The 115,343-nt window shown below is 60.4% G+C and carries 96 protein-coding genes (1 of these 96 only partly in view); 50 read left to right on the top strand and 46 right to left on the bottom strand.

Annotated elements, in window-relative coordinates:
* Positions 1–335: 335 nt before the first annotated feature.
* From ACO9S2_RS01785 to modA, 5 genes are all read right to left on the bottom strand, one after another.
* Positions 336–1,874, bottom strand: coding sequence for an efflux RND transporter periplasmic adaptor subunit (locus ACO9S2_RS01785; protein WP_423720074.1), 1,539 nt, complete (start codon positions 1,872–1,874; stop codon positions 336–338).
* Between the two features lie 3 nt (positions 1,875–1,877).
* A complete protein-coding gene (locus ACO9S2_RS01780) occupies positions 1,878–3,386 on the bottom strand; it encodes an efflux transporter outer membrane subunit (protein ID WP_423720073.1) in 1,509 nt (502 codons plus the stop codon).
* Positions 3,383–4,981, bottom strand: coding sequence for a DHA2 family efflux MFS transporter permease subunit (locus ACO9S2_RS01775; RefSeq protein WP_423720071.1), 1,599 nt, complete (start codon positions 4,979–4,981; stop codon positions 3,383–3,385). The genes ACO9S2_RS01780 and ACO9S2_RS01775 overlap by 4 nt, the downstream gene beginning before the upstream one ends.
* 17 nt (positions 4,982–4,998) lie before the next feature.
* Complete coding sequence (locus ACO9S2_RS01770) at positions 4,999–5,868, bottom strand: formate/nitrite transporter family protein (protein ID WP_423720070.1); 870 nt, start codon at positions 5,866–5,868, stop codon at positions 4,999–5,001.
* Positions 5,869–6,137: 269 nt separating this feature from the next.
* The gene (modA, locus tag ACO9S2_RS01765) at positions 6,138–6,935 is read right to left on the bottom strand and encodes a molybdate ABC transporter substrate-binding protein (protein WP_423720069.1); all 798 of its coding nucleotides are present in this window, start codon (positions 6,933–6,935) and stop codon (positions 6,138–6,140) included.
* A gap of 421 nt (positions 6,936–7,356) precedes the next feature.
* On the opposite strand from modA, the gene ACO9S2_RS01760 reads away from it, so the two are divergent.
* From ACO9S2_RS01760 to ACO9S2_RS01725, 8 genes are all read left to right on the top strand, one after another.
* Entirely contained in the window at positions 7,357–10,533 is a 3,177-nt protein-coding gene (locus ACO9S2_RS01760; RefSeq protein WP_423720068.1) for an efflux RND transporter permease subunit, read from the top strand.
* Between the two features lies 1 nt (position 10,534).
* Entirely contained in the window at positions 10,535–11,743 is a 1,209-nt protein-coding gene (locus ACO9S2_RS01755; RefSeq protein ID WP_423720067.1) for an efflux RND transporter periplasmic adaptor subunit, read from the top strand.
* 16 nt (positions 11,744–11,759) lie between these two features.
* Complete coding sequence (locus ACO9S2_RS01750; RefSeq protein ID WP_423720695.1) at positions 11,760–13,376, top strand: efflux transporter outer membrane subunit; 1,617 nt, start codon at positions 11,760–11,762, stop codon at positions 13,374–13,376.
* A 319-nt stretch (positions 13,377–13,695) separates the two neighbouring features.
* Entirely contained in the window at positions 13,696–15,624 is a 1,929-nt protein-coding gene (locus ACO9S2_RS01745) for an ATP-binding protein (protein ID WP_423720066.1), read from the top strand.
* Between the two features lie 3 nt (positions 15,625–15,627).
* Entirely contained in the window at positions 15,628–17,016 is a 1,389-nt protein-coding gene (locus ACO9S2_RS01740; RefSeq protein WP_423720065.1) for a sigma-54-dependent transcriptional regulator, read from the top strand.
* A 95-nt stretch (positions 17,017–17,111) separates the two neighbouring features.
* Positions 17,112–19,142 carry a sensor histidine kinase gene (locus ACO9S2_RS01735; RefSeq protein ID WP_423720063.1) on the top strand — a complete coding sequence of 677 codons (2,031 nt, stop codon included), beginning with the start codon at positions 17,112–17,114 and terminating at the stop codon, positions 19,140–19,142.
* Positions 19,121–20,536 carry a sigma-54-dependent transcriptional regulator gene (locus ACO9S2_RS01730; protein ID WP_423720062.1) on the top strand — a complete coding sequence of 472 codons (1,416 nt, stop codon included), beginning with the start codon at positions 19,121–19,123 and terminating at the stop codon, positions 20,534–20,536. The genes ACO9S2_RS01735 and ACO9S2_RS01730 overlap by 22 nt, the downstream gene beginning before the upstream one ends.
* A gap of 242 nt (positions 20,537–20,778) precedes the next feature.
* The gene (locus tag ACO9S2_RS01725) at positions 20,779–21,972 is read left to right on the top strand and encodes a sigma-54-dependent transcriptional regulator (RefSeq protein WP_423720060.1); all 1,194 of its coding nucleotides are present in this window, start codon (positions 20,779–20,781) and stop codon (positions 21,970–21,972) included.
* A 50-nt stretch (positions 21,973–22,022) separates the two neighbouring features.
* Here the strand turns inward: ACO9S2_RS01725 and ACO9S2_RS01720 are convergent, their stop codons facing one another.
* Together ACO9S2_RS01720 and ACO9S2_RS01715 are read right to left on the bottom strand one after the other, a co-directional pair.
* On the bottom strand, positions 22,023–22,655 hold the full coding sequence (locus tag ACO9S2_RS01720; RefSeq protein WP_423720059.1) for a hypothetical protein: 633 nt from the start codon (positions 22,653–22,655) through the stop codon (positions 22,023–22,025).
* 8 nt (positions 22,656–22,663) lie between these two features.
* A complete protein-coding gene (locus ACO9S2_RS01715) occupies positions 22,664–23,656 on the bottom strand; it encodes a formylglycine-generating enzyme family protein (protein ID WP_423720058.1) in 993 nt (330 codons plus the stop codon).
* Positions 23,657–24,118: 462 nt separating this feature from the next.
* On the opposite strand from ACO9S2_RS01715, the gene ACO9S2_RS01710 reads away from it, so the two are divergent.
* The 4 genes from ACO9S2_RS01710 (at position 24,119) to ACO9S2_RS01695 (ending at position 30,717) form a co-directional block, all read left to right on the top strand.
* Entirely contained in the window at positions 24,119–28,846 is a 4,728-nt protein-coding gene (locus ACO9S2_RS01710; RefSeq protein ID WP_423720057.1) for a multicopper oxidase domain-containing protein, read from the top strand.
* A 130-nt stretch (positions 28,847–28,976) separates the two neighbouring features.
* Positions 28,977–29,750, top strand: a complete 774-nt coding sequence (locus tag ACO9S2_RS01705) for a carboxypeptidase regulatory-like domain-containing protein (RefSeq protein ID WP_423720056.1) — start codon at positions 28,977–28,979, stop codon at positions 29,748–29,750.
* Between the two features lie 3 nt (positions 29,751–29,753).
* Positions 29,754–30,260 (top strand): hypothetical protein, encoded by a 507-nt coding sequence (locus ACO9S2_RS01700; RefSeq protein WP_423720055.1) that lies wholly within the window; start codon positions 29,754–29,756, stop codon positions 30,258–30,260.
* Between the two features lies 1 nt (position 30,261).
* Entirely contained in the window at positions 30,262–30,717 is a 456-nt protein-coding gene (locus ACO9S2_RS01695; RefSeq protein WP_423720053.1) for a hypothetical protein, read from the top strand.
* Between the two features lie 69 nt (positions 30,718–30,786).
* On the opposite strand, the gene ACO9S2_RS01690 is transcribed toward ACO9S2_RS01695, so the two are convergent.
* From ACO9S2_RS01690 to ACO9S2_RS01595, 20 genes are all read right to left on the bottom strand, one after another.
* Complete coding sequence (locus ACO9S2_RS01690) at positions 30,787–33,909, bottom strand: efflux RND transporter permease subunit (RefSeq protein ID WP_423720051.1); 3,123 nt, start codon at positions 33,907–33,909, stop codon at positions 30,787–30,789.
* Between the two features lie 7 nt (positions 33,910–33,916).
* On the bottom strand, positions 33,917–35,089 hold the full coding sequence (locus ACO9S2_RS01685; protein ID WP_423720049.1) for an efflux RND transporter periplasmic adaptor subunit: 1,173 nt from the start codon (positions 35,087–35,089) through the stop codon (positions 33,917–33,919).
* A 40-nt stretch (positions 35,090–35,129) separates the two neighbouring features.
* Positions 35,130–36,389 carry a TolC family protein gene (locus ACO9S2_RS01680; protein ID WP_423720048.1) on the bottom strand — a complete coding sequence of 420 codons (1,260 nt, stop codon included), beginning with the start codon at positions 36,387–36,389 and terminating at the stop codon, positions 35,130–35,132.
* 107 nt (positions 36,390–36,496) lie between these two features.
* Positions 36,497–36,973 carry a hypothetical protein gene (locus tag ACO9S2_RS01675; RefSeq protein ID WP_423720047.1) on the bottom strand — a complete coding sequence of 159 codons (477 nt, stop codon included), beginning with the start codon at positions 36,971–36,973 and terminating at the stop codon, positions 36,497–36,499.
* Positions 36,974–37,207: 234 nt separating this feature from the next.
* Positions 37,208–37,627: a Na-translocating system protein MpsC family protein gene (locus ACO9S2_RS01670; RefSeq protein ID WP_423720045.1), complete on the bottom strand. Its 420-nt coding sequence runs from the start codon at positions 37,625–37,627 to the stop codon at positions 37,208–37,210.
* Positions 37,628–37,933: 306 nt separating this feature from the next.
* Positions 37,934–38,284 (bottom strand): isocitrate dehydrogenase, encoded by a 351-nt coding sequence (locus tag ACO9S2_RS01665; protein WP_423720044.1) that lies wholly within the window; start codon positions 38,282–38,284, stop codon positions 37,934–37,936.
* Positions 38,285–38,318: 34 nt separating this feature from the next.
* Entirely contained in the window at positions 38,319–39,335 is a 1,017-nt protein-coding gene (locus tag ACO9S2_RS01660; RefSeq protein ID WP_423720042.1) for an isocitrate/isopropylmalate dehydrogenase family protein, read from the bottom strand.
* Between the two features lie 382 nt (positions 39,336–39,717).
* On the bottom strand, positions 39,718–40,704 hold the full coding sequence (locus ACO9S2_RS01655) for an L-threonylcarbamoyladenylate synthase (RefSeq protein ID WP_423720040.1): 987 nt from the start codon (positions 40,702–40,704) through the stop codon (positions 39,718–39,720).
* A gap of 106 nt (positions 40,705–40,810) precedes the next feature.
* On the bottom strand, positions 40,811–42,541 hold the full coding sequence (locus tag ACO9S2_RS01650; RefSeq protein ID WP_423720039.1) for an IPT/TIG domain-containing protein: 1,731 nt from the start codon (positions 42,539–42,541) through the stop codon (positions 40,811–40,813).
* An 83-nt stretch (positions 42,542–42,624) separates the two neighbouring features.
* On the bottom strand, positions 42,625–45,933 hold the full coding sequence (locus ACO9S2_RS01645; RefSeq protein ID WP_423720038.1) for a DUF2309 domain-containing protein: 3,309 nt from the start codon (positions 45,931–45,933) through the stop codon (positions 42,625–42,627).
* Between the two features lie 243 nt (positions 45,934–46,176).
* The gene (cysD, locus tag ACO9S2_RS01640; protein ID WP_423720037.1) at positions 46,177–46,974 is read right to left on the bottom strand and encodes a sulfate adenylyltransferase subunit CysD; all 798 of its coding nucleotides are present in this window, start codon (positions 46,972–46,974) and stop codon (positions 46,177–46,179) included.
* A gap of 14 nt (positions 46,975–46,988) precedes the next feature.
* Positions 46,989–49,355: a hypothetical protein gene (locus ACO9S2_RS01635; RefSeq protein ID WP_423720035.1), complete on the bottom strand. Its 2,367-nt coding sequence runs from the start codon at positions 49,353–49,355 to the stop codon at positions 46,989–46,991.
* A gap of 18 nt (positions 49,356–49,373) precedes the next feature.
* Positions 49,374–49,835, bottom strand: coding sequence for a hypothetical protein (locus ACO9S2_RS01630; protein ID WP_423720034.1), 462 nt, complete (start codon positions 49,833–49,835; stop codon positions 49,374–49,376).
* A gap of 6 nt (positions 49,836–49,841) precedes the next feature.
* The gene (locus tag ACO9S2_RS01625; RefSeq protein ID WP_423720033.1) at positions 49,842–50,831 is read right to left on the bottom strand and encodes an alkaline phosphatase family protein; all 990 of its coding nucleotides are present in this window, start codon (positions 50,829–50,831) and stop codon (positions 49,842–49,844) included.
* Between the two features lie 269 nt (positions 50,832–51,100).
* Entirely contained in the window at positions 51,101–52,501 is a 1,401-nt protein-coding gene (locus ACO9S2_RS01620) for a sigma-54-dependent transcriptional regulator (protein ID WP_423720032.1), read from the bottom strand.
* A complete protein-coding gene (locus tag ACO9S2_RS01615; protein ID WP_423720031.1) occupies positions 52,498–54,486 on the bottom strand; it encodes an ATP-binding protein in 1,989 nt (662 codons plus the stop codon). Before ACO9S2_RS01615 ends, ACO9S2_RS01620 begins: the two co-directional genes overlap by 4 nt.
* Before the next feature lie 124 nt (positions 54,487–54,610).
* Positions 54,611–54,940 carry a P-II family nitrogen regulator gene (locus ACO9S2_RS01610; RefSeq protein WP_423720694.1) on the bottom strand — a complete coding sequence of 110 codons (330 nt, stop codon included), beginning with the start codon at positions 54,938–54,940 and terminating at the stop codon, positions 54,611–54,613.
* A 104-nt stretch (positions 54,941–55,044) separates the two neighbouring features.
* Entirely contained in the window at positions 55,045–56,736 is a 1,692-nt protein-coding gene (locus tag ACO9S2_RS01605) for an NADH-quinone oxidoreductase subunit L (protein WP_423720030.1), read from the bottom strand.
* A 210-nt stretch (positions 56,737–56,946) separates the two neighbouring features.
* Positions 56,947–57,468, bottom strand: a complete 522-nt coding sequence (locus ACO9S2_RS01600; RefSeq protein ID WP_423720028.1) for a peptidylprolyl isomerase — start codon at positions 57,466–57,468, stop codon at positions 56,947–56,949.
* A gap of 105 nt (positions 57,469–57,573) precedes the next feature.
* Entirely contained in the window at positions 57,574–58,887 is a 1,314-nt protein-coding gene (locus ACO9S2_RS01595; protein ID WP_423720027.1) for an MFS transporter, read from the bottom strand.
* Positions 58,888–59,082: 195 nt separating this feature from the next.
* On the opposite strand from ACO9S2_RS01595, the gene ACO9S2_RS01590 reads away from it, so the two are divergent.
* The 5 genes from ACO9S2_RS01590 to ACO9S2_RS01570 all read left to right on the top strand — a co-directional run bounded on the left by ACO9S2_RS01590 (position 59,083) and on the right by ACO9S2_RS01570 (position 66,035).
* Positions 59,083–62,445, top strand: coding sequence for an AsmA-like C-terminal domain-containing protein (locus ACO9S2_RS01590; protein WP_423720025.1), 3,363 nt, complete (start codon positions 59,083–59,085; stop codon positions 62,443–62,445).
* Between the two features lie 85 nt (positions 62,446–62,530).
* Entirely contained in the window at positions 62,531–63,679 is a 1,149-nt protein-coding gene (locus ACO9S2_RS01585; RefSeq protein ID WP_423720024.1) for a M24 family metallopeptidase, read from the top strand.
* Between the two features lie 106 nt (positions 63,680–63,785).
* A complete protein-coding gene (locus ACO9S2_RS01580) occupies positions 63,786–64,757 on the top strand; it encodes a succinate dehydrogenase/fumarate reductase iron-sulfur subunit (RefSeq protein ID WP_423720023.1) in 972 nt (323 codons plus the stop codon).
* Between the two features lie 113 nt (positions 64,758–64,870).
* Positions 64,871–65,227, top strand: coding sequence for a PilZ domain-containing protein (locus ACO9S2_RS01575; protein ID WP_423720022.1), 357 nt, complete (start codon positions 64,871–64,873; stop codon positions 65,225–65,227).
* 88 nt (positions 65,228–65,315) lie between these two features.
* On the top strand, positions 65,316–66,035 hold the full coding sequence (locus ACO9S2_RS01570; RefSeq protein WP_423720021.1) for a hypothetical protein: 720 nt from the start codon (positions 65,316–65,318) through the stop codon (positions 66,033–66,035).
* Here ACO9S2_RS01570 and ACO9S2_RS01565 read toward each other — a convergent pair.
* On the bottom strand, positions 66,001–67,698 hold the full coding sequence (locus ACO9S2_RS01565) for a tetratricopeptide repeat protein (protein ID WP_423720019.1): 1,698 nt from the start codon (positions 67,696–67,698) through the stop codon (positions 66,001–66,003). The genes ACO9S2_RS01570 and ACO9S2_RS01565 overlap by 35 nt on opposite strands.
* Positions 67,699–68,114: 416 nt before the next feature.
* On the opposite strand from ACO9S2_RS01565, the gene ACO9S2_RS01560 reads away from it, so the two are divergent.
* The 3 genes from ACO9S2_RS01560 to ACO9S2_RS01550 all read left to right on the top strand — a co-directional run bounded on the left by ACO9S2_RS01560 (position 68,115) and on the right by ACO9S2_RS01550 (position 70,119).
* Positions 68,115–69,095 carry a hypothetical protein gene (locus ACO9S2_RS01560; RefSeq protein WP_423720018.1) on the top strand — a complete coding sequence of 327 codons (981 nt, stop codon included), beginning with the start codon at positions 68,115–68,117 and terminating at the stop codon, positions 69,093–69,095.
* Positions 69,096–69,222: 127 nt separating this feature from the next.
* A complete protein-coding gene (locus ACO9S2_RS01555; protein ID WP_423720017.1) occupies positions 69,223–69,534 on the top strand; it encodes a winged helix-turn-helix domain-containing protein in 312 nt (103 codons plus the stop codon).
* 3 nt (positions 69,535–69,537) lie between these two features.
* Positions 69,538–70,119 (top strand): restriction endonuclease, encoded by a 582-nt coding sequence (locus tag ACO9S2_RS01550; RefSeq protein ID WP_423720015.1) that lies wholly within the window; start codon positions 69,538–69,540, stop codon positions 70,117–70,119.
* A 53-nt stretch (positions 70,120–70,172) separates the two neighbouring features.
* On the opposite strand, the gene ACO9S2_RS01545 is transcribed toward ACO9S2_RS01550, so the two are convergent.
* The gene (locus ACO9S2_RS01545) at positions 70,173–70,343 is read right to left on the bottom strand and encodes a hypothetical protein (protein WP_423720014.1); all 171 of its coding nucleotides are present in this window, start codon (positions 70,341–70,343) and stop codon (positions 70,173–70,175) included.
* A 130-nt stretch (positions 70,344–70,473) separates the two neighbouring features.
* Here ACO9S2_RS01545 and ACO9S2_RS01540 point away from each other — a divergent pair, with 130 nt between their 5' ends.
* From ACO9S2_RS01540 to ACO9S2_RS01510, 7 genes are all read left to right on the top strand, one after another.
* Entirely contained in the window at positions 70,474–70,725 is a 252-nt protein-coding gene (locus tag ACO9S2_RS01540) for a DUF433 domain-containing protein (protein WP_423720013.1), read from the top strand.
* Entirely contained in the window at positions 70,722–71,090 is a 369-nt protein-coding gene (locus ACO9S2_RS01535; protein WP_423720012.1) for a DUF5615 family PIN-like protein, read from the top strand. Before ACO9S2_RS01540 ends, ACO9S2_RS01535 begins: the two co-directional genes overlap by 4 nt.
* Before the next feature lie 315 nt (positions 71,091–71,405).
* A complete protein-coding gene (gene hflX, locus ACO9S2_RS01530; RefSeq protein WP_423720010.1) occupies positions 71,406–72,809 on the top strand; it encodes a GTPase HflX in 1,404 nt (467 codons plus the stop codon).
* Positions 72,810–73,082: 273 nt separating this feature from the next.
* Positions 73,083–73,400: an RNA recognition motif domain-containing protein gene (locus ACO9S2_RS01525; protein ID WP_423720009.1), complete on the top strand. Its 318-nt coding sequence runs from the start codon at positions 73,083–73,085 to the stop codon at positions 73,398–73,400.
* Between the two features lie 807 nt (positions 73,401–74,207).
* A complete protein-coding gene (locus ACO9S2_RS01520; protein ID WP_423720008.1) occupies positions 74,208–75,104 on the top strand; it encodes a CoB--CoM heterodisulfide reductase iron-sulfur subunit B family protein in 897 nt (298 codons plus the stop codon).
* Positions 75,105–75,124: 20 nt separating this feature from the next.
* Positions 75,125–75,442, top strand: a complete 318-nt coding sequence (locus ACO9S2_RS01515) for a cupin domain-containing protein (protein ID WP_423720007.1) — start codon at positions 75,125–75,127, stop codon at positions 75,440–75,442.
* 156 nt (positions 75,443–75,598) lie between these two features.
* Positions 75,599–75,790 carry a hypothetical protein gene (locus tag ACO9S2_RS01510; RefSeq protein ID WP_423720005.1) on the top strand — a complete coding sequence of 64 codons (192 nt, stop codon included), beginning with the start codon at positions 75,599–75,601 and terminating at the stop codon, positions 75,788–75,790.
* Between the two features lie 173 nt (positions 75,791–75,963).
* On the opposite strand, the gene ACO9S2_RS01505 is transcribed toward ACO9S2_RS01510, so the two are convergent.
* The 8 genes from ACO9S2_RS01505 to ACO9S2_RS01470 form a co-directional block, all read right to left on the bottom strand.
* Entirely contained in the window at positions 75,964–76,926 is a 963-nt protein-coding gene (locus ACO9S2_RS01505; protein ID WP_423720693.1) for a multicopper oxidase domain-containing protein, read from the bottom strand.
* A 185-nt stretch (positions 76,927–77,111) separates the two neighbouring features.
* Complete coding sequence (locus ACO9S2_RS01500; protein ID WP_423720003.1) at positions 77,112–77,744, bottom strand: Crp/Fnr family transcriptional regulator; 633 nt, start codon at positions 77,742–77,744, stop codon at positions 77,112–77,114.
* Between the two features lie 617 nt (positions 77,745–78,361).
* A complete protein-coding gene (locus tag ACO9S2_RS01495) occupies positions 78,362–78,862 on the bottom strand; it encodes a fibronectin type III domain-containing protein (RefSeq protein WP_423720001.1) in 501 nt (166 codons plus the stop codon).
* Positions 78,863–79,544: 682 nt separating this feature from the next.
* Entirely contained in the window at positions 79,545–80,642 is a 1,098-nt protein-coding gene (locus ACO9S2_RS01490; protein WP_423720000.1) for a sulfate/molybdate ABC transporter ATP-binding protein, read from the bottom strand.
* Between the two features lie 22 nt (positions 80,643–80,664).
* Positions 80,665–81,462 (bottom strand): sulfate ABC transporter permease, encoded by a 798-nt coding sequence (locus tag ACO9S2_RS01485; RefSeq protein WP_423719998.1) that lies wholly within the window; start codon positions 81,460–81,462, stop codon positions 80,665–80,667.
* 6 nt (positions 81,463–81,468) lie between these two features.
* The gene (gene cysT / locus ACO9S2_RS01480) at positions 81,469–82,347 is read right to left on the bottom strand and encodes a sulfate ABC transporter permease subunit CysT (protein WP_423719996.1); all 879 of its coding nucleotides are present in this window, start codon (positions 82,345–82,347) and stop codon (positions 81,469–81,471) included.
* 14 nt (positions 82,348–82,361) lie between these two features.
* Positions 82,362–83,402: a sulfate ABC transporter substrate-binding protein gene (locus tag ACO9S2_RS01475; RefSeq protein ID WP_423720692.1), complete on the bottom strand. Its 1,041-nt coding sequence runs from the start codon at positions 83,400–83,402 to the stop codon at positions 82,362–82,364.
* A gap of 40 nt (positions 83,403–83,442) precedes the next feature.
* Entirely contained in the window at positions 83,443–83,886 is a 444-nt protein-coding gene (locus ACO9S2_RS01470; RefSeq protein WP_423719995.1) for an RrF2 family transcriptional regulator, read from the bottom strand.
* A gap of 281 nt (positions 83,887–84,167) precedes the next feature.
* Here ACO9S2_RS01470 and ACO9S2_RS01465 point away from each other — a divergent pair, with 281 nt between their 5' ends.
* The 12 genes from ACO9S2_RS01465 to ACO9S2_RS01410 all read left to right on the top strand — a co-directional run bounded on the left by ACO9S2_RS01465 (position 84,168) and on the right by ACO9S2_RS01410 (position 97,323).
* Positions 84,168–85,097, top strand: coding sequence for a glycine--tRNA ligase subunit alpha (locus tag ACO9S2_RS01465; protein ID WP_423719994.1), 930 nt, complete (start codon positions 84,168–84,170; stop codon positions 85,095–85,097).
* 6 nt (positions 85,098–85,103) lie between these two features.
* On the top strand, positions 85,104–87,287 hold the full coding sequence (gene glyS, locus ACO9S2_RS01460; RefSeq protein WP_423719992.1) for a glycine--tRNA ligase subunit beta: 2,184 nt from the start codon (positions 85,104–85,106) through the stop codon (positions 87,285–87,287).
* A 15-nt stretch (positions 87,288–87,302) separates the two neighbouring features.
* Positions 87,303–87,812, top strand: a complete 510-nt coding sequence (locus ACO9S2_RS01455; protein WP_423719991.1) for a hypothetical protein — start codon at positions 87,303–87,305, stop codon at positions 87,810–87,812.
* Between the two features lie 33 nt (positions 87,813–87,845).
* A complete protein-coding gene (ppdK, locus tag ACO9S2_RS01450; RefSeq protein WP_423719990.1) occupies positions 87,846–90,686 on the top strand; it encodes a pyruvate, phosphate dikinase in 2,841 nt (946 codons plus the stop codon).
* Between the two features lie 204 nt (positions 90,687–90,890).
* Positions 90,891–91,979, top strand: a complete 1,089-nt coding sequence (gene ribD / locus ACO9S2_RS01445; protein ID WP_423719988.1) for a bifunctional diaminohydroxyphosphoribosylaminopyrimidine deaminase/5-amino-6-(5-phosphoribosylamino)uracil reductase RibD — start codon at positions 90,891–90,893, stop codon at positions 91,977–91,979.
* Positions 91,980–91,986: 7 nt separating this feature from the next.
* A complete protein-coding gene (locus tag ACO9S2_RS01440; RefSeq protein WP_423719987.1) occupies positions 91,987–93,303 on the top strand; it encodes a hypothetical protein in 1,317 nt (438 codons plus the stop codon).
* Positions 93,300–94,103, top strand: a complete 804-nt coding sequence (locus ACO9S2_RS01435) for a hypothetical protein (protein ID WP_423719985.1) — start codon at positions 93,300–93,302, stop codon at positions 94,101–94,103. Before ACO9S2_RS01440 ends, ACO9S2_RS01435 begins: the two co-directional genes overlap by 4 nt.
* Entirely contained in the window at positions 94,100–95,269 is a 1,170-nt protein-coding gene (locus tag ACO9S2_RS01430) for an MFS transporter (protein ID WP_423719984.1), read from the top strand. The genes ACO9S2_RS01435 and ACO9S2_RS01430 overlap by 4 nt, the downstream gene beginning before the upstream one ends.
* A gap of 139 nt (positions 95,270–95,408) precedes the next feature.
* Positions 95,409–96,062 (top strand): riboflavin synthase, encoded by a 654-nt coding sequence (locus ACO9S2_RS01425; RefSeq protein ID WP_423719983.1) that lies wholly within the window; start codon positions 95,409–95,411, stop codon positions 96,060–96,062.
* Between the two features lie 182 nt (positions 96,063–96,244).
* A complete protein-coding gene (locus ACO9S2_RS01420) occupies positions 96,245–96,523 on the top strand; it encodes a type II toxin-antitoxin system RelE/ParE family toxin (RefSeq protein WP_423719982.1) in 279 nt (92 codons plus the stop codon).
* An 8-nt stretch (positions 96,524–96,531) separates the two neighbouring features.
* Positions 96,532–96,834 (top strand): HigA family addiction module antitoxin, encoded by a 303-nt coding sequence (locus ACO9S2_RS01415; protein WP_423719981.1) that lies wholly within the window; start codon positions 96,532–96,534, stop codon positions 96,832–96,834.
* 105 nt (positions 96,835–96,939) lie between these two features.
* Positions 96,940–97,323: a nuclear transport factor 2 family protein gene (locus ACO9S2_RS01410; RefSeq protein ID WP_423719980.1), complete on the top strand. Its 384-nt coding sequence runs from the start codon at positions 96,940–96,942 to the stop codon at positions 97,321–97,323.
* 156 nt (positions 97,324–97,479) lie between these two features.
* On the opposite strand, the gene ACO9S2_RS01405 is transcribed toward ACO9S2_RS01410, so the two are convergent.
* Positions 97,480–97,650: a hypothetical protein gene (locus tag ACO9S2_RS01405; protein ID WP_423719978.1), complete on the bottom strand. Its 171-nt coding sequence runs from the start codon at positions 97,648–97,650 to the stop codon at positions 97,480–97,482.
* A 24-nt stretch (positions 97,651–97,674) separates the two neighbouring features.
* On the opposite strand from ACO9S2_RS01405, the gene ACO9S2_RS01400 reads away from it, so the two are divergent.
* Positions 97,675–98,001: a GNAT family N-acetyltransferase gene (locus ACO9S2_RS01400; RefSeq protein ID WP_423720691.1), complete on the top strand. Its 327-nt coding sequence runs from the start codon at positions 97,675–97,677 to the stop codon at positions 97,999–98,001.
* Positions 98,002–98,094: 93 nt separating this feature from the next.
* Entirely contained in the window at positions 98,095–98,370 is a 276-nt protein-coding gene (locus tag ACO9S2_RS01395; protein ID WP_423719976.1) for a hypothetical protein, read from the top strand.
* 23 nt (positions 98,371–98,393) lie between these two features.
* On the opposite strand, the gene ACO9S2_RS01390 is transcribed toward ACO9S2_RS01395, so the two are convergent.
* A complete protein-coding gene (locus ACO9S2_RS01390; protein WP_423719975.1) occupies positions 98,394–99,341 on the bottom strand; it encodes a tetratricopeptide repeat protein in 948 nt (315 codons plus the stop codon).
* Between the two features lie 157 nt (positions 99,342–99,498).
* A complete protein-coding gene (acs, locus tag ACO9S2_RS01385) occupies positions 99,499–101,388 on the bottom strand; it encodes an acetate--CoA ligase (RefSeq protein WP_423719974.1) in 1,890 nt (629 codons plus the stop codon).
* A 193-nt stretch (positions 101,389–101,581) separates the two neighbouring features.
* Here acs and ACO9S2_RS01380 point away from each other — a divergent pair, with 193 nt between their 5' ends.
* The gene (locus ACO9S2_RS01380; protein WP_423719972.1) at positions 101,582–102,976 is read left to right on the top strand and encodes a caspase family protein; all 1,395 of its coding nucleotides are present in this window, start codon (positions 101,582–101,584) and stop codon (positions 102,974–102,976) included.
* On the opposite strand, the gene ACO9S2_RS01375 is transcribed toward ACO9S2_RS01380, so the two are convergent.
* Complete coding sequence (locus ACO9S2_RS01375) at positions 102,973–103,143, bottom strand: hypothetical protein (RefSeq protein ID WP_423719971.1); 171 nt, start codon at positions 103,141–103,143, stop codon at positions 102,973–102,975. The genes ACO9S2_RS01380 and ACO9S2_RS01375 overlap by 4 nt on opposite strands.
* Before the next feature lie 199 nt (positions 103,144–103,342).
* Here ACO9S2_RS01375 and ACO9S2_RS01370 point away from each other — a divergent pair, with 199 nt between their 5' ends.
* The 6 genes from ACO9S2_RS01370 (at position 103,343) to ACO9S2_RS01345 (ending at position 108,181) form a co-directional block, all read left to right on the top strand.
* A complete protein-coding gene (locus ACO9S2_RS01370) occupies positions 103,343–103,909 on the top strand; it encodes a hypothetical protein (protein ID WP_423719970.1) in 567 nt (188 codons plus the stop codon).
* Between the two features lie 60 nt (positions 103,910–103,969).
* A complete protein-coding gene (locus ACO9S2_RS01365; protein ID WP_423719969.1) occupies positions 103,970–104,578 on the top strand; it encodes a penicillin-binding protein activator LpoB in 609 nt (202 codons plus the stop codon).
* A gap of 258 nt (positions 104,579–104,836) precedes the next feature.
* Entirely contained in the window at positions 104,837–106,288 is a 1,452-nt protein-coding gene (locus ACO9S2_RS01360; RefSeq protein ID WP_423719968.1) for a COG3014 family protein, read from the top strand.
* Complete coding sequence (locus ACO9S2_RS01355; RefSeq protein WP_423719967.1) at positions 106,285–107,445, top strand: LPP20 family lipoprotein; 1,161 nt, start codon at positions 106,285–106,287, stop codon at positions 107,443–107,445. Before ACO9S2_RS01360 ends, ACO9S2_RS01355 begins: the two co-directional genes overlap by 4 nt.
* Before the next feature lie 19 nt (positions 107,446–107,464).
* Entirely contained in the window at positions 107,465–107,734 is a 270-nt protein-coding gene (locus ACO9S2_RS01350; protein WP_423719965.1) for a hypothetical protein, read from the top strand.
* A gap of 3 nt (positions 107,735–107,737) precedes the next feature.
* Positions 107,738–108,181, top strand: coding sequence for a type II toxin-antitoxin system VapC family toxin (locus ACO9S2_RS01345; RefSeq protein WP_423719964.1), 444 nt, complete (start codon positions 107,738–107,740; stop codon positions 108,179–108,181).
* Positions 108,182–108,204: 23 nt separating this feature from the next.
* Here ACO9S2_RS01345 and ACO9S2_RS01340 read toward each other — a convergent pair whose 3' ends face one another.
* Positions 108,205–108,807: a hypothetical protein gene (locus ACO9S2_RS01340; RefSeq protein ID WP_423719963.1), complete on the bottom strand. Its 603-nt coding sequence runs from the start codon at positions 108,805–108,807 to the stop codon at positions 108,205–108,207.
* Positions 108,808–108,913: 106 nt separating this feature from the next.
* Between ACO9S2_RS01340 and ACO9S2_RS01335 the strand changes: the two genes are divergently transcribed.
* Positions 108,914–109,108 (top strand): hypothetical protein, encoded by a 195-nt coding sequence (locus ACO9S2_RS01335; protein WP_423719961.1) that lies wholly within the window; start codon positions 108,914–108,916, stop codon positions 109,106–109,108.
* Here ACO9S2_RS01335 and ACO9S2_RS01330 read toward each other — a convergent pair.
* Positions 109,088–109,963 carry an HAD-IIB family hydrolase gene (locus tag ACO9S2_RS01330; protein WP_423719960.1) on the bottom strand — a complete coding sequence of 292 codons (876 nt, stop codon included), beginning with the start codon at positions 109,961–109,963 and terminating at the stop codon, positions 109,088–109,090. The genes ACO9S2_RS01335 and ACO9S2_RS01330 overlap by 21 nt on opposite strands.
* Before the next feature lie 280 nt (positions 109,964–110,243).
* Here ACO9S2_RS01330 and ACO9S2_RS01325 point away from each other — a divergent pair, with 280 nt between their 5' ends.
* Positions 110,244–110,588 carry a hypothetical protein gene (locus ACO9S2_RS01325; RefSeq protein ID WP_423719959.1) on the top strand — a complete coding sequence of 115 codons (345 nt, stop codon included), beginning with the start codon at positions 110,244–110,246 and terminating at the stop codon, positions 110,586–110,588.
* On the opposite strand, the gene ACO9S2_RS01320 is transcribed toward ACO9S2_RS01325, so the two are convergent.
* The 3 genes from ACO9S2_RS01320 to ACO9S2_RS01310 all read right to left on the bottom strand — a co-directional run.
* A complete protein-coding gene (locus ACO9S2_RS01320; RefSeq protein WP_423719958.1) occupies positions 110,573–113,722 on the bottom strand; it encodes an efflux RND transporter permease subunit in 3,150 nt (1,049 codons plus the stop codon). The genes ACO9S2_RS01325 and ACO9S2_RS01320 overlap by 16 nt on opposite strands.
* Before the next feature lie 213 nt (positions 113,723–113,935).
* Positions 113,936–115,129, bottom strand: coding sequence for an efflux RND transporter periplasmic adaptor subunit (locus ACO9S2_RS01315; RefSeq protein WP_423719956.1), 1,194 nt, complete (start codon positions 115,127–115,129; stop codon positions 113,936–113,938).
* A 52-nt stretch (positions 115,130–115,181) separates the two neighbouring features.
* Positions 115,182–115,343, bottom strand: the 3' portion of a protein-coding gene (locus ACO9S2_RS01310) for a TolC family protein (protein WP_423719955.1). Its footprint extends 1,125 nt past the window's final position; 162 of the gene's 1,287 nt are visible here — the last part of the coding sequence; the start codon falls outside the window, past its right edge — the gene reads right to left on this strand; it ends in the stop codon at positions 115,182–115,184.

Raw genomic sequence — 115,343 nt, 5'->3', positions numbered from 1 at the left:
CCCACGTGCTCCAGACCAGAATTCCGGCAATGGCGAGCATGATCCAGGCCAATTCTCGATCACCCACCGATTTCACCAGCTCTTTCATAACCGCCTCCCGTGTGAGCGTGATTCACTGCCTACTGGTGTGTCTAGCAAGCCCGATGCCGATGCAATAGGCTCAGTTTTCGGCCATTTCCACCTCGGACTTCGATCAATCTGAGCGAATCCGCACAGGTAGCACTGTGCGGCTGCTAGGGCAGAGGGTGGATGCACCTATTACTATAGCGTTCCGACCGATGATCAATGGGGGGGCGGATGCGGATGGAACTGCGACGCGGAGTCAGCAGACCCGGCTAATGTCTTCCCGAACCGAGGGAATGTCTGCCACGCTCTTCACCGGATTCTGACCGAAGTCGGGAGGGACTGCGCCCCCCTTCCGGTCCCAGTAATCCAGAGCCTGGTCCGATGGAGGGTGTGAGCGGAGCGGCCGCTTCCCCCAGATCGGGACTGCGTCGTGGAACGAATGAACGGGGAGCAGGAGCAGGGCGCCCGGTCACCACGGCCGGATCGACAGGGCGATGGATCTCTTTGGACGCTCGCACGGTGCTTCGGCCAGGGGCCGCCGGGCGGGTTTCCGTCTCCTCCTGTGCGATCATCATGTCGGTCGACTCATCGAGTTCCGCAATTACGAGATTGCCGGCCATGACTTCCTTGGCCAGGGATTCCGCCGTGGGCAGCTCGTCGGCATAGACGTCGGTGGCATATTCCGCCGTCGACGGCGCCGCAGAAGACGACCACACGGACTGGCCGGACTCACCGATATTGATCTTCGTCACGGTCGAGAGGCCGGGCCTGATCGGATGTTCTCGAATCTCCTCCTCCGGCAACGCGATGCGGACCGGCACACGCTCGACGATGTGAATGAAATTTCCGGTCGAATTATCCGGTGGCAATAGCGCAAAGGCGCTCCCGCTGCCGGGTACGAGTCCTTCAACCGTGCCGTGAAACGTGTGTTGCGAGCCATACAGGCTGACGTTGACCATCGCGCTCTGCCCGGGCCTGATATGTTGCAACTCTGTCTCACGGAGATTCGCTTCGACCCACAAATGATCGAGCGGCACGATCGTCATCAGCGGCGCTCCGGGTTGCACGCGGTCGCCGACCTGCGCTTTCCGTTTCGCCACGTAGCCGGACACCGGCGCCTTGATCTGCTGGCGGGTGTATTCCAGATAGGCTTCGATGAGCTGATGTTTGGCCAGTTCGACAGCCGGATGTTCCATGACCGTCGTGCCGCCCACCTGCGCATCGAGCGTATCGAGTTCCGCCTGCGTCTCCCGCACATCCGCCTCAAGCGACAGGATTTTATCCGCCGTATTTTGGAGGATCTGCTTGGAAACCGCGCCGCTCGGCGCCGCCGCCTGATAGCGGTCCATGTCGTGGCGGGCCAGGTTTAAGCGGGCAGTTCGCGACGTTAATTGCTCCGCCAGTTGTTTCCTGGTCATAAACAGGGCGGCGATGCGCCGGACTTCTTCCCCGAGCCGTCCGCGCGCGCGGCCCAGCGCGGCATAGGCCTGATGTTCGTCGAGACGGATCATCACGTCGCCCCGATTCACAAACTGGGTTTCCTCGGCGAGCACCTGGGTGACAATGCCGGAGGCTTGGGCCGCGACCGGAATCAAATTGCCCGTCACGTAGGCGTTGTCCGTGCGGATCCAGAACCGTTCGTAGTTCGCCCAATAGCCGAGATAGCCGGTAGCCCCCGCGAGGACCAGCGCCGCGACGACGAGGAGCCGCCGGTTCCGGCGCGCGCGAATGACCTTGGGGTGGAGGCGTGGCGCACCCGGCGAGAGGGGCGTATTGGGCGAATCCGGTGTCGTATTGGTTGTGGTCATGGGTTAACTCGGGTTGTTGTGTGGACGCTTCTCGAGGTCCGTGTTGCGATAGCCTCCGCCCAGCGCTTCGATAAGATCGACCGCTGCAACCAGCTGATCGCTCTCGAGCGCCCGTAAGGCATATTCCTGTTCCAGGACCGGCTGGCGATGCCGCAAGACTTCGCGATCGTCGTCCAGGCCGGTCACGAGCCGCACCTTCGCCAGGCGCCAGTCTTCGCCAAGCGAGGCGAGCAGGCGCTTGTGGGACCCGATCATTTCGCGCGTCGATTGCCAGGCGCTGAGGCTGTCGGCCACTTCTCGCATCGCATCGAGCAGGGTTTCGTTGTAGAGTTCCACGGCCGCATCGTATTCCGCCCGTTGTGCCGCCAATTCTCCCCGCAATCGGCCGCCCTCGAACCACGGCATACGCAGGCCCGGTGCGAAACCGTAGGCGTTGCTTTGGCCGCTGAACAAGAGGTTGGCGAGTTTGTCGGCGTGTTTCACCAGCGTCAGGGCATTGAATCCCACGAAGGCCGTGAGATCGATTGTGGGATAAAATTGCGTCTTGGAAACCTTGACCAACCGGGCGGCGGCGTCGGCCCGGTAGAGGGCTGCGGCCAAATCGGGCCGGTGAATCAGCAGTCCCATCGACAGATGATCGGGGGCCGTGATCTCTTCCGGAATGATGACCGCCGGTTTGGTGAACAGATGAAGGGCTTGATCGGGCCCTTGACCGGCCAGCCGCGCGAGGACATGGCGCTGAACGTCCAGTTGATCGCGGATGCCGGCTTGCCGTTTGAAAGCCGCTTCATAGTCCGCCACGGCGACTTTCACGGGCTGCTCGTTGTCCAGACCGAGGCGGAACCGGGTCTCCGCGAGCGTCCGTAGATTCTGTCTGATGCCGACGAGCGTTTTGACGATGCCGAGTTGCTGCTGAAGCGCCTGCCCTTTGAAATAGGCCCGCGCGATAGCCGCGGTCAGCCTCAGGCGTACCTCGGCCTTTTCCGCTTCTTCGGCCGCCGCCTGTCCCAGCGCCCCTTCGAGCATGGCCCGGTTCTTCCCCCAGAAATCGAACTCGTACCGGAAGCTTAGCGGGTTGATGATTCCCAGGAGAATCTTGTCCCCTGCCACTTTAGGATTCAGGGCTGCGAAAACGCCGTGCTGGGAAATGCGCTCGTAGGTCAGGGAGGCGTCGGCCTCCAGAAAGGGCAGGAGCCGCGCGCCTTCCACCTTGACCAATGCGTCCGCCTCGCGCAGCCGCGCCCCCGCGACTTTCAAGCCCGGGTTGTTCGTGAGGGCCGTTTCGATCAGTGCGTTCAATTCCGGATTGTCGAATTGTGTCCACCAGCGATCCTCCGGCCATTGCTGGAGCCGGCTCGTGACCTCAGCCAGGGTTTCTTTCATCTCCGGGGCCTCGAGAAATTCGGCGGGAGGATCCCCCGGCGGAATCCAGGCGCAACTGCCGAGGAGCAAGGCGCAGCCGGCCAGGAAACTGAGTGATATGCGGTTGATTGTCGTGCTATGCGAGGTCATGGCACCTCCTCGATCAATTCCTCTGCGCGGAGTTCACGCAGTTCTTCCGCCGGGGACGGCGAGAGCGGCACGTGGGTGGGATGCGCGAACCAGACCAGCAGGCCGATGACGATAAACAGCGCACTGGCGACGAGAAAGGCATCGTTCAGACTGAGAATCGCCGCTTCTTGCTTGATCAGGGCGCCGAGCTTGGCGTGCACCTGCGACGGCGAGACTCCTGCCTCAACCAGTTTGGCCGTCAGTTGCCCCACCGGATCGTAGGAGATCGCCAGGCGCCCGCCGAAGTGATCGGCTAGATTGAGCTGATGGAAGTGGGTGCGCCGAAAGAGCACGATGCCTTGGAACGTGATGCCGAATGCGCCGGCGGCGACGCGTAGCAGATTGGCCACCTCAGCCGCCCGTGTCATCACCGGGCCGGATAGGCCGTGCAGGGTGAGCACTGTCAGGGGAGTGAAGAACGATCCCAGGAAGATCCCTTCCGCGATCATCGGCCAGAAGAGTTCTTCATATGAATGGGGATCGTCGAACAGGCCGATCCAATAAAATGTTGCGGCGAATCCGAGACTGTTCAGCGCGACCAACCAGCGCGCGTCGATGTACCTGCAGAGCAGGTGCATGATCGCGATGACAGGAGCCCCCAGCAGCACCAGCGGCAAAAGGGCCAGACCGGCCAGTTTCGACGAATATCCGAGGATCAGCTGGATTTGCACGATCAGGAGCGAGAGCAGGCCCTGGATGGAAAAGAATCCGAGCGTCAGGCAGATGACGCCGATCGCGAAATTACGATGTTGAAACAGGCGGAGATCCACTGTGGGATGCCGCTCCCCGAGTTCCCAGATGACGAAACAGGGCAGGGCGATCAGCAGGACGACGGCGATGGCCTGGAGAAACGGGGAGTCCAGCCAGTCGAAATCATTCCCCATGTTGAGGAACGTCTGAAGCCCCAGCAGCAGCACGAGCAGCAGCAGAAAACCCACGAGATCGAAGCGCCCGTAGCTGCGCCGGAATCCCCTCCCGTAGAGCAGGGCGCCGAGGGTGCCGACGATGATCATCGTCAGCACAAAATCCAGATAGAAGAGAGACCGCCAGCCGAATAAGTACGCAATGTAGCCGCCGGCTGGCATGCCGATGGTGAAGGGGGTGATGCTGAACAATCCCCAGACGCTGAGGGCCACCGCTTTCAACCGCTTCGGATACTCGTTGAGCAGCATCGATTGAGCAATCGGCAGGGTGATGCCTCCCGCGATGCCTTGCGCGATCCGGGCCGGCAGAAATTGCGAGAGCGTTTCGCTGGCGCCGCAGAGATAGGAGGCGACGCTGTAGACGATGAACGCGCCGATCAGCAGCCGATAGTCGCCGATGCGGCCGGAGAGATAGCGCGCCAAGGGAAACCCGAGCGCCAGTCCGACCATGAAATCGGTTTGGGCCCAGGTGAGAAAGCTCGGCAAGACGCCGCCGAGGTCGCCGGACACGTGCGGCAACAGGGCGATATACGACCCGGCATTGAACAAGACGACGATGTGCGCAAGGCCGAGGATGGCATTGAAGACCACGAACCGCCAGCCGCGCAGCCGTCTGAGATACACCGTTGCCATCGTCCCCTCACCTCACGTCAGAAAGACGGAGAATAGCCTTGCTGTGCGGGCGCCGGGTGCGGCTGCACCGCCGGAACGGCCTGACTTGCCGCCGGCATGGCCGTTCGATGAGTCAGATAGATGGCCAGTCCGGTGAACAGCATCCCCCCGACGAGATTCCCTAACGTCACCGGGATTTGATTCCAGAGCCACCAGGCGGGCGCGGTGACATTGGCGCCGAGCAGCATGCCGACCGGGATGACGAACATGTTCACGACGGCATGTTCGAACCCTTGGGAGAAGAACAGCACCGTCGGTCCCCAGATCGCGAACAACTTTCCGGTGAACGAGGTGGAGGCGAAGGCTGCGACGACCGCCAGGCTGACCATCCAGTTGCAGAGGACGGCCTTGGTAAAGACCGTGAGCAGACCGGCGGAGCCATGTGCCGCATAGTAATTCGTCTTGGCTTCGGCCATGGCGATCAGCTTGGCACCGACGGGAGGTACTGTGCCGTCCCACGCCGTCGTGATGCACAAGGCGAAGAGGAGGGCGTACAGCGTTGACCCCAGCAGATTGCCGAGAAAGACCCATCCCCAATTGGCCAGGATGCGACGCATGCCGACCTGGCCTTTGCTCTCGACAGCGGCGCAGGGAAGCAGCGCGAAACTGCCTGTGATGATTTCCGTCCCGAGCAGGACGGCCAGCGCCAATCCGAAGGGAAAGAGGAGGCTGCCGACGATCCAGAGCCCGGTTTCGACCGCCGCGGTGACGGCCATGCTGGTGGCAATGCCCAGATAGGCACCGGCCAGCATCCCTCGAATGACCAGATGTCGAGGGGGCACGTTCAGCTTGACGGTACCGTAGGCCAGCATACTTTCCACAACGCCGAGGGGTTTGACGTAGTCCATCACGGTCCTCCTGTATGTTCCCATGTTGCGGTCGGTTCGTCGCTCGCTGCGCAGTTGCGAGGAACACTCAAGCAATCACTAAGCAACCTCGGTGCCAACTGATATATGCTAAAAATATGGTCATTTTGTTCAATCGTGATGGTGGCCGAGTAAAACGAGCGATCACGCACGGTCCGCACGGTGCGGATAAACGATCGGGCGGGGCGACGCTCTATTGAGTCAGACAGCTGGATGGCATCTGAGTACGGATAATTAGGAAATAGCGCGGATTATCTGTGCGACGGAACGGGATCAAACCCGTATTTGAGGAGGAGTTTTTGTATCCGGGGACTCATCATGAAGTCGAGAAACTCTTCCGCGACACCAAGCGATGTCTCCCGACAGGTCCATACCACTGCCTGACCGAACTGCACCGGCATATAAGATCCGGTGGGGGCCTCATCACTGATGCGCACTTGCCCGCCGTTGATGGCGTCTACACGATAGACGAGCCCCACGTCGGCCTTGCCCGTGTGAATCAGATTGATGATGTCTTCGCTATGGGCTGCATGGACAATGTGGGAACGGCTCTTATCCAGATACGTCGGATTGAGTCTGGAGATCGCCCGGGCCGTGATATCTCCCAAGGAGGACGTCCGAGGGTCCCCGAGGGCAATGCGTGTGGTGCGATTGGGTAGCGCATCGTGAAGGGACACCAGCGTGGCCAGGGAGTCCGTTGACATCACGAGGACGAGGGATGTCTGCGCGTAAATCCGAGGCCTGCCGTTGAGTGTCAGTCCCTTCTTGTGGAGTTGCATGACTTCGTCAACCCCCGCAGCAAGGAATACATCAATCGGAGCCCCCTGTTCGATCTGATGGCTCAGGGTTTTCGAGGGGCCATAGACCACGTTGACCGACGCTCCATATTCTCGTTCGAACATCGGCAGGATTTCGGTGAATACAGCTCTGACGCTCGGGGGGGCTCCAACTGTGAGCGATTCAGCCTGAGCGAGCCCACCGGTTCCAAAGGCGCCAGCAAGTCCGCTCACGATTGCCACAGTCAGACTCACGCTTCGAATTCTCAGCATGGTATGCCACTTTCTAGCCCTGCCATTGGCGGCTTTTACTTGAATCTCTTGGATAAGCCTAAAACGATGCATGGTCGATCCCTTTGTGTCGCTGGTCACCGTAATCACAACTCTATGGATATAACAGCAAGATCAATACCAATGGCGGTAGTCATTCTCTGGTCTGTGGGAAACTGCCCAGGCGGCATATTCTCGGCACATTCCTTACGGATTGCTTTCCAGCACATGCTGCGCACTCCCGCACGTCTGGATTAATTGAGCGAATCCGCACGATTCGCTCAGTGCGAAAATAGGTGCCCCGTCAGACCAACGATGAGGGCGGCACTCTCCATGCTCCGTCCGCATCCTGTCGATGCCGATAAGGCTATGTCGCATGAATTAGATGATCGGCACAAAGATTGCTGTATTTCAGATTTTGCGCATGATGCAGCTTATCCACATCGCCCTGCGGAAGCCCTACACTTTTGTTGTCCTTGCCATTCTGATCGTCCTATTCGGGGTCCAGACAACCGTCCATATGCCGACCGATGTGTTTCCGAACATCTTGATTCCCGTCACCTCCGTGGTCTGGGCCTACGACGGTCTGCTGCCCCAGGATGTCGAAGGGCGCATCACGTATATCTTCGAGCGCTTTCTCACTTCGACAGTCGAGGGTATCAAGAGCATCGTCAGTCACTCCTATTACGGTAGCAGTATCATCAACGTCTATCTTCAGGACGGTATCGACCGCGGCGGGACCGAAGCTGATATCGCGGCGATCTCGCAGACGGTGGTCAAAGCGCTGCCGCCGGATATTTCCCCGCCCATGGTCATGCGTCTTGCGCCATCATCGGTGCCGGTGGCCATGTTGCAAGTCACCTCCGATACCCTCACGATGGCGGAGCTCTATAATCTCTGCATCATGCGAATCCGACCCCTGTTGGTCACCATCGACGGGGCAATTCTGCCGCATCCCTACGGCGGGCAGGATATGCAGATCATGGTGTCGCTCGATCAGCAGAAATTGCTCGCCCGTCACCTGACCCCATCGGATGTCCACATGGCCCTCGGGAGTCAGAACCTGGTGCTGCCCGGGGGCGACATAAAGATCAAAGCGACCGACTGGATTGTTCTGACGAACGCCTCCCCCCTGAAGGTCGAGGATTTCAACAACATTCCGATCAAGCGAGAAGGGAACGCCTTCATCCATCTGCGGGACGTCGCTGATGTGCGGCTCGCCGGCCGGGTGCAAACAAATGCCGTGCTGGTGGATGGCCAGCAGTCCGTCATCATCATTGTGATGAAGAGCAGCGAGGCCTCGACCCTGGACGTTGTAGATGGAATTAAGGAGATGATTCCGCGTATCGAGAAGGTTGTGCCGGATGGCGTGAAGGTGAAGCTGCTGAACGACGCCTCGATCTTCGTAAGGGATTCGATTGTGGATGTGGTCTCCGAAATGGTGATTGCGGCCGTCCTGGTCGGCCTCATCGTCCTCCTGCTGCTCGGCTCCTGGCAGTCGACGGTCATTGTGGCAACCACAATTCCGCTCTCCATCCTGACTTCCATCATCTGCCTGCACTGGGCAGGGCAGTCCATCAATGTCATGACGTTGGGCGGATTGGCGTTGGCTGTGGGCGTCCTTGTCGACGATGCCACGGTGATGATTGAGAATATCGACACCCATCTCGCCATGAACAAGCCGCTGGAGGATGCCATCATGGATGCCTCCAAGCAGATTCTTCTACCGACGTTTGTGGCCACATTAGCGATCGCGATCGTGTGGCTCCCGCTCTTCAAGCTGAGCGGAGTATCCGGGTGGCTGTTCATGCCGATGGCAGAGGCGATCATCTTCGCGATGCTTGCGTCCTTCATTCTTTCACGAACGCTGGTGCCGACCATGGCGAACTACATGCTGACCGGCCACAACGCATCGCATACGGATGAGCATGGGCAGCTCGACGTGAATAAGAGAGCGGGATTTTTCGTGCGCTTCCAGCAAAGCTTCGAACGCGGCTTCGACCGTTTTCGTGAACGCTACAATGCGCTGCTCGAACAGGCAGTCGCCCATCGCAGCGGCGTCGTCAGCATCTCTCTGATTCTCGCCGTCAGCTCGCTCAGTCTCTTGTATTTCAATGGTCGAGACTTTTTCCCCGAGATCAAGTCGGGGACGTTGCAGATGCATATGCGGGCGCCCCTCGGCATGCGGATCGAGGCAACAGGCCGCATCGCCTCGCTTGTGTCGAAAGACATTGAGCAGATGCTCCCCGGCCAGGTCGAAGGCATCGTGAGCAATTGCGGGCTGCCGGTCGGAGCGCATAACCTTGCCTTCATCCCAACCCCGACGATCGGTCCGCAGGATTGCGATATGACCATCTCCCTCAAGAATGAAAAGTCGCCGGTATGGGAGTATCGACGCATTCTCCGGAAGGGCTTGCGCGAGCGATACCCCGGCACCGAATTCACGTTCCAGCCGGCGGACCTGACCGCGAAGATTCTCAATTTCGGCTCGCCTTCGCCCATCGATGTGCAGATCAACGGCCCCGACCGGTACGCCAACTACGAGTTCGCACGCAATCTAGCCGGCCGGTTGCGCCAGATCCCCGGGACCACTGACGTCGTGATCCAGCAGACCATGCGCACGCCGACCCTCCTCGCCGAAACCAACCGCATGTTCGGCCTTGGTATGAACCTGACCCAGAAAGACGTTGCAGGCAACCTGCTGTTGACGACAGCCGGCAGCCAACAGGTCGACCAGCAATACTGGCTTGATCGGAAGACAGGCATGTCCTACCGGATCAACGTGTATACCCCTCAGCAGCAGCTCACCAGCATCAAAGATCTGTTGACCGTTCCCGTCGATCGAGACGATCGGGACGCGTCAGACAAGAGCCTGAAATTGCTCGGCAATGTGACCACGTTGTCAGCAGTCGGCACGCCCGGCGTGATTACGCACAAAGATATCATGCCATTAATTGACATCTATGTGTCCGCCGACGGGCGTGATCTGGGCGGCGTGCTGGCGGATGTCGAAAAGGTCGCCCATAGTATGGAAGGCGAGTTGCCCCGAAGTGCGGCGGTCGAAATCCATGGCCAGGCCGAATTGATGCGCGGGGCCTACACCGAACTCGTCATCGGTCTTATCGTGGCCATCGTGCTGGTCTATCTCCTGATTGTCGTCAATTTCCAATCGTGGCTCGATCCCTTCATCATCATTACGGCCTTACCCGGTGCCTTGGCGGGCATTGCATGGAGTTTGTTTCTGACCCACACGAATCTCTCCACACCGGCGCTGACCGGCGCCATTATGACCATGGGAACGGCGACGGCCAATTCGATCCTCGTCGTATCCTATGCCCGTGAACGGCTCGCCGAGCATGGCGATGCGCTACGGGCGGCGATCGAAGCCGGAAAAGCCCGTATCCGTCCCGTTCTCATGACCGCAGCAGCCATGATCATCGGGATGTTACCGATGTCGATGGGGAGCTCCCAGAATGCGCCGCTCGGTCGCGCCGTCATGGGCGGCTTGGTTGTTGCCACCTTGTTCACGCTGGTGTTCGTGCCCTGCGTGTATGCGATCATGTATAAGCGGCGCGCCGTCCGCCGACAGGAGCCTATCTGAGATGAATGTCCTGCGCGGAAAAGGCCTTGCGATCGCAGCCCTACTTCTGTGTGTGAGCTATGTAGGATATCGGCTGTATGAAGGCCGGCTCGAAGCTGCGGCGCTGCGTGAAGCCACCCTCGAACGCGCCGTTCCGACCGTGGCCGTGATCCATGCAACGCCGTTGCCGTCGAACGAGACGATTACGCTCCCCGGCAATATCCAGGCCTGGTATGAGGCGCCGATCTATGCGCAGGTCTCGGGCTATGTGAAGATGTGGTACAAGGATTACGGCGCACAGGCCAAGAAAGGCGATGTGCTCGCCGAAATCAACGCGCCGACTCTCGACGCCCAATATGCGCAAGCCAAGGCGGATTTGGAATCGGAACGTGCCAAGAATGCGTTAGCCGAACTGACGGCAAGGCGCTACGTGGCGATGCGCAAAAACCATGCACTCTCCGAACAGGCGATTTCGGTGCAAGTCGCCGAGGCGAAAGCCCAGGCTGCAAAGGTCAAGGCGGCAGAACAAAACGTCAAGAACTTCGAGGCGATGATTCACTTCAAGACCATCGTCGCGCCCTACGATGGCGTAGTCACCGTCCGCAATATCAATGTCGGCGACTACGTCAATAAAGAAGGCACGATCAGTTCCTCCGGCGGCTCCAGCACGATCAGTAACCTCTTTACCGTGGCCGACGTCAGTATGATGCGCCTCTTTGTCAGCGTGCCGGAGGCGTTCGGGCCCTTCCTCCAGCCAGGTCTGACGGCCGACGTGACGGTGCCGCAATTGCCGCAACGTCATTTCACCGCCAAGTTCCTGACTGTCGCCCGTGGATTCGACGTGAGCACGCGCACCGCCATCACAGAATTCACGATCGAGAACGAGGACCGGGCGCTGTGGCCGGGCTCCTACGCTACCGTCCATCTCACGGCGCCTGTGGAAAAAAGTGTGTTCACGATTCCGTCAACCGCCATGGTATTCCAAGAGCACGGTGCGCAAGTGGCAGTGGTGACGGACGGCGACCGCGTACATTTTACACCGATTACCGTCGGTCGAATTCTCGACAACGCCATCGAGGTGACGGACGGAATCTCCTCAAACGAGCACATTATCAATAACCCCAGCGCCGCGCTGTTGGAAGGCGACAACGTGCGCGTCGTGACGCCGGCGCCCGGCTATGATCTCGTGACGCCGGATGCGCCGGCCCCAAAGGAAGAGTCTTCAAAATGACGGTCCCTATCACATGATGAGCGAGCGCGTAGGAACACGATCACACTTGTCAGGCATCCTTCTCGCCGGTGTGCGGCGCAGCGGTATTGTCCTGCTGGCACTCAGTGTGTCAGCCTGTAGCGACTGGTTGCCGCATGTCGATCTGGCGCCTCCCTATCAGCCGGCTGAATTCGTCGTTCCGGCTTCGTGGCATGGGGCAAGTCCCTTCATGGAGGCGAAGCCGTCGGATGACGCACTGCGTCCGGATTGGTGGACCCTGTACGATGATCCGCTCTTGAACAGGCTCGAAGAGCAGGCGATGGCGGCCAATCCGGATCTCCAGGCCACGGCGGAGCGGTTCATCCAAGCTCGTGATGACATGATGAAGGCCCGGTCGCGCCGAATGCCGCAGGTCGGACTGGGGTTCGGTGCTTCGAATAATCGACAATCAGAAAATACCCTCTTTCGCGCTCCTGACAGTCCGCTCCGGGAAAGCTCCGTGTCCCTTGGAGGGCTCGCCTCCTGGGAGCCCGATTTCTGGTCGGCGATCCGCAATGCGACGCGCGTGGAAACGTACCGTGCCGAGGAACGCGCCGCCGACTATGGGCTTGCACGCCTCAGTCTGCAGGCGGAAATCGCGGCGAACTATTTCACGCTGCGCGGCTACGACGCCGAGGTCGCGATCTATACGCAATCGATCGACCTCTATAAACGGTCCCTCGCCATCGTGAAGACCCAGTTCGCCGGTGCGATCGCGTCGGCCCTCGACGTCGCCCGCGTTGAATCGCTTCTCTACAGCACCGAAACGAAATTGGCTCAGGTTCAAGGGCAACGCCAGGTGACGGAACAATCGATTGCCATTCTCGTCAACATGGCACCGGCCGGGTTTACGATCAAACCGGTCGATCAGCTTCGAGTTGCGAATATCACGATTCCACAGACGATTCCGTCGACCTTGCTGGAGCGTCGGCCAGACGTGGCCGGAATGGAGCGCCAGATGGCGCAAGCGAACCGAGCCATCGGTATCGCCCGCGCCGCGTTTTATCCGAATGTGACGTTCCGGGCCGGAGGTGGCTTTGAGGATGCCGGCTTCAATCTCATCCAGCTCGCCAACAGTTTATGGTCCTATGGCGCTACTGTCGCGGTCCCGATGTTTCAGGGAGGGTATCGCCGCGCCCAATTGCAGCAGGCCTGGTCGGCCTACCGCGAGACAGAAGATCGATACCGTGCGACGGTGCTCAACGCCTTCCGCGAAGTGGAAAACAATTTGAGTCTGACAAATCAGCTGAGTACTGCGGTCGACCGGCAAGAGGCGACAGTCGGGGCGACGAAGAAAGCACAAAATCTGACCACGGAGCTGTATCAGGGCGGGCTGGCCTCCAGCCTTGAACTGATTTACGCGCAGGTGGCCACGCTCACCGCGCGTATCGAATCGGTCCAGATCAAGGCCGAATTGCTGCGATCCTCGGTCGCGCTGATTCGTGCGCTCGGCGGAGGTTGGAACCGGAATCAATTGCCCGCCGACGAGCAGATCCAGCCCTTCGATACCTTCCAATATACCAATCTCGACAAACCGCCACCCGCTGGGGGAATCGATGTCAACGCAGCCAATAACTGGGCGAACAATGATCTGACCAAACCGCCCGCTCCTTGAGCCTGGCACTGGGACCAGCCAATCCGAAACGGCAGTTCCAAAGGGGTGGGCACTTGTCACCGAATGAGTTGCGAAGCCCCGTGTATTGTTCATGCTCCGTCGTATTCCTGTTATGTGGGATGAGATGCCTAATGTCGTACTGCCATGAAGGGCCTATCGTGTCGGCGTGAGGTTCTTGATGATGAGTGGCCGCGAACTGTGGTGCGTTCTTCTGTCGCTCGCCAGTCTGTATTGAAGGGCGGTCGACCAGTGCGATACGAGGCGGGTTTGACATGTAATGGGTCTGAATCCTACGATGCTCGATCGAGGGAGGAGCTCAATGCGGCAGCACGTCGCCCGCCTGTTCAACAATCTTCCCATTCACCGCAAGCTCCTGCTGGCGTCGATTATTCCTCTGGTCGCGCTCATCGTGTTGAGCGTGATGACATATGAGAGCGTCCAGAAGGTCTCGCAGGACGAGGAGCAGCTCGATAGTCTCTACCTGACGCAAAAGAATGCGGCTGAGTACATGCGGCTGGTCGTGGATCTGGAAACCGGGTTCCGGGGCTATGTCCTGACCGATCAGTACCGGTATTTGCGCCCCTTTCGGGTCGCGCAGGAAGGAATCGAGGCTATCGGCCGCGATCTTGCAGGCCGTGTTTCGGGCGAGCAGTCCGATCGCTTCAGGGACATTCAAACGCTCGTCGTTCAGTTGGTGACGGAGAAGGAGTCGTTGATCCGCGCGATCAAAGAGGGACACAAACAGGATGCGTTTCACTATATCGAAGAGGGGCGCGGGCGCGAACTGATGGTCGAGATTCGTCGGCAGATGGGGATCTTCGACCACTTTGAGCAAAAGAGTGTCACGGAAAAGCTGGCGCAATTGACTCAGGATCGCACCTCCACGCTTTTCGTCGTGCTGGGCGGCGGCGTCTTTACGTTCGGGCTGATGGTCGGGGCGCTGTATTTGATCGCCCGCTCGATTGCGGCCCCGCTCCTCAGTCTGGCCACGACGGTCGCGTCCTCTCCCGAGGGACTGGTGCCGGCGATTCCCGTGCTGGCGCGCAGGGACGAAATCGGGGACCTCACGAGGGTGATGCACGACATGAGCACCCAGATTCGCGGCCATTTCGACGAGATGGAAAAATCCGAGGCCGCGCTGCGTCAACTGAACGAGCACCTGGCGACCTCGGAGGCGAAGTATCGAGGCCTTGTCGATCATGCTCCGTTCGGGATCTTTACCACGAAGGGCATGCAGATCACGTTCAGCAATCGCTACAACCAGGAACTGGCCGGTTTCGATCCTGATGCGCCGGTCGATCCCGACGCCTTCAGAGAACGGATTCATCCCGAGGATCGCGAGCGCGTGATCTCCGAGTTTGCGGAGTCGGTGAGGCGGGGAGAGCCCTGCGAGACCGTATTCCGTTTCCTGCACCAGGACGGCGTGGTGCGTAAGGTGTTGAGTCGGCGGTTGCCCATTGCCGGGGGCGATGGTCTCCAGCCGGTCTACGTGGGATTCAACGTCGATATCACGGCGCTGGAGGATCTGCAGGCCCGGTTGAGCCGGGCCGAGCATTTGGCGACGTTGGGACAGGTGGCGGCGGGCATCGCCCATGAGCTCAGGAATCCCCTGGTCGGGATCGGGTCCACCGCCTCGCTGTTGCGGGACGATTTTGCCGGCGATGATCCCCGTCGCGCGGACATCGACGTGATCTTGAAGGAAGCGAAGCGGCTGGATCGCATCGTCAATCAAATCGTGGAGTATGCGCGACCTCGGGACCTGGCGCCGGTGCGGTTCAGCCTGGCGGATGTGATCGACGAAGTCGTCAAAACACTGGATGTGCAGCTACAGGCCAAGCATCTCCGGATCCAGGTGTCGCTGTCTCCGATCATCGGCCCCTTGCACGCCGATCGGGATCAGGTAAAGCAAGTGCTCTTGAATGTCATCCACAATGCGATCGATGCGTCTCCGATGGAAGGAGCGCCCATCGATGTGACCGCGTTCGAGCTGTCCCGCCAGGAACGGCCGGGGATGGTGGTGCAGATCAAGGATGCCGGCGTCGGCATTGCTCCCGAGGCGCTCTCCCGCGTGTTCGAACCGTTTTTTACAACCGGGAAGCGGCATGGAACAGGATTAGGACTCGCCATTTGCCGGAATATCGTCGAAGGGCATGGAGGCGATATGCATATGACGAGCGAGGTGGCGAAGGGGACAACCGTGCGGATTTGGCTGCCCCTGAGCCAGGAGTCGCACAGAGTGAAAGGCTGACCGATGCGCGCAGTCATTTTTGTGACCGACGATGAACAGGCCATTCGTTCCGCGATCGTCAAGCGGCTGACCCGGCAGGGGCATCGCGTCGCGGGGTATGAATCAGGCGAAGCGCTGCTCGACGCGCTGCAACATGACCTGCCCGATTTGGTGCTGCTCGATCTGAAAATGCCCGGCTTGAACGGGCTCGACACGTTGAAACAGGTGCGGCAGCTGGCTCCGTCCGCCACGGTGATCATGTTGACGGCCTACGGGACCGTGCAGGACGCCGTGGAGGCGATGAAGCTGGGAGCGTACGATTTTCTGATCAAGTCGGTGGATCTGGAGGGCATTGATCCGGTCGTGGCGCGGGTGCTGGATGTTGTGACCCTCCGCCGTCGTCTGGAGTCGGAACTGGGCCGGCAGGAGAGCCAGTACCAGTTGAGCAATCTGGAAGCCCATAGCCATGTCATGAAGCAGTTGCTCGAACAGGTGCGCGAGGTAGCCGAGAATCCCAAGTCGTCGGTCATGCTGCTTGGCGAAACGGGAACGGGCAAGGAGTTTTTCGCGCGCGTCATTCATCACAACGGTCCGCGTGCGTCGGGGCCGTTCATCGGCGTGAACTGCACCGCGATTCCCAAGGAGCTGTTCGAAAGCGAATTGTTCGGGTTTGAGCGAGGCGCCTTTACCGGCGCCAATCAACGGAAACTGGGCCTGCTTGAAAAGGCGGAAGGCGGCACGCTGTTTCTGGACGAAATCGGGGACCTCGATCAGTCAATGCAGGCCAAGCTCCTGCGCGTGATTCAGGAGCGTTCCTTCAGGCGCCTCGGCGGGACCGACGATCTCGGGGTCGACTTCCGTCTCATTACGGCGACCAATCGGGATCTCAAGAAAGAGGTTGGGCGCGGAGCCTTCCGCGAGGATCTCTATTTCCGACTCAATGTCGTGGCCTTCGAACTCCCTCCGCTGCGGAGGCGCACGGAAGATATCCTGCCCCTGTCCCGGCGTGCCCTTGTCCGGTTCGCGCAAGAGTTCGGCAAGCCGGTGCCGGATCTGGATCCCGATGCATGCCGGATGCTCGAGCGCTATGCTTATCCGGGCAATATCCGCGAACTGCAGAACATCCTCGAACGCGCCATGATCTTCTGCCAGGGACGGACGCTGACGCCCAATTGTCTGCCGGGTGAGCTACAGGAGAGTGTGGCGAAGGTCGCGGTGGCAGCGGGAACGGGAAGCGACGCGGTGGTGAGAGTCGAGATGAAGTTGGGACAACAGACGCTCATCGATGTCGAGCGGGCCTTGATCGATGAGGTGTTGCGTCTGGCGGACTATAACAAAAGCCTGGCGGCCAAGCATCTCGGCCTAACGCGGTTTGCCCTCGATCGCAGGCTCAAAAAGGCCGACGACGAGTAGCGCATTCCTTCCAGTCTCGTCCTGGTCCGCTTTCGTCGGGCTAGAGTTTTTTCCAGCCTGTTGCGTACAATGACGCTCGGTGTGAGAAGCGAGCGATGAAAATCAGAACCATACGCGGACGCATTGTGTTGGCCATCGTGCTGGTGGGCTGTATCCCGCTGCTGATTGGCCTTGTCCTGGCCTATGTGTCGGGCATGCGTTCGCTGCGCGATGTGATCGGAGGCAATCTCCAGGCCGTGGCGGTGCAGGCAGCGGATCGCGTCACGATGCTGGTGCAGAGTGAAGTCCAGGGTGTGCGGCTGCTTGGTTCGGCGCCGCTGCGTGTGCGCCAGCCGGTTGAAGTGGCCAACCAGTCTTATCCCATGGATCCGAATACGGCACAGGCGCTCATTGCGGAGCGGGTGCAGGCCTGGGAGAAAGGCGGAGATGGCGTCAGGCGGTTGTTGAATGCCGAACTATCGCATTTTCTGCTGGAAACCAAGGTGCGTGACGGCGACAAGGTGGTCGGGCTGTTGATTGCCGACCGGCATGGGGCTCTTGTCGCGGCAAGTTCCGAACCCGATCATTATTCCTTTGGCAATGAGCCCTGGTGGACGGCCATTCATGCGGGAGGCGTCGATCAGGTCTATGTCAGCGGACTGATCCCGGCACAAGAGGGGTCGTTCAGGACACCGGAGGAAACCATCGACATTGCCGTTCCGATACTCGATGACCGGCAGCACACCATCATCGGGGCGGTCAAAGCCTCGTACCGGTTCGATACGCTCTTCGCGATGATCAATCAAATCCGGATCGGACAGACCGGCCATGCGATGCTGTTCGATGCGGCGGGCAATCCGTTGGTCTGTCCCATCCTGCCCCGGCAGGCACATCGTATTCCCGGTCAATTGATGACGATGATTGTGTCTTCGCAGCCCGGATGGGGTATTGCGGAGAACGACGGGCATGGGGCCACGGATACTGTCGTGGGCTTTGCGCCGGTCCCCGGCCTCGCACTACCCGACAACTCCTGGCATATCTTCGTCCGGCAACAGCCGGGAGAGAGTTACGCGCCGATCCGGGATCAAGTCCGGAATCTGGCGGCCATCGGCCTGGTCATGCTGGGATTGCTGTGGGCGATGGGCCGCTACGTCGCGTCGAGAATCGCGCAGCCGATTCAGATTCTGCAAACCGGTGTGGAGGCCATCAGTCAAGGCACCTTTGACCGGCCCCTGGATATTCAAACCGGCGACGAGTTCGAAGAGTTGGCCGCCGCCGTCCATCGCATGGCCGACCGGCTGAAGGAGTCGCGTGCGGAGCTTGAAGCCTTGAATGCCGATCTGGCCCGGCGCGTCGAGGAGAAAACCGCCGAAGTGACGGAGCACCTCAAACAGTTGCAGTTCGCCGAGCGTCTGGCCACGCTGGGCAAGGTGGCCAGCGGGATTGCGCATGAAATCAATAATCCGCTGGGCATCATCCTGAACCGGATCGAGTGTATGGAGGTTGAGGCGGCGCAGCTGCAGGTCTCGGAGGAGCAGCAGCGGGACTTGCTCGCGATCCGCACCCAGGCCGATCGCATCTCCCGGGTCACGAAGAGCATGCTGGCGTTGTCCCGAGGGGCGGCCACCGTGCTGAAGCCCATGGATCTGAATTGCGTCCTCCGGGCCTGTATCGAGGCCACGCAAGACCGGGCTGCGGCCAAGGGGGTGCGGATCGAATCGGTGTTGTCACCGGGAGTGCCGCCGATTATGGGCGATCGTGACCGGATGGAAACGGTCATGTTGAATTTGATCAACAATGCGCTCGATGCGGCTCAAGAAGGAACGCCGCCCGGCATCGTGACCGTGCAGTCCGAAGGCTGTCCCGGCAAAGAAGGGGATTGGGTCGTGGTCCGGATCAGGGATACCGGCCCCGGCATTCCTCCAGAGATGTTGGGGCGCATCTTCGATCCGTTCTTTACCACGAAGGATGAGGGGCAGGGCACCGGTTTGGGCTTATTCCTCAGTTACGGGATCGTGGCCGATCATCGCGGACGTCTTGAGATCGAAAGCGGCCGGCGCGGGGCCGTGGCGTCCGTCTTTCTTCCCTCGCTTGTCTCAGTAGCGGAATCGCATCAGGAGGCCGGATGGGAGCAGGCAAGATACTGATTGTTGACGATGAAGTGGATGCGCTGGACAATTGCCGCCGCATCTTGAGCCGATTGGGGTATGACTGTCTGACGGAACACGATCCCCTTCACGCTGTGCAACGGATACGGCAGGAGCGTCCCGATCTGGTCTTGACGGATCTGCGTATGCCCGGCCTCGACGGGATCGGCGTCTTGGTCGAGGCGAAGCGGGTGGATCCCAAGATCAATGTCGTCTTGCTGACCGCCTATGCGACCGTTCAGACGGCCGTCGCCTCCATGCAACATGGAGCGCTGGATTACGTGCTGAAGCCCTACACCAGTAAGGATCTGGAGGACGTCGCCAAGCGGGCGTTTGAACAAGCGGGTCAGACGAGCCACGGCGCCCCCTCCTGGGCCGGTCTCGATGGACCGGCGGTGCGTTCCGACAGCGGCAGGAAGACTGCCATCGAGCTCATTCTTGGGAGGAGCCAGGCCATCCATGACGTGAAGGGGCTTATCAGAAAAGTCGCACGGACAGATGCGAACATTTTGATCTACGGCGAAAGCGGAACCGGCAAGGAGTTGGTGGCCCGCGCCATTCATGATGAAAGTGAACGGGCCGGCCAGCCGTTTATGCCGCTCGATTGTGTCGCCATGCCCGATTCGCTGCTGGAGTCCGAGTTGTTCGGACACGAGAAGGGTGCCTTCACCGGTGCGCATGCGGCCAAGGCCGGGCTGTTTGAAGTGGCCCATCGCGGCACGGTCTTCCTGGACGAAGTCAGCGGGATGAGCCAGACGCTGCAGTCGCGGCTCCTGCGGGTGCTGCAGGAACGGCATGTCCGCCGGGTGGGAGGCACGCGCTACGCTGATATTGATGTCCGGGTGATTGCGGCCTCCAATCGTGAATTGGAGGAGGCCTGCCGAAAAGGCGAGTTTCGGGAGGACTTGTACTATCGCCTCAACGTGATTCCCATCGTGCTGCCGCCGCTTCGGGACCGTGAGGGGGATGTGCAGGTGTTGGCGCAGGAATTTCTGACACGGTTCAAGGGGCGGAGAAGCGCCGGGGCCGATGCCGTCCCCTCGTTCGAGCCTGCCGCCTTGGCCTGTTTGAAGGCGCATGCGTGGCCCGGCAATGTCCGGGAGCTACAGAATGTGATCGAACGGGTGGCGGCTCTGGCCGATGGCCCCATGATCCGGGTCGAACATCTCCCCGAGCGGATTCGTGCGGCCCGAGCGGATGAATCCAACGCCGAGGAATCGGCCTCCTACAAGCAGGCCAAGCAGGAAGTCGTCCGCTCGTTTGAGCGGAATTTTCTGCTGGAGTTACTGAAACGCCATGGTTGGCACATGAGCAATGCGGCGCAAGAAGCCGGCGTGGACCGGAAGACGATCGAGCGCATGGTCAAGCGTCACGGTCTTCGCGGACCGAGTTAGCGGGAACCCCGCTCAGGTTCTTACGGTTGAAAAGTTTCGGGCGTGGTTGTACTGCATGGGGCGCCACAGTCCCGTCTTCCCCGTCAGCCCTCAAAAAACCTCCTTCTTTTCTGCGGCATCGCAATTGCTTCACATTGCCGGCTTGAACGGGCCCTGAGGCTATCGTGGCTTTGCGCGGTGAACGAGCATCCCTACGCGGCGGGGTCTGCCTGTGGCGAATGAGAGGAGCGGGGGGGGGGAAGATGGTAACGGATAAAATCTTAATTGTGGACGATGAGCCTGACGCGATTGAGAATTGCCGCAGAATGTTGCGTCGGCACCGATACGAGTGTGTCGGCGAAGCCGATTCGCACCGGGCTCTCGCGGCCATTCAGCGCGAACGCCCCCAGGTGCTGCTCACCGATCTCCGGATGCCGGGCCTTGACGGTATCGAATTGTTGAAGGCCGCCAAACGCATCGATCCCGGCATTAGGGTCGTGCTGGTGACTGCGTATGCGTCCATTCAAACCGCGGTGGCATCGATGCGGCACGGCGCGTTCGATTATCTCGCCAAGCCGTTTACGGGGCAAGAGCTTCGAACCGTGGTTCAGCGCGCCCTGGGGGAGTCCACCGGTGATTCGAGAGAGGGGGAAGAGTCTGCGATCCCTCCGACCAAGGGCCTCGCCCTGCTCGTCCGCAGCTCATACGAAGGGGGCCTGATCGGGCACAGCGCGGCCACTCAGGCGGTGCGGGAGGTGATCGAGCGGGTGAGAGGTACGGAAGCCGCGGTTCTGATTTCCGGTGAAATCGGGACAGGCAAAGAATATGTAGCGCGCATGATCCATGCGGGAAGTGCACGGCGGTCGAAGCCGTTCGTGCCGGTGGACTGCCTGGGCTGCGACGAGGCGGCGATGGATATACAGTTGTTCGGCACCGAGCCGTCTGCCGGCTCGCAGCCTAGCCTGCTGGAATCGGTGCAGGGCGGGACGCTGTTCCTGAGGGAGGTCAACGCCCTCAGCCCACGGTTGCAGGCGAAAATCGCGCGGACGATGAAAGAACGGCGCGGCAGACGGGCCGGGGGAACGCAGTCTTTCGATGTCGATGTGCGCATGCTGGCCGGCTCGACCCAGGATGTGCAGCGCCTCTGCGCAAGAGGCGAGTTCCGCGAAGATTTATACTCCTCTCTCAGCGTCGTTCCGCTGGCGCTTCGGCCGCTGCGCGAGCGTGTCGAGGATATCGACGCCCTGGCGGAATGGTTTCTTGCAGCCTTCCTCGCCCGTACCTACGGCCTACCGCCTGTTCGTCCGGATATCATGCCCCGGACATACAGGCGTCTTCGCCGCTATGCCTGGCCCGGTAATGTCCGTGAACTCCGGCAGGTCGTCGAGCTGGCGGCGATGCTTGCGGAAAGAGCTCCCATCGATCTCATCCACCTGCCGGACCGGCTGCGGGCGTGATCACGCCCTGGATTCATGGCAGACCGACGGGATCTCGCCGCTGGCTCAGGTTATGAGCGCGGCGCGCCTCCTGGGGAGTCGGGCTTCGGCGCCAGAGGGCTGACCGCGTTCTGGTCTCGTCCCGGCTGATACATCTCCAGCATTTTCGTGATTGTCGGCAGCAGGTCTGCCTGTGCCGCAACCGGCACCTTGATGCGCACCCCGCGTCCTTCATTGCGTCCCAAAGAAAACAGGTGGACTTCCAGCATCGCGGTCTGGTGCTCATCCTGGTAGGTGAAGGCCAGGCGCTTGGCGGGAAACCCGGCCAGCGTCGTGTCCTGCTCCTTCTGCCAGGTCAGCGTGACCTTCTGTTTCTCGAAGAGGTCGGTGATGATCCGCCGATGGGCGGTGGCAAATTCGCCGAGCGTTTGCCGTTTGTCTTGGCTTGATCCCTCCAGGAGATTCATATGGCCGGAGAAGGCGACCAGGCTCTGGTCGATCGGCGGCTGGAATGTGATGCCGATCCCGCCCGGCAGCGGGTTGCCCAATTTCCACGTCGCGGGATAGCGGACGGAAAAGCCGAAGCGGGCGTTGGTGTAGCCTTTCCAGACGGGGTGTTCTTGGCCAGATGGGGCGGAGGAGATGGCAGGGAGTGTCGTGCCAAAACTGAGCCCGATGACAAGCAGCGCACAGATCCAATGCATAGCGGTCCTCATGGTGTCGGAAGAGCGGAGGAAGTGACGGAGCGCGCGCAGCGAAAGCCGATGGTCGAGGCGCGCCGGTCCGGCGGTGCGCCGCTTCTGGTGGCCGTTCGCAGGAGCGCGGGCGTGCTCTTCCAGGATCCTCCCCGCACGACTTTGTAACGGCCGGTGGCCGGCCCGGGCGGATTCCGCCCCGGCATGGTCATGTAATAGTCGATGCCGAACCAATCGGCGACCCACTCGGCGGCATTGCCAGCCATATGGTGCAGGCCGTAGGGACTGCGTCCCTCTTTTCCGCCGGTCACGGGCGCGACGAGGGGAATCTCGTGTGCGTGAGATTGCCCGAAGATGGCAAGTGCGGGCGTGGGAGGCCGCTGTCCCCACGGGAACAAATTGGCCCGTTCTCCTCGCGCGGCTTTTTCCCATTCAGCTTCAGTCGGGAGCCGCTTCCCCTGCGCGCGGCAAAAATCCAACGCCTCCGCCCACGTCACATAGAGCGCCGGCCAGCGGGCCACGGTGTCCGGACGCAGCGCATGGACAGTTGTGACATGTTCAATCAGCGTCCGTATCTCGACAGGGATCGGTCGTTGCTGCTGTGTCAGCCACCGCAAGTACTCGCTCAGGCTCACCTCGTCCCGATCAATCTCATAACGATCGAGCCAGATACGGCGCTGGGGCTGCTCCGTGTCGTCGTATTGGAGTGTCAGGCTGAACGAATCGTGGCCGGTACGGACGGTCCCCATGAGGAAGAGGCCTTCTGCCACGGGCAGCATCGGTCCGCTCTCGGCGAATGCGGCGATGGCCTCATCAGGACTCTGCGCAGCGGTCGCCACCGCCGTGGCAGCGCACAGCTCGGAGGCGTTGAGGAGTAATGCGCCGAGCAATCCGCCGATGACGCGTCGATAGTCAGCAGGTCGGCGTATGTCTTCGGTGGCGCGGCGGCTGGGCTGCATGGCGATCGCATTCCGGAAAAAGATGGCGCCACTATAATGCGATGCCGTCATCAGCACAAGCTCATCGAGAAGTCCGGCGGGGATTGTGAACAGCGCGGACCCGGCGATTAGGCGTTAGGGGCGTGAGCGCCCCATTCTGCCTGCCTTCGTAGTCACTCGATACTGCTCCAACATCAAGCAGTTATGCGCTGATGATTGTTCTGATGGGACAGCGCTGCCCCATTGGTGGCTCCACCGGGTTCTTTGAATCTTCCCGATTTCCCACGAAAACAGAAAAACGTTCCTGATTGAGCGCAGGGAACACAATTTGCTCTGACTTGCGCAACGTATAGATGTGCACTCGATGGTTCGTGTGAGTTGAAGACTGGTCTGGTGGAGGAGCGGGAAAGGAAGGACCGGCCTCCTGACGATCCCTCCGATGAAAGTTGGCCTTCACCGGACCTAAACATATGTAGTGGGCGCAGTGTTGGTGTGCGTGAACCATGTGCGGACAGTAAGGAGGAGGCCGAACGTATGGGTTCTTCAAGCAAGTGGGTTCGAGCAGGTGTGCTAGGCCTGACGACCTGCCTCGGATTAGCCGGGGCGGTGGCGGCCGGGGCGGCGGTGTCCCATGACAGGCATGCCGCGGGGGATGGGGCGGCGGTGCATCAGCCGGCTGGTCCCGTGCTGCAAGACAAGATGTCGAAGGCGATCGAGCAGATCGAGCGCGAGGTGCAAACCAAAGGTCCGTTCCGGGGGGCGAGCGCCCATGCCATGCAGCAGGGCGTGTTGCTGGTCGCGGACGATCCGGACAAGGTGCAGGTCTCGCAGGGTGCGCGCTGTCCGGCGCAGGCACCGGTGCGCGCCTACGATGTCACGGCGATGAACGTGGAAATCACTGTCAACCGGTTCGGTGATTTTTATCCCGGCTTCATGTATGCGTTGACCGAAAACGTGGCCGGGGTGCGCGAAGAGGAAGCGAAGAACAAGGCCGCCCGGGACAGCGAAGATCCGACGTTTGCCGGCGGCGCCATTTCGAACGGGTTGCAGGGTGATTTGATTCAGCCGCTGGTCATTCGCGCGAACCAGGGCGACTGCCTGCGGATCACGCTGCGGAATCAAATCGAGAACGAACCGACGAACATGATCATCAACGGCTCCCAGATGCTCGTGGCGAGCACGGGCAAGCCGGCGACCGCCAACAATCCCGACGCCCTGGTGGCGTCCGGAAAGTCCGGCGAGTATGAATGGTATATCCCCATCGATACGCAGGAAGGCGGTCACGCTTTTCATAGCCATGCGACGAGAGATCAGTACTCGCTCGGCTTGCTGGGTTCTCTCGTGGTCGAGCCGCGCGGGTCCCGGTTCCTGAGCCCGTTTACGGGCGAAGAGATGAAGAGCGGCTGGGAAGCCATGATCGATCTGGCGAACGGCTCGGACTTCCGCGAATTTGTCATTTTTTATCATGAGGCGGGAGACGAGACATTCCGGTTGTTAGACCGGAAGGGCGACATGCTGCCGCAGCGCGATGCCCACACCGACACCTATCGGCCGGCGGCGCGCCTGCTCAACTATCGCAGCGAACCGCACGGCGAACGGTTGGAAATACAGGCGCATCTGGTCGGGTTCGCCGATGAATCGCAGGGCTATGGGTCCTATACGTTCGGCGACCCGGCGACCACGATTCCTCGCTCCTATCTCGGCGATCCGGCCAAGTTCCGCATGGTCGGCGGATCCGAGATTGTGCACTCGCACCATCTGCACGGCGGCTCGATCCGCTGGGCCAGACAGCCCGGCACGAGCAAGCTGGATCCGACGCTCTCCAAGAGCGGTCCGGTGAAGTTCCCGCCGATCAGCGATACCTCGGATCGGCTGGACGTGCAATCGATCGGTCCGTCCGAGATCTACGATGAAGTCATCGAAGGCGGCTCGGGCGGATTGCAGGCCTTGGCCGGTGAGTTCGTGTTCCACTGCCACATTCCGCAGCACTATGTGACGGGCATGTGGGGGTTCTGGCGCGTGTACAACACGCTGCAATCGCCTGGCTTCCAGACCGATGTGATGAAGCCGCTGGTCGAACTACCGGATCGCAAGGGGAAGATCAAGCTTGCGGTCTCGTCGGACAAGCTGGTCGGCACCACGGTCGATTGGTACGGCGGGAAGAAGTATGAGATCACCAAGGACAAAACGGATTGGAAGGCCAATCCGGTGAAGGTGTCGATCAAGGACTGGGTCGAGTACATGCTGCCTCCGCAAGGCTTGCCCGGCAAGACCGAGGATCAAGTCAAGCAGGCCCAGGCGCACGATGCAACCGTCGTGAACTGGAAGTGGGACGGCGTGCGCGCGCTCAACGAGCCGGAGACACCCCACAAGTGGGCGGACTACGTGTCGCCGACGCCGAATGAACGGCCGGCGATCACCTTCGACCCGCAGACGGGCAAGCTGGCATTCCCCTGGCTGCGTCCGCATCTCGGGAAGCGGCCTCCGTTTGCGCCCAATCATGGCGGCGCGCCCTGGTTGGAGCCGTTCCGGGTCCGGGAAGATGGCACGAGAGGCACAGAGCCGCCCGTGCCTGGAGCCCAGGGGCCCTGGAGCCTCTGTCCCGAGAATGCTCCACGCAAGTACTTTACGATCCATTCGATCACATTGCCGATTACCCTCAAGCCGGCGACGGCGAAAACCGCCGCGATTGTGGATCCGATCGGCATGATCTATGTGTTGCACGAAGAGGAAGACGAAGTCCGCAAGAATCCCAAGAAGCAGGTGCCGCTGGTGATTCGCGGCAATGTGCATGATTGCGTCGATGTGATCTTCAAAAACGAAATCCCGGACGATGCGCGGACGGGATGGGCGAACAAGATCAATCTCCACCCGCACTTCTTCCAATTCGATACGAGCGCGTCGGACGGTCCGACGATCGGATTCTCGTACGATATGTCGCTGCGGGCCTTCACCATGCTGGAAGATCCGCAACCGGACAAGGGCATGCCGTTGCCGGGGAACACGGTGCTGACGGTGGACTCGAAAGCGGGTGCGCGCAGCATCACGGTGAAGAATCCGTCCAAGTTCCACGTGAATACGGAACTCGGTGTGGGCATGGACGATCCGAAGTATTTCGAAGTCGCGCGGATCAAGGACATCAAGGGCAATACCATCACCTTCGATGCGCCCTTGAAATACGCGCACAAGAAGAACGATATCGCGAGCGTGGAGTTCATCCGCGAACGCTGGTACGTGGATGCGGACCTGGGCACGGTCTACTGGCACGATCACGTGTTCGGGACCGATACCTGGGGGCACGGGCTGTTCTCGGCGTTCATCACCGAGCCGCCGCGCTCGACCTATCACGATCCGGTCACTGGAAAAGAAATCCGCAGCGGTCCCATCGCGGATATTCACACGCTGGAGCCGGTCTCGGCCCATATCCGCGGCAGCTTCCGTGAAGTCATGATGCACATCATGGACAGCAATGCGCGGTCGGCGGAGTTGATCATGACCGACAATCCGCAGGCGAGAATGGGCGCGGTCACGGTCGACGGACCGCCGTCGCATCAGTTCCCGGAGCGGATCAACAAGTCGGCGATGACGTTCCTGAACGGCGGCGAGGCGACGACGGGAAGCGGCTACAGCATGCGCGTGGAACCGTTGAGCGTACGCCTGGCCAATAATCCGGATCCTTCGCAGTTGTTCGTGTCCGGTATCCACGGCGATCCGGGCACCCCGTTGTTGCGGTCCTATCTCGGTGACCCGATTCTTGTTCGGGCGCTGGTCGGATCCGCCAACGAAGTGCATACCTGGCATGTCACGGGCCACTGGTTCCCGATGGAACGGTACGGCACCATGGCCATGCCCCGGAGCACGGTGCACCTGGTGATCGGCGAGCGGTACGATCCGGCGATTCCTGCCGCCGGCGGACCGCAGCAGATGGCCGGCGACTATCTCTACTATAGCGGCCGTGCCTCGCATTTCGCGGAAGGCAGCTGGGGCATCTTCCGGGTCTTCGATGAGCTGCAGGGGGACCTGAAGCCCTTGCCCGGCCGCGAGCAGATTCAGAAGTCTGCGCCGTCGGTCTGTCCGGCGGATGCGCCTGTGAAGTCCTTTAACGTGTCGGCGATCGACCAGAACATCCGGTACCACGAGGGTGCGCCGGGTGTGATGGAAGTCGATCTCGAACGGAAGATGGTCTTCGGGAACGAGCAGGGCAAGATGTATGTGCTCGACGAGGATCGTGGACGGGTCAAGGCCGGCGAGTTGCGGCCGAGCCCGCTGACGCTGCACGTGAACGTCGGGGATTGCATCAAGATCAACCTGAAGAACGAGATGGCCAAGGAACGGGCCGGATTCCACGTCGATATGATGGCGTTCGATCCGAAGGATTCGTTCGGCGCCAATGTCGGCAACAACCCAGGCGATCAGACGGTCGCACCGGGCCAGAGCAAAACCTACACGTACTACGCGCATCCGCAGTACGGGGAACTGGCCGCCCTCATTCAAGACTGGGGGAACGTGGTGGAGAATCCACGGAACGGCCTGTTTGGTTCGATCATTGTCGGCCCGAAGGGGTCGCACTACCGCGATCCGGTGACGGGCGGTGATATCACGATGAAGAGCAGCTGGCGCGCCGACGTGCTCGTGGATCGCACGATCCCCGGGAACGAAAATCGGAAGAACTACCGCGATTTCTCCTTGATGTTCCAGGATGAGGATAACATCGTGGGTGTCAGCTTCATGCCCTACATTCAGCAGGTGGCCGGTATTACGGCGGTGAACTACCGGTCGGAGCCGACTGCCTGGCGGATGGAAAAGGGTTGTGACATCTCCGAGGTCTTCAGCTGCGTGAAGGCCGGGAACGAGCCGTCTACGCCGCTATTGCAGGCGCATGTCGGCGATCCGGTGGCGATTCACGTGCTCGGTGCGTTCAGCGAGCAGGTGCAGTTGTTCACCGTGGACGGCCACGAGTGGCCGCACGAGCCGTACATGCAGGGTGCCGACCAGGTCAGCACCATGGAGTTCGGCGGATCCGAAATCATCAACGCCTATCTCACCGGAGGCGCCGGAGGTCCAAATAAGATCGTCGGCGATTACTTGTGGAAGAACCAGCGTCCGGCGTTCGCCAATGCCGGGCAGTGGGGCCTCTTCAAGGTCCTTCCGGTCGAGGATCCACGGATTCTCCCGTTGACGCCGCAAGTTCCCTCAACGAAGACGGCGGATCAGGAGAACGGCGGTGGGAGTCCTTCGCGGACTTCGATGATCGGACAGTAAGCGTGAACGTGGCGGCATCCTTGCTTAACAAGCGGGGATGCCGCCGATAGAGGTGCCAGGCCGGTCAGAATCACTCAGGCCATGGGGGAGCCGTCAGGCTCCCCCATCTATCTTTTGAAGGGTGGTGAATATGACAAAACGTGCGCGACGCGTCGTGAGCTGCTGTTATGCCCTGATGCTGAGTACCTCGATCATGGGCGCGATCCCCGCCGGAGCCTACGAAGAAACGACGGTGTCCAATGGCGGCACGGTCACTGGAACCGTGCAATTTACCGGGGATCTGCCTCTGCCCCAGCGTTTCGAATTGCGCCGGTACTACGATCGGGCCTATTGCGGGGCGCTTTCCGACGGGTCCGGCTATCGGCTGCTGCGTGAGGTGTCGGTCGGCGACCATCAAGGGCTCAAAGACGTGATTGTCACAGTTGAGGGAGTTGAGAAGGGCAAGCCATTCGACTTTCAAGAGACCACGCTTGAAGCGAATATGTGTCAGTTCGTCCCGTTCGTCTCAGTCGTGCGGAATGGACGTCCGCTTCGGGTGACCAATCTGGATTCGGTTTCGCACGACTTGCAGTTCTACGAACGAGATCGGGAATATATTTTCATCATGTTTCACCGCCCTGCCCTGACCAAGGCCGGGACCAGTGATGTGGTCAGGTTTACCGGCAACCGGAGAGGTGTGACCATGCAATGCGGGATGCATCCCTATATGCAGGGCCACGGGCTGGCGGTAGAGAATCCTTATTATGCTATTACCGGACTGGAAGGGACGTTCTCCATCAAGGATCTCCCGGCAGGGACCTATCGCATCAAGGCCTGGCATCCGATTCTCGGAGAGCGTGCGCAAGAGATCACGGTGGCGGAAAACGGGAGTGCGTCGGTGGGATTCACCTTTGAGGCAAGATAGACCATGAAGCTGCATCGAGCTGTGCGTAGTATCACAATGGCGCTCTCTCTCAGCGCGATGGGAGCGTTGACGGCTTTTGCCGATGCAACCCCGGCGCCTCCGGTGAGCCGTGTCGAGGTGGTACTCGCCAATCAATTCAGAACTCAGGTGGCGGAGCTGACCGAGGAGTTCGCGCAGGCGGGACTGACCAATGTGCATTTTCAGTTTGCGCGGATGGGGCAGCCTCCGCAGAACATCGGTCTCGGTCGCGAGGTGCCGGCGGACAAGGCGCGGGAAGTCATCCGGCTGGCGCTCAAGTACAATCTCGGCATAGGTATTCTCTTGCCGGAACGCCTCTTTCCCCCGCGCTTTGTGACGATCGCCTCGTCGAATTACGACGATACGGTGGAATACCCCATCAACGGGTCGGCGCTCGAGCAACTCCGGAATCCCGAGCTCACCACGGAAGCGTTCCATCGCCTCTATCATGAATTGACCACGACGCCGAGGGAATGGAAGGGACGGTATTAACATGATGCAGGTGCTGTTGCGTGTCAGAGTCGGGGGATTGATCATCTCGGCCCTGCTCTTCGGGATGGGTGCGTCGGTGGGGCTGCTCCCAGTCTGGGGGGGAGCGGCAGCCATGGCGTTGGAGCCATCCAAGCTGCAAGCGGATGCCGACGGGTTGATGAAGAATGTCGAAGAGATGATGGCGCATGGGGGGATGGGCGACGCGAAGGCCATCGTCCATCATTGCGGGGAAGCGGCACGTCATGCCGAGACGCTCATGACGCAACTCACGGAGTCAGATCCTCGTGCACAGGATGCGCGCACGTCGTTGGACGAGGTGGTCCGGCAGTGCCGCCGGGTGTCCGAGCGCGGGGTGCATGCCGATCCTGGTTCGCTGCTCAATCCCGCCATCAAAGCCCGCGCGGCTGCGCGGGACTCTGTCAAAGCGCTTGGATTGAACCGAGTCAACAGAAGCTAGGCGAGGCGCTGATTATTTGTGAGGCCTGGGGCTACGGGTACATCGACAGCGCTACAGCCAAGAATAGAATTATACGGTGGCTTCCTCTGACGCTATTGTTTCGTCATGGGAGTCAGGCGCTGTTCTGCCATACTGCGCAAATCTGCGATAGACGGCAGGGATGACCAGTAGCGTGAGGGTGGTGGAGGTGAGCAGCCCTCCGATCACCACTGTGGCCAGCGGCCGCTGCACTTCTGCGCCCATGCTGGTGGCGAGCGCCATCGGCACAAATCCCAGGCTGGCGACCAGCGCCGTCATCAGCACCGGCCGCAGCCGATCCATCGCGCCTTCGGTGACGGCCTGGTCTGTCGAGCGCCCCTCTGCTTCCAGTTGCCTGATATGACTCACGAGTACCACGCCGTTCAGCACGGCGATGCCGAAGAGCGCAATGAAGCCGATGACGGCGGATATGCTCAGCGGTAATCCACGAGCCCAGAGAGCGAGAATGCCGCCCGATAAGGCGAGCGGGACATTCAAGAAGATCAGGAGCGCCGGGCGAATCGCGCCGAAAATGACGGTTAAGACCCCCAGGATAAGCAGCAGTGTGATCGGGACTACGATGGCCAACCGTTGCGATGCCTCCTTGAGGTGCTCGAATTGTCCGCCCCAGGTCAGTTCGTAGCCGGAAGGAAGCGTAACCGCTTGCGCCACGGCACGCTGAGCGTCGGTCATGAAACTGCCCAGATCGCGGCCTCGAATATTGCACTCCACCACAATCCTGCGCTGGACGTGCTCGCGGCTCACCTGAGCCGGTCCTGAATCCACCCGGATTGTTGTGACACGCGACAGGGGGACGAGTTCTCCATGCATCGTCGGGATGAGCAGATTGCCTAAGGTGGCCGGATCGCGTGATGCGCTCTCCGCTAAGCGAACCACTAGTTCGAACCGTCGAGGGCCTTGCACGACTGTTCCAACCACCGCGCCCACCCGTGTCGTCCGGACGAGGGTCAGCACCTCGTCAGCCGTGAGCCCGTATCGGGCGATCTCCTCACGGTTCACGATGATGCGAAGGAGCGGCAGGCCGGCTATCTGCTCGACTTTCACATCCGCTGCACCCTGTACCTGTTCCAATGTTCGGGCAACGATGTCGGCTTGCTGTTTGAGCAGGTCCAGGTCCGGACCGAAGATCTTCACGGCGAGATCCGACCGGACACCGGCGATCAATTCGTTGAACCGCATCTCGATCGGCTGGGTAAAGCTCAGACCGACGCCTGGAACCGTGCCGGTGATGGCCTCTCTCATGGCGGCGATCAACGAATCACGGTCGTGAGCCGTGGTCCATTCCCGTTGCGGTTTTAGGATGACGAACACGTCGGACATGTCCACCCCCATGACATCGGTGGCGACTTCGGGGCTGCCGGTTCTGGTGACCACTTGTGTGACTTCGGGGAAGCGGCGGAGCACTCGCTCGATCTCGAGCGCGGTTGCCACGGACTCGCTCAGCGAGACGCTCGGCAGCCGCCAGACTTGTACGGCGAGATCACCTTCGTCCAGCCGGGGCACAAACTCGACACCCAGCCTGGTTCCGAGGCCGAGACTGAGGAGGAACAGTCCCACCGCGATCGTGACCGGCCAGACCGGTCGTGCCAGTGCCCAGCGAAGGCAGGGGGCATAGAGGCCGCGCATGATCCGAATCAAACGCGTCTCCTCATGGACTGCACTGGCCCGTGCAAACCAGAAGGAGAGGAGCGGTGTGACGGTGACGGCAAGCAGCAGCGATCCGGCGAGGGCCATGATGACCGTGGACGCCATCGGGCGGAACATTTTCCCTTCGATGCCGGTGAGCGTGAGGATGGGCACATACACCAGAATGATAATACCCACGGCAAACGTCATGGGGCGCAAGACTTCGCGTCCGGCCGCCAATACCACCGCCAAGCGGTCCTCCCGATTCTGGTTTTTGGCTTTTGCCAACCGTCGCAGGATGTTGTCCACCATGACGACCGAGCCATCGACCAATAAGCCGAAGTCGATGGCGCCCAGGCTCATGAGATTGCCGGAGAGTCCTGCCTGCATCATGCCGGTGAAGGCGATGAGCATGGAGAGCGGAATGGCTGATGCGACGATGAGACCCGCCCGCAGATCGCCAAGAAAGAGAAAGAGGACGGCGATGACCAGCAAGCCGCCTTCCAGAAGATTATTCCGCACGGTTCCGATCACCTTGGACACAAAGAGCGTGCGATCGTAGTAGGGCTCGATCACGACGCCAGGGGGCAACGTCTTCTGGATCTCCTGCACCCGCACCTTCACCTGCGTGACAACGCGCTGGGCATTCTCGCCGGCGAGCATCTGGACCATGCCGATCACGGTCTCGCCGTCCCCCATGGCCGTGGCGGCGCCGATGCGGAGCGCCGAGGCCTCTTTGACCTCCGCCACATCGGCAATGTAGATCGGGACGCCGCCCGATCCATGGGCAACCACGATACGAGCCAGATCGCTCACCTGGGTTACCAGCGCTTCCCCTCGAATCAAGAGTTGTTCGCGCTGGTGTTCGATGTAGCCTCCTCCGGCGAGCGCATTGTTGCGTTCTAACGCGTCGAAGATCTGCTTGAGCGATAATTTCAAAGAGAGCAGCTTCGTTGGGTCCACGATGACGTGAAATTGCTGCGGCTCGCCTCCCCAGATATTGACCTCCACCACTCCGGGGACCGCCCGCAGTTTCATGCCGATGTCCCATTCCAGCAGGGTGCGCAAGGCCATGGGACTATAGCCAGGTCCTTTGAGCGTAAACTGATAGACTTCTCCCAGCCCGGTCGTCAGCGGCCCCATGATAGGACGGCCATACTCGGTGGGAATCCGTTCCACTGCGCGGGCTAACCGTTCAGCCACGAGTTGTCGGGCCCGGTAGATGTCGGTACTGTCCTCGAAAATGGCGGTCACCGCCGAGAGGCCGTATCGCGACACGGAGCGCAGTTCCCGCAAGGCGGGCAATCCGTTCAATGAGGCTTCGATGGGGAACGTCACGAACTGCTCGATCTCAACCGGTCCCAGGGACGGGGCGCGGGTGAGGATTTGTACCTGCACGGGCGTCAGGTCCGGGACGGCATCGATCGTGAGGTGCGCAAAGGACCAGAGGCCCGCCGCGATGACCATGATGATGGCCACGAGGGTAAAGAATCGATACCGCAGTGAAAGGGTCAGCAAGCGGTCCATCAGGGCCTCATTCACCGGTTCCGATATGTTCTTTCAGCTGCACGTTTTTTAGATCGAAGACGCCTTCGGTCACAACGCGATCGTTTTCTTTCAATCCATTCCGGATCTCGACCCAGCCTTCGCCTTCTCGACCGAAATCGACCGGCACAAAGGTATAGGAAGATTCCCGTTCAATGAATGCTCCTCGGACTTGTCCCACGGTGGTGACGGCTGACACCGGGATTGCAAGTACCGGTGATCCTGGCAGCGTGAGGGTCACATCCACATATTCCCGTGGCTTCAGTTGTCCTTGAGCGTTCGTGACCTCAAAGCGGACATGAATGGTTCGGGTGGTTTCGTCGGCCATGGGCGCGATGTAGGTGAGCGGCGCGGTTACCGCCTCGGCTCCTTTGGGTGTGATCGTCCCCTGGTCTCCTTCTTTGAATTTTCGCGCCTGCTCGATCGGCAGATTGGCGAAGACCCACACACGGCTGGTATCGACGACTTCGAACAATTCCTCTCCCGGTGCCACCCCTTGTCCGCGCACAGCATTCTGTGCCACCACGGTGCCGACGATGGGGGAGGTCAGCGTATAATGATGGCCTTCCTCATGCCCGCCGCGTTCGAGCCCGGCGAGCTCCGCCTTCGACAGCCCCATAGCCAGCAGTTTCTCACGCACGTGCTGGTAGCGTGCCTTCGTTTCCAGGTATCGGCCCTTGTCTTCAATAAGCTTTCGCTCGGGCACGATGTCGTCCGTGCGCAGTTTTTCAGTCCGTCGGAAGCTGTTTTCGGCTACATCGGCCTGCGCTTTCCCGACAAGGTATTCTTCCACCAATTGATCGAGCTGCAAGCTGCCGATGGCCGCGAGCGGTTGACCGGGCCTGACGCGATCGCCCAATTGCACGTGAATGTGTTCAATTTGTCCTGCGATGCGCGAGGTGATTTTGGCCACCAACTTCAGATCCAACGCCACTTCTCCGGGAGCCGTGACGAGCTCAGGAATCGAATGCTGCGTGACCGGTTCCGTTCGCAGGCGATCCCGGACCACCTGTGGAGGCTGGATCGAACGAGGGCCGGTCTGGTCCGGCTGGCGTGCTGCCGCGGGAGGATGTGCGGGTGGTTCTGTGCCACGGTCGCCGCAGCCTGCAAGCAGCAGCATGGCTGCAATGATCATCCCGGTTGGCATAGTTCTTCGTATCATTGGCATGCTCCTGTCTTACTCGCTGCCAACCGTCGTGCGCTCATAACGGTGCACCAAGGGATCGTTCCAGCCGGACTAAGGCGATCGAGAGATCCGCGCGTACTTGGGCATATTCCAGCAGCGTCTGTCGATAGACGCGCTGGGCATCCAGCACGTCCAGCAGGCTTGCCGCGCCTTGTCGAAAACTGGTGCGCGCGACGGTCAAGGTCTGTTCGGCTTGTTTTAATAAGCCGGTCTCGAAGACCTGAAGTTGGTCCTGCGCGGTTCGAACCTCTTGCGCATGTTGTGTGATGGCCTGTTCCAACTCGTTTTTGGCCCGCAGCCGCTCAGCATCCGCCCGATACTTCGCGCCCAGGGCCGTCTCGATCTCACCTTGCCGCCGATACCAGAGAGGAAGCGGCACACTCAGGCCGGCGGTCAGCGATTCATCGCCCGCCTCCCGGTGATAGTTGCCTTGCACGCTGATGTTGGGCACACGGGATTCCCGCTCAAGTCGCACGGTATGCTCAGCCTGTTCCGCGAGCTTGGCCACACGTCTGAGGGCGGGATGTTGCTCAAAAGCCTGGGCAGTCAGCCGTTCTACATCCAACCCTTGCCGGGGAGGCAGGAAGTCTCCTTGGATCGAGAACTGTTTGCCGAGTGACCCGGCGGTGAGCGTATTCAGCCGGGTCTTGGCCACCAAGAGGGCATTGTATGCACGGGCGACTTCCTTCTGGGCCTTCTGCACCTCGACGCCGGCTTTCATTGTATCGAAGGAGGTGGCTTCGCCGGCTGCGACTCGGGCTTTTACCGTGCGCAACACCTCTTCGACCATCGCCACGTTTTGTATGGCGAGTTCGGCGTCGCGTTGGGCAAACAGCACTGAGTAAAATGCCACTTTGACATCGGCGAGGAGAGCCAGGCGGGTGGCTTCCAGCGCGGCACTCGCCTCGGCGACTCCTGCATTGGCCGCTTCCTGACGCGCCTGCCGTTTTCCCGGCCATTCAAGCGGCTGTTCGACAGAGATTGTCCGTTCGGTGATGCGCACACCGGTGCTCGGGTCCCGAATGGCGCCGGGGCCGGCACTGCCCGAGATAGACGGATTTGGATAGGCGCCCGCCGTAATCCGTTGACCATGACTTTGCTTCACCAGCCCTTCTGCGCCAGCCAGTGTCGGGCTGTGCTCCACAGCCAGCGCCAGGATGTCGGTCAAAGAGTAGGTGGGTGTCGCGGACTCGCCAGCCCATGCGGTCACGCCGCTTGGACTGGGCTCCACCATGCAGCACAGGATGAAGACCAATGAGAATATCCGAGGACTCATCAGGAGCCTCCTCTGCTTCGCCAGGATGTTCGAGTGCCGGCAAGATGACGATCTGCCTTCACGGACATACCTGCGACTATGTCACGATAGGTTATGAACAGTGAACGCTAGACGAGCAGGGATGGCGGCGCGCGCGACGGGATGTTGCGAGTGAGGAGGGGGAGCGAATGAGAAAACGTCAGGTCCTGGATCACTGAGCGGATCGCGGTCAACGCCAGGTGAGCGGGAGGCTCAATAAGGAACACAGAGGTGACAAGCGGCTTGGGGAGGTTTCGATCGGTCGAATCGCTGACGAAGGAAAATCCGAGTTCGGTATAGTCCGAAGCATGATGCCCGGAGACGATGACCTGACTTGCAGGCCGCTGGTGGACGGCAACGGTCGTGTCCTGGTAATTGCCGAATTCACCCTCCAGGTCGGGGGAGAAGACTGTATGCACGGTCCCGCCATGGACATGGCCCGCGTCACCGTGGTGATGGTCCGCTTCCGGATGTACGTGGAACAAGGGAACGGCTAGGAGCCAGATGATGATCCAGGCTCGCAGCATGATGTGCGACCACGACTGTTGGTTGGGCAACCTTCCCACGCAGGCACTCCTTTGATGGCTAAAACCTAACACACGCCATTGCAGGCAGCAAGGAACGGCCGCTTCGCGCGGGGAGGACGGAGGGGAAAAACGCGATGTCGTCTGTCCAGGGTTCAGCCGGTCAGAGAGCGAGTCGTTTGCAGAAGGAGTGGGACTTGGTCAGTGCGTGCGGGGAACGGTACTGGGTCACCGTTGCGGTCGACGTGATGGTCGCTGCCAGCGCATAGACCCAAGTCATGCCAGATGCTCGCTCTCTAATTCGCTGCTGGATGCGGGCGGCAGTACTATATCGAGGCCCTTGGCGAGCCGAATGCTGACTGTATTGATTCCGGACTCGGCATCGAGCCGGGTGGCGAAGCTATCGACCACCACGCCGAGAATACGCTGGAGTTCATTTCCTAGCAGGGTCTGACCCGAGTGGAACGCGGCTGCGTGCATCTGCTGCAATTCGACTCTGCCTTCTGAGGATCGGGCAAGGAGTTGTTCCGCCGGGATTGGGTTACGAGGGGCCAGTGTAACTTCAATCACGTTGTCGGACAAATGAATCTTGGCACGGGAATAGTGCAGATGAAGGTAGTCCCGATGGAAGTTCAGAACCGTCAGCATCACCTGGTATTCCATATCCGCCCTGGATTGTGGTGCAGAGGGGATCATGTCAGTGCTCCGTCACTCATTTGATTCGACGGCCCGTGTCGGGATCTTCCAGTGTGATGCTGAACCGGTCACGCACAAAAGCGTCCTGCTCAGGGGATAAGACCCATGGGTGAGTCTCCTGCGACATCGGGAGTGAGGCGTGCGTTGTCTTTCGCTGGAACGGCCGGACGTCCATGTCTGTGGCTGGGCCGTTGAGGAGTGCCAGGTCGATCATCGCACCCTCCTTTCCAACTGCCGGGTTGGGCTTTCGCCGAGGCGCTGCTGCGAAGGCTGTGTGCCGCCGCAGCAGCGCTTGTCAGGCTATGGTCAGTAGGCTTTGCTGAATCCAGGCTCGCCGTCGTAGTTCCATAACTTCTGAGCCGCCGACCACCACCAGCCCTTCTTGGTCAGCGCGTCCAGGAATGCATTGACATCCGCGTCCTGCACGTCTTTGGTCGCCATGAAGCGGCAGCGGTACCAATTGACCTGCAGCAAGTCGGGGCTGACAAATCCCGGCCAGACTTTCGTGCCCCGGTTGGAAATGAACTCACACTTAAACGCCCCAATGTCATCGAACTTCGGGATGCCGTTCTCGGTAATGATATACATATCGATCCCGACCAATTTGATCTCTTTCTTCTTCTTCGTCGATTTAGCGACTTCTGTAAATGTGGGCATTGGCTTTCTCCTTGTTCAGTCAGTCCTCGTGCGCTCAGGCCTTCGCATGCATCTTGTCGACGATGGCTTGGGCATATTCGTCGGTTGTCGCCGTTCCGCCGACGTCGTACGTCACGTGCTTCCGCTCGTCGAGCACGGCGAACATGGCTTTTTCGATACGGCTGGCGGCGGCCTCTTCCTTTAACCAGCGGAGCATCATGATGCCGGAGACCAGCACGGCCGAGGGATTGACCTTCTTCATGCCGGCGTACTTCGGCGCTGAGCCGTGTACCGCCTCGAAGATCGCGCAGCCGTCGCCGACGTTGGCGCCCGGCGCAAATCCCAAACCTCCCACCAGTCCGGCGCAGAGGTCCGTCAGAATGTCGCCGTACAGATTCGGCAGCACCAGGCAGTCGAACTGAGCCGGATTTCTCACCAGCTGCATGCAGCAGTTATCCACGATGATGTCGCCGGACTCGATGTCCGGATACTTTTTGGCGACCTCACGGAAGGCATCGAGAAAGAGGCCGTCGGTCATCTTCATGATGTTGGCCTTGTGGACGCAGTAGATCTTCTTGCGCCCGTTGGCCTTGGCCCACTTAAACGCAAAGTCCGCAATGCGATAGGAGCCAGGCCAGGTAATGACTTTCAGACATTGCGCGACTTCGTCGGAGACCATGTGCTCGATGGCGGCATAGCAGTCTTCGGTGTTCTCGCGGAAATTGATGATGTCGATCTTATCCCAGGGCCGCTTGAGCACCGGGATCAACTTGGCCGGACGCACATTGGCGTAGAGATCGAAGACTTTGCGGAGTGTCACGTTCGCGCTCTTGTGACCGGTTCCAATCGGCGTCGTCGTAGGGCCCTTCAGCGCGACTTTGTTCTTCGCGATGTTTTGAATCGTTTTGTCCGGCAAGAGGGTGCCATACTTGTCGAGACAGTCGAGCCCGATGTCTTCGTACTCCCACTTGATGTTGACCCCGCTGGCATCGATGACCAGCCGCACCGCTTCGCAAATTTCCGGGCCGGTGCCTTCTCCCGGTAACATCGTCACGACATGCTGTGTACCCATTGATGAACCTCCCTTAAGCAGCAAGGGCAATCGGACCATCCGTTCCCTTGACGGGTCATGATTGCAAATCAGATTCCAGAATGACTGATGGCTGCGCAGCGAACGGATGGCCGAATGTACTCAGCAATTGCATGGTTCAGAAGGATCGGGAGTTCGCATGGCGTGCCCGTTGTCCAGTAGGCAAGGGAATACCCGTGCATCTACACACTGACTGCACGGTGGGCTGTGCGGTGATGCTCGAAAAGACTCGTCGTGAGACGGTGGGAACGGCCGACATTCAAGAGCCGAGAGTGACGGCGCCGATGGCAGCGGTGCATCTGTCGGGGAGGGTAAGGCCTCAGTGACAGAACAAGCTGTTCACTGTGCCCTGCTGATACAAGCGTTAGTTGGCGGGTGTTGCACAGCGTCGCAGCCGGTCCATGATCGCCAGTCCCAGGCCTCGCTCGTCGCAGGACTCGGCGTACAGGCGGTCGAGGCCTAGTGCATCCAGACGGCGCAAAGCCGCGAATAAATTCCGCGCGGCCTCCCGCAAATCGCCGGTCGCCGAGAGCACTTCGATGGCAGAGAGTCTGTCGTCCCTGTGATTCGGCTGCGATATGGCGAGCAGGCCAACGCGTTCATGGTCAGGCGCCATGAGTTCGATTCCGGGATCGGCAAGAATAGTCATCGGGGTGAGGGTTGCATAATGGCGGGGGAGGTGGCCCGGCGCTGTCAGGGTCTGGTTGGGCGTTGCTCGCACGACCGGGCCAATGACTTTTCGGAGCGCTGCGATCGTAATACTCCCCGGGCGGAGGAGTTCCGGCCAGGTTCCGCCCATCGATACGATGGTGGACTCGACACCAATCGGGCACGGCCCTCCGTCGAGAATCAGGTCGACGCGATCGCCGAGCCCATCCACGACATGTTGCGCGCATGTCGGACTGACGTAGCCGAACGGGTTGGCGCTGGGTGCGGCAATCGGGACACCCGCTTCCCGGATCAGCGTCTGTGCGACCGGATGAGAAGGCATCCGGACTGCAACGGTGGGGAGACCCGCCGTCACGAGATCGGGAACCCGCGCGTGCTTCGGTAGGACGAGCGTCAGCGGGCCGGGCCAGAACGCCTCCATGAGCCGGCGCTCGCGCGTCGACAGGAGCGGGATCAGCGTCTCCAGCGCCGATCGATCGGCAATGTGCACGATAAGAGGATCGAACGATGGCCGTTGCTTGGCCTCGAAGATACGCGTTACTGCATCGGGATTCAGAGCATCGCACCCGAGCCCGTATACCGTTTCGGTCGGGAATGCGACAAGACCGCCGTTCCGGATCACGCCGGCGGCCAGCCGAAGGGACTCAGGATTCGATGCGGGCAGTACTTGAGCAGCCGCCATTATGATGACCAAGAGGGGGTGAGTGGATGTTGCATCAGCGCACTGATTGTGTCACCGTTCAACCGTATGACCCTCCCTCCTTTCGCCTTTCACCCCACGGTGTGCTTTATTGACTGGTGCTGGCATCCGGCCGATTGTTATTCCAATAGCCGGCGTCCGGCAGACCCTTCGCCTCGATCGTAAACTGCCCGGCTTCAATGGTCAGCCATTGCTTCTGCGTGCAGCAGGTCCCGTCCGGCAACACATCCCACGAGCCTCGCCGGACCACCAACGGCCCGGTCGAAAGGTCGTCGAAGAACGCCCCGCGCTTCCCGATCCCATAGAGGTTCCGATGGGGCACCTTCACCACGATCTCCGTATCGGTCCAGGATTGCACCAGCGCCGCCGCGCCATTGAAGAGCACTTCCGTCCGCGACACGTTGGAGATGACCGTACTGCCGGAATCCGGCTCGTTGATCTCCACGTCCAGCCGCCGCTTATAGGCCTTCCGACTCAATTCCAGCCCGGTGTGTTCCGCCGTCTTTAAGAACGTCCCGAACCCCTTGCCCTTGATCGTCACCAGCTCGTCTAACCCGGCGGACTTCGGCTCGTAAGACTCCACCACCGGTGTGACCAGGGTGAACGTGCCGGCCTCGGTGACGAGTTCGCCGCGCTCCTGACAGCAGGACCCGTCCGTCTTCGGCGTGGTCGCGCTGCGATAGATGCGCACCGGGCCGCTCTTCACACTGAACGGCACCCACACGTCGATCCGGTCGTCGTTCCACCGGTAGATCACCGCCGGCACTCCGCCGATCTCGACACGATTCTCGCCTTTATTGAAATCCATGAAGCTGTAGGGTGTGGAGCCGCTTTCGGAGTAGAACCCGAAATGCTCGCCATCGATCCGGAGCAGCGTCCCGATCGGGGCACTGGCCGGCGTCATGGACAGAGCCTTGGGCACATGCACGGTAAACGTCCCAAGCGTCCGCTCACGCCCCTGGCGTTTCAGCACCAGCGGCCCGGTCTCCGCGCCCAGGGGCACGTGGGCCACAATCACATCATCTTTCCACTGGGCGATCGTCGCGAGGTGGGTCCCGATCACCACGGCATCCTCGGCCCCCTTGGTCCCGAACCCTTGGCCGAATAACACCACCTTCGTGCCGATCGGCCCGCTCATCGGATCGACGCGGACACTGGAGACCAGCGCCAGCGGGACGGCATTGCTCGCCAGGTACTCCACCGGTGCACAGCAGGCCCCATCGGGGAGCGGATCGGAGGAGGCCAACCGCACCACGACCTCGCCGGGCGCCGCATTCGTGGGAATCTCCACTTCGATTGTGTCGTCTTTCCACCGGCGGGGCCGTACCACCACGCCTCCGATGACCACGTCGTTGACGCCGAACATCGTATTGGGATCGCGTGCGCCGGCCGTGGCGCCGAAATGCTCGCCGGTAATCGTCACCATCGTGCCGCGCTCGGCCTCCGTGGGCGTGATGGACTCGATGCGCGGCGTCACGACCGCGAACGTGCCGGCGGAGAGTTTCTTCTTCCCGATCACCATTTCGACCGGACCGGTCGTGGCCTTGAACGGCACCTTGACCTCGACCAGATCGGATTCCCAGCGCTGGATCAGCGCCGGCACCCCGGCAAACGTGACTTTATTGAACTGGACGGATTTGAATGAGCCCAACCCCTTGCCGCTCACGACGACTGTCGCGCCGGGGGGCGCGTGATGCGGTTCGATCATAAGGTGTTGAGCGGACGCGCTAACGTCCTGAAGGATTCCGGTAAGCCCGAGCGCGATGAACAAAGCCGTCATTCCCCACGGTCTCCGGTACAGACTCATCAATCGACTCATAGGGACTCCTCGATCGTGTGGTGTACAGAAATCCATTGTTCCTCCGTTTTCAGCCCGAATGTGCTGTGACTTCTGGCGGCTAACTATAATCCTGAACGAGGCATGAGGGCCTGTTCCGGAGACACGTACATCTGCCCGGCGCCGACGCTAACGAGTTGCGCGGCGGGCTCCAGAATGACCGGGGCCCAGCCTCCCGCGCCGTCGTATCGGTAGTATGTTCGTGTCTCAGGTTCCAGCACGATCAGGCGAAGCCAGTGATTATGAAACAGGGTCTCCAGAAGCGGTTGCCTGGCGATGATGGCAGCCACTCGCGCCCGCGGCGCCTCGATAATTGCGGTGAGACGGAGCGGATCGTGATAGGGCGTTGCGCCGTTCATCACCGACTGAACAGGGAGCCCCATGCGGAGGTCGCTCTGGTTGCCGGTCATGACACCGATACGGCCGGTCACATTGTGATACACCTTGCTGCCGCTTCCGTAGGTGTCAGGCGCCACCGTCGAGAAATAGTATTCGCTGTTGATCCATTGCGCCACGATTAACGGCGCCGTCATGATGATCTCGAGCAGTTTGCCGTCCGGATCGGCCCCATGGTCATAGGAATGGAGAAACGCGCGCCCCTCCAGATTGTGACCGGTCGTCAAGTGGCGGTTGCCGATAATGAACCAGCTGTTTCCGGCGAGGCCCCATTCCGGACGGACTTGAGCCCAGTCGAGGCTGCGCCGTTCGATCGCACGGAGCGCCGCGTCCTGCACCGGCTCCATGCTATCGCCGGTGAGTCTCCCGTACCGTTCCAGGGCCGCTTCGGCGCCGGCCATCGCGATGTCCTCCAATACCTGCGTCAGTTCTTTGCGGTGCGTAGAGGGCACGTCCTCCAGGTCGCCGACGGTGAGACGGTCAGTCGTCGTGTCATGGCGCGCCGCGACAAAATGGGTATCGCCGGGAATGACGAACCCCCGCTTTGCCAACAGCTCTCGAACCTGAGGCCGGTTAGCGATCGTGGCAAATACCCGGGCGTTGGGCAGTCCCTGGCTGCCGCCGCAGGCGCCGCAGTCGAGCGCTGATTCGTAGGGGTTGTTGTGGGAGGTGCTGCCATGTCCGCACAGAAAGACCAGTCGCGAGAAGGATGATGTGAGTCCCATCAATCTCAGCGAGGTTTCCACGTAATAGGCCTGCTCGTTGGGACTGAACCCGGTGCGGGTAATGCGGTCGATGCGTGCCGCGGTGTCCAGTCCCGTCATGCGGCATTCGCGACGGAGATCCTCGAGGACTTGGGCCTCGCGAGCCGGCCCGAGCACGAGCAGATGGCCGAGTTCCCCCGGGATCACGGAGGATCGCGGGGTCTCGGACAAGGCCTGCAGCCGGATGTTCTCCAGCCGTTGCGGCGTCAGCAGCGCCCCCTCCACGTGATGGTGCGTTCTGAGCCACCGCAAGATTCGCATCCGTTGCTCCGCCGCGACCATCTCATGGGCTTCGGAAGTGGTGAGCTTATCCACTGTCAGAGACGTGGCGACGGGCGGCATCAGCGTGCGTCCGACCCATGCGGCGATCCGGTGATACCAGCGTGGGAAGAGCGTTTTCCCCAGTAACGCCCAGCCGAAGAACCACCCCACTGCTTCGACCATGACGTACGGGGTGATGACGTTATGCTTCAGATCATGCAGGAGTTCCTGCCCGGCTTTCACCGTAGAAACGGTCGCTCTGCGCCTCCGGGCCGTCCCGCCGTCATAGGTCCGAGGGACTTCCCGCAAGACGTGCTTGGGTTTCAGTAGGACCGGGCACAGTGCGGTCTCGTGCGGGTCGTCCAGAGACCGGTACGAGACAGGGAGGCCGAAGAAGCCGGCAAAGCCATACGTTTCATAACCGCCGCGCTGTTCGAGTCGGCGACGGAAGACTTCAGATCGGACGTCGATGCAGAAGACAAACTGCGCCAACGGTCTTGCCGGAGCAGACAGTTCCGTCCTCACCTCTTGTGATTCGGCCGGAGTCAGTCTTGCGAGCACGGTCCGTTCGGCGGTCCGTTCGGCGGCTTCCAGCCATCGCCTGCTTCGCTCAGGGGCAGGGAACCCGCTCAGCCACGTTGTGAGTTTCTCGCGCACGTCAGGAGAAGCTCCCGTAACGTGTTCCGAGGCGATGCCCAGGGCGTCGGCAAGGCGTGCAAGGGCTTGCGTGCTTACCTGGTGCGAACGGGCCCGCCGGCTGTCCTGTTGCTGGGCGTACCACCGTTGCCCCGTCTGCTCCCATTCCTCGGGCCGCGCCGGCCTCCACCGGCGGCGGAGCCGTCGGGCTTCGGCGACAGCCTGCGTAGGAGCCAGTCCTGCCTGTAGCACACGCCTGAACCAGAGGGCATGGGGGTGACGGCGTGAATAGGCCTGGATGGCCTGGAAGTCTCCCGGGCAGCCGAGCGCTGAGGGGCAGGCGAGGGCCACCAACTCGCGTTCGTAGAACAGGCGGACAGCGAGATATTTGACCAGGTCAATGCGATAGGCCTCCTGCCAGGGGTCCGATGTCTGGTCGGCGCGCCATTTGATGTAGCCCGACCAGCCGGGCAGGGCCGCCAGATGGAGGGACAGATATTCCTGCCAGAGGGCGATCGGGACCCGCATCATGTGGAGGGATTGCAGCAAGGCATCTTCCGGGCGGTCTGAGAGCGATCGAATCTTTTCCGCTCGCTGCCTGATGCCCAGGAGTGAGAGCGTCCAGTCGTATTGTGCTGAATGTTTCCAGGCCCGGAAAAATGTCTCTTCCCGATGAGGCATCGACCAGGCCGCTTCTCCTTCGTCACAGAACGCGACGCACCACTTGATCAGCTCGCGGTCTATCCGCTCCGCAATGCGGGTACCGAGGGTGCGGTCGCACCAGGTGGCCATGGTTTCGCGAAATGGCCATTCATCGGAGGGGGGGTGAATGCGGTCCTGGCTTCTTTCCCCACGATAGGTCGGAAGGATTTGTTCCATCCAGGATTCCAGCAGCTTCACCGCTCGTTCCTCGTCCACTTGGGCGGGAGATGACGTCTGTGTGAGGCGCTCCGAGGGCTCGACATCATGAACCAGCGCTGCCCGGAGGACGTCACGGTGGGAGAGGGTACGGCTGCCCACTCCCACGGGGCCATCAGTTGCCAGCGGGGTCAGTACCTGGTCGATGGCATCGTCGGAGATACGTCCTGCACGATAGGCCTCACGATAGAGCTGAGGTGCCAAGTAGCCGGATCCGCCGAAAAGCTCAGTCCCCCGTTGAACGGCTTCGGAAAAAGGCAGGTGCTCAAGTCCCTGCAGCGGGTTGCGGGAGATGAACGTTCGCATCGGCCAGAGCCGCGCCACGACTTCTCCGGCCAGGTTCACGTACGAGCGTAACTCCATGCGGTCGGTGTCAGTGTAGTGGTGTATGTGGTTCATGGTTCCCCCGTGATGACTGCATGGCAAAGCAAGAATGAGGCCGATCGGTGTGTGATGGAGAGAGCGCTGTGTTTGCAGGGAATTCCCGAAAGAACAACCAGGCCGGATCCACTTGGCGGTGTAATGCGCAATGGGCAAGCCTGTTCGGCAGTGCAGGGACGCACGCGAGTGCAAGTGCGCACGGTATGGATCGGTAGCAGCAGGTGACGGTAGCGGGGGTGGTCGTGCCGGAGAAGGTGCCGCTTACATGTGGCCCAATTTCCTGAGCGTTTCCATCCCGCGCCCTTCATCCTGCGCGCGGCCGGACCGCTCGGCGACTGTTGTGCTGCGCAGTTCGGTGATGATGTGCGGGATAGTGGTGGCACAGGAGTTCACTGTGCCCGTGCAGGGCACGCATCCCAGGCTGCGATAGCGGGTCCCATTGCCTCGGTCAAAATACAAGGTGGGGAGGGGAATCCGTTCCAGCTCCAGATACTCCCAGATATTCAGCTCCGTCCAGTCGAGTAGCGGGTGCACGCGCACATGAGAACCGGCGGGAAACGTCGTGTTGTATTGATCCCAGAGCTCCGGGGGCTGGTCGCGAAAGTCCCATTCGCCGTGCTTGTCCCGCAATGAGAAATAGCGCTCTTTGGCCCGCGTGCCTTCCTCGTCGGCGCGAATCCCCAGAATGACCGCCGTCCACTGGTGCTTCGCGATAGTCTGTTTCAGCGCCTCAATCTTCATCGCCGTGCAACAGGTGACACGGCCCTGGTCCGGGCCCATGCCCCCGGCCAGTGCCTCGCGGTTCTGGCCGACGACGAGATCGATGTGCCAGTCTTTGGCGAGCCGATCGCGATAGTCGATCAACTCCGGGATTTCATAGCCGGTATCGATGTGCACGAGCGGAAAGGGAACGTGACCGAAGAAAGCCTTTCGAGCGAGCCACAACAGCACGGTCGAGTCCTTGCCCATCGACCAGAGCATGGCGAGGTCGTCGAAGTGCTTATAGGCTTCACGAAGAATGTAGACGCTCTGATCTTCCAGCGCTCTCAGGTGTTGCACGGGCATACTCCTCTTCAATAGGCCGCCGGTCCGGAGAGCGTGCGATTCGACACGAGGTCGAGCAGATGCAGTCCGTCGAATTGTGCCGCTGTCCGCCCCACTGTAATCAGTCCGATCGATCCCTCCTGCGTGATCCACTCGTCCGCCACGGCGGCGACCTGGGCTCCATCGACAAACACGCTCAGGCGTCCGCGATCCAGGTGCAGGAAGTTGATCCGTTGAACCCGCAGGCTGTGCCAGGGACGCGGGGCGAGCTTCACGGTGATGTCTCCCAGTACGGTCGTGCGGCCGTCGGTGACGCGCCTGGTGGTCAGCTTGCCGGTGGAGGGATTGAGCGTGACCGAATAGAAGTTCTTGCTGTCGCGTACCGCCAGCGCGATTCCGGCTTCGCCGCCGCTGCCCGGCGACAGTTCTGCCATCTGCACGGTGGCGTCCGGATAGGTGGTGCGGATGCGCTCGGCCAACAGGAGATGGGCGCAGTCATCGGTCCCGCAGGGGCGGTCCTGGATGACCAGTTTGTTCGCCACGGGGAGCTGACGGTCAGCCTGCACGCGCCAGCCTGAGGCTTCCGCTCCGGGTGTGCTGAGCGCGACGAATCCTGCCGGCATTGATTCGGGAGTGTCCTGCTCGAAGTTCCACTGCCAGACGATATCTTGCTGCGGCGGCTTGGCATGGACTTCGACATTGAGCACATCGGGTGCCCGGACCGGGGTGGGGAGGGTGACGCGCTGGCCATCCTGGACCAGGGCTTTCACCACATCGTTTCCGACGAGGTAGGGCCACAAGCCGGTTACGCCGCTCAGGCGCTCGTGATGGTCTTTCACGGTCTGGAGGCGCGCCTGCAGGCCATCGGGCGTTCTGGTAAAGGACAGGGCCTCGCCAAGAAGCAGGGCTTGAGCCGGTACCAATCGCGCGATCGGGGTATCGGCCAGTTCCATCGCCTGGCGCGCTTCGTCCTGAGCCTGCTGCAGCCAGGGATGATCATAGCGCCGCTCCCAGCTGACCCATTGAATGCGGTCCCAGGCGAGGTCCGCAAGCAGCCGGCTGCGTGCGGGCAGGTCCTCTGTCCTGGTGGCGCGCAAGAGGGACTCATGGAGCGCGAGGGCCGCCGGCACATCGTTATTCCACCGGTGCAGCACTCCCAGTTGACGCTGTAAATCCGGTGACGCGGTTCCGGTTCCGACGGCCGCTTCAAGCGCTTGGAATGCGGCATAAAAGGCTTCCGCTGCCGGTGAATGTCCGACGGCGACGTCGGTCAATTCCTGGCGCCATGTCTGTGCCTGCAGATTCCAGTACAGCTCCGCCACTTGCCGCTTCATGGCGTCATCAGGCGCGCCGATCCCGGCCTTGGCCAGTCCTTCGCGGAGAAAGGCCTCGAACTCAAGTGTGCCCAGCTGGCCGTTGACGTACGGATCGCTTGGATCGAGGAACAACAGGGATGCAAACAGCGCCCGCTTCTCTTGCTTGTCCGCCGTCAGTTCCGCTTGCTTGAGTACGGCGGTGTAACGCTCGCCTGCCAGGGCGCGCGTCCACCATCGTGCGGAGCCCAGGACGAAGTGCCCTCTGATCTCCGGCTGAAGGGACGCGTCGGTCGGGTTGATGCCATAGGATGTGGCGGGAATCCGTGGCGCATCGCGGAGCGCTTCATTGATGACGGCGCGATCTTCCGCATAGCCGAGGCGGCGCAGGTTGCTGGCGACGACCAGCCGGATGACGACACTGTGGACCGGCTGGTAGCGGCGAGCCGATCCGCTCGCCCACCAGACTTCATTGGGCGCCAGGGCGATGGGCGCGGCGAAGGGATCCGGGTAGGTGACGGCCAATTCGACCAGCGTGCCGCCGACTGTGGTCGGCGCGGCGGTTCCCCGACCGATTGCGATGGGACGTGTCGGGGAGACAGTGCGGAGTTCGACCGTCGGAGGCGTTTTGAGACTGGACCGGACCGCAGTGGGCGACAGGAAGAGCGCGGGTGGATAGTCCTTCCAGAGGCTGGCATGGCGATGGGTTTCTGACAACAGGCCGAGGCCGCGTCCGCGCGCAGTCGGTCCGAGCACGCCCGGTTCGGAGGTGTCTTCGATCATGGCGCGATAGGCGTTTATAGTGTCGTCGTAGCAGGCGCGTGCGATCTGTGACCGGGTTTCCTGCGACCCCGCTGCCGCGCCCCGGATGCGGCTGAGGCAGCCTAAATCGAGGCGCGCCCAGTCCTCGGCGCGGCCCGCTGAGAACGCCTCGGCATACCGCAACGCCAGGCGGGCCGATTCGTCCGCGCGGGCTTTCCCCCGCGCCTGTCCGGCCGACGCAAGCCCGCTGTGAGGCAGGGGCGTTCCGATCGCTACCAGCAAAACAAGGAGACACTTTCCGATCAGTCGTGGTGTGTGCATAGCGCCTCGATGGGTTCCTTATGGAGTAAGTGAATAGTCGGTCTTCCCCCCGTGCGGGTAGGTTCGTTTGCAGCGCACGATCAGAACCGGTGTTCCTCGGCCGCCCACACATTCATCGAGAGAGGGCGGGTAGGCGACCGTTCCTTTCTGCGAGACCTCAAAAGGGAAATCGAATGTGAAGCTGATAAATTTGTAGGGTCCCGGTTTCAGGTGAAGCACCCGGGTCTCCGTCGTCCGAAAGGCATCGGACGTTTCCGGATCGGATGTCCAGATCGATGGAGTCACGCCTGGCACGTGCCACCAACTTTGCGACACGATCGCCGTCGCATCGATCGTAATGGCATACGTCTGTTCGTCCGTCTGGAGTTGTTCTGCCTGTGCCGGAAGCCCCCTGCCGGCACAGACCAGCAGGCCGGTGAGGATGACGGCCACCAGCGCCGGGGTTTCCCCGATGGACCGTTTGTGTATGCATGCAGTCATAGGCGCCTATCGTCCTTTCGCCGAAGTCGTGGCGACGCCGGGCGCGTCGCGAAAGATTTCCTCGACCGCACGGCTTTCCCACTCGGTATGTGTCTCAAGTCGGAAGGCCCGCAGCACCGTGGCGCCGGTATCGACGATGGAGACGGGCTGGCGAATCGCATGTCCGTTCTTGATCCCGGCTCCGGAGGCAATCCAGGGAACGGGCGATGAGGCCGCGGTGGATTCCCCCTGCGCCGCGCCGGTTCCGCTCAACGACGTCACGAACACCGTGGTGCGTGCGAGCAATCCGTGGTCTTTGAAAATCGCCAGCACCGACTTCATGGCCTGATCCACTGACCGGAGCGCTGTGCGATAGCCCCCTGAGGACCAGCCGTGTTCCATGCCGGCACGAGCCCCATCCGGCAGATGCACGACAAGGAAATGCGGCAGTCCGAGAATCGCATGGCCGTATCCTTCTCCGCTGGCTGCTTTCCTCACGTACTGCTTGATGTAGGACACCAGCCGTTCCGGGCTGCATTCCGGCTTGAGCGGTCCGCACACCTGATAATCCGTATAGGGTTCCGGTTTTGCCAGCTGGTAGAGCGACTCGTCCATGAAGAAGATGGCGCTGTCCCGACCGCCGCTGAGGTCGAGATAGTCGAAGACTGTCGGAGGTCTCGGATAGCCCCGGCTGAATTCGAACGTGTCCCAGGTGATGCCGTGCTTGCCAACGGGAAGTCCGGTGAGGAGCGAGGCCATTGCGGGGAGACGGTGTGGGGGGGCGACCGTGCCGGCCGACCAGGTCGCGGCTCCTTCTTTGGCCAGCCGCGAGAGGGCAGGCATCGGTCCGGTCTTCAAGGATTGCCGGTCAACCCCTTCCAGGACAAATAAGATCACATGGTCCGCGGCAGCGGAGGGCAGCGGCGCCGGATGGCCTGGAGGGGCGGCTTCGGATTCCGGGTGGTGTACGAGCAGGCCGATTACGATCAAGACGAAAATTATGAGCCTCAGGGTCATCGCGGCCTCCAGATTGGACTCGCGCCGTTTTGTTTCGGAGAGAACATCAGTTCTTCACCGTCGAGCGTGGCGCGTCGATGCCGGATCAATGCAATCGCCGGTCCTGATGTCCAGGGCGATCAGGAGGTCAGATCGCGTGTGATTTCAGAGGAAATTGACGGGTGTGGCGTTCGCTGGTTTGAATCAGGGATGGTGATCTCTGCAGGCGTGTGCGCGGGCGCACGGCCGGATTGGCGATGCGGTGCGCCAGCGCTCGACCTCGGTTGGATCTACGGTTTCCGGCGCCGGTCGAGCATCCAACGGGTGATGCCGAGGTGCTTGGCCGCGAGGGTTTTGTTGCCGTCGGAGCGCCGAAGGACTTCGGCAATGATGCGGTCTTCCAGATCCGAGAGCGTTTGTTCGCCGAGCTGAAACGTCAGGTGGACCCGGTTCGGGTCGTCCGGTGCGGGAACTTCCGGCGCGGGAAGGGGCTTGGTGTGACTACTCGTGGAATGATCGGCTTGTACCTCGGCTGGAAAATTTCCGGATTCGAGCGAATCGCCCGGGCAGAAGAGCACGGCCCGCTCGATGAGATTGCTCAATTCGCGAACGTTACCGGGAAAGGCATAGCGGCGCAGGAGGGCTTTGCCGCTCTCTCCGATCGTGCGCACCGGCTTTTTGAGGGCGATGGCGGAGCGGGCCATGAATTGTTCGGCGAGAGGGATGATGTCTTCGCCTCGGTCGCGAAGCGGCGGGACGGTCAACGTGACCACGTTCAATCTGAAGTAGAGATCCTCGCGGAACTCGCCTTTTGCCACGGCCTCTTTGAGATTGCGGTTGGTTGCCGCCATGAACCGGACATCCACCGGGATGGTCGCCGATCCCCCGACGCGGCGCAGGGTCCGCTCTTCGATGACGCGGAGCAGCTTGGCCTGTAACGGGAGCGGCAGGTCGCCGATCTCGTCGAAGAGGACCGTTCCGCCCTCGGCCATCTCGATCAATCCGGCCTTTCGTCCCAGGGCGCCGGTGAAGGATCCTTTTTCATGCCCGAACAATTCGCTTTCGAACAGCTCGCGGGGGATCGACGGACAGTCCACCTCGATGCAGGGTTTCTGTCCCCTGGCGCTGTTGTAGTGAATGACGCGGCTCATATACTGCTTGCCGGTGCCGGTTTCGCCCTGGAGCAGCACGGTGACCCGGTCGGTGTTGGCCAGTTCCCGGAGCTGACTCAGGAAGGCCTGCGTAACGGGGCTTCTGGCGATAATCCGATCCAGCGCGTACCGTTCCGCGTCCTGCCCGCTCTGTAACCGGACCTGGCGTTGCAGGGTGAGCAGTTCGGTGGCGCGGCGGAGCGCATGCTGCAAGTCCTCCATATCGATCGACTTGGCGACGAAGTCGAAGGCGCCGAGCTTCGTGGCTTCCACCGCATCCTTGACGGTTCCCCTCGCCGTCAAGAGAATGACCAGCAGATTGGGGGATGTCTGTTTGACCCGGGCCAGCACATCGAGCCCCGAGAGGTTCGGCATGACCAGGTCGAGAATGAGGATGTCCGGTTCAAACGAGCGCAGCAGCGCGAACGCCTCTTCGCCGGAGCCGGCTGTCTGCACGATATAGCCCTGATCGCTCAGCCGGAGCGCAAAGGCCTCGCGAACCGAGGGCTCGTCTTCTACCAGTAATAGTTGCCAGGTCATGCGAGGCCTTGTGCTCCAACAGGCAGCCACACATCGACCACGGCGCCGCTGCCCGGCGGGCTGCTGATGGCCAGCTGTCCGCCATGGCGCTCGACGATGTCATGCGTGATCGTCAGCCCGAGTCCGACGCCCTTGGCCTTGCCGTTGGTAAAGAAGGGTTCGAAAATCCGCTGTAAGTTGTCCGGGGCGATGCCCTTGCCGGTGTCCGAGAAGCGGAGGAGAACCCCGGCGCCGCGCTTGGTTTCAGGACTGATCGTGATCGCCAGCTCGCCTCCGTCGGGCATGGCATCGATCGCATTCATGGTGATGTTCAGACACACCTGCTGAAGATGGGCGCGCGAGGCCTCGACCATCGGCAGGTTGTTCGCAATGGTCTTCCGCACGGCGATGCGCTGTTTGGACAGATTGGGACGGAGCAGGGCCAGCGTGTCGTCGATGAGCGAGGGCAGATCGCAGGGCCGAAGATCGAACGGCCGCGGTCGCAACTGTCCCAGGTGCGATTCGAGCAGTTCGTCGATCCGCGCCGCCTCGCGCGCGATAAGGCGGCAGCGGTCTCTGGCGGACTGGGGGAGCTGGCTCTGCTCGGCCAGATGGGTGGCGAGGCTGCCGAGGCCGATCAGGGGATTGCGTACTTCATGCAAGATCCCTCCGGCCAACTGTCCGACGAGCTTGACCTGTTCGGTATGGCGCAGCGCTTCCAGCATCTGTTCCCGTTCGCTCAAGTCGGTGAGGATGGCCATATAGAATTGGGTGGTGCCGTCCCGGTCCTTCACGGGGCTGACGCTTTCCCAGACCAAGAATTCAGACCCGTCTTTGCGCCGGTTGACGAAGCGGTCGGCGAACGGCTGGCCTGCGCGAATCGCTTGCCAGAGCCGATCGTAGAAGTCCGGCGTATGCTTGCCGGATTTCAGGATGCCGGGACGCTGCCCGAGGGTCTCCTCGCGGCGCCAGCCCGTCATCCGTTCGAGGGCGGGGTTCCATTCCAGGATGCGGCCGTCGGTGTCGGTGAGCATGATGCCGTCCTGCGCCGACATGAAGAGCCGGTGATAGAGATCCCGCTGGGTGTCGGCACGCCGCCGCCGTTCCAGGACCGTGGCCACCGTGTTCGCGACGGCGCAGAGGAATTCCCGCTCTTTCCCGGTGAAGTCTCTGACCTGTTTCGAATGAGCCGTCATGACCCCGTAGACGCGGTCTTCGACCAGCATCGGGACGCACATGCCGGCGATGCCGCCATGTTCCGTGAGGAGCTTCGACGGGGTAAACCGGGTTTCGTTCCGGAGGTCCCGCACGACCACGGGCACGCGCTCGCGAATGGCAAAGCCGGCTTGAGAATGCGTGCCGCCCTCGATCGTCAGTTTGCCGATCAGCTCCTCTTCGAGGCCGATCCCCGCCACGACGGCGAGGTGATCGTCGGACTCCCTCGCGATCAGGATCTTGCAGAGCTCGACGCCCAGAGCGTGCGCCGTATGTCGCACCGCCTCGTTCATCAGGTCTTGAGCCGAGGCGTCGCTGACGGCAAGGGTTCCAATTCTGGCCAGCACCGTTTGGAACCGGGCGACCTGGGAGGCTTCATGCGCGAGGATGGTCCGCTCCGTCACGTTCTGCAGGACGAGGAGCACGCCGGTATCCCCGTGGTAGGGAACCACGTTGAATCGGCAGTCATAAATCAGCGGCTGTCCGTCACGACCTGTCAGGTGATAGGTCATGGTCCCGCGAGTCCCCAGGGACTCTTCATTCCACGCGAGCGCGTCGGCGAATAAGCGTGACCGCAAGGAGCCACCGGACTTCGAGGAAGCAAGATCCTCCTTGGCAGGGGTCTCGACCAATTCACCGAATTGCGCATTTTCAAAAATCAGGATGCCGCGCGCGATCAGGCAGAGCCCTCCCTCGATGCAGTCGCTGACCCACGCCAGAATTTCAGCGGCGGCGACTTCCGGTTTTGCGACGGCAGGTTCGCGGGAACTGCCGGGTTGTACGGACGGCATAGCGGTGGCACCTACTGAGAGCGCTTGTTGGGACGATCGTGCACGCGCATCTGACCGCGCAGTATACCGAGTCGAACGGGAACCCGTCGAGCGGATGGGAGGAAGCCCGGCCGAACGAGGCGGCTCACTTGGGTGCAAAATGGTCCCGCCGGCTGACCGCCACGTCGGTCACGAACATCGCGCCCGAATGCCGGTTGAAGAGCGGACCCAGACCGGCCAGAATCGGTTCCACCTTGTCTTCGGGGACGACGGTGAAGACCATCACCTGGCTGCTCGTATCGTTGAACAGCAGATGTCCCTCGTGAAAGCCGTGATGGCCTTTGCCTGAGATATTATTGATGATCGTATAGCCGCTTGCTCCGGTCCGGTCCAGCAGATCGGTGATAAACTTCAACTGGTCGCCTTGCACGATGATCTTGATTTCTTTCATCGGATGCAGTGTCAGGCCTCTCATCATGATCTCCTCCTCGGTTCAGACTGTCGCATCTCCATCTTGTTTGTTCTCCATGTCGCCCGGCCTGCCGCTGATGTCCCGTTCGAATCGTGCAATCTCCTGTATCAGCAGGGCGGCCGACGAGCAGCCGCACGTAACGGTGTGAGCCTCGGGCGCAGGGCCCGCACCAGATCCTCGACGTAGAGGCCCGCGAGGAACCCCACGTAGAGGCGCGTGTGCAGAGCGGCGAGCCCTGCCGGGAGCAGTGGCTGGTAGCCGTGAGCCTTGCCGTAGAGGAGCATCCAGACTCCGATGATGATCAGGGCTGACACGACGATGACGGCATCGAAGAGGCCCTGGTGCCAGGCGGCCGCTTGGAAAAATGCGGCGACGCGCCCCGGCTCCGGATAGAGGAAGTGTGTAAAGGCTTCCCCCGCCCAGAGATAGGTGAGGCCGATCAGGGTCAGGGTTGCGAGCATCGTGAGCGAGATCTTCCAGGAGGCGACAACGTTCAGCCGGTAGAGGCTGAAGATGGCCTGCGCCGAGGTGACCCAGGCGAAGAAGAGAAAGATCATGGTGCTCTGTGATTCGAACAGGGAAATATGGACCAGGCCGTGGGCCATCAGCAGAATCAGCAGCGGCAAAATGAGCGTGATGGCGAGTCCGGTTCCCCAGGGAACGAACGAGAACGCCGGCGTGTCGCTGACCCTGCGAGGCTCGGGCAGCCTGTACTCGGTTCTCGCCTTGTGGATGTGATCGCCTGAATTCAAGAACAGCGTGGCTTTGAAAAGGCCGTGGGCGCAGAGGTGAAAGATGGCGAGCGCGAAGGCGCCCAGGCCGCATTCCATGACCATATAGCCCATCTGTCCCATGGTGGAGTAGGCGAGTGTGCGTTTGATGCTGGATTGGGTCAGCATGGTCGAGGCGCCGATCAAGGCGGTGAGCGCGCCCACGACGAACAATATGTAGAGCGTGGTCGGAGACTGGCCGAACAGCGGCGCCAGACGGTTCACCAGAAATCCTCCGGCATTCACGATGCCGGCATGCAGCATCGCCGAAACGGGGGTCGGTGCTTCGATCGTGCCGGGCAGCCAGATATGAAACGGAAACTGCGCGGATTTGGTCATGACAGCGAAGACGAGCAGCAGCGTGCTGGCCGTGATCGCATCCAGTTCGAACCGGGTTCCGGGCCAGAGGGTCGGACGGCTCGGCATCTCACCGAGCGCGTGGAACAGCATCGTCAGGTCGAGCGTGCCGAAGGCCGCATAGAGCGCCACGATCGCCAGCAGGAGTGCGACATCCCCGAATCCTTGGATCAGCAGGGTCGTCCGTCCCGCCTGGCGGGCCGCGGCACTGGCGCGGTTAAAGGAAATGAATGTGGCGAGCAGCCAGGTCACGGTGTGCCAGGCGAGGAAGAACCACAAGAGGTGTCCGCTCGTGACCAGGGTCAGGAGCACGAAGGTCAGCAGGCTGAGCAGTGCGAAGAATCTGACATAGTCGGGATCGCCCTGCATATATTGTCGGGAGTAGACGTGAATCACCAGGCTCACGACACTGATAAGGATCACCATGATTCCGGCAAGGCGATCGACGAGCACCGTGGGGGTCAACAGCGACGGCAGCCCTGGAATCGTGAGCGCGAGAGAGTCGGCAATGAGGATTTGGTAGAAGGACAGCAGAGCGGTTCCGGTTGAGAGCATCAACGCGGCGATGCTGATGTTCGCAACCCGCTCGCCGAGCAGCCGTCCGAATAAGACAGTCAGGGCGCTAGCGAGCAGCGGAGACGCGATTGTGATGAGTATGGGTATCGAGTCCATGACACCTCACGCCTTAAAAGTGACTTTGCAGCAAGGCTGAGCAAGAACGGTACCGCTACAATCCAGGCGTTGATTATCGTTGGAATGGGGAGCAGTAAGATGTGAGTGGCGATGCGGCGCAAGGGGACTGAGAAGCTGTGTGTTGCTAGTAAGCGGAGATGAGTGCGCGGGTGCACGGGCGTGCAGGCGTGCACAAACGGGAAACGAACCTTATTCCTTCACCGTCACGGTCATCGTGATCGGTTCCAGCGGGTTGTCGGCGGCGTCGCGGGCGGCGGCGACGATCTTGTCGATGACCTCGATTCCCCGGAATACTTCCCCGAAGACGGTATAGCGCCGGTCGAGGCCGCTGTTGTCTCCGACGCAGATAAAGAACTGTGAGCCGTTGTCGTTAAAGTCGCGGGTGCTGTTGCTCTCGCGCGGCATTTTGGCCATCGACACGGCGCCCCGCTTGTGCGGGCGATCGTTCGGCTCCGGCGGGAGGAAGTAGCCGGGGCCTCCGGTGCCATGAACGGTGCGATCCGGGTTTTTGCTGTAGGGATCGCCGCCTTGGATGATGAAGCCGGGGACGACGCGATGGAACGTGGTCCCATCGAAGAAGCCCATCTTGGCAAGGTTGACGAAATTCTCCACATGGCGGGGAGCGTCGTCCGGGTAGAACCGGATCTTGATCTCGCCGAACTTGGTGACAATCGTGGCGCGGGGATCTTTTTTCTGAAATTGCATAGTCATAGAGGGAGAATGTAACAAGGGCAAGGGGCGAGGGGCAAGGGGTGGAAGAAGTGATCAGTGATGAGTGATAGGGATGGCGGAGGTGCTGATCGGACGCATCACCGATCACCCATCACTCTTTACTTCCGCGAGTCCCTTCCCCGGATCAATCTTGAGCCACAGAACTCCCCCGACGAGCGCGATGAGCGCTGCGGCTCCCAGCGAGACGGGCCAGCCCCAGTGCTCGGCGATCCAGGGGGTGACGGTCGGCGAAATGGCTCCGCCGATGTTCGCGCCCGTATTCATCAAGCCCGATAAACTCCCTGCATGGGTCTTGGAGAGGTCACTTGTCGAGGACCAGTAGGCTCCGACCGTGAAATAGAGCCAGCCAGCTCCGAGCGAGAGGCTGGCGATGGCGAGATAGGGGGAATCGACCAGGGCGCCGATTCCGATCGCCGTTCCAGCGAGGATCATGCCGGCCATCCCGGCCTTCCGCCTTCCAGCGGTAATCCCATGCCGCTGTGCGAGGCGATCCGTTACCCAGCCCCCGATCGGACAGAAGATGAGAATGGCCAGGAACGGAGCGGAGGCGAAGAGGCCACCGCGCAGGATGTCGAAGCCCCGTACATTGACGAGATAGAGATAGAACCAGGACATATAGACGTAGGCGACGTAGCCGAGGCAGCTATAACTGAGCACCAGCCACCAGACTGTCGGGGTGCGGCGCAGCGAGGCCCAGGGGATGGCGGCCGAGTCCTTGCGCGGGCCTGCCTCGTCGACTGCAGCGGCGTGCTTGCCGACCCAGGGATGGTCGGCCGGGTGGTCGCGGGCCAACAGCCACCAGACGGCCGCCAAGACGATCCCCAGCGCCGAGGAAAGATAGAAGGCGGTCTGCCAGCCGTAGTTGACCATGATCCAGGCGGTCAGGGGCGGGGTCATGGCGGCGCCGACACCGATCCCGCCGATGGCGATCCCGATGCCGAGGCCGCGTTCCTGTGCCGGCAGCCAGTCCGTCACAGCACGGTTGAAGTTCGGTAAGGCCACGGCTTCGCCCACTCCCAGCAAAAACCGCACAAGCGCCAGGGCCCACACGATGCCCAGCCACTCCGCCAACTGAGAAGCGGGCGCCATCGCGGTCCAGGCGGTGAAGGCCGACCACCAGAGCAGGGCAATGGTCAGGATGACGCGCGCTCCCCACCGGTCTCCGAGCCGGCCGCCGGGAATTTGGAACAGGGCATAGCCGATCACAAAGGCGGAAAAGACAAACCCCATCTGCTGATCGGTGAGGCCCAGCGCCGGCATCATGTGCCGGGCCGTGACCGAGATATTGACCCGGTCGATGTAGGTGACCACGCTAATGGTGAAGAGCAGTCCCAGGATGAGCCAGCGGACGCGGGTGAGCGGCGGGGAGGCGTGGTCAGTGGAATCTGTATGGTGCAACGGTCGGATCGATCCAGTGGAGGCCGGCATTATAGCGGCTTGATGAGGACGCCTCTAGGGGAAACTGCGGGGCCGGTTCTCGGTCCGATGCCTGGCTGATCGAAAATCCCCTTATCTCATGCAGGTTTGGTAGATTTCGCTCCGGTCTTCCGGTAAGATCAAAACCATCGGAATTTTTCTTATCGAGAGGGTGGAGTGTCCCGTCTTCGGCTCGGTTTTGTAGTGGTGCTCGCCCTGCTGGTGCTAGCCGGTGCCGCCTTCCTTTTTTCCAACACCTTGTCCGGACAAGACTACCTGAAAAATTTCGTGCTGCAGCAGCTTGAGGAGAGCCTCGGCCGCAAGATCGAAGTCCATCGGGTGAAAGTGGTCCTGTTTCCGAGCATCCGGGTCGAACTCAGCCAGGTGGCGATCTACGATCCCGGTTCAGAGCAAGTGGTGCTCTCCGCGAAACGGCTCGATCTCGTCTTGCGGTTTCTTCCCCTCTTGCGGAAGCAGGTGGTGGGCAAGCGGCTCTTGGTCGAAGAGCCGGCCTTGACCATTCGGCGGAACGAAGCGGGCCATTGGAACATCCTGGACGGGACGAGCCAGGCGGCGACCGATCAGCGCACCATGGAGATGCTGGCGCGGGTCTTTCTGATCCGCGAGGCGCGAGTCGTCAACGGCACCATCACGGTCGTCGATGCGGGCCGGCCTGATGGCGTGCGTTCGCTCACGCTGGAACGGGTCGAGGCGGGGCTGGTGATCCGTCCGGAGCAGGGTGTGGCCGATGTGCAGCTTTCGGTGGCGCAGACGGCGGAGGGAGGGCTCGCGGCCGTCTCGCTGGAGGGCCGGGTCAAGCGGGTGGAACGGTCTGCGGCGCTGACGGCGGAGGAAGCCGCTGCTCCGATGCCGGTGTTTCAGTTTGAAGGCCGGGTTGAGGCGGCCAATGTCGCCTTGCGGGAATTTGCCGATTTTTTCGGACCCCGGCCGGTTCCGGAACAGGTGCGGGGGGTGGTCAATCTCCAAGGCCAGGTGCGCCTCTTCCCCGGATTGTCCGGGTACGATGCGGTGCTCTCCGACCTGACGGCCCAGGTGAATCAGCTGAGCCTGAAGGGAAAGGCGAACCTGTCGGGATTGCTGACGACGCAGCCGACCTTTGCGGTGACGTTCGATTCCTCGTGGGTGACGTTGCCGGGATTGCTGGCCACGATTCCGGCTCAATGGATTCATCCGCAGCTTCCGGCAATTCTGACCGAATACCAGATCGACGGAAAAGTGCAGCTGGTGAATGCCACGGTCACCGGGTCGGCGACCTCGGGCTCCCGGTTATCGGTGAACGGGGAATTTCACATTCAGGAGGGCCGGGCGTTACTGGGGCAGGAACGGGTGCCGACGAAAGATCTGGCCGGTGTTGTGGTGGTGGAACCGGGGCGCGTGCGTGTTGCGCAATTTACCGGGGTTTACGGGGCGATGCAGATCACGGAGGGGAAAGCGCAGGTGTCGTTTTTGGAAGCCGGCCCGTGGCTGGAACTGGATATCACCGGCAGCATGGCGGCGGGCGACTTGCTGCAGTTTCTCGGCAAGACGGTGAAATCGGAGCAGTTGAGCCTGCTTCTGGCGGGGATGCGGGACGTGGAAGGTCTGGCGCTGCCGACGTTTCGCCTGGTGGGACCGCTCGCTCAGTCGGACGGCATCACCTTCGCCGGAGGGGAGATTACCGCCCGGTACGTCAGCTTCACGCATCCCTCGCTGCCCGAGCGGATCACCGGGGTGCAGGGCCGTTTGATCCTTGCGGAAGGCACCACGCAGTTCGACCGGGTGACCGCGCATCTGGGGGATACGACGGTGCAGGTGCAGGGGGGGATCACGGGGGGCGCAGCCAGCCAGTTTCAGGATTTGGTCATCCGCACAAACGGCGACGCGGGCCTGATCGGGAGATTTGTGCCCGGCGGGGTCGTTCCGGCCGGGATGTTCGAGGGCATTCTCGGCGCGGCGGTGCGGCTGACCGGGGCGACGGGCGCGCCGCATGTGCGGGGCAATCTGGTGCTGACGGAGTCGAAGGTGGTCGTGGCGGATGTGATCGAAAAGCCGGTCGGAGCGCCTGCGGCGCTTGAGTTTGAGGGCGATCTGACGCGGGCGAACGCCGCCACCGTCACGCTGGTTGAGCTGGTCCTGCCTGCCGCGCGAATTCCGGTCAAGGGGGCGATCAAGGTCGGCGAAAAGTTTTCCATTGATGTGGCGGTGGCGACGGGCACGCTGTCGTTGTCGAGTTTGCCGGAATGGATTGCCAAGGGCGGCTTTGAGGCGGGCCAGGTCGAGGTGTCGCTCGATGTCAAAGGCAAGAATACTGATTGGAAGAATTGGCGGACAACGGGCTGGGTCGCGCTGACGAACGGGCTGCTGCTGGTGAAGGGGGCCGGGTATGTCGTTGAAGATCTGTATGCGCGGGTGAAGCTGGTGCGGAACGGCGCCGAGATCAAACGGCTGTCGTTCAAGGTGCAGGACACCGATCTTGGGCTGGAGGCGACGGTGCGGAACTGGTCGAGCAAACCCGTCATTACGGGCAAGATCGAATCCGATCAGCTGGATCTTGATCTGGTGATTCCCAAAGGCGAACGGTCGCCGATGCGTGAGTTTCTGGAGTATCTGGCAGCCACGAGCCAGACGACGATGACGGTCTCGGCGGCACGGGCGCACTACAAGCATCTCAAATTCGGCGGTCTGACGGCGCGGATCATGCTTCAAGACGGCATTCTGGACATCGATCGGATCTCGGGCGGTTCAGCCAACGGTCAGGTGGCGGGGCGGGTGGTGGCGCAGCTCCCGCGGAACGGGCCGACGGACGTGGACGTGTCGCTGCGCGCGACCGGATTGGAAGTCGAGGACCTGCTGCGTCTGACGAATTCGGAGATCCAAGGCTACTCCGGCATGGTGCGTGTGAGCGGGTCCATTCGCGGACACGGTCGGAATCCGCATGGCGTATATCCCTCTCTCAACGGAAAGGCCGAGGTGCTGTTGGAAAACGGGCGAATCTTGAAATCCGAAGAGCGGGCCATCTGGAAGATTCTCAGTATTCTCAACCTGCCGGCGGTCCTGCAGGGCAAGGTCGATCTGGAAAAGTACGGCTTGCCCTATGACAAAATTGCGGCGACCCTGAGCATTCAGCACGGGTCGTTTCAAACGGAAAACCTGATTATCGATAGTCCGGTTCTGAAAATTACCGGCGCCGGGAATTATGACCTGCCGACCGATCAACTCGATATGATTGTGGCCGTCAGTCCCTTCGGGTCCTATTCGCAATTTCTCAATACGATTCCCTTGTTCGGACGTATTTTTGCCGGCGAGCGTGCCGGCATGACGACCGCGATTTTTTCCGTGAAGGGAGCGGTGGAAAATCCGGAGGTGATTTATCTGCCGATGAAGTCGTTCACGACCGGACTGTCGGGGTTGGCGCAGTTGGCCATCGATGTCTTGAAGAATACCCTGATGCTTCCGATTGATCTCGTCACACCGAACGAAGAGAGGCCGGCCGAGCCGCGGCGCGAGTCGGCGCCGGAGCCCGCGCCGGTCACGCCTTGACCGACCCGAGACCCCATGTTAGCATCGGACCATTCATGAGACGAAAGGCTTCGGGCGCGTCCGCTTCCCTGGTTATAATCCATCCATGAAACGATCCCCCTCCGTACAGCCTGACATCGCCACCCTGTTTATTGCCGCCAGTGAAGGTGATTCGAACCTCTACTATGCCACGCGATTTGTGGCGCCCGATCCCTTCATCTATATGGAAGTGAAGGGCGAGCGGCTCCTGGTGATGAGCGATCTCGAAATGGATCGGGCCAGGACGCAGGCATCGGTGGACCGCGTGCTCTCGTACTCGGAGCTTGAAAAACAGGCCAAGGCCCAGGGGGTGAAGGAGCCTGGCACAGTCGACATTGTGAACGTGGTGCTGCGCGAAGCGAAGATCCGGCAGTTGCTGGTGCCGGCGAATTTCCCCTTCATCCACGCCACCCGGTTGCAAGAGCTGGGATACAGCATGAAGCCGAAGCGGGATCCCTTTTACGAGCGGCGGGTCATAAAAACCGCCGAAGAAGTCCGGCATATCGAAGCCTCGCAGCGCGCGACGGAAGAAGCGGTGGCCGCGGCCCATGCGACGCTCAAACAGGCAGAGATTCGCGGGGAGGAGCTGTGGCTGGACGGCGAACCCCTGACCTCCGAACGGATCAAGAAGCTCATCAATGTGAAGCTGATGGAGCGCGATTGTGTCGCCCAACATACGATCGTGGCCGGCGGCGAGCAGGCCTGCGATCCCCATCATGAGGGCAGCGGGCCCCTGCCTGCGCACCGGAGCATCATTTTCGACGTGTTCCCGCGTTCGGCCGGCAGCCGGTACTTCGCCGACATGTCCCGCACCGTGATTCGGGGAACGGCCAGCCCGGAACTGAAGCGTCTCTATCAGACGGTGAAGGACGCGCAGGAAGAGGCGATCACGAAGATCAAGGATGGCGCCGACGGCATGAAGATTCATCAGGGCATCTGTACCCGCTTTGAGAAGGCGGGCTACAAGACGGGTATGGTCGATGGCCGGATGCAGGGCTATTTTCACGGCACGGGGCACGGAGTGGGGCTGGATATCCACGAAGCCCCGCGCATCAGCCGAACCGGATCGCTGCTGCAGGAAGGCCATGTCGTGACGGTCGAGCCGGGACTCTACTATCCCGGGTTAGGCGCCGTGCGTATCGAAGATATGGTGCTGGTCACGAAAGACGGCTGCCGGAACCTGACGAATTTTCCGAAGGTCTTCGAACTCGATTAAACCGATGTGGTGGGTGATGAGTGATGCGTGATGGGTAGGAGAAGTTGCCGATCTGGCACCTGCCTTCCGTTCTTATCACGCATCACCGATCACTGGTCACCTTCCTATGCGCCTCACCATTACGCTCCAGCGGTTCAATCCCGAACAGGACGCGGCTCCGCACGATGAGCAGATCCGCCTCGATGTCAGGCGGGGCACGACCGTGCTGGATCTGCTGATCCGCATCAAGAACGAGGTCGACGGGAGTCTCGCGCTCCGGTATTCCTGCCGTTCCGCGATTTGCGGATCCTGCGCGATGGATATCAACGGCGGTGAGAAGCTGGCTTGCCGCACCTCCGTCAGGAAGGAATATGCCCGCCACGGGCGGCTCCGGATCGCCCCGCTCCGGCGCTTTCCGGTGATCAAGGATCTTGTGGCCGACATGGGCCCCTTCTGGAGCAAGATCCGGAACATCACGCCCTGGCTGTCCACATCGGCGTTCGCCGGCCATCGATCCGACGGGACGGCAGAGTCGCTCCCTGAATCAACGGAGTCCCGTTATCACAATGTGGATGCCTGCATTATGTGCGGGGCCTGCGTGGCGGCCTGTACGGTCCACGAGGTGTCGCCGGGATTCGCGGGACCGGCGGCGTTGGCCAAGGCCGACCGGTTTCTCTCGGACCCCCGTGAGTCGGAGCGGGTCAAGCGGGCGCGGCTTGAGGTGCTTCAGGAGGCGCACGGCATCTGGGATTGCACCCGCTGCAACTACTGCGTCGAGGTCTGCCCCAAAGATGTGAAGCCGATGGAAGCGATCATCCGCTTGCGGAGGGCGTCCCTGGACCATCGGTTGGCTCCCACCGCGGGGGCTCGCCATATCACGGCCTTTGCGGATCTCATCGAGGGGCAGGGGCGGCTGAATGAAGCGGTCATGCCGCTCAAAGTGGTGGGGCCTGACGTGTCCCGCTTCCTGCAAGTTCTCCCGTTGGGGATCAGGATGTTCTTCAAGGGGAAGGTGCCCAATCCCATGGCCCACCGGCTTGCAGGCCTCTCCCAGATCCAGGCGATCTTTCGGCGGGGGCGTCGCCCTCCGGTGGCGTAACCGCTGCCCATGGCCGCGTCCTTGGACTGTGCCGGAATCACAAAAAAGGTGGCGGAACTCAGGCCGATTGGCAATAGTACAGGCTAGGAACATCGAGTTCGAGAGCCTGGCCTATGGAACATCGGCAGCACCCCCGTTTCCCCGTCTTGTTTTCGAGCTCCTTCAGCTCGATCAATCTCGTGAAAGGAGAGGGCAATGTTGTGGACCTCTCCATCCGGGGCTGTCGTATTGTCAGCCCGACCGAGGTGCAAGTCGGCACGACGCTGCAGCTGGCGATTCATGTGTCGAAACAGGATCCGCCGATTCAGGTCACGCAGGCCGTGGTTCGATGGTGTCGCGCCGGTTCCTTCGGATTGGAGTTTGCGAGTCTTCCCCCCGAGGCATGGTCCAGGCTGCAACAGCTGGTCAAGGAGCTGGAGCGCGAGCCTTATCAGCGCGAGGCCGTTTCGGAGGGGGGCGGGCGGCCGTGATAATCGACCGGATGATCCGTGCAAGGGTTATCCACTCGCAGGCGCCGAGGCGAGTGCGCGGCGTTCTGCTGACAGGAGACACCGACTGATGCTTCGCGTGGGATGTGTGACGCTAGTGGCAATCCTGCTCATTGGAAGCCTGCTCTATTACACGCTCCACCGGTCGGATCTGGCGGAAAGCCGTCATGGCGAGCGACAGGCCAGCCAGGCGGCCCGGCAGCGGGCCGTGGCGGTAAGCCGGGTGTTTGCATCGCTGAGTGCAGCGGTGTTTCAGGTGGATGTGCCCAAGATGCAGGAGCTGCTGGGCGGTTCCTGGGGTGCGGAGGGGCTTGCGGACGCGATGTTGATCGATACGGGCGACCGGGTGCTGGCTGCGACGAATCCCGCCTATGTCGGCCAGCAGATGCAGGATGCCGGCTGGGCCTCCATCCGGGCGCAAAGTCGCGAATGGGTGTTCCTGGATGAACCGACTCCCGGGCAGGAACGGGTGACAGTGTTTGAGCCGGTGATGGACAAGGGTTCGACCATTGCGTGGGCGCGCTTGAGCTTTCTGCGGACCAAGGGAGAGGGAGCGGGGCGTACCCAGGAGGAGCGGTTACGACTGGTGGCCGGGGCGCTGGTTCCTGTCGGCATGATCCTGGCGGGCCTGGTCGCGCTCGTCATGCGGCTGGCGACGAGCCGGCTGCGAGAGCGGATCAAGTCGGTGGTGGTCGAGGCGATGGCCGATCCGCAGCCGGTGTTATCCGGACAAGGGACGACGGAGGGGGAGCGCGCTAGGGTTGGTGCCGGTACCCATAGAGCAGCGTAATGTTGATGCGCCGGCTGGGATAGTCCTCCCGGAAGGTGATCTCGTCCGTTTCGTGGAAGAGGTCTGAGTTAAAGACCACAGCCCGGTTGGCGCGATAGGGAATCCGGATGGTCCGCGCGCCCGACTGATCCAGCCACTCGAGGATTTTCGGTTTGTTCTGCTCGCTGTTGTAGGCCGCAAAGTTCCAGTCCGACGGGGCCTCCTTGTCATAGACCACTAAGCCCCCCTTCTCAGGATTCAGGTTTGCCTCGTCCGGCGTAATCCAGAAATTCACATTCACCGCCGCGGCGTCGGCATGCAGCGTGAGCCCGCGCCTGGCGCTGTCTTGCTTGAAGGCCCAGGCCTGCGTGAGGCGATGCTGTTTGAAGATGCGCGGGAAAGCCAGGCGCAGCTCCTCGGCGATCTGTAAGAGAAGCGGGGTGGCAAATCCATCTCCTAGAAAAGCTCCGAGATAGCCGTTCTCGTAGTCCTTCTTCCAGATCGTGGACTCCAGGCAGAACCGGCGCAGGCCGATGAGGGCTTCCGGCTGCAGCAACTGGTCGATAAAGGTGACTTCGGGCTGTGCTCCCAGATAGCGGGATTCGATGGCCGGCACATCGAGGCCGGGATTCAGCGCGCCCCCGGCCAGCCGTTCGCAGGGGGCACGATAGAGGAACTGATTGAAGGAGGGCGCAATCGGCGTCAGCGCGGCGGGATCAATAGGGCAGCGGTTTTGTGTCGGGTATTGTGCGGCCAGCGTGATCGTCAATCGGTCCAAGGCCTCCACATAGCGCTGGTGTGACGCATCGAGGATCCCGCGCTCGATGAGGTAGCGGGTCTGCTCGGCATCGTGTTTGAGGCGTGACCGGAACAGGCTGGTCTCCGTGACGGCCCGGCCATGGTCGTGCTTGGTTGTCGCGATCCGGGTGAGGAGGGCGAGGGCCTTGTCCTGCTCGCCCGTCCAGATGCTGGCCACGCCTAGGTTGTAGAGGGCTTTGGGCGAGTCTGGCACGATGGTCAGGGCCTTTTCGAAGGAGGCGATCGCCTCCTCGATAGGGCCGGTCTCCATCAGCGCGAGCCCCAGATTGTTCCAGGCCTCGAAGTGTGTCGGCTTGAGCCGGATTGCTTCACGATAGGAGGCGATGGCGTCGTGAAGATGGTTCTGCTCCTTGAGGGCGACTCCCAGATTGTTATGGGTATCGGCATGGCTCGGGTTGAGGGCCAGGGCCTTGCGGTAGGCCTGGACTGCGTCGTCGAGGCGCTGCAGATCTTTGAAGACGTTGCCCAGGTTGATGAGGGCTTCGACATATTTGGGATTGAGCGTGAGCGCGCGCTCATAGGCCCGCACGGCCTCGTCTTTTTTTCCTGCCCGTTGCGTCACGACGCCGAGGTTGAACCAATAGAGCGGGGTCGAGGGAGCGGCGTCGAGGGCCTGGGTAATGAGGTCGATGGCCTGGTCAAAGTTGCCGACCCGATAGGCGAGCAGGCCTAGAAGCTGAAGCGCTTCGGGATGCCCTGGCGCCATATTCAAGGCGAGCTGATAGCTCCGTTCGGCCTCCGCCAGTTGTCCGGCCTGATGGTGGCGCTTGCCCTGGTCGAGCAGGTTGCGGAGGGCAAAGGAGTCAGGCGCGTGGCCGGTCTTCCCCTGGATGGCGTCCTGTCGGCGTCGGTCTGATCGGTTCATGGCTCGGTCCTGGATCGGCTGCAGATGGTTTCAGTCAGGAGGAGCCTATACGAAAGGGATGTGTGGGGTCAAAGGGCGGGGAGGCAAAGGCCTGGTGATTTATGGGGAGGAAAGGGGTATTCTGCGGCGGCAAAAGTGGAAAGACCGACGGCCTGTCTGGAGGTCTCTAAGGCGAAACAGGGAGGCAAGGTTGCGATCCCTGAATGAAAGTATGATCGCAAGACCTGACCCTGTTGGTTTTCGTAAGAACAACTACCTGGAAATCGAAGTGCTTCACCAAAGTCTTCGTCGCTTGTATCCCGACTCCGAAACCGAGTCAGTCTCCTGAAGATCTCGCTATGCCAATTCAACATTGCGTGTGGACTGTTCCGGTAACCCAGCTTCTTCCGGCTATGTCTATTTGAGACGCGACAATCATGACTCAGCAAGAAGCCTACAAATTAATTTGCGAGAAGGTTTCCGTGACACCGCAACGAGTTGTTTTGGCCAAAGGAATCATACTGGACAATGTAGCCAAGGAGAATGATTCCCAGAAACTGATCGCCGGAGTTCTTGCGGTTAACAAAGTCGAGATGCCCAAAGTTATTGTCCTTCACCCATCAGTAGATTCAATTCCGGCAATCGCTGCCGCGGCTGACGCAATGTCATGGCGGCTCGCGGCAAGCGAGGCGATGTGGTCACTTATTCATCATGGCTTCATAGTTTCCATGGCGCAAGCACAAGGTGAACCACCAACCTTGAGTTGGACCACTGTCATTCCAGGGAGCGGTGGTGAATCCTCCGGATGGACCTTTAACGAATTCTTCATCCCATGCCCAGCCCGCGTGAAGCGGGCTCCATCACGAGAAGGGGCAGCCAATCAGTTCTTAGCAGAACCTGATCTCTACCTAAGCACCATGAACATTCCAAATATACATCCAGATATAGCGGATGCGTTTCGGGAAGCCGTGAAATGCTTTCGCAATGAACTTTTCACGGCTGCTATTACGATGCTAGGCAAAGCATCGGAAGGAGCGTGGCTTGAGTTGGGCGGCTCATTGATTGCGGCCGTCCCGCAAGGCCAGGAGCAGAAGTTCCAGAAGCAGAAGCTACAACTCGAAGATCCTATGGAAGGCGTCCTAAGGAAAATCAAAGCTGTGATTACTGTATACGAGCACCAAGACGTGTTCCAGGCCATTGCCAGAGCAAGCGGAATCCGACTTGAGGAGTTGCGTTCAGTTACCATTTGGAGCGATGCAGTCAGGGACTCTCGAAACACCATCCACTTCGGAGTTCGCCCATCCACACCAAATACGTATGAAAAGGTTTCCGCCCTACTAATTGGGGCAGTTCCGCACATTCGCGTCTTATACAGGCTGAAAGAGTCAGCAGATGCAACAAGGAGTCTCCAAGCGTAGGGGGAAGAGAGCGATGTCAGGCCCAATTTATTCGGGCTCAGAGATCGTCGACGACCTCGAGGCGCCCTTGAACAGTTCAGGCTGATTGCGAATGACCTAGGAAATGATGCAGAGAAAGGCTGATCTCATGAGCAAAGAACCCTCGGCTCGCCCGCCTCAATATACTGACTACATCAATCCCGTCCTTGAGAGTTTGAAAAAGCTGGGAGGATCAGCCCGTCCAGCCGAAGTCTGCCCAGCTATCGCAAAAGAGCTTTCTCTATCGGATTTGATTCTTGAGGAGCGCCTTGCAAACGGTGTTTCAAGGTTTGAAAACCAAGTTCATTGGGCACGCTTCTATCTGGCGAAAGATGGCTATATTGACTCGTCTCGACGAGGCGTGTGGTCCTTGACGGAAAAGGGGCGAAATGCGGCTCGGCTCTCTGAGGGAGATATTTGAGAGATGACGAGACGTGTTCAGGAAACTACCGCACGTCCTGAAACAGTGGATCCTCCAACAGCTCCGGCTGGTGGAGCAAGAGCGATTGCGATCGAAGAGCTCACTTTGCCCGGGATGCCTGATGCGACCTATCGGGAACAACTGCTAGCCACGATGAAATCCTTGCCGCCTGGAGGGTTTGAAAGATTATGTCAGCGTCTCTTGCGGGAGTCTGGGTTTGAAGAGGTGATCGTCACCGGACGTTCTGGTGATGGCGGGATTGATGGACATGGCGTACTTGAGCTCAACCCATTTGTTAGCTTCCGAGTGTACTTCCAATGCAAGCGGTATGACGGATCAGTCGGGCCCGGCGCAGTTCGAGATTTTCGTGGTGCGATGATGGGTAGGGCAGATAAGGGCCTTATTCTGACCACCGGCACATTTACTTCTGATGCCAAGCGAGAAGCGGTTCGAGATGGGGTGCCCCCAATCGAACTAGTAGACGGGGAGCGATTAATAGGAATGTTTGAGGAACTCGAACTCGGACTTACTCCTCGCAAGACCTATGACGTAGATCTCGAATTCTTCAAGCCGTTTAAGGAATGAATTCGAGGGGAAGAAAAGGCGACAGGCTACTTAATCCGAAGCCGTCCCGTCAGTCACGCCGGCTCACGCCTCGCCCGCCTCTGACTGTCCGTCTCCACCACGCCGCCGATGGTGAAGAACAGTGCTCCACGGAAGTCCTGAGTCTTGAGTGCTGAGCCGAGCTTCTGTTGACCGCCCCTTACCCTGACCAGCGCTGTCAGTGCTGAATCTCTGGATATTTCCATGTGGCGTTCCTCTTTTGCTCATCGTGCGGCCTGAGTCGATTCGGCTGAGAGAGGGGGGGCGGCTTGAACTGTTCCCATTGGTTTTCTTCTCCACTCAAGTGCGCTATCATGCACCCAGGTGAGGTGGCCCATGGATGAACAGCTCCTTCTCAAACGCATCACAGTCAATCCGAAGATTTTCGGGGGGAAGCCCATTATCAGGGGCCGCCGACTCGCCGTAGAACATGTGCTCGGTATGCTCGCGGCAGGGGATACGACGGATATGATTTTGCATGGTTATCCATGGCTGGAGCGTGAAGACATTCAGGCGTGCCTCGCGTATGCGCATCGGATCGTCGGGCACGAGCGCATTGAGCCGTTTCCTCTTGAAACCGCTTCGTGAAACTTCTGTTAGATAGCTGTCTCTCTGGCGGGGTGGTGGCTCCGCTGAAGGTCGCAGGGCACGATGTGGTCTGGGCGGGGGACTGGCCTGCCGATCCTGGGGATGATGAGATCTTGGCGCGGGCTTCTCACGAAGGGCGTATTCTCATTACCCTCGACAAGGATTTCGGTGAGCTGGCGGTGGTGCGAGACCAGGCCCATGATGGAATTGTCCGGCTAGTGATCTTGTCAGTTTCTCAGCAAGCAGCAGCCTGCGTGATGGCTCTCACCCGCTACGGGACCGAACTTCAATCGGGGGCCATTGTGACCGTTGAGCCAGGGCGTATTCGCATCCGTCCGGCGACTTCCCATCTGGAATCTTCATAACATCGCCCGCCTCTGAGTGTCCGTCCCCCCCCCCCACGCCGCTGCTGGCGAAGCAGAGCGCTGGGTCCTGAGTCCTGAGTGCTTTTCTGAAGTGCTGAGTTTGGGATGTGGGACACCCGTATTCCCGGGCGTGAGGTGAGCTAAAGGGAAAGCAAAGGGGGCGGGACTCGTTCCTCGCCGCCCGCAACGGCCTCTGCTTGACGTGTCCTCTCTGGGGCATCTCATCGAGATCCTGCGATGCGAGCTGGCCTTCACACGAAAGTCCCTGGTAAGATCGAATCCCCTCACCACAATGTACCCAAGGAAAAACCTGCGATGTCGACGCCCTCACAATCGAATGCCGTTCTTGTGGCGATCCAGACCCCTCGTGTGACGAGGGAGGAGCTGGACAGTTCTCTGCAAGAACTCACACGTCTGGTAACCACCCTCGGGTACAGAGTCGTGGGCCAGGTGACGCAAAAACGCAGCTCCGATCAATATGCGGCGGTCCTGGGTCAGGGCAAACTTGCCGAATTGGCGCTGTGGACCGGTGGTTCTGGAACAATAGCGGCGTCGTTTGAACGACCGATGCACAAAGCGGCCTCGAAGCGCGAGGCTGCGGCACCGGACGTCACGGAGGAATCTGAAGACGACGAATCGGATGACACACTCGAGCCCTCACCCGGCCCTCGCGAACAGGCGCAGATCGTTATCGTGGACTGTGATCTGTCGCCGTCACAATTGAATAACCTTGAACGTGCCACCGGAGTGCCTGTGCTCGACCGTACCGGCGTCATCATTGAGATTTTCAGCCGACACGCGCGGACCAGAGCGGCCCGGCTCCAGGTGGAGATCGCGCGGCTCAATTATCTTGCGCCACGGTTGCGTGAAGCCAGTGGCGCCAGAGAGCGGCAAAGCGGGGGAATCGGGGGCAAAGGGGCAGGAGAGACAAGTGTTGAGCTCGATAAACGCCGAATTCGCGACCGCATGAAAGAACTCAGGGCTGAATTGGCGGCGATCGGGGACGAGCATCAGACGCGCCGCGCGAGACGGGAACACGAATTGACGGTCGCGCTCGTCGGGTACACCAATGCCGGCAAATCATCGCTGATGCGCGCAATGACGGGAAGCGAGGTGCTTGTGGCCGACAAGCTGTTCGCCACCCTCGATACCACGATCCGGCCACTGTATCCTGACACGCGTCCCAAAGTGCTCATGACCGATACGGTTGGATTCATCAAAAAGCTCCCGCATGACCTGGTGGCGTCGTTCAAGTCGACGCTGGATGAAGCGGCCTCTGCCTCGCTGTTGCTGTTTGTCGTCGATGCCTCAGATCCGTCCTTTCGATCCCAACTCGACGTCACGCGGAAGGTGTTAGCCGAAGTTGGCGCCACGGATATTCCCAGTCTCTTGGTGTTGAATAAACAGGATCGTCTCGGACCGGACGATCTCGCGTCTCTGAAGGTGGAATATCCCGACGCCGTGTTTCTTTCCACGAGACGCAAGGAAGATCTGCAGGCGTTGCGTGAGCATATTATGCGGTACTTTGAGAGCGATATGATCGACGAGGAATTACATATTCCGTTTACTGCTCAAGGGGTGGTGGCAGAGATCCGCGCTCGGATGCGTATCTTGTCCGAAGCCTATGATGCCGAGGGACTTACGATACGGGTACGATCGACCCCTGAGAACCTGACTGTGATCAAAAAGAAGCTCGCGCATAAGACGCAAGAAGAATAAATAGCCCCGGAGCCGTATCTTACGCGCCGTCTCTGGCCCAATTATTGTGAATGGCTATTTATGCGAATGCATGCTAGAGTGTCCGTGTTTCATCGCGGCGGGCCTCGCGTGAAACATCACACCGAACGGCCCATTTCGGATGTTGTTGTTACCGAGAATCTGATCGGAAGTCTGACCTAGGTCGCCTTGTTCTTTGCGCCTTCGGCCCTCTCCTTCCCCTCTTGAAGCTGTTCTCGTGTTCTCTACAATATCAATTTCAGAAGGAGGACCCCCATGGGTTCAAAACTCTATGTTGGCGGATTGCCCTATGCGGCAACGGAATCGCAGTTAACCACCTTGTTCGCCGCACACGGGACTGTTGAGTCCGCGCGTGTGATCACCGACAAGTTGACGGGACAATCGCGAGGCTTCGGCTTCGTCGAAATGGGCTCGCAGGCAGAAGGCCAGGCGGCAATTTCCGCCTTGAACGGCACGCAGATGGACGGACGTGAGTTGACGGTGAACGAAGCCAAGCCGCAAGAGCCCCGCACCGGTGGTGGCGGCGGCGGTCGACGTGGCGGCAACGATTTCGGCGGCCGCAGCCGCTTCTAAGCCCTCCGCGATGCAACGAGCGGGGCGTCTCATCCGAGGCGCCCCATCTTCATTCCCAGAATCATATCCACATACAGAAACGGTACCGGGCGCTTTCCCCTGCGCACCCCCGGCGGGACCTTAGGCGTGAAACGTTACACGTGAAAGGTGAAACGTGGGGGCGGGGGGGGGGGGGGAAGTGCTTCGTCACGCTCCGGTCTCGCCCGCCTCGATGCTGTTTGATCCCGCCTCTGTGTGGCCTCTCGTCCTTATTCGGATCGGCGTGCAGGATGTCTCGTGCGCTGTGGAGGCTGCGATACGGCCGGGCGGTCTTGCCCTTCACTGTGTCGAACACCGGATCAGCGTTGATGGCGAGGGCTTGAGAGGCGAGTGTAGTGTGTCAGGCGGCGGCAGTTCGACGTCTCCCCCTTGATTTTCTGGATCAGTGCCTGTTCCAGCTTGTCGGTGGCGCGGTCGGGCTTGGGTATCGGGGGCTGCTGGTTTCGTGGCGGTTCAGTTGATTGTTGTCGTTGTCATCTTCCGCCGTGTTTTGGTCGGTCCTGGTGAAACGTTGAGCGGGCGGGGGCTCGTGACAAGCCCCGCGGGGCTGACTATACTGCAAAGGGTTTCCGGCGCGCTGGATGGGAGGCGTGAGACGGTGGCCTATGGCATGAGGAGATCGTCCGCAGGATCGGCGTGCGGCCGGCCCCGGGGGGTGGTACGAAGTAACCGGTGCCAATGGGGATGGTTGCGCAGGATCCGCAGGCGGCAATTGAACCCCCTTTGAGAAGTCAGAGAGGGCATACCGATGAAGAACGGGAGTGGAAGATGGCCTTGAAATTCGCTCTCTATCCGGGTTGTGCCGCCAAGGGCGCGACCCCCGAGTTGTATCAATCGACCATGGCGATTATTGGACGGCTTGGCATCGAGGTGGTCGAGTTGGGTGCCGCATCCTGTTGCGGGGCGGGAGTGGTCACCGAGGCTGAGCCGGATGTCGCGCTGGCGCTGAATGCTCGAACCTTTGCCCAAGCGGAAAGCCTGGGTCTTGATGTCATGACGATCTGCGGGACCTGTCAGGGGGTGATGGGGGCGGCCAACAAGCGCTTGAAGACCGAGCCGGGCTTGCTGGAGCGGATCAACCGCCTGTTGGCACCCGAGGGGATCACGTACCGGGGAACCGTGCAGGTCAAGCATCTGCTCTGGATTGTCGTCCGGGAGATCGGGGTCAGGCGGCTGAGCGAGCTGGTCAAGGCTCCCTTGCGAGGGTTGCGTATCGCGCCGTTCTATGGCTGCTATATTCTCCGGCCCTCCTGGGATCTTGGGTTCGACGACCCGGAAAACCCGACCTCTCTGGAGCAGGTGATTCGTGCGTTGGGAGGGGAGTCGGTGGTCTATACCGGTCGGACAAAGTGTTGCGGGTTTCCGATCATTCTCGAAAAGGAAGCTGTTGCGGTGGCAATGGCCGGGGCGAATATGCAAGAGGCCAAGGAGCAGGGGGCGGATTGCATGGTGACGCCCTGTCCGCTCTGTCACATGAGCCTGGATATCTATCAAGAGCGTGCCGGGCGGGCCGTGAAGACATCGCTGGATCTTCCTATTCTTCACCTGCCGCAACTGCTCGGGCTTGCGATGGGCATTCCATCTAAAGAATTGGGCGTATCCCGCCATCTGGTTCCGGTGGATTCGATTGTCAGGCGAATTGAGTCGCCCGTTCGTCACTCATAATTCGGGAGGGGTGTTTCGTTATGAAGGTTGTGAAATTGTCGGACTATCAGCAGTTTAGCTCAGAGAAGATGAAGAAGAACAATATGTTTCAGACGGAACGGTTCTTCTGCGATGTCTACTGCTTTGAGCCGGGACAGGAGCAGAAGGGGCATATCCATGGCGAGCAGGATAAGGTGTATCTCGTGCTTGAGGGACAGGGAACGTTTCAGGTCGGTTCAGAGCAGCAAGTGCTCGGTCCCGGCGAGGGAACCATGGCTCCGGCCGGTGCAGAGCATGGGGTGAAGAATCATACGGGCCAGCGATTGAAAGTTTTGGTCTTCGTCGCGCCCAACCCGTAATGATCAGTGTGTAGCCGGAAGGGCTTCGCTGATCGTGTCGGTTGACTTATCTCCGACCGGTCCTGCTTTGGGGTACCCGGACCCGGAAACATTGAGCTGCCCTGTCGGCGCGTGGGGTGCCATGTCTGCGGTGATGCAGGATTTCATAACATCAATGTGACATTTGGCATCTTGGGGGATGGCGGCATTCGCAAGGGCGGCGAGGTCGTCTTCGGTCAGCTCTTGGCCGATATGATCAATCAGCACATGGTCAGGGACCAGATCCATATCGACGTGCAGGATCCCCGTATGCTGCCGAAGGGCGGCTGTAAGATTCCGGCGAAAAGTTGGGCAGTCCGTCCCGGATAGCATCAGAGCCGTACGCTGGTGGGGCGACTCGGCGAGTGCCGTGAGGTCGATGCTTAGGATGAGAAAGATTCCAGTGATGACGGTGATGAAGGTATTCGGCATTGAGTTCTCGCCATGGGCCTTGAGGGGATGCTCCGGCCGGTCGTGAGACCAGCCGGAGCGCGTGGAGAACCTTACTTCGCTTTTGCCGGAAGTTCCCAGGGAACCATGGGCATCAAGTTCGTCGAGGGTTTGGCATCGGGGGATGCCAGGAGGACGGCGATTGCACCGCGGAGTGCGCCGGTCAAGGAGTGCGTGACCAGCGGATAGGCTCCGGCCGATTCCACGACGACATCGAACGTCGCCGCGCTGCCCGGTCCCACCACGTAGGTCTGTACGCCTGTCAGCTTGTTGGCCGGATTACCGCTCTCATACACATTGTCCCAGATCTCACCGATAGGGTGGAATGATGAGAACTCGTTCGGACCGGCGTTGACGAAATAGACGCGCACGCGCTCGCCCGGCTTGGCATCCAGCTTCCCGCCGCCCGTGACAAACGGGTGATACTTGAAGATGCCGCCGTTGAACATCATCCCATCAAACTTGCGATCGAACATTGCTTGCACATCGTTGGGGTTTTTGAAGTATTCAGATTGGACCAGGACATATTCCCGATCCGCCTTGGGCCAGGCGCTCGCGTCCTTCGGATCGACAATGATGGCGCCGAACATACCGCGCGCGATGTGTTGGATCATCGGCGGCGCGCCGCAGTGATAAAAGAAGATCCCGGGTTTTTTTGCGACGAAGGTGTAGCTGATCGTCTCGCCGGCATTGATGGCCTTGTAGTTCTTCAAGAAGTCGATCTCCGCGGCATGGAAGTCCATGGCATGCGGATTCTTGTTTGTTGCGGGGTTGGTCAGGGTGAAGTTGATCGTGTCGCCTTCGGTGACGCGGACGACCGGTCCGGGCATCGTACCGTTGAACGTCCAGGCGGCATACTTCTCCCCGCCGCCATCGATGACGACATCGGACTCGACGGCGGTCATGTGAATGTCATGGGTCTTCGCCGATGCCTCGGGCGGGACTCCCATCCATCCTGCGAGCGCAATGGCGGTGGTTCCTGCCAGTGCAGCGAACTGATTGATTCTTTGCCTCATCATGGTCCTGCTCCTCTCGGTATGGTTAAAAAGAAACCGACTACATCGTCTGGATGCCTGTCGCTTTCAGTGGTCCGATCACGCTTCGATCGTGGCTGTGAGGATACGGAGGTTTCCGGATAAAAAACATGACGTATGTCATGTTTATAAAAAGAGGTAACTGATGGTTTGGAGGGGGGGATGCGCTAGCCGGAGGCCAGGGCTTTCAGTCGCGGAAGATCGCGGATAATCAGGCGAGCGGCGGTGCCGGATACGAGGCGGTCGCGCTTGAACCGGCTCATGATGCGAATCGCGGTCTCTGTCGTGGTGCCGACCATATTGGCCATGTCCTGCCTGGTGAGCCGCACGGCGAGCTTGATGCCCTGCGGGTCCTTCACGCCATTGCGCGTGGCCAGGTCTACCAACAAGGCGGCCAGCCGCTGGTCGGTTCGATCGAGCGCGAGGATCTTGGCTTTCTCCTGGGCTTCATTGAGGCGGTTCCCGAGATGCTTGATGACTTCGAGCGCGGCCTCAGGGTTCCGCCGCAGCATCTCAAAGTAGGCTTTCTTGTTCATGCGGAGGATGCTGACGTCGCCCATCGGTTGGGCCGTGCCGGGGTGGCATGAGCCTTCGAATGCTGCGGCGTCACAGCAAAAGAGATCGCCCGGCATAAGCATCTTCAGCGTACATTCCTTCCCTTCCGGAGTCGACTTCACGCATTTGACGGTGCCTTCCTTCACGATGTGAAAGTATTCGGTCGGGTCGCCTTCCCGAAAAATCACATCCCGCTTTGTGTAGTGCTGTTCGGTGAGATCCTGCAGGACCCGTTGACGGTCCACAGTGGAGAGAATTTTGAGCAGAGGGATATGGCTGAGTTCATCCGGGGGCGATGAACGTAAGCGATTACTTGAGGATCTGTCGGCTTGTTTTGACAATGGGTCGCACTCCGATGCCTAAGCGATTGACGAGTTTGTCCGGTTTGCTGCTGTGGGGGATTGTCCGAACTGCGAGCTCGTGCGCCATTACTTACTCTTTGCCCAACGCGCTGAGCAGGGCATCGCCGCCTTCGTTGTGGCCGTTGCCATCTGAGACGTTTCAGAGATGGGCGGGAACGCGCTGAGTTTCAGGCTAACAAAATGAATTTCGGGAGTCAATGAAGGGATCGTTCAGTTACGGGGATGGAGGGAGGCGAGAGAGCTTGTGAGGCGGGATCAACAAGGTGGACGGCTTGAATCAATGACTTCGTGTTCCGGCAGGTGAGAGGGAAAATCGGGATGGCGGACCTCCCTGAGGGAATTCCCGAGTGATTTATCCGCTGCTGAGCCGGGCAGTTCGGTGACCATTGTCGTCGGCGGCTTCAATCATTCATTCGTGAGGCTTGTCATCCCTGGCGGGCGGCATGGCACCCACCGGGGATGATGGAGAACGCTTATGGCGAGGTATGTGGGCGGCCTTCTTAGATCCTGGTGGTTGTGGTGGCTCCACTCATCGGGGTGGTGATTGCGATTTCACTTGAGCAGGTGCTTTCAACCCCGTTATAGGCGCTCACCGCGAAGTAATATTGGGTGTCGGGAGCAAGATCTGTCAGCGTTACGGTCGGCGACGATACAAAGTGGGAATATTGATAGGCGCAGGATCCCGGTTGATCGGAGGATTGCGTTCCATAGTGAACGTAGTAGCCGGTCACTGTCGGGTCTTGAACCGGCTCCCAGGCAAGAGTTGCCGCGGCTCCCGCAGCGCCGGATGTACTAGAGGCAGAAGGGGCGACTCCTTCGCCGCCTCCCTCGCAGCCTGTCAGAATGGTAGCGGTGATCAGGATAAGGCCGGCAGCAACCGACCTGATAAGGAGGGGGCAGCCTGCTGATGAATGGTGCTTGCCAAGAGAGGAACAGCTCAGCGTGCTGTCTCTTTTTGACGGAGAAGGGGTGGTTGCGAACTGAGTTGTAATCGATCTCACGGTTTCACCTCTTTTAAAAATGACGGGGCCTGGATGAAGTTGATGGCCCTGGATCGTGATGTCAGGGATGAGCAAATTGCATGCCCATTCGTTCTTGTTGTATTTGCTAGATATTCTGATTTCTAATCCGGCAAAACTTGTACGCGTGACGACCTTCGTGAAGGTAGTTCCCTACACATAGCCAGAAATGTAGGTATCTGAAGGCCTGCGGCCATAACTATTTGACAAGTGAGTACCTTGCGAATCTGAACGCGCGTATTCTGGTAATCGGGCAGTGGAGTGGGAGGGGCAAGGACAGCGAAGAAGAGATTCTAATAGCCAGTGATGATCGTAATGGGGCTGATACGGTCTCTGGAGACGGGGAGAGTGTACGGATTGGGAGGGAGGGGCCAAATCCAGTACATGGAACGCGCACATTGAATGCACAAATTCTTTTCTTGGAGGGGCATCCAGAGGGGCCCTGGCAATGTAGTCTTGTTCCTCAAGCGATCCGAGCTTGTGACGGTCTTTCGTTGCTCGTTGAGAATTTTGGGAAACGATTGGCGGAGATATGTCTCGTTTGGATCTAGATTAGCTCAGTGGTGGGCTCATTCAATCCATTGGGCATGGGAGATCCGCTGCAACTTCGCGTGGCCTTCCGGTTTTCGTTGGTGAAGGACGGTAGGAGAAGACTGCTCGAACGTTATGGTGTAAGGGGGCCGGCAGCTGGTTCGTGAGGGGGCCCTGTGGGAGGAAGCTGTTTCCCTTCTTGCGGAAGGAAGCGAAACTGCGTCACGGCGTATGAGACCTGCTGGCCGACTTCGAAGCGGTACTGTCGAAACTCTTCTTTGTTCATACGGGATCGAAGAAGAATTCCTTCCTCCGTCTCTATCTCAAGGCGATAGGCCACGCCCAGAAAGTAGATATGTCGAAGCCTGGCGGACTGACGGTACCGCCGGGGGTCTTCCGACACCTTGACGTAGTAGGGACGAAATCCAACTTGCAGGCGGGATCCTTCAGGAAACCCGGGGGCAGGAAATTGAAGGGAGCCGATGCCGACGGTCCCCTTTCTCACCTCGCCTTCGACGATGTTCATGGCCCCGATGAACCGGGCCACGAATTCTGTGGCGGGCTCCTCGTACACCTCGGCTGGAGTACCGGCTTGTTCCAACTTGCCCTTTGAAAACACGATGATCCGACCGGAGACCTCCATTGCCTCCTCTTGATCGTGTGTCACGAAGAGGCTGGTGACATTGAGGTTGTCGTGGAGCCGGATCAGCCACTCCCGCAGTTCCTGCCGGACTTTGGCGTCCACGGCGCCGAACGGTTCGTCGAGCAGCAGCACGCTGGGTTTCGGCGCCAAAGCTCTGGCAATGGCGACCCGCTGGCGCTGCCCCCCGGATAATTGATGAGGATACCGGGCGTGGAGTCCCTCAAGGCTCATCAGCCGCAGCAGGTCGGTCACGCGCTCCTCGATGTCTTTCGTGCCCCATTTCTTGATCTTGAGACCGAACGCGATGTTGTCGAACACGGTCATGTGTTTGAACAAGGCATAGTGCTGAAAGACGAATCCGATATTCCGTTCCTGAACGGACAGATCGTTGACCCGCTTTCCATCAATAAAGATGTCTCCCCCTGACGGCGTCTCGAGTCCCGCGATCAACCGCAGGACCGTCGTTTTGCCGCTTCCGCTCGGTCCGAGCAGGCCGAGGAGCTCCCCTTCCTTCACATCAAACGACACTCCTGACACCGCCAGAACCTGACCGTATTGTTTTGCGAGCCCCCGCACCTCGATCTTCACGTCGTCACCTCGATCCGGTTTTCTAAGCCACGGTTGCCGCGGCCCTGGCTTTTGCAAACTCGAGCAGGGTCAGGATTGCAAAGGAGATGGCCAGGAGTGTCAAGGCGACCGCGTTCGCGCCGATGTAATTGAAGTCCACGTAGCTCTGGTAGATATGCAAGGTCGCGGTCTGCGTCAGCAGCAGAATGTTCCCTGATACGACGAGCACCGCGCCGAATTCACCGATGGCCCTGGCCACTGTCAGGGTCGCGCCGTAGACCAGCCCCCAGCGGAGTGCGGGGAGCGTTACTTTGAAGAAGACTTGCCACTCGCTCGCCCCCAACGTTCTGGCGGCCTCCTCTGCATCCGTTCCGATGGTCTGCAACAGGGGCGTCAGTTCACGGACAGAGAAAGGGAACGTTGCGAACAATGTCGCCAATACCATGGCGGGCATGGCAAATAGAACTTTAATCCCCATGGTTCCGAAGAAGATGCCGAGAAGGGTTTCGGGACCGAACAGCAGGATCAGCATGAATCCCGCGATGACCGGAGACACCGAAAAGGGCAGGTCGATCAATCCGCTTAGAATCGTCCGCCCGAAGAACTGTTGCCTGACGAGGACCAGAGCGGTGATGGTGCCGAAGATCAGGTTCACGACCAGCACGATTGCCGTAATTTCGAGTGTCAGCGTGAACCCGTGCAACGCTTCCGGTTTTGTAATCTCGCTCCAGAAGGTGGAGAGTCCTTCGCCGAAACTCTGTACCGCCAGATAGAGAATCGGTCCGACCAGAAGGACGGCAAAGTACAACCACACAGAGCCGATGAGTATGCGGCGCATCATGGCTGGTTATCCGATCTCCGAAGGATGACCGGTCGCGAATGACTGTTTCGACCCGCTTGGCCGGCGAAGCCACAGCGGCAGCCGTTCGCCGGGCGGCCTCGTCAGCCGCTCCAACAGCACCAGGACCAGAAACGAGATCAACAGGATGAAGATCGAGACCGATGTGGCGCCCTGGGGGTTGTAACTCTCGATCTCCCCGTACACATAGACCGATGCCACCTGGGTCTTCATGGGAATATTGCCGGCGACGATCACAATGGACCCGAACTCGCCCAGTGCGCGCACAAAGGTGAGAAACACACCGGTCAAGAGGCCTGGCAGCACGGAGGGGACCGTGACTTTCCAGAAGGTCGTCCACTGACTTGCCCCCAGCGAAAAGGCCGCTTCCTCCTGATCCCGCTCCAACTCCATCAAGACCGGTTGGAGCGACCGGATGGTGAACGGCATGGTGACGAACAGCATCGCCAGCACAATGCCGGGTTTGTCGTACAGCACCGTGATGCCGCCTTGTTGCAGCCAGCCTCCCAGAGGGCTCGTCGGCCCGTAGATTGCGGCGATCATCAAGCCGGCCACCAGTGTCGGAATCGCGAAGGGAAGATCGACGAGCGCATTGAGGAACCAGCGGCCGGGAAAGTCGTAGCGTACGAGCACAATTGCGGACAGCGTTCCGAACAGGGCGTTGATGACGGTCGTGATCAAGGCGGCTTCCACGGTCAATGCCAAAGCGGCGGACGCCTGAGGGGTACTGATATCGGTGACGAATTGGCCGACCCCCGCGACAAACGACTGATGGGCGATGGCGGCGAGCGGCAGCAGAATGAGCAGCAGCACATAACCGACTGCCATTGACCGGAGCGCAAGTTTGATGAGGTGGTGGGCCGTCATGTTCAGGAGGTCGCCTATTTTCCGCGTGCCAGATCTTCGACGACGGTTGTCCAGATTCCTTGAGGACCGAACAGCTTCGTGCTGATCGTGTCCCACCCGCCCAGGTCGGCAATTGTGAAGAGTCGAGCCGGGCGGGGGAGTGAGGCTGCGGCTGCCTGTGATGCAGCCTGCGTGACCGGCCGGAATCCAAGCTCGGCAAATGCCGCCTGCGCTTCTTCGCCATGGAGGAAGGCGACAAACGCTTCGGCGAGATCGCGCACCTTGTGACGATCCACATGACGGTCCACAAGCGCCACGGGATTCTCGATCCAGACCGTTTCCTGGGGGACGATGATTTCGTACGGGCGATTGCTCTTGATGCGCGGGATCAATTCATTTTCGTAGGTCACGATGACGTCTCCCACGCCTCGTTCGAAGGTCGTCACCGATTCACGCCCGCTCTTGTCCATCACCTTGACGTTTTTCTGGATGCGTTTCAGCAATCCTGCCGCAAAGGCCTCGGTCGTGGCTGCATCTGCGGTTTTGCCGGCTCCGGCCTGTAGTTCGGCGAGCTTCAAACCGGCTCCATAGATCGCGATCACATCCCACATCGCGCCGCCGGAGGTTTTGGGATTCGGGTACAGCACCTCCACGCCGGGTTTGGCGAGATCTTCCCACACCTTAATACCCTTGGGGTTGCCCTTGCGCACTCCGAAGGCGACCACGGAGGCTGAAATGACTCCCTTCTGGGCTCCGGCGCGCCAATCGTGGGAAATCAATCCCGCCTTGCTGATCTGATCCAGGTCGCCCTCGAGCGAGAGTGCCGCCACGTCGGCCTCGAAGCCCCCGATGATCGCTCTGGCCTGCGCCCCGGACGCTCCATAGGAACTGCGGATGCGCACGTCCTGTCCCGTCTTCTGTTTCCAGTGCCGTTGAAACGCAGGAATGATCTTTCGTTCGTAGGCCTCCTTCGGCACGCTGTAGGCAGCCAGCGTCAATTCTCTGGGCTCTCCGGCTATGGCGGAGGCAGCGGAAACCAGCATCGAAATGAGCGTGAGGGGGAACAGCAAGGTCATCAACACGATGAGGCTCCTTTGGTTGTGGCAGAGCCGCCGGTCAACTCGCGCGTTGTGCCGGTTTGGTCTTGGCAAACTGGCTCAGCGTGTAATGGTCCAAAATATCGGCGATGGCGTTTCTGACTTCGCCCATCGCATCCTGCAGAGGACAATAGGCCTTGGTGGCATAGGGGCAATCGGAACATTTTTGATAGGCGGTCTTGCTCACACAGGAAATCGGCGCGAGCGGCCCGTCTAAAATGCGGATGACCTGGCCCAGGGTGATCTCCTCGGGCGACTTGATCAGCGTATAGCCGCCCTTCATCCCGCGGCGGCTTGCCAGGAGTCCGGCGCGTTTGAGTGCCAGCAGAATCTGTTCGAGGAAGTCGACCGGGATATGCTGACGGATGGCGATCTCATGACGCTGCAGGGTCGCCGTCCCGTAGGCGAGGGTCAGCTCCAGGAGTGCCCGGAGTCCGTACTCACTTTTCTTCGACAGCTTCATTGCAGGACCGGCATAATTCCGAGTGAGTTAATCAAGAATGGGGACAATAGAGGATCGTGCTCTCTTCCGTCAAGAGGTGACCGGTGAAATTGAAGGGAATTCGCGTGGTATTTTCGCTTTAGGCGCGCCAGCGTCATTGCGGAGAAAGCGTGATGCAACTCTTTGATCCATGAGGGAATGTTGCTTGACAGGGTGAAAGCATTCTTGTTAGCTTTGCACTCCGTTTTTGAACCATAGGCAAAGTTGACGCACACTTCCTTTTAACCGCTGCTGGATCTTCTGTGACCTTTCAGGATCTCATTCTTACACTGAGCAGGTTTTGGGCTGATCGGGGCTGTGTCGTCCATCAGCCGTATGACATGGAAATGGGTGCGGGCACCTTTCACCCTGCCACCTTCCTTCGCTCATTGGGTCCGGAACCCTGGCGTGCCGCCTATCCGCAACCCTGCCGACGACCGACCGATGGCCGGTACGGGGAAAACCCCAACCGCATGCAGCACTACTATCAGTATCAGGTCGTGCTCAAGCCTGCGCCGGACAATATCCAGGAGTTGTATCTGGAAAGCCTGGCCCAGCTCGGGATCAATCCCAAGCAACATGACATTCGATTTATTCAAGATGACTGGGAGTCGCCCACCCTCGGTGCCTGGGGGCTGGGATGGGAAGTCCGCCTCGACGGGATGGAAATCACGCAATTCACCTACTTCCAGGAAATCGGAGGGATCGAGCTGAGTCCCATTACCGGCGAGATCACCTACGGCACGGAACGGATCGCGATGTATCTGCAGCAGGTCAACAACGTCTTCGACCTTGCCTGGACCGACTCGATCAAGTATGGCGATATTCATCACGAGACCGAAGTGCAGGGCTCCCGCTACAACTTTGAAGAAGGCGATGTGCAGATGTTGATGCAGGCCTTCCAGTCGCATGAAGCGGAGTGCAAACGACTGTTGGCGCAAACCGATAAACGACTGACCTTGCCGGCCTACGACTATTGCATCAAGTCATCGCATGTCTTCAATTTGCTCGACGCCCGCGGGGCCATCAGTGTGGCCGAGCGGACAGGATACATCGCGCGGGTCAGAGCGTTGGCCCGGCAGTGTGCCGAACGGTACATCGAGGAGCGAGCCGCCATGGGGCACCCCTTGTTGAATCCTCGCGGGCCGAAAGCCGGCGGCACTCGAAAGACAGCCGGATCCACCAGATCATAACCGTCCATGCCGAAGACCAAGAAGACTTCTCGCGCCAGTGTGGCTCCCAGGAAAACTGCGGGACGGGCTGCTCCGTCCACAGCGGAGTTGCTCGTAGAAATCGGGGTTGAGGAGCTCCCCTACCAGTTCATCAGTCCCGCTCTCGCCGGTCTGAAAGAATCCGCCGAACGACTGCTCAATGAACAGCGGTTGACGTTCAAAGAAATCCGGACCCTGGGCACCCCGCGCCGCTTGACGCTCGTGGTTGAGGGGCTGGCCATCCGGCAGGCGTCCGTGATGAAGGAGGCCATGGGGCCGTCGAAAGCGGTCGCATTCGATCAGGCGGGCCAACCGACCAGAGCGGCCATGGGGTTTGCAGCCGGGCAGGGCGTGGCCGTGCAGGAGCTCCAAGTCCGCCAGACGCCGAAGGGCGAGTATCTCTTTGCGGTCAAGCGGGAAGAAGGGCGCCCGGCCAAAATCGTGCTGACGGAACTTGTGCCGCAGTTGGTGGCCAAGCTGTCATTTCCCAAAGCGATGAAATGGAATGAGGCGGGCGTTCGTTTTGCCCGACCGGTGCGATGGCTGGTGGCTCTCTATGGCGGAGCCGTTCTTCCTGTCGAAGCTGCCGGTATCAAGGCCGGGAATCGGACCAGGGGGCACCGGGTGCTTGGCGCGAAACAGGGGGTGGTCGTGCGGGATTGCGCGACCTATGTGAAGGCGCTCGAAAAGCAGGGCGTCATTCCTGACCCGGAGCGCCGGCGCACGATGATCCAAGAGCAGGTGGCCACCCTCTGTAAGAAGACGGGCGTTGTCCTTAACCACGATGAATCGCTACTGGATCAAGCGGTCTATACCACGGAGTGGCCCAACGCGATTATCGGATCATTCAAGGATATGTATCTCGATGTGCCTGAGGAAATCCTGATCACGTCGATGAAAGAGCACCAGGGGTTCTTCTCCTTGCGGGACAAGAACAGCGGCAAGCTGGTGGCGCACTTCATCGCGGTCACGAACAATCGCGTCAAGGATATGGGGTTGATCCGCGAAGGCAACGAGCGGGTGCTCGCAGCACGGTTGGCGGACGCCAAGTTCTTCTATGACGATGACCGGACTTCGCCGCTGCAGGAGCGTGTCGGCAAACTCGCCGGGGTGACCTTCCATCAAAAGATCGGGACGATGGGACAGAAGCAGGAGCGCGTGGCTGCCATAGCGGCGACGCTGGCCAGGTCGGCCGGGCTCAAGGATTCCGTCGTCCAGGTTTGCGAACGTGCCGGCGTTTTGTGCAAAGCCGACCTGCTGACCGGTATTGTCGGAGAATTCCCGGAGTTGCAGGGGATCATGGGCGGCTACTATGCCCGGCACGATGGGGAAGATCCGGCGGTCTGTCAGGCCATTCTTCAGCACTATCGGCCGCATTCAATGGAAGGACCCATTCCTGAATCGGTTGAAGCCCAAGTGTTGTCGCTGGCCGATCGTTTGGACAGCCTCGCCTCATTCTTTCACGTCGGGATGGTGCCTACGGGATCTGAAGACCCCTTCGCGCTGCGCCGTCATGCCACGGCGATCGTGCGCATTCTGTTGGAGGGACTTGTTCGGTTGGACCTCGGTCGCGCGATCGGCGAGGCCAGAGCGATCGTTCAAGCGGCAGGTGTCAAGTCCGGCGCCGCCCAGGGTGATGGCCAGCAGCGGCTGGTCGAATTTGTCTTTGAACGGGTGCGGCACTATGCGCGCACGGTCCATGGGTTGCGGGATGATGTGGTGAACGCAGTCGTCAGCGCGGCGGATCGCCAGTCGTTCGATCTGCGGGACCTGGTGGCCAAGATGCAGGCACTTCACTCGGTCGCGAGCCGAACCGAGTTCGATCCGCTGATTGTCGGATTCAAGCGTGCGCATCGATTGGTGGAGAAGGAACAGTGGGAGCGCCGCCCGGTCGAGCCATCCGTCTTTCAAGATCCCGCCGAGTCCGCCCTTCACAAGGCCGTATCGGATGAGCGGGACCAGATGGCCGCGTCGATGCAGGCGAGCGACTATGGCAAGGCCCTGGAATCGCTGGTTCGGCTGAAGCCGGCCATCGATGCCTTCTTTGCCGCGGTGATGGTCAACGCGGACGACCAAGCGGTGCGCAGGAATCGCCTCTCGCTCCTGAAGGATGTGGATGATTTCTTCATGACATTCGCGGACTTCTCCCAGATTGTGGTACAAGGGGGGTAGGCAGGGCATGGAGTCATGGCGCAGGATTCCGCATCCAAAGTCGGGACCGGGGCGGACGATGACGATGCCTCACGCCGTGCACGGGTTCGACGCTTTGCCAGAGGGGTGACAGTCGTCCTGATTCTGGTCTGCAACGGGATGTTCCTCTTCGGCATGTGGGTGAGCGGCGTCAACCTGGATGAGTTGGTGAAGACGCCGGACCGGTTCGATCCACAATCGGATGTCTGTCTCCGGTTGAGCTGGCAGCGTCTGAAGGGAGCCACGGAGCCCATCCGCCTCTGTTCTGAGTGGATCAACTTGTCGGATCCGACAGGCAAACCTCATGTCTTGGATAAGAATACCCAAGTGCGCCAGGGCCCCGATGGCCGGTACTATGTGGACCGCGGCGTCCAGGCTGATTACCGCCTTGTGTGGTTTGTGGGGTTTGTCGCGGCGATTATCCTGTTCGGCATGATGACGCGCCGCTATCTCGTGAATCGCTACCGGCTTCAACTCGAATTAGCTGCAACCAGACCATCAGCGTAGATGCGTTGAGTCGATCGCAAAGGAGAGTCAGGCGTGGCAAAGAAATACGTGTACTACTTCGGTGACGGCAAGGCGGAAGGCACCTCGAACATGAAAGAGCTGCTGGGCGGGAAAGGCGCCGGCCTGGCGGAGATGACCAACCTCGGTATTTCTGTCCCGCCTGGTTTTACGATCACGACCGAAGCCTGTGTCGAATATTACAAGCTCGGGAAGAAGTATCCGCCCGGCATGTGGGATGCGGCGTTGGCGTCGCTCAAGCGGGTGGAACGGTCGATGGGGATGGGGTTCGGCGATCCGGAAAAGCCGCTGCTCGTGTCCGTGCGTTCCGGCGCGCGCGCCTCGATGCCCGGCATGATGGATACCGTCTTAAACGTCGGTCTGACGCTCAAGACGGTCGAAGGTCTTGCGGCCAAGACGCGCAACGAGCGGTTTGCGCAGGACAGCTACCGCCGGTTCATCACCATGTTCGGCAGCATCGTGATGGGAGTGCCGCGCGAGCATTTCGAAGCCATTCTGAATCACAAAAAAGAAGAAATGGGCGTGGCGCACGAGACGCAATTGGACGCGGGCGCCTTGCGCGATCTCGTGGAGCGCTTCAAGTCGCTCGTTAAGGAAGAGACGGGCAAGGACTTCCCGGACGATCCGAACGACCAGCTGCGGATGGCGATCAATGCCGTGTTCTCATCCTGGAACGGCGCCCGGGCCATTACCTATCGCAGGCTGAACGGCATTCCTGACCACTGGGGGACTGCGATCAACGTGGTGGCGATGGTGTTTGGAAACATGGGCGACACCAGCGGCACCGGCGTCGCCTTCACGCGGGATCCCAATACCGGCGAACGGAAGTTTTTCGGCGAATGTTTGATGAATGCCCAAGGGGAAGATGTGGTGGCGGGCATCCGCACGCCGCTGCCGGTGACCGAGCTCGGGCGCACCGTGCCGGCTGCTTATAAGGAGCTGGAGACAACCTACAAGAAACTGGAGAAGCACTACCGCGACATGCTCGACCTGGAATTTACGATCCAGGAGGGCAAGCTCTACATGCTGCAAACGCGCGTCGGAAAGCGGACCGGCATTTCGGCGGTCCGTATTGCCGTCGAAATGGTCAAGGAAGGGCTTATCTCGAAACGCGAAGCGGTGCAGCGAGTGGGGCCGGAGCAGTTGTCCCAGTATCTCTATCCCATTTTCGACACTAAATCAGAGTCCAGCGCGACTCCATTGGGCAAAGGCTTGCCCGCCGGGCCCGGGGCGTCTGCCGGAAAGATCGCCCTGACCCCTGATCGCGCGGTCGAGATGAAAGCGGCGGGGGAGCGGGTGGTGCTGGTGCGGGAAGAAACGAGCCCGGATGACATTCACGGGATGAATGCCGCAACCGGTTTTGTCACGGCCCGCGGCGGCATGACGTCGCATGCGGCGGTGGTGGCCAGGCAGATGGGTAAAGTCTGCGTGGCAGGATGCGAGGCGGTGGAAGTCATCGACAACCAGTCCGTCAGGATCGGCGCCAAGGTCTTTCATGAAGGCGATTACATCTCCGTGAACGGCTCGACGGGAAATGTCTATGACGGCGACATTCCCGTGATGGAATCCGAGATCATTCAGGTGGTCCAAGGCAAGCTGGATCCGAAGAAGTCGGAGAAGTACCAGTTGTTCTCGACGATCCTCTCGTGGGCGGACAGCATGCGGACGCTCCGGGTTCGCGCGAACGCGGATGTGCCCGACCAGGCGAAGATTGCGCGCGGCTTCGGCGCCGAGGGCATCGGCCTCTGCCGCACTGAGCATATGTTCTTCGCCGAGGACCGGATTCCGATCATGCAGAAAATGATCCTGGCGCGGACGAGAGAGGAACGGGAAAAGTTTCTCGATCAGCTCCTGCCGCTCCAGAAGGCCGACTTTATTGGGCTCTATCGTGAAATGCATGGCTTCCCGGTGACGATCCGGTTGCTCGATCCGCCGTTGCACGAGTTCCTGCCGAAACGCGAGGAACTGATGGTCGAAATCGCGCAACTGGAGTTGACCGGGGCCGATGGCGCCAAGATGGAAGAGAAACGGCGCTTGCTGGCGCGGGTTGAGGAACTGCACGAGTTCAATCCCATGCTGGGGCTGCGCGGATGCCGTCTCGGAATCACGATGCCGGAGATCACCCGCATGCAGGCCAGAGCCATCATGGAAGCGGCCTGTGAGCTGGTCAAAGAGGGCAAGAAGATCGTGCCGGAAATCATGATTCCGCTGGTCGGCATGGTGTCGGAAATGAAGTCGCAAAAAGATCTTGTGCGCGAAGTCGCGCAGGAGACCATGAAGCGTTATAACGTCAAGCTCTCGTATCTGGTGGGGACGATGATCGAGCTGCCCCGCGCGGCGGTGACGGCCGATCGCATTGCGCAGGAAGCGGAATTCTTCTCATTCGGGACCAACGACCTCACGCAAACCACGTTCGGGTTCTCCCGCGACGATGCCGCCAAGTTCATCGATCATTATAAGACGGTGAAGATCATGGAGTCCGATCCGTTCGCCGTCCTCGATCGCGAGGGTGTCGGGGCGTTGATGAAGACGGCGATCGCCGGGGGACGCCAGACCAGGCCCGGCATCAAGCTCGGGATTTGCGGTGAGCATGGCGGTGATCCGAGTTCCGTTGAGTTCTGCCACCAGTTGGGCTTGGATTATGTGAGCTGTTCGCCTTTCCGCGTGGCGATTGCACGACTGGCGGCGGCGCAGGCCGCGATCGCCGAAGGCGACGCCAAGCCGGCTGCCTCCAAGAAAGCCGCGCCGGTACGAGTAAAGGCGGCGAAAGCCGCGAAAGTCTCGAAGCCCGCTAAGCCGGCCAAGCCGGCTAAGCAAGCGCGCAAGAAGTCACCCGTGAGACGTAAAAAACGGTGACGGACCGTACCCACGACCTTCACTACATGACACAGGCCCTTCGCTGTGGGGCGGGATGATGTCGCGGGTAAGATCAGGGGATTCGGGAACGGATCAGTCTCAAGCTCTTCGCTACATGACTCAGGCCCCTTGTGGTGGCGCGGAATGATGCTGCCGGTAAGACCAGGGGCTTCGGGAACTGTTCAGCCACGCGACCTCCAGTACATGACACTGGCCCTTCGGCTTGCGGAAAAGGGCCGCGGCAAGACCAGCCCCAACCCGATGGTTGGGGCCCTCGTCATCTCCAAAGGCCGTATCGTCGGCCAAGCCTACCATCACGCAGCCGGACAAGCACATGCCGAAGCGCTCGCCCTCCGACAAGCCGGGCCTCGTGCCAGAGGAGCGACGCTCTATGTCACGCTTGAGCCCTGTAGTCATCTCAACAAGCGGACGCCTCCCTGTGCGCCGACGGTGATCCAGTCCGGCGTGCGCCGTGTCGTCGTCGCGATGGTCGATCCCAACCCGCTGGTGCGAGGGAAAGGGATCTCGCAGTTGCGCCGTGCCGGCATTCAAGTGACCGTCGGAGTGGCGCGGCAGGGAGCGGAAGAGCTCAATCGCGCCTATCGTCATTGGGTCCGCACCAAACGGCCGTATGCGATCTTGAAAGCCGGCATGACTTTGGACGGACAGATTGCGACGGCGGGCGGCGAGTCGAAGTGGATCACCGGGCTTCAGTCTCGCCGGGAAGTTCATCGCCTGCGGAGCGCCGTCGATGCGGTGATCGTAGGCATTGGTACGGTCCTTCGGGATGATCCCTCACTGACTGCGCGCCGGCCGCCGAGATTGACCGCACTGGCCGCCACACAACCCTGCCGGATTGTGATTGATAGCCGTCTGCGCATCCCCCGTTCGGCAAAGATTCTTGGACAACAAAGCCAGGCAAAGACCGTGATCGCCACAACCAAGGCTGCGCCGAAGGCTCGTCTACGCTCGTTCGAGAAACAGGGGATTGAAGTGCTGGTGCTTCCCGGGGAGCGAGAGCGTGTGTCGCTGAAACAGCTCCTCGCAATCCTTGGCCAACGGGGTATGATCTCAGTGATGGTGGAGGGTGGCGCGGAGCTGAATGCCGCATTTCTTCGATCGAAACTGGTCAACCATGTCCGTTTATATGTTGCTCCGACTCTTCTTGGGGGAACCCAATCCAAGGGGGTGATCGGAGGAACGAGTCCCCGTCGCCTGGCCGATGCGTGGAAGTTGAAGCAGGTGCGAACCAGGTCGTTAGGGGCTGATGTTGTCGTCGAAGGTGACTTATAATGCACCTATGCCCACTCAAGTAAATATCGGCGTTGTCCTGCGATGGCTGTGTTGCCTGGCGTTGCTCTGGACCTTGTGCCTGGCTGGAGAGGCTGCCGACGCAACAGAGGCTTCCCCGCAGCTCCCGGACCTGACCGCCGATGTCTTCTCCTACCTCGATGAGCCTGATGGCGAGAAGGCAGAGGCGGTGCTTCAGCGGCTGCTCGCAGATCCGGGAGCCACCATCGACCTGATCAGCCGCACTATTCAGACCGGCCGATCCTATGATCCGCAGCCGGTCGGGACGATGGCGGAGGAGCAGATTGTCGTTCGCGAGCGGCCCTATCACTATGCGCTCTCAGTCCCGCTCACCTATCAGCCGGCGAAGGGCTATGGGCTGGTAGTCTGTCTGCATGGAGCGGGATTTTCCGGTGACGCCTATCTTGAACGGTGGCAGAGCCGATTGGGGGACGATTATGTTCTCGTCTGCCCGACCTATCCCTCCGGAGCCTGGTTCACCAGATCAGCGGAGGAATTGGTACTTGCCCTCATTCAATTGGTCCAGACCAGGTACCATATCGATCCTGATCGCATCTTTCTCACCGGTATGTCGAATGGCGGCATCGGCACCTGGTTGATCGGGATGCACCACGCGCCGCGTTTCGCCGGCCTCGCGCCGATGGCCAGTGGCCTCGACGATGTGCTCATGCCCTTCCTCGCCAATCTGCGCAATACGCCGGTCTATATCATTCACGGGGCGAAGGATCAGGTGATGCCGGTCGAACTGAGCCGGTCGATCTCGCGCGAGCTGGCGGCAATCGGTTACCCGCATGTCTATCGCGAACATCAGCGAGAGCATCCCATGGCCGGCGGCCATTTCTTCCCCCGCGAAGAGCTGCCCGACCTCGTCGCCTGGTTCAATGTCCAGCGACGGAATCCGCTTCCCACCATGATCACGCTGGTGCGGGAGGCCAGTCACTTCCAGCCCTTCGGCTGGGTCAGGATCGATGCCACCGATGCGATCGCCGCGTTTGCCGAAGATCTCGTTTCCAAGCGCGATGAGCTCACCAAGAAGAAACGCTATGCCCGGCTGGACGCATCGGTGACGGCGCCTAACCGCATTGAAGTCGAAACGGGTCTGGTGCAGCGGTACACACTGTTTTTGAACGATCAACTGGTCGATCTCTCCAAGCCGGTTACCGTGGTCACCAATAAGCAGGTGTCATTCGAGGGGATGCTCACGCCCACGGTCGAGACGCTCCTGCGGCAGGCGCGTCTGCGTCAGGATGCCCGCCAGCTCTTTCCGGTGCAGCTTGCCGTTCAGGTTTCGAAGCCGGCGCCATGATCCCGGTCCAAGTCATGTGGGGGGTGCGGGGCACGCTGCTGGCGGTGTTGTTGGGTAGCGTACAATCGCCGTCTGCGCTGGCGGAATCCTGCCGCTTGCCTCCTCGGCATGCCGGGGTCGCGTTTCCGGTCGAACAAGTTGAGGCCGGCTGGGCCTGCCGTCTCCAACCGATCATTGAGGATTTCACGACCGCCAATAAGGTCGGCCCTATCCGAACGCCGTTGCCGGAGTCGCTCTATGTCTATTTGTTGGACCGTCCTCCGACCGCGGCGGCCCTGGTCAATCGTCTCGAATTGGGGTTGTACAAGGCAGAGGAGCGGGGACCGGGGCGGTATTGGGGAACTGACGGGGAGGGCACCTCGGGACTCGTGGAGTTGGTCTATCAGGACCGGACGCATCGGATGTACTATCTGGAAGGAACGCACGACAGCGCGCTGCTGCGGCATATCGTGGGGAAGGCGGTGGTCTTGCTTCACATGAGTCCCGGCAAAGATGCCGTAGGCCATGACGTGGTCGAGACGACGCTCGTGGCCTATACGAGATTGGACAATCGCCTGCTCGCGGGACTGGTGTCTTTGGTGCGGCCGTTGGTGAGCAGTACGATCACGCGCAAGCTGACGAAAGGGGTCGAGGCGGTCAATCGACTCGGGCTGGAGATGCGGCGGAATCCCCGCCGTGTCCTCTTCGAAGCGATGGATCCCCCGGCATTGCCTCCGGAGGATGTCGTCTTCCTGCAAGAGGCGCTGGCCGGCATGCACGCATCTATCAGTGCCCCACAGAAGGATCAGCCATCCAAATGACCGCGTCGCGCAGTTTTCTGCTGATCTGTACCGTCGGGATTTTCTGCTTCATCAGCTACAACATGGTGCGGATGCCGGTGCTGGCCCTGTTCGCCGAATCGCTGGGGGCAGGCCCTGAGCGCATCGGCTTGATCGTCTCGGTCTCGACGCTGACCGGCGTCCTCCTCAAACTCCCGTCCGGTGCGCTGTCCGATATCTATGGCCGCCGCTTCCTGTTGCGGATCGGCGTCGTGGCGTTCGGTCTGCCGCCGTTCCTCTATCCGTTCATCACCGACCTGAATACCCTGACCGCGCTGCGGTTCGTGCATGGGTTGGCGACGGCGATCTTTGCCCCTAGCGCATTGGCGACGGTGGCGGAACTCTATCGTGAACGGCGCGGGGCCGCGCTCGGCACCTATACGGCCTGCACCCAGTCCGGCGCGCTGCTTGGTCCGTTCATCGGCGGGTACCTCGTTTATGCGGCCGGATTCAATTGGTCGTTCGTGACGGCAGGCATATTTGGCTGCGTGGCGATCGTGCTGTTCTACAGCCTGCATTTGGATGTGGCGACGCCGCGGGTCCAGCAGAAGGGGATGCAGCCGCTGCTGGCCGATATGTGGAAGGGGTTCGTCGTCGTCGCGCGGAATCGAAAGGTCCTCATCACGAGTTCCACCGACGGCGCGAAAATGATCGCCAACGGGGCCTTGATGGCGTTTCTGCCGCTCTACGGCGTGGCCGCAGGGTTAAATCCCGGCGAAGTGGGGCTCTTGTTCACTGTCCAAGCCGCGACCTCGTTCTTCTCCAAGCCGATCATGGGGCGGGTGTCGGACAGAATGGGGCGGCAGCCGCTGATCGTGGTCGGCCTGCTGATCTGTGCGGCCACATTCGTCTGCATGCCCCATGTCGCGCTGTTTCCCGTCCTGCTGCTGCTGTCGGCCGGTTTCGGATTCGGTGAAGCCGTGGTGTCGTCCTCCTCCTCCGCACTGGTGGCCGACAGTTCCGAGTTCAAGACGTTGGGGGCGGGGATGGGCATGCAGGGGACGATCATGGATATCGGCCACGCCAGCGGGCCACTGCTGGCCGGCGTGCTCATCGAGCGCATGAGCTACTCCAGCGCTTTCGCGATCATCGCTGGCATCCAGCTTGTGGCCGCCGCCGCATTCTGGCTGACGATGAGGAATAAGTAGCCCGGTGCTATAATGGCGCCGCCATGAACACTCATTCGACCGAAGATATGGTCATCGGTGTGCTGACTGCGATCGGTGCCGTGTTGTTGCTCGTAGCCGTTGTGTATGCCGCGAGGCGGATCATCAAGAGGGAAGACTGATGTTTACCGGAATTGTGGAGGAAATGGGCGCGGTCATGTCGTTGGACAAGACGCTGGCTGGGACGAGGATGACCATCCTGGCGTCACTGGTCATGGGCGATCTCAAGATCGGCGACAGCGTCAGCGTGAACGGGACCTGTCTCACCGTGGTCACCAACGACGAACGCAATTTCACCGTCGAAGTGTCGCCGGAAACGCTTTCGGTGACGACGCTCGGGCACCTCACCGCCGGGGCGCCGGTGAATCTCGAACGGGCGATGAAGCTGAACGAGCGGATCGGCGGCCATCTCGTCGCGGGGCATGTCGATGGAGTCGGCACGATTCGCAGCCGGCATCAGGAAGGGAACGCGATTTTCTTCACGATCGAAGCTCCACCGGAAACCCTGCGCTATTGTGTCGTGAAGGGCTCGATCACGGTCGATGGCATCAGCCTGACGATCAACGAAGTGAACGATAAGGGGTTTTCCGTCGCCATCATCCCGCACACCGCCAAAGTCACCACCCTTGGGCTCAAGCAGGTCAACGATCCCGTCAATCTCGAATCCGACCTCATCGGCAAATACGTCGAACGCCTCCTCCAGGAACGCAGCCAGCTTCCGAAAAGCACGCCCATCATCGACAAAGACTATCTGCAAAAACGCGGGCTGATTTGACGATCTCGTCTAGCATGCGGAATCTCTGCGCTCACGTTCTTCGGCGATCCTAGTAATACCCCGCGTCGTTTCCCCTCCTTCGTAAGGAGGGGCGAGGGGAGGTCGAGGTTTTGTTAGGCAAGTGGGAACAACGCGGGTGCGCTGCTTGACCTATGCCGCGTAGCGGAATAGACTGACGCCCGATGATACGGTCATTCCGATCAATGGCGACCGAGTCGTTGTTTGCCGATGAAGATGTACCGCGCTTTCGTGCGTTTGAGCGGATAGCCAGAAGGAAACTCTTAGTGTTGCATCGGGCGAAATCGCTCGATGATCTGCGTGTTCCGCCGGGGAATCGTTTGGAAGCGTTGAGAGGGAATCGAAAGGGGCAACACTGTATTCGAATCAATGACCAGTGGCGGATTTGTTTTGTGTGGGATCAGGGCGATGCCTGTGACGTTGAGATTGTGGATTATCATTGAGGTGTGGCATGGCGCGCAAACGGTTGCTTGAGCCGATTCATCCAGGAGAGATTTTGTTCGAGGATTTCATGGAGCCGATGGGGATCAGCATCAACCGGCTTGCCCGCGAGATCCACGTATCGCCGGGGCGGATCAGCGCGATCGTCAACGGAAAGCGTGCCATCACGGCCGATACGGCGCTTCGCTTGAGCCGGTATTTAGGAACGTCGTCGGATCTCTGGATGGGGCTCCAAAGTGAGTTCGATCTGCGTGTGGCGAAGCGGGCCGTCGGGGAGGAAATCGAGCGGCGTATTCAGCAGCACGTCGCATGATTGGCTCCCTGTGGGCCGACGTGAGATTCCACGGCGTCTTATACGGACAAAAATTGGCAGATGCGGGTCTTATGCGGATCGGCCTAAACATTGTTGGGCGGACCTATGGCGATGACGCGCGAGGACGTTGAGGCCTTCGTAGTTCGCTGGGCGCAGGCCTGGAATGACCGTTCCGTCGAGACCGTGCTCGACCATTTCCACGAGGACATCGTGTTCACGAGCCCCACAGCCCTCGCGGTAGTGGGCTCCGCCACGGTCCGTGGCAAGGCCGCGCTTCGGGCGTATTGGCTCGCGGCTCTGCGGCAGATCGGCTCACTTCGGTTCAGCGTTGATCACGTGCTGTGGGATCCCATACGTCGCGAGGTCGCCATCATCTACACGTTGAAAGTCGATGGACACACCAAGAGCGTCTCCGAGAACCTCAGGTTCAACGAGAGCGGTCAAGTAGTGGGCGCAGAGGTGTTTCACGGTGTTCTTCGTCAGGCTTAGCCGCTCAAGGCCGCCCAACACCCAGATGAAGCTGACTGCGCCTCGCGGCGCGGTCTCGCGTTTCACCGCCGCCGCAGCTTATCTGGGTGTTAGCTGGCGCTAAGAGTTCCTCTCAAGGCTCGCATGGACCCAATAGCCCTCGATAGCCAGACCCTCCTACGCCCACTCAATCCGGCTGACTCGCCCGTTGTCCATTCCCTCATTCTGAAGAACCGCGACCACCTTGATCGTTGGCTGCGCTGGTCGGCTCCCGTCCAGACCATCGGGGACGTGGACGCCCTCATCGCCCGCTTTCAGACCCAAGAGCAGGAGGGGAATGGATTTCATCTAGGGATCTGAACCCAAGGAGAGCTGGCCGGCGGCTGCGTTTGCTGGTACATCCATCGCCAGAATCGGAACGCGGAGATTGGCTATTGGCTGGGCACAGGATTTCTGGGCCGCGGCCTAGCCACACGGAGCGCCGGTGCCGTCCGCAACTACCTGTTCCACATCGAGCGTTTGCATTGGGTCGAAATGCAATGCGTCGTGGCTAACCAGGCCAGTCGGGTGATCCCTGAGCGGCTGGGCTTCCGCTTGGAAGGAATGCGCCGGGAGAGCCACTGGATCACCACCAGCTTCCTGGACCATGTGGTCTACGGGCAGTTGGAGAGCGAATGGCGCCAGCTAACCACTGCATGAAGCTGACGTCCTCGGCCGTCGGCTTGCGCCGACGCGCCTCGTCCGCAGCTTATGAGGGGTCGTTAGGGTGCGCAGGAGCCCGACGCTGTTGCCATGACCGACGCGGCGAGCGAGAAGTTCGACGATGTGATCCGTGAGTACATAGACTTCGTCCATGAACAGGTAGGCACTTACATGGACGCGTTAGCGGGGTTCGCAGGCCATGACACAAAGGTTGAGCGGCAAGTGCACTGTATGTCTCTTCCTGTCAGAAAAAGGACAGAGAACGGTCAGGCTATCATCGTTTATGCGAGTTACAAAGGCCCGAGCAAGCCCGACATCATTCATAACCGCATCGTGCGCGCCGCTACCTACCTGAATCCCAACTGAGCCTTTGATCGTCCTCTCCTACGCTATTTTTTCCCCTCAACCCCGAGCTCCTGCAGTTGCGCTTCAACGCGGGTTCGCATTTCCAATTGATCTCCGGTGTGCGGGAGAACCGCGAGGGCCTGCTGGTAGGCTTTGGCTGCTTCGGCCTTTTGGCCGGTGGATCGAAGTGTTTCGGCGTATTCGATATGGAGCGTGGGGTCGGTATTCTGGATCTTGAGGGCCTCACGATATTCGGCCAAGGCCTGTGGCAGATCGCCTTTCCGTTTCAGTGTCAGAGCGAGGTTGCGGCGGGCTCGCGGATGTCCCGGTTCGGCGGCCAGCGCGGCGCGATATTCCTCGATGGCCTGCGCGAGGTTCCCTTGCTCGTAATAGATGTTGCCCAGGGTGGTATGAGCGCCGGTATGGCCTGGGTCCTGCTTCAGGAGGACTTCGAAGTGGCGTTTGGCCCAGTCCTGATCGCCGGCTTTGCGGAAGGCCAGGCCGATATTGAACCGGGCGGCGACGTGCTCGGGGTTGAGGCGCAAGACGGCGCTGAAGGCTCGAATGGCGGCGCTGTGTTCTCCTCGTTGTTCGTAGAGGAGGCCGAGGCGAAAATGACTCTGGAGATGGTCCGGGGCCTGTATGACGATGGTCTCATATTCTTTGATTGCGCCATCTCGATCGTGGGCCTCTTCCAGCGCCGTTGCCAGGAGATAGCGAGCCTCTGTCTGATTCGGCTGGCGTTCAAGCACCTGTCGAGCCGTCTTAATGGCACCTTTCAGGTCCCCGTGGGCCTGCATCTCTTGCGCGTTGAGCAGCAACGCGGCGAGGCTGTCCTGCGACGCCGGCTGATTCGGCAGAGCCGATTCCTGGGCTGTGAGAGATTGTGCTGCCGGTGTTTCCGTGGCGGACCAGGTGCAGAGTCCGATCAGGAACAGAGAGGCGCCCAAGGCCGGCCGGTGGATAGCGGTGCGATGGTGTTGGTGTAGCATAAGGCCTGGTGTTGGAAATAATGATGTCGAGGGTCTGGTGTTCTTGCCTTCTTAAGCGAGTCTCCGCGGGGGCCGGCTGCGAGAGCCAGCCCCTGCGAATCCTGCCATGGTTATGGAGTGTGAGGCCATCGATGCCGGGTCGATGTTCACGATCCGGTTATTCCTCGATGGTGGAAATATCTCCAGGGTCCTGGCCCAGCTCTTTGGCCTTCAGCACGCGCCGCATGATCTTTCCGGAGCGGGTTTTGGGTAAGGATTGGACGATGTCGATTTCAGCCGGGACCCCGATCTTTCCAAGCTCGGCCTTGACCTGATCTTTGATCGACTGGATCAGTTCAGGGCTCTCTTTTTCTCCCTGCTTCAGGATGATGAAGGCCTTGATGGACTCGCCGACGGTCTTGTGCGGCTTGCCGATGACTGCTGCTTCGGCTACGGCAGGGTGGCTGACCAGGGCGCTTTCCACTTCGGCGGTGCCCAGCCGGTTCCCGGCGACTTTGATGACGTCATCGGCGCGGCCCATGAACCACATGTAGCCGTCGGCGTCCTTGTGGCAGACATCGCCGGCGGTATAGCAGTTGGGGATCGTGTTCCAGTAAACCTTGTACCGCTCCGGGTCTTTGTAGATCGTCCGCATCATGGATGGCCAGGGTTTCTTGATCACCGCGAAGCCGCCCGCGTTCGCCGGGAGGCTGTTGCCCTGGCGATCCACCACGTCGGCCTCGATGCCGAGGAACGGCCTGGTGGCAGAACCGGGTTTCAGCGGAACGGTCGGCAGGGGGGTGATGAGAATGGAGCCGGTCTCCGTTTGCCACCAGGTATCCATGATCGGCTTGTCGCCGCCGGTGACGCGATGGAACCACTCCCAGGCTTCCGGATTGATCGGCTCGCCGACGCTGCCGAGAATGCGCAACGTCGAGAGGTCGGATTTCTTCGGCCAGTCTTCCCCGTAGCGCATGAGCAGGCGAATGGCGGTCGGCGTGGTGTAGAAAATCGAGACGCCGTAGCGCTCGATCAAATCCCACCAGCGTCCGGGATTGGGATAGTCAGGCTTCCCTTCGGCGGTGAGGATCGTCGCGCCGTTCAAGAGCGGGCCATAGACGATGTAGCTGTGGCCGGTGACCCACCCGGGGTCGGCGACACAGAAATACACGTCGTCCTCCTTCAAGTCGAAGACATATTTCGAGGTGATATAGGTGCCAACCATGTAGCCGCCGTGGACATGGACGACGCCTTTCGGCTTGCCGGTGGTGCCGGAGGTATAGAGGATGTAGAGCGGATCTTCGGCGTCCAGACGTTCCGCTTCGCAGACGGGTTTCTCGCCCTTGAGCCAGTCCGCCCAATCGAGTTCTTTGGGTGACGAGAGAGGAATCGCCGGCGTCTGGCGGCGCACGACCACCACGCTTTCCACCGTGCCGCAATTGGCCAGGGCCTCATCGACGACGCTTTTCAGCTGAATGACCTTCCCGCGGTCATAGCCGACATCGGCGGTAATGACCGCCCGTGCTTCCGCATCCTGAATGCGGCTGGCGAGGGCCGGCGCGCTGAAGCCGGAATACACGACACTGTGGATCAGCCCGATGCGCGCGCAGGCGAGCATGGCGATGATCTGCTCCGGAATCTTGGGAAGATAGATCGTGACTCGGTCACCTTTCTTCAATCCCAGGGCCTTGAGCGCGTTGGCGCAGCGATTCACCTGGCGATACAACTCGCCATAGGTGAAGACCCGTTCTTGATCGTTCTCGCCGACCCAGATGACGGCCACTTTGTTTTTGCGGCCGCCTTGTACGTGGCGATCGAGGCAGTTGTAGGAAATATTGCAGGTGGCCCCCACAAACCATTTGGCCAGGGGGTAGTTCCATTCCAGGACTTTACTCCAGGGGGTGAACCAGTCTAATTCTTTGGCGACGCCGCTCCAGAAGGCCTCCGGATCAGCGATCGATTTCTTGTATTCGGCGTCATAATCCTGAATATAGGCGGCGGCTTTGGTCTTGTCGGTCGGGTGATAGGTTCGGCTTTCCTTCAAGAGGGTCTCGATTTGTTCACTCATGACGCACGTGCCTCCTCGGTCAATCACTGAACGATCGTTGCGCAATTATGGAGAAAGGTGGCCTTCCCTGCAACCCTGAAGCGAGCGGATCTTTGAGGCCATCGGTTCCGCCGGGAATGGGCGACGTTGAAGCCGGGGGCCTGATTTCTTGACAGCCGCAGCAGCGGAGGGGTAGTCTGACCCGGAGCCGGTCATGCCAATTTCTCTTCGACTCATCCCACGTCTGTTCCCGCGAATCCCGCGCGCCTTGAGCCTTTCCGTCGCTGGGGCTCTGGTGGCCGTGTGTGTGGGAATCCAACCGGCTCATGCCCAACTGGGAAAGCCGGAAGGACTCTATTATAAATCCTGGGCCGTCGTCATCGGCGTTGAAAACTATCTCCTGGCGCCGCCGATTCCCGGTGCGGTGAACGACGCCAAGACGGTGGCTCAGGCGTTTCGCCAAATGGGGTTCGATGAAGTCCTTGAGGTGTATGACAAGGACGCCAGTTTCCGGCACCTTCAGCAAGTGTTCACGAATTTCCTTCCCAGGAAGGTCGGTCGGATGGATCGGCTGGTCGTGTTTTATGCCGGTCATGCCGGGGTTACCCAGGACGCCGATGGGAAAGATCTCGGCTATCTCGTTCCGTGGGATGCGCAGGTGAACAATGTTGCGAAGTCGGTGACCTTCGAGCAGCTCAAGGAATTCACCCGCCGGTCTGCTTCAAAACATACCCTGCTGATCATTGACGCGGCGGTCAGAGGGTGGGAAACCACTGCGCCTCAACAACTTTCTCTGGAAGGTCGGGTATCGCCGGAAGAGGATACGGAGCGGCGGGCGGCACAGGTTATCACGGCGGGAGACAAAGGCGAAGTGTCGCTCCGTCCCGGAGGAAAGAGCCTCTTTGCGACGGCGCTGCTTACCGGATTGCAGGGTGCCGCCGACCTCAATAAGAACGGCTGGTTGATGGCGTCGGAACTTGGCGCCTACCTGGAGCAGGAAATTGCAGGCCTGTCGCAGGGCAAACAGCATCCGATCAGCGCCCGGCTTGATGGCGACGGGGATACGGTGTTGGTCGAAGGGCGAAAGAGCGCCTTTATCCTGGGCGCCGGCCCCCAGACACCGGCGGAACGGCAGCAGGCGGCCAAGGCGCAGTATGAGCAGGCGTTCGCGTTGCTTCAGGAGGGAAAGCGGGCTGATGAGGCGCTGGAGCGTTTGAATCGCGCGATTGAGTACAATCCGGCCTTCGGCGACGCCTATGTGCTCAAGAGCTATCTTCTCCTGGAGGTGCTTCCGAACCTCGATGAGGCGCTGGTAGCCGGGCAACTTGCCGTCCAGCACGCGCCGGATAATCCGGACTCTTCCTACACGCTCGGCTTGATCTATGAAAAACGGGGCAGCTTCGTGGAAGCGGAACAGGCTCTGTTGCAGGCGCTGAAGGTGAATCCCGGTTATCAGGACGTCTATTTCTCTCTCGGGACGCTCTATGCCGATCACCTCAATGATCAGCCGAAGTCAGTCGAGGCCTTTCGTCGCTATCTGGAATTGGGCGGGAGCCACTCCCGCGCGAAGGCGGTGGTGCGAGAAGCCGACGCCGCCACAAGGCGTTAATCCTTTCCTCCGCCCTTGAGATAGCCCAACCCGATTTTCAATGCACGCCGTGTGATTTCCGCCCAGCGGACTTGCGGGTATTCCGCAAGGACGGCAGCGGCCTTCGGGTCTTGAATGTCGAGATTGGCGATCTTGATGATACCGTCTTCTATCTGAACGTCGGCCACGGTGAGTTCCTCCCCCTGTGAGCGTTGCGTCGTTGCGGATGTCAGGCGCTACTGCGCGAGAAATTTCTTGTGTCCGCCAACCGGAAACCGGTCGTTTCGTTGACGCATCTGGACACGCATGTTAGCATGAATCCAGGTAAATTCTCGACTTGCTGACACGCGGATGATCACCCCCAATTTCGTGACGAAGGAGGATCAGATGGCTACAGCACAGGCATGTGTGAAGAGAGTGGCCGGCGGCGGGCTTGCCATGGCTCTCTTGATCGGGCTCGCTGCATGCGGTGGTCCGCCAAACTGGGTACAAAAAGGATCCGGAGCCTTCAATGAAAAGGACAACAAGGCGTTCTATGGGGTGGGCTCGGTGGTCGGGGTCCGGAATGAGCCGCTGGCCTGGGATACGGCGGAGAATCGGGGGCGGGCGGAGATTGCGAAGACCTTTGAAACATACACCGGCTATCTGATGCGGGATTATGCCGCTTCGACGACGGCGGGTGATTTCACACGCAACACGGAAGAGCAGAACGTCGAACGGGCCATCAAGACGATCACCACCGTGACGCTCAGCGGTGTGCGGCCGATCGATCGCTATAAGGATGAAAAGACGAATACCTACTATGTGCTGACCAAATTGAACTTAGAAGATATGAAGAACAATCTGGAGCAGGCCAAAGAACTCAACAAGGATGTCCGCGATTTCGTGAGGAAGAACGCCGACAAGATGTTTGATCGGCTCGAAAAAGAAGAAGACAAGCGGATGAACCGGTAAGGTTCTGCGTGAAGGCCGGATGAACGTGCGGGAACTGTTTCTCCTGGAGGGGCAGGCGTGATGGGATTGAAACACGGATGGCTGGGGGTGGTGGCGGCGGTGTGGCTCGCGGTGTCGGGGTGCGGGCACGAAACCACGATTACACGAGTCGATGCCGGGGTCGTGACCGACTTGAGCGGCCGATGGAACGATACGGATTCCCGCATGGTGGCGGAAACCATGGTCAAGGAAGCGCTCGCCTATCCCTGGCTGGGAAATTTTACGCAGGGTAAGCAACGCCAGCCCGTGGTGGTGGTCGGCACCATCCTGAACAGCAGTCACGAGCATATCAGCATCCAGACATTCGTGACGGATCTTGAACGTGAGTTGACCAATTCCCAGAAAGTGACCTTCGTGGCGGGAAAAGGGGAGCGGGAAGAGCTGCGCACGGAACGAAAAGAGCAGGCGATGTATGCGCGCGAGGATACGCAAAAATCCCCGGGAAAAGAGATCGGCGCCGATTACATGATGAAGGGGACGATCTCCACGATCCTCGACGAAGCCGACGGCACCAAGGCGGTCTTTTACCAGATCGATCTGCAGATGGTGGATCTGGAAAGCAATGCCAAGGTCTGGTACGGACAAAAGAAGATTAAGAAAGTCATTGAGAAGAAACGCACGATATTCTAACAGGCTGTTGATAAAGCCCGCCAGTGGCGTTCTCGCGGCGCTCAGAGGCTCAACGTACCAACCGCGTACGCCTCGCCTCTTCGCTGGTTGCGGCCTTGCTGGACGGCCTTTCTGAACAGCCTGTGAAGAGTCGTGAACGATTGTGTGAGTGCCTGGACCTCATGGTGTTGAAGCCCGTAAGTCGTTTGCCAACCACTTGCTAGGTATCAGCGGATTCCGTTGAGCTCTCTCCTCTCACGCTCTGCCCGGAACGGTCTTGTGCGGCGGAGCGCTGCCTCATCGCTCTCCTGTTTCAGCCTGCTGGCCGTCGCGCTGCTGCTGACGGCGTGCGGGCCCCCTCTCAACCGGTATGCGCTGATCGAGCAAAGTCTGTTAGCCGGCGACGCGAAACAGGCTGACGCCATCGTCCGGCAGGCCGAGGAGTCCTACGGGAGCAAGAGTCGGCTGCTCTACGGGATGGACCGGGGCATGATGCTGCAACTGGCGGGAGACTATCAGCAGAGCAATGCCGTGCTCGAACAGGCCGATGAAGAAATCGAGCGGCTCTATACCAGGTCGATCCGTTCGGAAACCGCCGCGTTTCTCACCAACGACAACACGCTTCCGTACGAAGGGGATGCCTACGAACATGTCATGATCAACGTCTTGAAGGCCTTGAACTACGCGGCCCAAGGACAGCTGGAGGAATCGCTGGTTGAAGCGCGGCGCATCGATCACCGGCTCAATGTGTTGTCGGATAAGGTCAATGATAAAGCTACGTACAGGGAGGATGGATTTGCACGGTACCTGACGGGCATCCTCTACGAGTCCGCGGGCGACATAAACAACGCGTTCATCGCCTACCGCAAGGCCTACGAGGCTTATGAGGCGATGAGCGGGTGGGCGCGCACCCCGGCGCCGGGTCAGTTGCGCGCCGATCTGTTGCGGACGTCCGAGGCGTTGCATCTCACCACGGAGTTCGAAGAGTACCGCCGGTTGTTTCCGGACACGACGTGGCGGTCTTATGAGGCGGTCCGGGATCTCGCTCAGGTCGTGCTGATCAGCTATAATGGCCGCGCCCCGCGCAAAGAGGACCGCTATCTTGACTTGCCGGTCAGTCTGAATGCGTTGCAGCTCGTGCTATTGAACCGCGGGTTTTCGCAAGGCGCGCGACAGCAGAATCGAGGGGTGGATAGCGTGCTGTACGGCCTCAGTGGACGCGTGGTACGCGTGGCCCTGCCGCAATTGATTTCCCACAAAACGCACGTGGCTGCGGAGCAGCTGATGCTGACGGATGATGCCGGCCGTCAGATGGCCGTCCGTTCGGAGCTGGGCCAGAACATCACCGCCCTGGCCGAGAAGAGTCTGGCGGACCGGCTGCCGGGAATTGCGATGAAGGCGGTGGCCCGTGCGGCGGGGAAGTTTGCCATGGCGGAGGGGGCGACGCGAGGGGCGCAGCAAGCGGCGGGCAAAGATGCGGGCCCCTGGGTGGGACTCATTGTCGGTGTGCTGACGAAAGGATGGGCTGTGGCCTCCGAAGAAGCGGACAAACGCAGTTGGCAGACTCTCCCGGATGAAATTCATATCACACGGGCCTGGGTTGCACCCGGGCGGTACCAGGCGTCGGTTCAGCTCGTCGGGCGTGGGGAGAGTAATACCAAAGACTCCGGACGCACACTCACGCTGGTCCCCGGACAAACCACCGTCCTGATTCAGCGGGTGATGCAATGACACGGATCGTTCCTGCTTCGCGGCGCGGCGCCCGCGTTCTCCTTCTCGGACTCCTCGGAGGGCTCGCGCTCACCGGCTGTTCCTGGTTCGGGGGAAAGGCCAAACCGGCATGGGTGGACGGCGGGAGTGCGGAGTTCTCGTCGTCTCAATACCTGCTTGGCGAAGGACAGTCGGCAAGCAAGAGTGCGGCCTCCGACCAGGCCTATGCGGCGGTCGCCAGAATTTTTAAGGCTGAGGTGGCGGCTCAAGCCAAGGATTGGGAGTCCTACCTGCTTGTCGAGACCCGGGGAGGGTCGAATGCCGAGCGACGATTGACGCTGGACACGATTACGAAGGTCTCCACCGATAAAGTGCTCGAGAATGTGACAGTGCTGGACGCCTGGTACGACGCGTCGAAAGGGTTGCATTACGTGCTGGCCGGGATGCACCGGGGGCAGGGGGAAACCGCGCTGCTGGAGAAGATGCGCGAACTCGATCGGGCGATTGAGTCCGATCTGACGGACGCCCGCCAGACGGCCGACAAGTTGACCAAGGTGCGCGATCTCCGTCGTGCCACAAGGACCCTGGTGATGCGGGAGGCGTATAACGCGGATCTGCGCGTCATCCGGCCATCCGGACAGGGAAGTCCGTCCGCTTACCATGTGAATGATCTGACCAACGAACTGGATCAGTTTCTTTCGGCCAATCTCCTGTTGGCCGTCGAAGTGGCCGGCGACCATGCGGAGCCCATTCAACGGTCGCTCACCGAGGGATTGATTCGGGAGGGCCTGCACGTGACGCATCGTGCGGTGAACGGGGACGGGGCGGCTCCGGAGTTGCTGGTCCGCGGGACCGTGCGGATTTGGCCCATCGAAGTGGGGGATCCGAAATTCAAGTACGTCCGGTGGTGCAGCGACTTTGAAGTGGTGGAGTCCGTTTCGCAACGTGTCCTCGGAGCCCTGTCGAGGGGAGGGAAGGAAGGCCACCTCTCCGATCGTGAGGCGACGGCGAAAGCCCTGCGGGTGATTCAACAGGAATTTTCCTCAGACCTTGCCAAAGCCATCGCTTCTCATGTATTTGGAGAGGCGCCGTTACCGGCTGCCGCTGCACCACCGGCCGGGTGTCCACGAGATCCGCTCCCGGTCACGCCGGGGCCAGCCACGCCACCTTCATTCTAACGAGGAGGGAATCAGCACTGTGACACAGCCTACAGAAAAATCGATGGGCCGCGCCCCACGGAGCCGCGGACGCGGGCTGACCAAGCCGGGCCGCAAGCTCTCCAGTCGTCTGGCCAAGCGGCGCCTGGGGGACCGGTTGAAGGAAGATACGGCGGCGTTCAATCAGGCCAACCTGGCCGAGACCTTGCGGAAACAGGGGTATGAGGAAGTGCCGCTTGATGAGCTACAAGACAGGCTCTCCAAGCTCCAGGGACCCTTGGCCGCGGTGATTTTGAAGGGGAGGGTCTAGCGAATGCCGTACTATTACTTCGACTCCTCGGCGCTCGTGAAGCGCTACAGCATGGAGCGTGGAACCCGTATCGTCAACAAGCTGATGGTCAAACGGGGAAAGGTGGCCATTCTTCCCACCTGGACCGTCACCGAGTTTTACACGACGCTGGCGAATCGGGCGCAACAGGGTGACATCACCCGCGATGACTGTTACTCGGTGATCCATAAGTTTGAGATTGAGTCAAAGGATGGCCTCTATCAGTTTATTGCGCCCACGATGGCCACCTACTTGGCCACCAAGGAATTGGCGTTGGAATATCCCTTTCTGCGAGCGGCGCAGGTGATGCACCTGGCACTGGCGTTGGAGCTGAAGCCCTTGCGACTGACCGTCGTGAGCGCCGATACGCAGTTGCTGGCGGCTTCCAAGACGGCCGGATTGCACATCATCAATCCAGAAGAAGACTGAGCGATCGAAGGGCGCAGGCAGCCTCACGGGCACTGGTACTCGGCAATCATGGATGCGACGACCGTCATCCACGTCTCGACGGTCTCAGTGAGCTGCGCCACGTCCTCGGGCAAGCGGGGAGTCGGGGGCGGCGAGGGGAGATCGCCAATCGGCTCTGCGGCCTGACGCAGGCTGGTGAGCGCCAGGCTGAGACTTCCGCAGACGCCGGATGAAGCCGGCAGCTGATTGCCGGCTCGCCGAAAGAGGCTCATCGCGCGATAGGTATGTTCCTGGGATCGAAAGAGCGATTCCATCCGCCTGGAGACCACCCCGGAAATGCCCTCCCGTTTCTTGGCCATTTGCGCTGAAAGCAGCGCGGCCCGCCCCATCATCATCGCGGCTCCGTCGGGATCGTCGGCGGCCATGGCATCTTCGGCTTTGTTGCGCAGGCGAGTCAGTTCCGCTTCATCGCCCATCACCTGGGCCGGGACGTTATCGAACAGAATCGCACAGGAAGCAGTGAGGCAGAGGCAGGCGAAGATCCAGCGGCCTGCCAGGCGTCGTTCGGACCGTGGACGGAGGGCTGGATGGCATTCGTGCATGAGGTCTTTTCCGCAAGAAGGATCTTCCGCGGATACTCTACTCAAGGCCTCGTCCTGCTGGCAAGTTGCCAGGGTGCAAAACGGATCAGTATAATCGCGCGGTCTTCAGTGCGGGTTGTGTTCAGTCGGTGTCTAGGGAAGGAGTGACACGGTGCAATACTGGGTGAAAGTGGTGTTTGTGGACAATCAAGAGTTGCTTATCAAGGATGCGGTCAGCCATCGGTTGTCCGAGGACCAGGAGTTTATTTACGTGGAGTCGCCGCGGGAAATGATCCTGGTTCCGATCAAGCAGATCAAGTACCTTTCCTGCGACGCCACGGTCTTTTCAGGCAGGAAATCGTCCTGATCCTGTCCGGGTGCCGGCCTCCTGACCCGTGTGCGCCAGGAGCTGGAGCACGGCGGCGTTCCATCCCACCGGTCCCACGCCCGGTGCCCGGATCAAGCGCGGAAGCGAGATGCCGGGATCATACGAGCCGTCCCCCTTCTGAACCAGCACGGGATGATCGACCGCGAGCAAGAGCGGAAGATCGTTCATGTTATCGCCGATGCCGATAGTCACGATGTGATCGAGCCTGTTTTCCCTGTGCCAGCGTTCTCGATAGCATTCGAGTAGGCGCAACACAGCCAGACCCTTGTCGTGAGATCCGGTGAGGTGGAAAAACCGCCCCCCCTTTGTCCAGCGCAATCCACGGAGCATGATTTGCCGGCCGACCTCTTCGGCAATGGACGGAGGTCCTGCCACCAGGTAGGGCTCGTCATACTCCCGCAGCTTCGCCCGTATCGCCGCCTCCCGGTTTAATCCCGTTGCACGCATGAGTTCGTCGATGGAAAGGTCGCCGAACCCTTTCAGCGGGGTGCAGACCGCCTCTTCGATTTGTTTGAGCACGTCCCGCAGCATGGCATAGGGAGTTCCAAATTCAATGATCTGGTAATCCTCCCGCCGTCGTGTCCGGTCGAGCGGAAAATCAAACGTGCCGAGTGGAACCACAATCGCCCCGCCGTTTTCGACGATGAACGGGTCGTGGTGATTGAGTTGTTCGCGCAAGGGCTCGATTTCAGCCCGTGTTTTGCTGGAAACCAGCACCACGGGAATATTGCGGGCCTGGATCTCCTCAAGCGCGGGACGCGCGGCGTCAAATGAATAGCTCTGGCTGTCCAGAAGGCAGCCGTCAAGGTCTGTAAAAATGAGGTACTGTGGCATGATGGAGCCTGAGTAATGACGGATATCGTTGGCGGCCCGTTCACTGGCGGAATCTCTCAGCTTGCGCGCAGAGAATGCGTTCGCAATGTGTTCCCTACGCCTGCGCGTATCTGACATATGCACAACCAGATAGAAGCAATGCCTGTACCCATCATTATCTCATGCGAATGAGAGGCTGCATAACGGACTCAGATCGATATTTCTCAACGATATCGCCGACTCGGCAGGGCGCGATCTTGGCGTGAACAAGTGCTGTGCCCGTCTCGACCGTAGGAGGGTGATGGTCAAACCCTTCACTGGCGACGATCACGGCCTGGATGGATTGCGTTTAGCTGTATTCAGGATTGTCTCCGCGTGCAAGGGGCTTGTTGTGCTGGGCGGTTCACGAGGTTTGGGTCGTGAAATGCCTAGCAGGATGCTGAAAACGTCCGCCAGCGGCGTTCTCGCGTCACTCAGAGACTCAACGTACCAGAGCGTACGCCTCGCCTCTTCGCTTGCTGCGGCCTTGCTGGACGGCCATTTTGAGCATCCTGTGAGCGATTTATATACGGTTGTCTATAGAAAGCGTTCGCTGTGCTTTGAAAGAGAATCGAGTGTGTCCGCAGCCTGCTATGTGTTTTCGTGAGGGTCAGCTGCGGGTTTAGATGGTTCGAGCTCCTGGCTGTAACGGGATTCCAGCCAGCGATACAAGACCGGCAGCACGATCAGCGTTAATGTGGTGGAACTCACCAGCCCTCCGATGACCACGATCGCCAGCGGGCGCTGAACCTCCGACCCGATGCCGTGCGCGAAGGCGAGGGGGACCAAGCCCAGCAACGCCACCAGGGCGGTCATGAGGACGGGTCTCAAGCGCAGCAACGCTCCGGACACCACGGCCTCGTCCAAGGCGGTGCCTTCTTCGCGGAGCGCATTCATGCAGGACACCAGCACGATGCCGTTCAGCACGGCAACTCCGAATAGGTTGATGAAGCCGACCGAGGCCGGCACGCTGAGATATTCGCCCGTCAGCCAGAGCGCCACCACCCCGCCGATCAGCGCGAAGGGAAGGTTCAGGATAATGAGGGCCGCCTGGCGCAGCGAGTCGAAGGTGGAGTACAGCAACAGGAAGATCAATCCGATGGTGATGGGGACGATGAGGCGGAGCTTGGACATTGCCCGCTCCATGTTCTCGAAGGAGCCTCCCCAGGCGACGGTGTATCCGGCAGGGAGCGGCACCTGGGTGGCGATCTTCTGTTGGGCTTCCGCCACCAAACTGCCGATGTCGCGTCCCAGCGTATTGAAGCCGATCGACACGTAGCGCTGGAGCCGTTCCCGGCTGATCCGGCCGGGTCCTTCCTCCAGCCGCACGGTTCCGAGGTCGGCCAGAGGAATGAGTGCGCCGTCTCCGCCGGTGACCAGAATGTTACTGATGGTCTCGACGCTGTCTCGGTGCTGTTCCGGAAAGCGCACAACCAGTTCGAACCGTTGCTGGCCTTCGTACACACGGGTTGCGGTTTCACCGCCGATCGCAGTGCCGATAATGTCCCGCACCTCGGAGACATTGATCCCGTGCCGGGCAATTTTGCTCCGGTCGATGTCGATCGTGAGATAGGGCTGCCCGAAGAGCTGTTCCACCTTGATGTCCCGCACCCCGCGCACGGTGCTGAGCTGCCCGGCGATCTCCTCGGCTTTGCTGCGCAAGACATCCAGATCGTCGCCGAACAGCTTGACGGTCGCTTCCGTCCGGACGCCGGAAATCAACTCATCGACCCGCTGCTGGATGGGCTGGCTGATCAGGAACGTGGCGCCGGGGATCCGTGCCAGCCGCTCGCGGAACTTTTGCATCAACTCGGGCATCGTGCGTGCGGTCGTCCACTCTTCCAGCGGGCGAAGGCGGACCACGGGGTCGCTCTCGTTCGGTTCCTGCGGGTCGTTTCCCAGCTCGGTGCGCCCGATCTTCGAGACCACCATCTCCACTTCAGGAAATTCCATCATGGCCTGCTGCATGCGCTTTTCGATCTCGATGGAGGCGGGCAGCGACACGCTCGGCAGCCGGATGGTCTGCGGGGCGACGGACCCTTCATTCAGGATCGGGATAAACTCGCTGCCGAGGAACGGAAACAGCGCCAGGCTGCCGAGCAGCGCACCACACGCTATCACCAGGACCACCGCGGTATGTCCCAAGGCCCACCGGAGCGACGGGGCATACAGGCGTTTGGCTATGCGGACGATCCAGGGATCTTCCTCGCTGCCGCGCTTCAACATGAGCGAGCAGAGGACCGGCGACAGGGTGAGCGACAACACAAGGGAAGTCAGCAGGGCGATCATGATGGTGTAGGCGAGCGGTTTGAACATCTTGCCCTCCATCCCGTGCAGCGAGAGGAGAGGCAAAAATACCAGGATGATGATCAGGATGCCGAACACGACCGGCTGTCCCACCTCCTTCACAGATCTGGTAATCAATTCGAGTCGCGGGACGGCGGCAGCCGAGTGTTCCGAGAGATGCCGATAGACGTTTTCGACCACGACGACGGACCCGTCCACGATCATGCCGATGGCGATGGCGAGCCCGCCCAGTGACATGAGATTGGCCGTGAGCCCGACCTGGCCCATGACGATGAAGGTGGCCAGCGGGGCCAGCACCAGGGTGGCGACCACGATCAGCGCGCTACGGATGTTGCCCAGGAAGAGGACGAGCACCACGATGACCAGCACGACCCCTTCGGCCAGCGATTTATACACGGTGTTCAAGGCGGCGGTGATCAATTCGATCCGGTCATAGAACGGCACGATGCGCAGTCCGTCCGGCAGCAGATGCAGGCGATGAATGTCCTCGATGCGCGCCTTGATGCCTTCGACCACGTCGCGCGCATTGCCGCCTCGCAGCATCAGCACGATGCCGCTGACCACCTCCCGGTCTCCGTTCAACACGGTCGCGCCGTGCCGGACCGCATGGTCGATCAGCACCTGCGCGACATCGCTGACAAAGACCGGCGTGCCGCCGGCTTCCTTGATGACGATGCGTTCGATGTCTTCGAGCGTCCGGATCAGGCCGACGCCCCGCACGATATATTTTTCGTCATGTTTTTCCAGGATGTTGCCGCCGGCATTGGCGTTGTTGCTGGCGACGGCGTTGAACACCTCGCGGAGAGTCAGATTGTATTTCCGCAACATGGCCGGCTCGACCAGCACTTGATACTGTTTGACGTAGCCGCCCATCGAATTCACGTCGATCACTTCCGGCGTGCTTTTCAGCAGCGGCCGGATGATCCAGTCCTGAATCGTGCGCTGATCGATCAGGCTCTGGTGCTGCACCGCCTCGTCCGTGACGGGGCCCGGGCGGGCTTCGAGGTAGTACTGATAGACTTCACCCAGCCCGGTGCTGTTCGGCACCAGCATCGGTTCCGCGCCGGGAGGCAGCAGCTCCTTCACCTCGATCAGACGTTCGAGCACGAGCTGGCGCGCAAGATTGATATCCATCGAGTCGTCGAACACGATGGTGACGAGCGAGAGGCCGACCTTGGTCAGCGAGCGCATTTCCGTCAGAGCGGGAACGCCGGTCAGCTGCAGTTCGATCGGATAGGTCACCAGCCGTTCGACTTCCGCGGGGGATAGGCCGGGTGCCTTCGTCACGACTTGCACCAGCACGCTGGTGACATCGGGAAAGGCATCGATGGGAATGGTCCTGAAGGCGTACAGGCCCCCGACTCCGATTATGATCGCGAAGAGCACGATGAGCATCCGCTGGCGGAGCGAGATATCAAGAAGCCGGGCGACCATCAGATCTGTTTCTCCAAGAGTTCGGATGTGAGAACGAATACGCGATGCGTCACGAGCGAGTGCCCTTTCCTGCCTGAGGAATATGGGTTGAAGGGACTGGCACCCATCAGATTTGCTTCTTCAAGAGTTCGGATGTGAGAGCGAACAGGCCGTGCGTCACGATCGAGTCACCCTTCATGCCTGAAAAATTTGTGTCGAGGAGACTGGCCGCCATTAGACTTGCTTCTTGAAGAGTTCGGATTTCAGGACGAAGGCGCCGTGCGTCACGACCTGATCGCCTTCGCTGAGGCCGCCGAGGATGGTGGTGATGGTGCCGTTGGATTCGCCCGTCTGAACATCGCGGACTTCATACTCGTTGGCGTTCCGTTGGACGAAGACGAAGGTTCGATCCTGGTCCCGTTGCAGCGCGGATTCCGGCACGGCCAACCGGTCCGGCTGCGATTCGGAGTAGAGGCGGATGGTGGCGAACATTTCCGGCTTCAATCGTCCCTCAGGATTGGGCAGCTCGAGCCGGAGCTGCATCGTGCGGGTGGCGGGGTCCAGCACATCGCCGACATAGGTGATCGTGCCCTTGAAGATCTCGCGCGGATAGGCATTGATACGCACCTCCGCTTGCGTGCCCCCGGACGCGTGGATGGAGTGGACGAACGGAATGTCCTTTTCCGGAATGTTGGCCCGCACCCAGACTTCAGACAGGTCCGCGACCACGAAGAGTTTCTCGGTGGTCTCGACGACCTCCCCCCTGGTCAGGTTGCGTCCGATGATGCGGCCGGCGAAGGGCGCCACGATCGGTACATGGGAGCGAATGTCCCGGCTCTTGTCGAGGCGGCGAAATTCATCGTCGCTCATGCCGAGGAGTTTCAGATGGTCGCGCGCCTCATGGGCTTCCGCCTGCATGCTGAGGAGTTCCGCGTGGCGGCGCTGGGCCTCCGCCTCGCCGATGACTTGCTCCTGCAGCAGAAACTTGGCCCGGGCATAGGCCTGCTCGGCGACATGGAGTTTGGCTCGCGACTTCAGATAGGCGGATTGCGCCAGGCCCAGTTCGCTGCTGTACAGGATGGCCAGGAGCGCGTTGGCTTCGACCTGTTGGCCCAGATCCGCGTAGACGTCCACCACCCGGCCGCGGACCAGGGTCGTGATGTCCGCCATGGCCCGCTCGTTCGGCTGCAGGATGGCGGGAAAGTCTCGGTAGGTGCGGAAGTCGCTACGCGTGACCGGCTGGACGACGAGTCCGACGCGCGAGGATTCCTCGGCCGGAAGGAGGACGACTCCGGGGGTAGCCTCGGCAGCCGGCGACTGGGCCACGACGGCATTGCCGGGGGCGCGGTCACACCCTGACACAGTCAGGAGCAAGCCGGGGAGCAGGCTTAGAACCAAAAGGGGATGGTTAGAAGATATTGCGTTCATGAGGGGGCTTTCTCCGTCTTGCTCCGTCGCGGGCGACAGACTCTCTGCGCCGTCATAGTGAGCCACCAACGGCGCGCTCGAGACGAGCCAGCGAGACTGATAATTCGTATCGTGCCTGGGCGTAGTCCATCTGAATCTGGCGCTGGACCCGCTGTGCGTCGAAGACGTCCAGGAGGCTCGACGCTCCCTGTTGGAAACTGAACTGGGCGAGCCG

The sequence above is a fragment of the Nitrospira sp. NS4 genome, assembly GCF_049546785.1.
Taxonomy (GTDB): Bacteria; Nitrospirota; Nitrospiria; order Nitrospirales; family Nitrospiraceae; genus Nitrospira_D.
This window is presented reverse-complemented; position numbering and strand designations above follow the sequence as displayed.

What these genes read in the sequence shown, in the direction of transcription:
- ACO9S2_RS01655 (WP_423720040.1), bottom strand. Translation starts at nt 40,704, where the DNA reads ATGGCGGCTGCTCAAGTACTGCCCGCATCGAATCCTGAGTCCCTTCGG.
- ACO9S2_RS01395 (WP_423719976.1), top strand. Translation starts at nt 98,095, where the DNA reads ATGACCGACGCGGCGAGCGAGAAGTTCGACGATGTGATCCGTGAGTAC.
- ACO9S2_RS01380 (WP_423719972.1), top strand. Translation starts at nt 101,582, where the DNA reads ATGCCAATTTCTCTTCGACTCATCCCACGTCTGTTCCCGCGAATCCCG.
- ACO9S2_RS01370 (WP_423719970.1), top strand. Translation starts at nt 103,343, where the DNA reads ATGGCTACAGCACAGGCATGTGTGAAGAGAGTGGCCGGCGGCGGGCTT.
- ACO9S2_RS01680 (WP_423720048.1), bottom strand. Translation starts at nt 36,389, where the DNA reads ATGAGTCCTCGGATATTCTCATTGGTCTTCATCCTGTGCTGCATGGTG.
- ACO9S2_RS01505 (WP_423720693.1), bottom strand. Translation starts at nt 76,926, where the DNA reads ATGAGGCAAAGAATCAATCAGTTCGCTGCACTGGCAGGAACCACCGCC.
- ACO9S2_RS01470 (WP_423719995.1), bottom strand. Translation starts at nt 83,886, where the DNA reads ATGAAGCTGTCGAAGAAAAGTGAGTACGGACTCCGGGCACTCCTGGAG.
- ACO9S2_RS01650 (WP_423720039.1), bottom strand. Translation starts at nt 42,541, where the DNA reads ATGAGTCGATTGATGAGTCTGTACCGGAGACCGTGGGGAATGACGGCT.
- ACO9S2_RS01325 (WP_423719959.1), top strand. Translation starts at nt 110,244, where the DNA reads ATGGTCAAACCCTTCACTGGCGACGATCACGGCCTGGATGGATTGCGT.
- ACO9S2_RS01525 (WP_423720009.1), top strand. Translation starts at nt 73,083, where the DNA reads ATGGGTTCAAAACTCTATGTTGGCGGATTGCCCTATGCGGCAACGGAA.
- ACO9S2_RS01720 (WP_423720059.1), bottom strand. Translation starts at nt 22,655, where the DNA reads ATGCATTGGATCTGTGCGCTGCTTGTCATCGGGCTCAGTTTTGGCACG.
- ACO9S2_RS01690 (WP_423720051.1), bottom strand. Translation starts at nt 33,909, where the DNA reads ATGGACCGCTTGCTGACCCTTTCACTGCGGTATCGATTCTTTACCCTC.
- ACO9S2_RS01320 (WP_423719958.1), bottom strand. Translation starts at nt 113,722, where the DNA reads ATGGTCGCCCGGCTTCTTGATATCTCGCTCCGCCAGCGGATGCTCATC.
- ACO9S2_RS01745 (WP_423720066.1), top strand. Translation starts at nt 13,696, where the DNA reads ATGCGGCAGCACGTCGCCCGCCTGTTCAACAATCTTCCCATTCACCGC.
- ACO9S2_RS01700 (WP_423720055.1), top strand. Translation starts at nt 29,754, where the DNA reads ATGAAGCTGCATCGAGCTGTGCGTAGTATCACAATGGCGCTCTCTCTC.
- ACO9S2_RS01515 (WP_423720007.1), top strand. Translation starts at nt 75,125, where the DNA reads ATGAAGGTTGTGAAATTGTCGGACTATCAGCAGTTTAGCTCAGAGAAG.
- ACO9S2_RS01315 (WP_423719956.1), bottom strand. Translation starts at nt 115,129, where the DNA reads ATGAACGCAATATCTTCTAACCATCCCCTTTTGGTTCTAAGCCTGCTC.
- ACO9S2_RS01610 (WP_423720694.1), bottom strand. Translation starts at nt 54,940, where the DNA reads ATGAGAGGCCTGACACTGCATCCGATGAAAGAAATCAAGATCATCGTG.
- ACO9S2_RS01545 (WP_423720014.1), bottom strand. Translation starts at nt 70,343, where the DNA reads ATGGAAATATCCAGAGATTCAGCACTGACAGCGCTGGTCAGGGTAAGG.
- ACO9S2_RS01605 (WP_423720030.1), bottom strand. Translation starts at nt 56,736, where the DNA reads ATGGACTCGATACCCATACTCATCACAATCGCGTCTCCGCTGCTCGCT.
- ACO9S2_RS01785 (WP_423720074.1), bottom strand. Translation starts at nt 1,874, where the DNA reads ATGACCACAACCAATACGACACCGGATTCGCCCAATACGCCCCTCTCG.
- ACO9S2_RS01710 (WP_423720057.1), top strand. Translation starts at nt 24,119, where the DNA reads ATGGGTTCTTCAAGCAAGTGGGTTCGAGCAGGTGTGCTAGGCCTGACG.
- ACO9S2_RS01475 (WP_423720692.1), bottom strand. Translation starts at nt 83,402, where the DNA reads ATGACCTTGCTGTTCCCCCTCACGCTCATTTCGATGCTGGTTTCCGCT.
- ACO9S2_RS01560 (WP_423720018.1), top strand. Translation starts at nt 68,115, where the DNA reads ATGACTCAGCAAGAAGCCTACAAATTAATTTGCGAGAAGGTTTCCGTG.
- ACO9S2_RS01405 (WP_423719978.1), bottom strand. Translation starts at nt 97,650, where the DNA reads ATGAAATCCATTCCCCTCCTGCTCTTGGGTCTGAAAGCGGGCGATGAG.
- ACO9S2_RS01715 (WP_423720058.1), bottom strand. Translation starts at nt 23,656, where the DNA reads ATGACGGCATCGCATTATAGTGGCGCCATCTTTTTCCGGAATGCGATC.
- ACO9S2_RS01425 (WP_423719983.1), top strand. Translation starts at nt 95,409, where the DNA reads ATGTTTACCGGAATTGTGGAGGAAATGGGCGCGGTCATGTCGTTGGAC.
- ACO9S2_RS01355 (WP_423719967.1), top strand. Translation starts at nt 106,285, where the DNA reads ATGACACGGATCGTTCCTGCTTCGCGGCGCGGCGCCCGCGTTCTCCTT.
- ACO9S2_RS01730 (WP_423720062.1), top strand. Translation starts at nt 19,121, where the DNA reads ATGGGAGCAGGCAAGATACTGATTGTTGACGATGAAGTGGATGCGCTG.
- ACO9S2_RS01670 (WP_423720045.1), bottom strand. Translation starts at nt 37,627, where the DNA reads ATGATCCCCTCTGCACCACAATCCAGGGCGGATATGGAATACCAGGTG.
- ACO9S2_RS01630 (WP_423720034.1), bottom strand. Translation starts at nt 49,835, where the DNA reads ATGACTGCATGCATACACAAACGGTCCATCGGGGAAACCCCGGCGCTG.
- cysT (WP_423719996.1), bottom strand. Translation starts at nt 82,347, where the DNA reads ATGACGGCCCACCACCTCATCAAACTTGCGCTCCGGTCAATGGCAGTC.
- ACO9S2_RS01615 (WP_423720031.1), bottom strand. Translation starts at nt 54,486, where the DNA reads ATGCCGTCCGTACAACCCGGCAGTTCCCGCGAACCTGCCGTCGCAAAA.
- ACO9S2_RS01415 (WP_423719981.1), top strand. Translation starts at nt 96,532, where the DNA reads ATGGCGCGCAAACGGTTGCTTGAGCCGATTCATCCAGGAGAGATTTTG.
- ACO9S2_RS01635 (WP_423720035.1), bottom strand. Translation starts at nt 49,355, where the DNA reads ATGCACACACCACGACTGATCGGAAAGTGTCTCCTTGTTTTGCTGGTA.
- ACO9S2_RS01600 (WP_423720028.1), bottom strand. Translation starts at nt 57,468, where the DNA reads ATGACTATGCAATTTCAGAAAAAAGATCCCCGCGCCACGATTGTCACC.
- ACO9S2_RS01695 (WP_423720053.1), top strand. Translation starts at nt 30,262, where the DNA reads ATGATGCAGGTGCTGTTGCGTGTCAGAGTCGGGGGATTGATCATCTCG.
- ACO9S2_RS01435 (WP_423719985.1), top strand. Translation starts at nt 93,300, where the DNA reads ATGATCCCGGTCCAAGTCATGTGGGGGGTGCGGGGCACGCTGCTGGCG.
- ACO9S2_RS01555 (WP_423720017.1), top strand. Translation starts at nt 69,223, where the DNA reads ATGAGCAAAGAACCCTCGGCTCGCCCGCCTCAATATACTGACTACATC.
- ACO9S2_RS01740 (WP_423720065.1), top strand. Translation starts at nt 15,628, where the DNA reads ATGCGCGCAGTCATTTTTGTGACCGACGATGAACAGGCCATTCGTTCC.
- ACO9S2_RS01705 (WP_423720056.1), top strand. Translation starts at nt 28,977, where the DNA reads ATGACAAAACGTGCGCGACGCGTCGTGAGCTGCTGTTATGCCCTGATG.
- ACO9S2_RS01735 (WP_423720063.1), top strand. Translation starts at nt 17,112, where the DNA reads ATGAAAATCAGAACCATACGCGGACGCATTGTGTTGGCCATCGTGCTG.
- ACO9S2_RS01580 (WP_423720023.1), top strand. Translation starts at nt 63,786, where the DNA reads ATGCGCCTCACCATTACGCTCCAGCGGTTCAATCCCGAACAGGACGCG.
- modA (WP_423720069.1), bottom strand. Translation starts at nt 6,935, where the DNA reads ATGCTGAGAATTCGAAGCGTGAGTCTGACTGTGGCAATCGTGAGCGGA.
- ribD (WP_423719988.1), top strand. Translation starts at nt 90,891, where the DNA reads ATGACACTGGCCCTTCGGCTTGCGGAAAAGGGCCGCGGCAAGACCAGC.
- ACO9S2_RS01570 (WP_423720021.1), top strand. Translation starts at nt 65,316, where the DNA reads ATGCTTCGCGTGGGATGTGTGACGCTAGTGGCAATCCTGCTCATTGGA.
- hflX (WP_423720010.1), top strand. Translation starts at nt 71,406, where the DNA reads ATGTCGACGCCCTCACAATCGAATGCCGTTCTTGTGGCGATCCAGACC.
- glyS (WP_423719992.1), top strand. Translation starts at nt 85,104, where the DNA reads ATGCCGAAGACCAAGAAGACTTCTCGCGCCAGTGTGGCTCCCAGGAAA.
- ACO9S2_RS01645 (WP_423720038.1), bottom strand. Translation starts at nt 45,933, where the DNA reads ATGAACCACATACACCACTACACTGACACCGACCGCATGGAGTTACGC.
- ACO9S2_RS01485 (WP_423719998.1), bottom strand. Translation starts at nt 81,462, where the DNA reads ATGATGCGCCGCATACTCATCGGCTCTGTGTGGTTGTACTTTGCCGTC.
- ACO9S2_RS01455 (WP_423719991.1), top strand. Translation starts at nt 87,303, where the DNA reads ATGGCGCAGGATTCCGCATCCAAAGTCGGGACCGGGGCGGACGATGAC.
- ACO9S2_RS01440 (WP_423719987.1), top strand. Translation starts at nt 91,987, where the DNA reads ATGCCCACTCAAGTAAATATCGGCGTTGTCCTGCGATGGCTGTGTTGC.
- ACO9S2_RS01520 (WP_423720008.1), top strand. Translation starts at nt 74,208, where the DNA reads ATGGCCTTGAAATTCGCTCTCTATCCGGGTTGTGCCGCCAAGGGCGCG.
- ACO9S2_RS01780 (WP_423720073.1), bottom strand. Translation starts at nt 3,386, where the DNA reads ATGACCTCGCATAGCACGACAATCAACCGCATATCACTCAGTTTCCTG.
- ACO9S2_RS01420 (WP_423719982.1), top strand. Translation starts at nt 96,245, where the DNA reads ATGATACGGTCATTCCGATCAATGGCGACCGAGTCGTTGTTTGCCGAT.
- ACO9S2_RS01685 (WP_423720049.1), bottom strand. Translation starts at nt 35,089, where the DNA reads ATGATACGAAGAACTATGCCAACCGGGATGATCATTGCAGCCATGCTG.
- ACO9S2_RS01620 (WP_423720032.1), bottom strand. Translation starts at nt 52,501, where the DNA reads ATGACCTGGCAACTATTACTGGTAGAAGACGAGCCCTCGGTTCGCGAG.
- acs (WP_423719974.1), bottom strand. Translation starts at nt 101,388, where the DNA reads ATGAGTGAACAAATCGAGACCCTCTTGAAGGAAAGCCGAACCTATCAC.
- ACO9S2_RS01345 (WP_423719964.1), top strand. Translation starts at nt 107,738, where the DNA reads ATGCCGTACTATTACTTCGACTCCTCGGCGCTCGTGAAGCGCTACAGC.
- ACO9S2_RS01390 (WP_423719975.1), bottom strand. Translation starts at nt 99,341, where the DNA reads ATGCTACACCAACACCATCGCACCGCTATCCACCGGCCGGCCTTGGGC.
- ACO9S2_RS01750 (WP_423720695.1), top strand. Translation starts at nt 11,760, where the DNA reads ATGAGCGAGCGCGTAGGAACACGATCACACTTGTCAGGCATCCTTCTC.
- ACO9S2_RS01755 (WP_423720067.1), top strand. Translation starts at nt 10,535, where the DNA reads ATGAATGTCCTGCGCGGAAAAGGCCTTGCGATCGCAGCCCTACTTCTG.
- ACO9S2_RS01540 (WP_423720013.1), top strand. Translation starts at nt 70,474, where the DNA reads ATGGATGAACAGCTCCTTCTCAAACGCATCACAGTCAATCCGAAGATT.
- ACO9S2_RS01585 (WP_423720024.1), top strand. Translation starts at nt 62,531, where the DNA reads ATGAAACGATCCCCCTCCGTACAGCCTGACATCGCCACCCTGTTTATT.
- ACO9S2_RS01760 (WP_423720068.1), top strand. Translation starts at nt 7,357, where the DNA reads ATGATGCAGCTTATCCACATCGCCCTGCGGAAGCCCTACACTTTTGTT.
- ACO9S2_RS01625 (WP_423720033.1), bottom strand. Translation starts at nt 50,831, where the DNA reads ATGACCCTGAGGCTCATAATTTTCGTCTTGATCGTAATCGGCCTGCTC.
- ACO9S2_RS01550 (WP_423720015.1), top strand. Translation starts at nt 69,538, where the DNA reads ATGACGAGACGTGTTCAGGAAACTACCGCACGTCCTGAAACAGTGGAT.
- ACO9S2_RS01660 (WP_423720042.1), bottom strand. Translation starts at nt 39,335, where the DNA reads ATGGGTACACAGCATGTCGTGACGATGTTACCGGGAGAAGGCACCGGC.
- ACO9S2_RS01365 (WP_423719969.1), top strand. Translation starts at nt 103,970, where the DNA reads ATGGGATTGAAACACGGATGGCTGGGGGTGGTGGCGGCGGTGTGGCTC.
- ACO9S2_RS01575 (WP_423720022.1), top strand. Translation starts at nt 64,871, where the DNA reads ATGGAACATCGGCAGCACCCCCGTTTCCCCGTCTTGTTTTCGAGCTCC.
- ACO9S2_RS01330 (WP_423719960.1), bottom strand. Translation starts at nt 109,963, where the DNA reads ATGCCACAGTACCTCATTTTTACAGACCTTGACGGCTGCCTTCTGGAC.
- ACO9S2_RS01770 (WP_423720070.1), bottom strand. Translation starts at nt 5,868, where the DNA reads ATGGACTACGTCAAACCCCTCGGCGTTGTGGAAAGTATGCTGGCCTAC.
- ACO9S2_RS01775 (WP_423720071.1), bottom strand. Translation starts at nt 4,981, where the DNA reads ATGGCAACGGTGTATCTCAGACGGCTGCGCGGCTGGCGGTTCGTGGTC.
- ACO9S2_RS01565 (WP_423720019.1), bottom strand. Translation starts at nt 67,698, where the DNA reads ATGAACCGATCAGACCGACGCCGACAGGACGCCATCCAGGGGAAGACC.
- ACO9S2_RS01410 (WP_423719980.1), top strand. Translation starts at nt 96,940, where the DNA reads ATGGCGATGACGCGCGAGGACGTTGAGGCCTTCGTAGTTCGCTGGGCG.
- ACO9S2_RS01725 (WP_423720060.1), top strand. Translation starts at nt 20,779, where the DNA reads ATGGTAACGGATAAAATCTTAATTGTGGACGATGAGCCTGACGCGATT.
- ACO9S2_RS01430 (WP_423719984.1), top strand. Translation starts at nt 94,100, where the DNA reads ATGACCGCGTCGCGCAGTTTTCTGCTGATCTGTACCGTCGGGATTTTC.
- ACO9S2_RS01665 (WP_423720044.1), bottom strand. Translation starts at nt 38,284, where the DNA reads ATGCCCACATTTACAGAAGTCGCTAAATCGACGAAGAAGAAGAAAGAG.